This window comes from Paenibacillus agaridevorans (assembly GCF_018604145.1).
In the GTDB taxonomy this organism is placed as follows: Bacteria; Bacillota; Bacilli; order Paenibacillales; family Paenibacillaceae; genus Pristimantibacillus; species Pristimantibacillus agaridevorans.
On sequence record NZ_CP075889.1, the window covers coordinates 8,426,715 to 8,542,057 of the forward strand.

105 protein-coding genes and 2 pseudogenes (2 of these 107 cut by a window edge) are annotated in these 115,343 nt (G+C 53.8%); 72 read left to right on the top strand and 35 right to left on the bottom strand.

Annotated features, from left to right (window positions below; genetic code table 11):
* Positions 1-735, bottom strand: partial view of a response regulator gene (locus KJW29_RS33610; protein WP_214627893.1) — the start only. Its footprint begins 2,082 nt before the window's first position; 735 of the gene's 2,817 nt are visible here — the first part of the coding sequence; the start codon lies at positions 733-735; the stop codon falls past the left edge of the window.
* Positions 736-948: 213 nt separating this feature from the next.
* On the opposite strand from KJW29_RS33610, the gene KJW29_RS33615 reads away from it, so the two are divergent.
* The 5 genes from KJW29_RS33615 to KJW29_RS33635 all read left to right on the top strand — a co-directional run bounded on the left by KJW29_RS33615 (position 949) and on the right by KJW29_RS33635 (position 5,167).
* Positions 949-1,443: a DUF948 domain-containing protein gene (locus tag KJW29_RS33615; protein ID WP_214627894.1), complete on the top strand. Its 495-nt coding sequence runs from the start codon at positions 949-951 to the stop codon at positions 1,441-1,443.
* A gap of 10 nt (positions 1,444-1,453) precedes the next feature.
* Positions 1,454-1,927 (top strand): ATP-binding protein, encoded by a 474-nt coding sequence (locus tag KJW29_RS33620; RefSeq protein WP_246608492.1) that lies wholly within the window; start codon positions 1,454-1,456, stop codon positions 1,925-1,927.
* Positions 1,924-2,727 carry a sigma-70 family RNA polymerase sigma factor gene (locus tag KJW29_RS33625; RefSeq protein ID WP_087569674.1) on the top strand — a complete coding sequence of 268 codons (804 nt, stop codon included), beginning with the start codon at positions 1,924-1,926 and terminating at the stop codon, positions 2,725-2,727. Before KJW29_RS33620 ends, KJW29_RS33625 begins: the two co-directional genes overlap by 4 nt.
* A gap of 138 nt (positions 2,728-2,865) precedes the next feature.
* Complete coding sequence (locus KJW29_RS33630) at positions 2,866-3,576, top strand: ABC transporter ATP-binding protein (protein ID WP_246608933.1); 711 nt, start codon at positions 2,866-2,868, stop codon at positions 3,574-3,576.
* Positions 3,560-5,167: a hypothetical protein gene (locus KJW29_RS33635; protein ID WP_214627896.1), complete on the top strand. Its 1,608-nt coding sequence runs from the start codon at positions 3,560-3,562 to the stop codon at positions 5,165-5,167. Before KJW29_RS33630 ends, KJW29_RS33635 begins: the two co-directional genes overlap by 17 nt.
* Before the next feature lie 62 nt (positions 5,168-5,229).
* Here the strand turns inward: KJW29_RS33635 and KJW29_RS33640 are convergent, their stop codons facing one another.
* A complete protein-coding gene (locus KJW29_RS33640) occupies positions 5,230-5,616 on the bottom strand; it encodes a YtxH domain-containing protein (RefSeq protein WP_087569671.1) in 387 nt (128 codons plus the stop codon).
* Positions 5,617-5,767: 151 nt separating this feature from the next.
* On the opposite strand from KJW29_RS33640, the gene KJW29_RS33645 reads away from it, so the two are divergent.
* From KJW29_RS33645 to KJW29_RS33655, 3 genes are all read left to right on the top strand, one after another.
* Positions 5,768-7,669, top strand: a complete 1,902-nt coding sequence (locus tag KJW29_RS33645; RefSeq protein WP_214627897.1) for an FAD-dependent oxidoreductase — start codon at positions 5,768-5,770, stop codon at positions 7,667-7,669.
* Positions 7,670-8,308: 639 nt separating this feature from the next.
* On the top strand, positions 8,309-10,084 hold the full coding sequence (locus KJW29_RS33650) for a class I adenylate-forming enzyme family protein (protein WP_214627898.1): 1,776 nt from the start codon (positions 8,309-8,311) through the stop codon (positions 10,082-10,084).
* The gene (locus tag KJW29_RS33655; RefSeq protein ID WP_214627899.1) at positions 10,084-11,256 is read left to right on the top strand and encodes an acyltransferase family protein; all 1,173 of its coding nucleotides are present in this window, start codon (positions 10,084-10,086) and stop codon (positions 11,254-11,256) included. Before KJW29_RS33650 ends, KJW29_RS33655 begins: the two co-directional genes overlap by 1 nt.
* 26 nt (positions 11,257-11,282) lie before the next feature.
* Here KJW29_RS33655 and KJW29_RS33660 read toward each other — a convergent pair whose 3' ends face one another.
* The 5 genes from KJW29_RS33660 to KJW29_RS33680 form a co-directional block, all read right to left on the bottom strand.
* A complete protein-coding gene (locus tag KJW29_RS33660; protein WP_214627900.1) occupies positions 11,283-11,765 on the bottom strand; it encodes a hypothetical protein in 483 nt (160 codons plus the stop codon).
* A gap of 80 nt (positions 11,766-11,845) precedes the next feature.
* Positions 11,846-12,739 carry a DUF4358 domain-containing protein gene (locus KJW29_RS33665; RefSeq protein ID WP_214627901.1) on the bottom strand — a complete coding sequence of 298 codons (894 nt, stop codon included), beginning with the start codon at positions 12,737-12,739 and terminating at the stop codon, positions 11,846-11,848.
* Between the two features lie 328 nt (positions 12,740-13,067).
* Entirely contained in the window at positions 13,068-13,934 is an 867-nt protein-coding gene (thiD, locus tag KJW29_RS33670) for a bifunctional hydroxymethylpyrimidine kinase/phosphomethylpyrimidine kinase (protein WP_214627902.1), read from the bottom strand.
* Positions 13,931-14,746 carry a WYL domain-containing protein gene (locus KJW29_RS33675; RefSeq protein WP_214627903.1) on the bottom strand — a complete coding sequence of 272 codons (816 nt, stop codon included), beginning with the start codon at positions 14,744-14,746 and terminating at the stop codon, positions 13,931-13,933. The genes thiD and KJW29_RS33675 overlap by 4 nt, the downstream gene beginning before the upstream one ends.
* Entirely contained in the window at positions 14,733-16,052 is a 1,320-nt protein-coding gene (locus KJW29_RS33680; RefSeq protein ID WP_214627904.1) for a helix-turn-helix transcriptional regulator, read from the bottom strand. Before KJW29_RS33680 ends, KJW29_RS33675 begins: the two co-directional genes overlap by 14 nt.
* Positions 16,053-16,748: 696 nt before the next feature.
* Between KJW29_RS33680 and KJW29_RS33685 the strand changes: the two genes are divergently transcribed.
* The 5 genes from KJW29_RS33685 to KJW29_RS33705 all read left to right on the top strand — a co-directional run bounded on the left by KJW29_RS33685 (position 16,749) and on the right by KJW29_RS33705 (position 20,665).
* Positions 16,749-17,885, top strand: a complete 1,137-nt coding sequence (locus KJW29_RS33685; RefSeq protein ID WP_214627905.1) for a slipin family protein — start codon at positions 16,749-16,751, stop codon at positions 17,883-17,885.
* Between the two features lie 179 nt (positions 17,886-18,064).
* Positions 18,065-18,538 (top strand): GNAT family N-acetyltransferase, encoded by a 474-nt coding sequence (locus KJW29_RS33690; RefSeq protein WP_214627906.1) that lies wholly within the window; start codon positions 18,065-18,067, stop codon positions 18,536-18,538.
* Positions 18,539-18,678: 140 nt separating this feature from the next.
* On the top strand, positions 18,679-19,356 hold the full coding sequence (locus tag KJW29_RS33695) for a serine/threonine protein kinase (protein ID WP_214627907.1): 678 nt from the start codon (positions 18,679-18,681) through the stop codon (positions 19,354-19,356).
* A 19-nt stretch (positions 19,357-19,375) separates the two neighbouring features.
* Positions 19,376-19,882: a CYTH domain-containing protein gene (locus KJW29_RS33700; RefSeq protein WP_214627908.1), complete on the top strand. Its 507-nt coding sequence runs from the start codon at positions 19,376-19,378 to the stop codon at positions 19,880-19,882.
* 57 nt (positions 19,883-19,939) lie between these two features.
* Positions 19,940-20,665 (top strand): AAA family ATPase, encoded by a 726-nt coding sequence (locus KJW29_RS33705; protein ID WP_373863980.1) that lies wholly within the window; start codon positions 19,940-19,942, stop codon positions 20,663-20,665.
* 53 nt (positions 20,666-20,718) lie between these two features.
* Here the strand turns inward: KJW29_RS33705 and KJW29_RS33710 are convergent, their stop codons facing one another.
* The gene (locus KJW29_RS33710; RefSeq protein ID WP_214627909.1) at positions 20,719-22,107 is read right to left on the bottom strand and encodes a DUF5808 domain-containing protein; all 1,389 of its coding nucleotides are present in this window, start codon (positions 22,105-22,107) and stop codon (positions 20,719-20,721) included.
* An 89-nt stretch (positions 22,108-22,196) separates the two neighbouring features.
* On the opposite strand from KJW29_RS33710, the gene KJW29_RS33715 reads away from it, so the two are divergent.
* The 3 genes from KJW29_RS33715 to KJW29_RS33725 all read left to right on the top strand — a co-directional run bounded on the left by KJW29_RS33715 (position 22,197) and on the right by KJW29_RS33725 (position 24,384).
* Entirely contained in the window at positions 22,197-23,183 is a 987-nt protein-coding gene (locus tag KJW29_RS33715; RefSeq protein WP_214627910.1) for a Gfo/Idh/MocA family protein, read from the top strand.
* The gene (locus KJW29_RS33720; RefSeq protein ID WP_214627911.1) at positions 23,180-23,893 is read left to right on the top strand and encodes a DUF4085 family protein; all 714 of its coding nucleotides are present in this window, start codon (positions 23,180-23,182) and stop codon (positions 23,891-23,893) included. The genes KJW29_RS33715 and KJW29_RS33720 overlap by 4 nt, the downstream gene beginning before the upstream one ends.
* A gap of 122 nt (positions 23,894-24,015) precedes the next feature.
* Positions 24,016-24,384, top strand: a complete 369-nt coding sequence (locus KJW29_RS33725; RefSeq protein ID WP_214627912.1) for a DUF3221 domain-containing protein — start codon at positions 24,016-24,018, stop codon at positions 24,382-24,384.
* A gap of 809 nt (positions 24,385-25,193) precedes the next feature.
* Here KJW29_RS33725 and KJW29_RS33730 read toward each other — a convergent pair.
* Positions 25,194-26,168: an aldo/keto reductase gene (locus KJW29_RS33730; RefSeq protein ID WP_214627913.1), complete on the bottom strand. Its 975-nt coding sequence runs from the start codon at positions 26,166-26,168 to the stop codon at positions 25,194-25,196.
* A 189-nt stretch (positions 26,169-26,357) separates the two neighbouring features.
* Here KJW29_RS33730 and lplA point away from each other — a divergent pair, with 189 nt between their 5' ends.
* Both lplA and KJW29_RS33740 read left to right on the top strand, forming a co-directional pair.
* Entirely contained in the window at positions 26,358-27,353 is a 996-nt protein-coding gene (lplA, locus tag KJW29_RS33735; RefSeq protein WP_087572312.1) for a lipoate--protein ligase, read from the top strand.
* A gap of 165 nt (positions 27,354-27,518) precedes the next feature.
* Entirely contained in the window at positions 27,519-28,685 is a 1,167-nt protein-coding gene (locus tag KJW29_RS33740; RefSeq protein WP_214627914.1) for an MFS transporter, read from the top strand.
* Between the two features lie 30 nt (positions 28,686-28,715).
* Here KJW29_RS33740 and KJW29_RS33745 read toward each other — a convergent pair whose 3' ends face one another.
* Complete coding sequence (locus tag KJW29_RS33745; protein ID WP_214627915.1) at positions 28,716-29,831, bottom strand: AI-2E family transporter; 1,116 nt, start codon at positions 29,829-29,831, stop codon at positions 28,716-28,718.
* A 130-nt stretch (positions 29,832-29,961) separates the two neighbouring features.
* On the opposite strand from KJW29_RS33745, the gene KJW29_RS33750 reads away from it, so the two are divergent.
* The 7 genes from KJW29_RS33750 to KJW29_RS33780 all read left to right on the top strand — a co-directional run bounded on the left by KJW29_RS33750 (position 29,962) and on the right by KJW29_RS33780 (position 35,107).
* A complete protein-coding gene (locus KJW29_RS33750) occupies positions 29,962-30,537 on the top strand; it encodes an RNA polymerase sigma factor (RefSeq protein ID WP_214627916.1) in 576 nt (191 codons plus the stop codon).
* Entirely contained in the window at positions 30,534-31,685 is a 1,152-nt protein-coding gene (locus tag KJW29_RS33755; RefSeq protein ID WP_214627917.1) for a DUF4871 domain-containing protein, read from the top strand. Before KJW29_RS33750 ends, KJW29_RS33755 begins: the two co-directional genes overlap by 4 nt.
* A gap of 241 nt (positions 31,686-31,926) precedes the next feature.
* Entirely contained in the window at positions 31,927-32,139 is a 213-nt protein-coding gene (locus tag KJW29_RS33760) for a hypothetical protein (RefSeq protein ID WP_087572308.1), read from the top strand.
* A gap of 54 nt (positions 32,140-32,193) precedes the next feature.
* Positions 32,194-32,859 (top strand): hypothetical protein, encoded by a 666-nt coding sequence (locus tag KJW29_RS33765; RefSeq protein WP_214627918.1) that lies wholly within the window; start codon positions 32,194-32,196, stop codon positions 32,857-32,859.
* Positions 32,856-34,052 carry a glutathionylspermidine synthase family protein gene (locus KJW29_RS33770; RefSeq protein WP_214627919.1) on the top strand — a complete coding sequence of 399 codons (1,197 nt, stop codon included), beginning with the start codon at positions 32,856-32,858 and terminating at the stop codon, positions 34,050-34,052. Before KJW29_RS33765 ends, KJW29_RS33770 begins: the two co-directional genes overlap by 4 nt.
* Positions 34,053-34,718: a hypothetical protein gene (locus KJW29_RS33775; RefSeq protein ID WP_246608493.1), complete on the top strand. Its 666-nt coding sequence runs from the start codon at positions 34,053-34,055 to the stop codon at positions 34,716-34,718. It abuts the gene before it with no gap.
* Positions 34,715-35,107, top strand: coding sequence for a DUF350 domain-containing protein (locus KJW29_RS33780; protein ID WP_087572304.1), 393 nt, complete (start codon positions 34,715-34,717; stop codon positions 35,105-35,107). The genes KJW29_RS33775 and KJW29_RS33780 overlap by 4 nt, the downstream gene beginning before the upstream one ends.
* Before the next feature lie 51 nt (positions 35,108-35,158).
* On the opposite strand, the gene KJW29_RS33785 is transcribed toward KJW29_RS33780, so the two are convergent.
* The 3 genes from KJW29_RS33785 to KJW29_RS33795 form a co-directional block, all read right to left on the bottom strand.
* Complete coding sequence (locus KJW29_RS33785; RefSeq protein WP_214627920.1) at positions 35,159-36,451, bottom strand: NAD(P)/FAD-dependent oxidoreductase; 1,293 nt, start codon at positions 36,449-36,451, stop codon at positions 35,159-35,161.
* A gap of 113 nt (positions 36,452-36,564) precedes the next feature.
* Positions 36,565-37,080 carry a DUF4178 domain-containing protein gene (locus KJW29_RS33790; RefSeq protein ID WP_087572302.1) on the bottom strand — a complete coding sequence of 172 codons (516 nt, stop codon included), beginning with the start codon at positions 37,078-37,080 and terminating at the stop codon, positions 36,565-36,567.
* An 18-nt stretch (positions 37,081-37,098) separates the two neighbouring features.
* Complete coding sequence (locus KJW29_RS33795; RefSeq protein ID WP_108995263.1) at positions 37,099-37,770, bottom strand: PspA/IM30 family protein; 672 nt, start codon at positions 37,768-37,770, stop codon at positions 37,099-37,101.
* A gap of 459 nt (positions 37,771-38,229) precedes the next feature.
* On the opposite strand from KJW29_RS33795, the gene speD reads away from it, so the two are divergent.
* Positions 38,230-39,033, top strand: coding sequence for an adenosylmethionine decarboxylase (gene speD / locus KJW29_RS33800; protein WP_214627921.1), 804 nt, complete (start codon positions 38,230-38,232; stop codon positions 39,031-39,033).
* Positions 39,034-39,070: 37 nt separating this feature from the next.
* Positions 39,071-39,940, top strand: coding sequence for an SDR family oxidoreductase (locus KJW29_RS33805; RefSeq protein WP_214627922.1), 870 nt, complete (start codon positions 39,071-39,073; stop codon positions 39,938-39,940).
* Between the two features lie 388 nt (positions 39,941-40,328).
* Here KJW29_RS33805 and KJW29_RS33810 read toward each other — a convergent pair whose 3' ends face one another.
* The 7 genes from KJW29_RS33810 to KJW29_RS33840 form a co-directional block, all read right to left on the bottom strand.
* On the bottom strand, positions 40,329-41,285 hold the full coding sequence (locus KJW29_RS33810; RefSeq protein WP_214627923.1) for a nucleoside hydrolase: 957 nt from the start codon (positions 41,283-41,285) through the stop codon (positions 40,329-40,331).
* Positions 41,282-42,253 (bottom strand): ribokinase, encoded by a 972-nt coding sequence (gene rbsK, locus KJW29_RS33815; RefSeq protein ID WP_214627924.1) that lies wholly within the window; start codon positions 42,251-42,253, stop codon positions 41,282-41,284. The genes KJW29_RS33810 and rbsK overlap by 4 nt, the downstream gene beginning before the upstream one ends.
* Positions 42,254-42,286: 33 nt before the next feature.
* On the bottom strand, positions 42,287-43,162 hold the full coding sequence (locus KJW29_RS33820) for a carbohydrate ABC transporter permease (RefSeq protein WP_087572296.1): 876 nt from the start codon (positions 43,160-43,162) through the stop codon (positions 42,287-42,289).
* Between the two features lie 21 nt (positions 43,163-43,183).
* Entirely contained in the window at positions 43,184-44,080 is an 897-nt protein-coding gene (locus tag KJW29_RS33825) for an ABC transporter permease (RefSeq protein WP_087572295.1), read from the bottom strand.
* A 90-nt stretch (positions 44,081-44,170) separates the two neighbouring features.
* Positions 44,171-45,859 carry an extracellular solute-binding protein gene (locus tag KJW29_RS33830; protein WP_214627925.1) on the bottom strand — a complete coding sequence of 563 codons (1,689 nt, stop codon included), beginning with the start codon at positions 45,857-45,859 and terminating at the stop codon, positions 44,171-44,173.
* A gap of 47 nt (positions 45,860-45,906) precedes the next feature.
* The gene (locus KJW29_RS33835) at positions 45,907-48,354 is read right to left on the bottom strand and encodes a DUF4832 domain-containing protein (RefSeq protein WP_214627926.1); all 2,448 of its coding nucleotides are present in this window, start codon (positions 48,352-48,354) and stop codon (positions 45,907-45,909) included.
* Positions 48,355-48,512: 158 nt separating this feature from the next.
* Complete coding sequence (locus KJW29_RS33840) at positions 48,513-49,856, bottom strand: ABC transporter substrate-binding protein (protein WP_214627927.1); 1,344 nt, start codon at positions 49,854-49,856, stop codon at positions 48,513-48,515.
* Between the two features lie 61 nt (positions 49,857-49,917).
* On the opposite strand from KJW29_RS33840, the gene KJW29_RS33845 reads away from it, so the two are divergent.
* The 3 genes and pseudogenes from KJW29_RS33845 to KJW29_RS36995 all read left to right on the top strand — a co-directional run.
* Positions 49,918-51,702 (top strand): cache domain-containing sensor histidine kinase, encoded by a 1,785-nt coding sequence (locus KJW29_RS33845; protein ID WP_214627928.1) that lies wholly within the window; start codon positions 49,918-49,920, stop codon positions 51,700-51,702.
* 66 nt (positions 51,703-51,768) lie between these two features.
* Positions 51,769-53,331: a response regulator transcription factor gene (locus KJW29_RS33850; RefSeq protein ID WP_214627929.1), complete on the top strand. Its 1,563-nt coding sequence runs from the start codon at positions 51,769-51,771 to the stop codon at positions 53,329-53,331.
* A pseudogene (locus tag KJW29_RS36995) lies at positions 53,328-53,768 on the top strand (transposase); the annotation flags it as partial. The gene KJW29_RS33850 and the pseudogene KJW29_RS36995, both read left to right, overlap by 4 nt.
* Positions 53,769-53,771: 3 nt before the next feature.
* Here the strand turns inward: KJW29_RS36995 and KJW29_RS33860 are convergent.
* Positions 53,772-53,954: pseudogene (locus KJW29_RS33860) on the bottom strand (short-chain dehydrogenase); the annotation flags it as partial.
* Positions 53,955-54,081: 127 nt separating this feature from the next.
* Here KJW29_RS33860 and KJW29_RS33865 point away from each other — a divergent pair.
* The 10 genes from KJW29_RS33865 (at position 54,082) to KJW29_RS33910 (ending at position 64,917) form a co-directional block, all read left to right on the top strand.
* Positions 54,082-55,077, top strand: coding sequence for a helix-turn-helix transcriptional regulator (locus KJW29_RS33865; RefSeq protein WP_214627930.1), 996 nt, complete (start codon positions 54,082-54,084; stop codon positions 55,075-55,077).
* A gap of 87 nt (positions 55,078-55,164) precedes the next feature.
* Entirely contained in the window at positions 55,165-56,403 is a 1,239-nt protein-coding gene (locus KJW29_RS33870; RefSeq protein ID WP_214627931.1) for an aminopeptidase, read from the top strand.
* Positions 56,404-56,646: 243 nt separating this feature from the next.
* The gene (gene desA, locus KJW29_RS33875; protein WP_214627932.1) at positions 56,647-57,693 is read left to right on the top strand and encodes a Delta(5) desaturase DesA; all 1,047 of its coding nucleotides are present in this window, start codon (positions 56,647-56,649) and stop codon (positions 57,691-57,693) included.
* 109 nt (positions 57,694-57,802) lie between these two features.
* Positions 57,803-58,939, top strand: a complete 1,137-nt coding sequence (locus KJW29_RS33880; protein ID WP_281426304.1) for a histidine kinase — start codon at positions 57,803-57,805, stop codon at positions 58,937-58,939.
* On the top strand, positions 58,936-59,541 hold the full coding sequence (locus KJW29_RS33885) for a response regulator transcription factor (RefSeq protein WP_214627934.1): 606 nt from the start codon (positions 58,936-58,938) through the stop codon (positions 59,539-59,541). Before KJW29_RS33880 ends, KJW29_RS33885 begins: the two co-directional genes overlap by 4 nt.
* A gap of 130 nt (positions 59,542-59,671) precedes the next feature.
* Entirely contained in the window at positions 59,672-61,165 is a 1,494-nt protein-coding gene (locus KJW29_RS33890) for an ABC transporter substrate-binding protein (protein ID WP_214627935.1), read from the top strand.
* Between the two features lie 714 nt (positions 61,166-61,879).
* Positions 61,880-62,407: a GNAT family N-acetyltransferase gene (locus tag KJW29_RS33895; RefSeq protein ID WP_214627936.1), complete on the top strand. Its 528-nt coding sequence runs from the start codon at positions 61,880-61,882 to the stop codon at positions 62,405-62,407.
* Between the two features lie 545 nt (positions 62,408-62,952).
* Positions 62,953-63,321 carry a GntR family transcriptional regulator gene (locus KJW29_RS33900; RefSeq protein ID WP_087572281.1) on the top strand — a complete coding sequence of 123 codons (369 nt, stop codon included), beginning with the start codon at positions 62,953-62,955 and terminating at the stop codon, positions 63,319-63,321.
* Positions 63,318-64,217 carry an ATP-binding cassette domain-containing protein gene (locus KJW29_RS33905; protein ID WP_214627937.1) on the top strand — a complete coding sequence of 300 codons (900 nt, stop codon included), beginning with the start codon at positions 63,318-63,320 and terminating at the stop codon, positions 64,215-64,217. Before KJW29_RS33900 ends, KJW29_RS33905 begins: the two co-directional genes overlap by 4 nt.
* Positions 64,198-64,917 carry a hypothetical protein gene (locus KJW29_RS33910; RefSeq protein WP_214627938.1) on the top strand — a complete coding sequence of 240 codons (720 nt, stop codon included), beginning with the start codon at positions 64,198-64,200 and terminating at the stop codon, positions 64,915-64,917. Before KJW29_RS33905 ends, KJW29_RS33910 begins: the two co-directional genes overlap by 20 nt.
* A gap of 100 nt (positions 64,918-65,017) precedes the next feature.
* Here the strand turns inward: KJW29_RS33910 and KJW29_RS33915 are convergent, their stop codons facing one another.
* Both KJW29_RS33915 and KJW29_RS33920 read right to left on the bottom strand, forming a co-directional pair.
* Entirely contained in the window at positions 65,018-67,600 is a 2,583-nt protein-coding gene (locus KJW29_RS33915) for a beta-propeller domain-containing protein (protein ID WP_214627939.1), read from the bottom strand.
* A 699-nt stretch (positions 67,601-68,299) separates the two neighbouring features.
* Positions 68,300-68,698: a (deoxy)nucleoside triphosphate pyrophosphohydrolase gene (locus KJW29_RS33920; protein WP_214627940.1), complete on the bottom strand. Its 399-nt coding sequence runs from the start codon at positions 68,696-68,698 to the stop codon at positions 68,300-68,302.
* A 259-nt stretch (positions 68,699-68,957) separates the two neighbouring features.
* On the opposite strand from KJW29_RS33920, the gene KJW29_RS33925 reads away from it, so the two are divergent.
* Positions 68,958-70,871: a sensor histidine kinase gene (locus KJW29_RS33925; RefSeq protein WP_214627941.1), complete on the top strand. Its 1,914-nt coding sequence runs from the start codon at positions 68,958-68,960 to the stop codon at positions 70,869-70,871.
* A 34-nt stretch (positions 70,872-70,905) separates the two neighbouring features.
* On the opposite strand, the gene KJW29_RS33930 is transcribed toward KJW29_RS33925, so the two are convergent.
* Complete coding sequence (locus KJW29_RS33930) at positions 70,906-71,145, bottom strand: NHLP leader peptide family RiPP precursor (RefSeq protein ID WP_214627942.1); 240 nt, start codon at positions 71,143-71,145, stop codon at positions 70,906-70,908.
* A gap of 141 nt (positions 71,146-71,286) precedes the next feature.
* Positions 71,287-72,264 (bottom strand): hypothetical protein, encoded by a 978-nt coding sequence (locus KJW29_RS33935; RefSeq protein ID WP_214627943.1) that lies wholly within the window; start codon positions 72,262-72,264, stop codon positions 71,287-71,289.
* A gap of 331 nt (positions 72,265-72,595) precedes the next feature.
* Here KJW29_RS33935 and KJW29_RS33940 point away from each other — a divergent pair, with 331 nt between their 5' ends.
* The 8 genes from KJW29_RS33940 (at position 72,596) to trhA (ending at position 79,311) form a co-directional block, all read left to right on the top strand.
* On the top strand, positions 72,596-73,165 hold the full coding sequence (locus tag KJW29_RS33940; RefSeq protein ID WP_087572558.1) for a C40 family peptidase: 570 nt from the start codon (positions 72,596-72,598) through the stop codon (positions 73,163-73,165).
* Positions 73,166-73,261: 96 nt separating this feature from the next.
* Positions 73,262-74,296: an NADH:flavin oxidoreductase/NADH oxidase gene (locus tag KJW29_RS33945; protein WP_214627944.1), complete on the top strand. Its 1,035-nt coding sequence runs from the start codon at positions 73,262-73,264 to the stop codon at positions 74,294-74,296.
* 348 nt (positions 74,297-74,644) lie between these two features.
* Complete coding sequence (locus KJW29_RS33950; RefSeq protein WP_214627945.1) at positions 74,645-75,031, top strand: LapA family protein; 387 nt, start codon at positions 74,645-74,647, stop codon at positions 75,029-75,031.
* Between the two features lie 9 nt (positions 75,032-75,040).
* Entirely contained in the window at positions 75,041-76,015 is a 975-nt protein-coding gene (locus KJW29_RS33955; protein WP_214627946.1) for an RsmD family RNA methyltransferase, read from the top strand.
* 34 nt (positions 76,016-76,049) lie between these two features.
* The gene (locus KJW29_RS33960) at positions 76,050-76,250 is read left to right on the top strand and encodes a hypothetical protein (protein ID WP_087572562.1); all 201 of its coding nucleotides are present in this window, start codon (positions 76,050-76,052) and stop codon (positions 76,248-76,250) included.
* A 158-nt stretch (positions 76,251-76,408) separates the two neighbouring features.
* The gene (locus KJW29_RS33965) at positions 76,409-77,845 is read left to right on the top strand and encodes a glycoside hydrolase family 26 protein (RefSeq protein ID WP_246608934.1); all 1,437 of its coding nucleotides are present in this window, start codon (positions 76,409-76,411) and stop codon (positions 77,843-77,845) included.
* Positions 77,846-77,908: 63 nt separating this feature from the next.
* Positions 77,909-78,607, top strand: a complete 699-nt coding sequence (locus KJW29_RS33970) for a lipase family protein (protein ID WP_214627948.1) — start codon at positions 77,909-77,911, stop codon at positions 78,605-78,607.
* A gap of 56 nt (positions 78,608-78,663) precedes the next feature.
* A complete protein-coding gene (gene trhA, locus KJW29_RS33975; protein WP_214627949.1) occupies positions 78,664-79,311 on the top strand; it encodes a PAQR family membrane homeostasis protein TrhA in 648 nt (215 codons plus the stop codon).
* A 20-nt stretch (positions 79,312-79,331) separates the two neighbouring features.
* On the opposite strand, the gene KJW29_RS33980 is transcribed toward trhA, so the two are convergent.
* Positions 79,332-80,153, bottom strand: coding sequence for a lipase family protein (locus KJW29_RS33980; RefSeq protein WP_108995293.1), 822 nt, complete (start codon positions 80,151-80,153; stop codon positions 79,332-79,334).
* A 183-nt stretch (positions 80,154-80,336) separates the two neighbouring features.
* Here KJW29_RS33980 and KJW29_RS33985 point away from each other — a divergent pair, with 183 nt between their 5' ends.
* A complete protein-coding gene (locus KJW29_RS33985; protein ID WP_214627950.1) occupies positions 80,337-81,308 on the top strand; it encodes a Gfo/Idh/MocA family protein in 972 nt (323 codons plus the stop codon).
* Between the two features lie 48 nt (positions 81,309-81,356).
* Here the strand turns inward: KJW29_RS33985 and KJW29_RS33990 are convergent, their stop codons facing one another.
* Positions 81,357-82,553 carry a magnesium transporter CorA family protein gene (locus tag KJW29_RS33990; protein WP_214627951.1) on the bottom strand — a complete coding sequence of 399 codons (1,197 nt, stop codon included), beginning with the start codon at positions 82,551-82,553 and terminating at the stop codon, positions 81,357-81,359.
* A gap of 182 nt (positions 82,554-82,735) precedes the next feature.
* Between KJW29_RS33990 and KJW29_RS33995 the strand changes: the two genes are divergently transcribed.
* Positions 82,736-83,296 (top strand): general stress protein, encoded by a 561-nt coding sequence (locus KJW29_RS33995; protein ID WP_214627952.1) that lies wholly within the window; start codon positions 82,736-82,738, stop codon positions 83,294-83,296.
* Between the two features lie 86 nt (positions 83,297-83,382).
* Here the strand turns inward: KJW29_RS33995 and KJW29_RS34000 are convergent, their stop codons facing one another.
* Together KJW29_RS34000 and KJW29_RS34005 are read right to left on the bottom strand one after the other, a co-directional pair.
* Entirely contained in the window at positions 83,383-84,627 is a 1,245-nt protein-coding gene (locus tag KJW29_RS34000) for an NAD(P)/FAD-dependent oxidoreductase (protein WP_214627953.1), read from the bottom strand.
* 87 nt (positions 84,628-84,714) lie between these two features.
* Positions 84,715-85,587, bottom strand: coding sequence for an AraC family transcriptional regulator (locus KJW29_RS34005; protein WP_214627954.1), 873 nt, complete (start codon positions 85,585-85,587; stop codon positions 84,715-84,717).
* 229 nt (positions 85,588-85,816) lie between these two features.
* Here KJW29_RS34005 and KJW29_RS34010 point away from each other — a divergent pair, with 229 nt between their 5' ends.
* From KJW29_RS34010 to KJW29_RS34025, 4 genes are all read left to right on the top strand, one after another.
* A complete protein-coding gene (locus tag KJW29_RS34010) occupies positions 85,817-86,989 on the top strand; it encodes a galactokinase (RefSeq protein WP_087572572.1) in 1,173 nt (390 codons plus the stop codon).
* A gap of 222 nt (positions 86,990-87,211) precedes the next feature.
* A complete protein-coding gene (gene galE / locus KJW29_RS34015) occupies positions 87,212-88,204 on the top strand; it encodes a UDP-glucose 4-epimerase GalE (protein WP_087572573.1) in 993 nt (330 codons plus the stop codon).
* A gap of 56 nt (positions 88,205-88,260) precedes the next feature.
* Positions 88,261-89,856, top strand: a complete 1,596-nt coding sequence (locus KJW29_RS34020; protein ID WP_214627955.1) for a UDP-glucose--hexose-1-phosphate uridylyltransferase — start codon at positions 88,261-88,263, stop codon at positions 89,854-89,856.
* A gap of 186 nt (positions 89,857-90,042) precedes the next feature.
* On the top strand, positions 90,043-90,495 hold the full coding sequence (locus KJW29_RS34025) for a hypothetical protein (RefSeq protein ID WP_214627956.1): 453 nt from the start codon (positions 90,043-90,045) through the stop codon (positions 90,493-90,495).
* Between the two features lie 164 nt (positions 90,496-90,659).
* Here the strand turns inward: KJW29_RS34025 and KJW29_RS34030 are convergent, their stop codons facing one another.
* From KJW29_RS34030 to KJW29_RS34050, 5 genes are read right to left on the bottom strand one after another with little or no spacing between them, the layout of a single operon-like run.
* The gene (locus KJW29_RS34030) at positions 90,660-91,445 is read right to left on the bottom strand and encodes an IclR family transcriptional regulator (RefSeq protein ID WP_214627957.1); all 786 of its coding nucleotides are present in this window, start codon (positions 91,443-91,445) and stop codon (positions 90,660-90,662) included.
* 41 nt (positions 91,446-91,486) lie between these two features.
* A complete protein-coding gene (locus KJW29_RS34035) occupies positions 91,487-92,806 on the bottom strand; it encodes an aspartate aminotransferase family protein (RefSeq protein WP_246608494.1) in 1,320 nt (439 codons plus the stop codon).
* Positions 92,807-92,837: 31 nt separating this feature from the next.
* Positions 92,838-94,322, bottom strand: a complete 1,485-nt coding sequence (locus tag KJW29_RS34040) for a M81 family metallopeptidase (protein ID WP_246608495.1) — start codon at positions 94,320-94,322, stop codon at positions 92,838-92,840.
* A complete protein-coding gene (locus tag KJW29_RS34045; protein WP_087572577.1) occupies positions 94,319-94,714 on the bottom strand; it encodes a RidA family protein in 396 nt (131 codons plus the stop codon). The genes KJW29_RS34040 and KJW29_RS34045 overlap by 4 nt, the downstream gene beginning before the upstream one ends.
* A gap of 31 nt (positions 94,715-94,745) precedes the next feature.
* A complete protein-coding gene (locus KJW29_RS34050) occupies positions 94,746-95,657 on the bottom strand; it encodes a fumarylacetoacetate hydrolase family protein (RefSeq protein WP_214627958.1) in 912 nt (303 codons plus the stop codon).
* Between the two features lie 140 nt (positions 95,658-95,797).
* Here KJW29_RS34050 and KJW29_RS34055 point away from each other — a divergent pair, with 140 nt between their 5' ends.
* Genes KJW29_RS34055 through KJW29_RS34065 form a run of 3 tightly spaced genes read left to right on the top strand, consistent with a single transcriptional unit; the run spans position 95,798 to position 98,883 of the window.
* Positions 95,798-96,559, top strand: a complete 762-nt coding sequence (locus KJW29_RS34055) for an SDR family NAD(P)-dependent oxidoreductase (protein ID WP_214627959.1) — start codon at positions 95,798-95,800, stop codon at positions 96,557-96,559.
* Between the two features lie 39 nt (positions 96,560-96,598).
* Positions 96,599-97,774 (top strand): N-acetylglucosamine-6-phosphate deacetylase, encoded by a 1,176-nt coding sequence (locus tag KJW29_RS34060; protein ID WP_214627960.1) that lies wholly within the window; start codon positions 96,599-96,601, stop codon positions 97,772-97,774.
* A gap of 14 nt (positions 97,775-97,788) precedes the next feature.
* Complete coding sequence (locus KJW29_RS34065; protein ID WP_214627961.1) at positions 97,789-98,883, top strand: alanine racemase; 1,095 nt, start codon at positions 97,789-97,791, stop codon at positions 98,881-98,883.
* A gap of 751 nt (positions 98,884-99,634) precedes the next feature.
* Here KJW29_RS34065 and KJW29_RS34070 read toward each other — a convergent pair.
* Positions 99,635-99,862 (bottom strand): DUF1128 domain-containing protein, encoded by a 228-nt coding sequence (locus tag KJW29_RS34070; protein WP_087571160.1) that lies wholly within the window; start codon positions 99,860-99,862, stop codon positions 99,635-99,637.
* A 244-nt stretch (positions 99,863-100,106) separates the two neighbouring features.
* Between KJW29_RS34070 and yyaC the strand changes: the two genes are divergently transcribed.
* The 14 genes from yyaC to KJW29_RS34140 form a co-directional block, all read left to right on the top strand.
* Positions 100,107-100,703 (top strand): spore protease YyaC, encoded by a 597-nt coding sequence (yyaC, locus tag KJW29_RS34075; protein ID WP_246608496.1) that lies wholly within the window; start codon positions 100,107-100,109, stop codon positions 100,701-100,703.
* Positions 100,704-100,935: 232 nt separating this feature from the next.
* Positions 100,936-101,787 carry an alpha/beta fold hydrolase gene (locus KJW29_RS34080; RefSeq protein ID WP_087571158.1) on the top strand — a complete coding sequence of 284 codons (852 nt, stop codon included), beginning with the start codon at positions 100,936-100,938 and terminating at the stop codon, positions 101,785-101,787.
* Between the two features lie 89 nt (positions 101,788-101,876).
* The gene (locus KJW29_RS34085; RefSeq protein WP_108993060.1) at positions 101,877-102,542 is read left to right on the top strand and encodes a DUF6483 family protein; all 666 of its coding nucleotides are present in this window, start codon (positions 101,877-101,879) and stop codon (positions 102,540-102,542) included.
* A complete protein-coding gene (locus tag KJW29_RS34090) occupies positions 102,542-103,732 on the top strand; it encodes a class I SAM-dependent methyltransferase (RefSeq protein ID WP_214627962.1) in 1,191 nt (396 codons plus the stop codon). Before KJW29_RS34085 ends, KJW29_RS34090 begins: the two co-directional genes overlap by 1 nt.
* Before the next feature lie 103 nt (positions 103,733-103,835).
* The gene (locus tag KJW29_RS34095) at positions 103,836-105,515 is read left to right on the top strand and encodes a histidine kinase N-terminal 7TM domain-containing diguanylate cyclase (protein ID WP_246608935.1); all 1,680 of its coding nucleotides are present in this window, start codon (positions 103,836-103,838) and stop codon (positions 105,513-105,515) included.
* A gap of 394 nt (positions 105,516-105,909) precedes the next feature.
* A complete protein-coding gene (locus tag KJW29_RS34100) occupies positions 105,910-106,992 on the top strand; it encodes an HD-GYP domain-containing protein (RefSeq protein ID WP_214627964.1) in 1,083 nt (360 codons plus the stop codon).
* Between the two features lie 166 nt (positions 106,993-107,158).
* The gene (locus KJW29_RS34105) at positions 107,159-108,337 is read left to right on the top strand and encodes a thiamine-phosphate kinase (protein WP_246608497.1); all 1,179 of its coding nucleotides are present in this window, start codon (positions 107,159-107,161) and stop codon (positions 108,335-108,337) included.
* A gap of 49 nt (positions 108,338-108,386) precedes the next feature.
* On the top strand, positions 108,387-108,845 hold the full coding sequence (gene tsaE / locus KJW29_RS34110; protein WP_246608936.1) for a tRNA (adenosine(37)-N6)-threonylcarbamoyltransferase complex ATPase subunit type 1 TsaE: 459 nt from the start codon (positions 108,387-108,389) through the stop codon (positions 108,843-108,845).
* The gene (gene tsaB, locus KJW29_RS34115) at positions 108,842-109,759 is read left to right on the top strand and encodes a tRNA (adenosine(37)-N6)-threonylcarbamoyltransferase complex dimerization subunit type 1 TsaB (protein ID WP_214627965.1); all 918 of its coding nucleotides are present in this window, start codon (positions 108,842-108,844) and stop codon (positions 109,757-109,759) included. Before tsaE ends, tsaB begins: the two co-directional genes overlap by 4 nt.
* A gap of 2 nt (positions 109,760-109,761) precedes the next feature.
* Positions 109,762-110,256, top strand: a complete 495-nt coding sequence (rimI, locus tag KJW29_RS34120) for a ribosomal protein S18-alanine N-acetyltransferase (RefSeq protein WP_214627966.1) — start codon at positions 109,762-109,764, stop codon at positions 110,254-110,256.
* A complete protein-coding gene (tsaD, locus tag KJW29_RS34125; RefSeq protein WP_214627967.1) occupies positions 110,253-111,311 on the top strand; it encodes a tRNA (adenosine(37)-N6)-threonylcarbamoyltransferase complex transferase subunit TsaD in 1,059 nt (352 codons plus the stop codon). The genes rimI and tsaD overlap by 4 nt, the downstream gene beginning before the upstream one ends.
* Before the next feature lie 1,005 nt (positions 111,312-112,316).
* Entirely contained in the window at positions 112,317-113,879 is a 1,563-nt protein-coding gene (locus tag KJW29_RS34130; RefSeq protein WP_214627968.1) for a 2-isopropylmalate synthase, read from the top strand.
* Positions 113,880-114,379: 500 nt separating this feature from the next.
* Positions 114,380-115,123, top strand: coding sequence for an ABC transporter ATP-binding protein (locus KJW29_RS34135; RefSeq protein ID WP_187104002.1), 744 nt, complete (start codon positions 114,380-114,382; stop codon positions 115,121-115,123).
* A gap of 198 nt (positions 115,124-115,321) precedes the next feature.
* A protein-coding gene (locus tag KJW29_RS34140; RefSeq protein WP_214627969.1) for a polyprenyl synthetase family protein crosses the window boundary here: on the top strand, positions 115,322-115,343 show its 5' end (the start). 959 nt of this gene lie beyond the right edge of the window; only the first 22 of its 981 coding nucleotides appear in the window; the start codon lies at positions 115,322-115,324; its stop codon lies beyond the right edge, outside the window.

The following is a 115,343-nucleotide window of genomic DNA, read 5'->3' on the forward strand; positions in this document are numbered from 1 at the left end:
GTCATTTGTTTTCACATGTATTCGCTTCGAAAGATCTCCCTTTGCAACGGATATCCCTGCAATTGTAGAGGAAACCTGCCGTATCGTCTTGACGATGGAGCTCGAGACAAAGGATACGATGAGCAACGAAACAATGACGACTGCAAATAGCAGAATATACAGGCTCAGAGTGACGACGCGATTGCGGCTTTCGAGCTGTAGAATATAGGATTTGGTATCGTCGATATGGGACAAGCGCATATCCTCCAGTTGAGTCCGGAGCTTGTCGATATCGGCTTTGCCGGGATCGTTCCGGTAAAACGTCTGGATGCCCTCTGTGTCGTTATTGGCCCTCATTGCGATTGTCGGTTCGCCGGTGGTGTTAATCCAGTTCTGAATCGTCAGCTTGATCGCTTCCAATTCTTTGAGCGCGCTCGCGTTATTGTCAAGCAAGGCCGCAAGACTGTTGTGGTTGGCTTCCCATTGGGACTTGCCTTCTTGGTAGGGCAATAGATAGGCTTGTCTGCCCGTAAGAAGGTAGCCGCGCTGGCTGGTCTCCATGCTGACTACGTTGTATCGAATATTCGTTATAAAATTTTGGATCTCCAGGTCTCGGGTAATAATCTGCTCCATCTCATTGTGCAAAGTATTAATTCGTTCGGATACGACGGCGATCGTAATTCCGAGACAACAAATGATAAGCAAATAACCAATCGCGATCTTCATGCGAATGGTGTAATTCATATTTTTAAACATAGGGCAGTGGTCCTCTCATTATAGGTTCCGTCCTAAATTAACGATTTAATTTATAAACAACCTCTATAAACAGCCTCTCTTAAACTATTAACCATTATAGCATGTATCGTCCCATTACCCAATTCGGAGGCGGCTTATTCCAGCTGTTTCAAGAGACTTTCGGCGGGGTAAGAACGGATAGAGCATCATAAACCATGAATTGAGGTGACCTTAATGAATATTCTAATCGGCATTTGTTTGGTCGTGATCACCGTATCTCTCATCATATTGGTCTTAGCGGTGACTAGGACGGTCAAACAAGCGGAGACGTTTATTGCGGAGACCAAACGGACCGTTAACGAGCTCCGGACGGAAGTGCTGCAGATGAGCAGCGAGGCCAGGGAAGTTGTTCAGAATACGAATGCGGTTACGGTTGACGCAAGGCGCAAGCTGAAGGATCTCGATGGATTGTTTCATACTGTCAGCGACATCGGAGAAGCGGCGCATGCACTCACGACGGCCGCGAAACATGCGGCGGCAGGCGTGCTAGAGAAGACGACTGCGAAGACGGAACAAGCGACGCGCGCCGGCATCTCCAATGCTGCGAGAATGGGGCATGAGTCTGCGGGAGCGGGCAATAGCGGAGCCCAGATTAGAAAGACGGCAGCTGCCATTGCAGAGATGGTTGCATCGTCGGTTAAGATCTGGAGCAGAATGAAAGCCAACTGAGTTATACTAGATGAAGACGGAGAGGAACGTGTATATGATGAGCCATTCGCCAATCAAGCTGCGCATACCCGCGGAAGCCGACTATCTGGATATTGTCCGCGCTGCTTTGTATGCCATTGCCGCCAAAGCGGGATTCCCTTATGAGGATATTGAAGATATGAAGGTTGCGGTGACAGAAGCCTGTTCTAATGCCATCCTCCATGCCTATAAGGGAAATGATGACAGAGGCGAGGTCGATGTAGAGTTTATTTGCCATGAGGATGGTCTGACTATGACCGTAAGAGATTACGGCGGCGCCCGTGAAGAACGACCCGAACCGATAAGAACGGCCGGGCTGCAAGGGACCCCTATCAGTGATGCGCCGATCGGCGGCCTGGGTTTGTTCATGATGAGGGCGTTGATGGATGAAGTCAAGGTCCGGGTGAATAACGGTACGGAGGTTGTACTCACCAAGCGCATGAGCAGAAATGAGGAGATGGTATGAATTCAAGTTCCTCTGAGCTGACTCCGCAGCAAACGATGCAGCTTCTGGAGCAGTATCAAGAGACGGGCTGTAACGATACCGCGACGGCGCTCCTCCGACATTACGAGCCAATCGTTCGGATGGCGGCGGGCAAGCTGTCGAGGAGCAGGCCGGATCTGTACGAGGATATGTATCAGGTTGGCCAGATGTCTATGTTGCGGCTCTTCGCGCAGTATAATGCAGATCGTGAAATTCCGTTCGAAGCATACGCGATGAAGAGCGTAGTCGGACATCTCAAAAATTATTTGCGGGACAAGTCCTGGTATATTCAGGTGCCGAGGCGCCTTAAGGAGAAGGGCTTGCTGCTCGGACGCGCGATCGACGACTTATCCGTGCAGCTTGGCCGTTCGCCGAATGTAGATGAGATTGCGAATTATCTGGAGCTGTCGGTTGAAGAAACCATAGAGGTGATGACATCCAGAGAATCGTACCAATATGTGTCGCTTGATACGCCATTGTCCTCCGAGGGAGAAAGCGCTGCTACGATCGGCGACATGATCAGCACCAATAACGACGAGATGCTGACGCTGGATGGTCGTCTGGATCTCCAGGAAGCCTTCGGCAAGCTCAAGGATGAAGAAGCCAAGGTGTTGACCCTGGTCTACTCCAGCGGGCTGTCGCAGCGCGAAATCGCAGCCAAACTGGGTATCTCCCAGATGAGCGTGTCCCGCATACAGCGCCGCGCGATCGGCAAGCTTCGCGAGCTTCTGGGCGATGATTACGGCGAAAGCGCCGAGGCTCTGGAAGAACGGGATGACTAAGCATTTCGCGTTGTCCTTGCGTTCTGCTGCAAATTGCCTTTATGCTGTTAATAAACGCCGCCAAGCATCATTGGGGGCGGATTAACTGCATGAAGGCATTTTTTAGGAGCCTAGGAAAGGAGGAAACCATCCTTGCGTATGATCATAGAAAATATCGACAAGCAATTCGGCGACAAACAGGTTCTGCGGTCCGCAAGCTTCAGCTTTGACGGCGGTAAGATATACGGACTTCTGGGCCGTAATGGAGCGGGAAAAACAACGCTGTTCGACTGTTTAAGCGGAGAGAAGGGAATGGATGGCGGACAGGTGCTGCTGGAAGAGAACGGCCGTACGCGGAAGATAACCGAACAAGACGTGGGATACGTCTATTCGCTGCCTATTCTGCCCGAATTTCTGACCGGGTATGAGTTTGTTAAATTTTTTATGGATATCAATAAGAACAAGCTGCAAACGGAATTGACGATCGATGGCTGCTTCGAAATGATGAGCATGACGGAGGAAGAACGGCATCGGCTGATCAAGGGATATTCGCACGGCATGAAAAACAAGCTCCAGATGCTGTTGTTCCTCATCACGAAACCTCCGATTATTTTGCTGGACGAACCGCTAACCTCCTTCGACGTCATTGTGGCTCTGGAGATGAAGCGAATGCTGAAGGAGCTCAAGAAGGATCATATTCTCATCTTCTCGACCCATATTCTGCAACTGGCCTCCGATCTGTGCGACGAGTTGGTTGTCTTGCATAAGGGAGAATTGTCCGCAGTGCCGTCCGAACTGCTTCATAGTGCGGAATTTGAGCAATCCGTCATTAATCTGTTGAAGGATGATGAGCATGCTGAGAATGTTTAGTACGCTGCTGGCGATTCGCACATCCATCGCTGCCAACCTGCTTATCTTCTACATTCAGAAGCTCCCGGTCATGGGCAAGCTTATCAAAAGCACGATTTACGCCAATCTTGAGCTTAAAAAAATCATTTCCGTCGCCGCGCTCCTGCTTTCATGGATATGGGGTTTCCTGCTCCGATTTATGTATATTGGACTTTTGATTTATCTGCCTGTCGTGAGTATAGGAGAAGATTTGACGAAGGCGGAGCAACTTGGTCAGTTTATACATATTTTTACCATCGTCAGCTTTGTGATAGCGGCTGTCAGCAGCGCGACCATCCTGGAGCCCAAGCGGGAGAAATATATCGCGGTTAAGCTGATGAGATTGTCGCCAGCACGCTATATGAAAACTACGCTGGCCTACCGTTATACGACCTTCGGCATCTATTTGCTGCCTGCCATGTTATTATTCGCGGGACTTCTGGGAGCCTCCATCTTGGAATCCGTTATGCTGACGGTGCTGCTTGCGCTGTGGCGTATTGTAAGCGAATATTTGCATCTCAAGCTTTTTGAACGGACCGGCGTGGTATTGATTAAACAAACAGCGATTGTTTGGAGCGTTATTCTGGCTGGATATGCCGGGGCGTATGCGCCGCTGCTGCTTGGTGCGGCTCCCATAACGGATAACGTCCTTCTTAATCTGCCGCTGTATATCGCGATCCCATTGGGAGGGGTGTTTGCTGCTTTCCAACTGGCTCGTTATATGGGATACAGAGAAGCCGTTGATGCCGCCACTAAGCGAGACGACCCGCTGCTTAATATGGGCCGTATGATGGCGGATGCGCAGAAGAAAAGCGTGGAAACGAAGCAAAGCGATTATGACGCCGTGCTTGTCGGGAAAGGCAGGCTGATCAAAAAGGAAGGCCATGCATACCTTAACGAATTGTTTTTCATGAGGCATCGGAGCTTGATTCGCGGACCGATTAACAAACGACTCGTCATCATAGGAGCAATTGGAGTAGTCGGAGTCATCTTTATGCTTCTATTCCGCGGGCAACTGCAGGGACAGCAATGGAATACGGGTACCATCATTCCTTTTCTGGTTCTGACCATGTACTTCCTGTCTGTCGGCGATAGTATATGCAAGGCCATGTTCTACAATTGCGATCTCAGTCTGATGAGGTACAGCTTTTACCGCAGTTCGGCCTATGATCACTTTAGAATCCGGCTGGGCGTCATGGTCAAAAATAATCTGCTTATTGCCGCAACCCTCGGTTTAGCGATTACGGCCGTCACAGCCGCAACGGGGCGCGAGTGGCTCCATCTTGAGCTGCTTATGGTATGGGCTTGCGTCATCTCTCTGGCGATTTTCTCTTCCGTTCACCACTTGTTTATGTATTACTATCTCCAGCCGTATTCGACGGAGCTGAATGTCAAAAATCCGCTTTTCTTTGCGGTAAACCTGCTTGTTTCATTTGCGAGCGGTTTTAGTATTATTTGGCGCGGGCCATCTTCTTCGTTTACGATTGTCATTGTCGGCGCGACTCTGCTGTACCTGATTGTCGCTTTGATGCTGGTGCGGAAGCACGGGGCAAGAACGTTCCGGGTCAAATAAAATCGGACATGCGGGCGCAGGGCCACGCGACAATCTGTCGCGTGGCCCTGCGATAACCCCGCTTATTGCGCCGGGTCAGGCTGGAGCCCTTTGCTCTTAACCTCGGAGTTGGTTGGCATTTTGTCCATCTCCTTGCCGAGGCGCTGAATATCGTCTTGCAGCGGTGCCATGGAATTGATATCGGATTTTACGCCGTCAACCGCTCCCTTGACGCCGTCTACTGCGCCTTTAACGCCCTCAACGGCTCCTTGTGCCGCTTCCTTCGTGTTTTCGCAGACGCTTGCGGCAACCTCTTTCGTACGCTGCCCAAATGCTTGCAGCGCGTTCATCAAATCGGCTCTAAGTTTCTCGCCAGACTTCGGCGCGAGGAGCAGGGCTGCCGCCGCTCCGATGAGTCCTCCTACTACTGCCCCGGTTACGATGCCACTTGATCCTTGTTCCTTAGACATATGCGATCACTCCTGTTCTCGAATTGGTAAAGGCGTCCTTGCCTTATGACTCTACTTAACCCATCCCCCCGAACTTGAATCACTCGGTTATAATTCCTCCATTCTGTAAAATATAACTTCATCTGATCCAGATGGGAGATGAAGAGAAGGATTGTCACCGAAAAAGAAATGGATTGTCGCCGCTGTATGGCTGCTCCTTGCCATTGCGATCGGCTTGCCCTGGTTCATGGACACGGCATCGCGCCCCAGTGCCAGTTCTGCGGAGGCCGTGGGATTAACGCTTTCAAAGGCGGCAATCGAGAAGTATGACGTTATAGTTGCGGGGACAGACCCGGAGGGGATTGCTGCAGCATTGTCCGCGGCGAGGAACGGACTTCGTGTGCTGCTCGTAGATGGCAAAGGGCGAGATCGGCTGGGGGGCCTGCTCACGATGGGCTGGCTTAATTCGCTGGATCTGAATCTGGCTCCTCAGCAGACTGCCGAGGCGAAGCGGAGCGGGAATTATGATTTTCTGAACAAGGGCATCTTCCAGCAGTGGTACGATCAGCTTGGCGGGACTTCGTTTGATGCTAATGCGGCGGCAGATCTGTTCGAGCAAATGGTCAGAGACGAGAGGAATATTTCGCTTCTATTAGGTGTCAAATCCATGGAACCCAAGCTAGAAGGTAAAGCAGTCCGGGGACTGGCCATTACCGATGGGAACGGGCGACGCCGCGTCCTGCAAGCGCGGGCGGTCATCGACGCGACGCAGGATGGCGATATTGCCGCTCTGGCCGGCGCGCCTTACACCGTCGGGCGCGAGGATCTTGGCAATCCGGATGCGCGCATGGCCGTTACGCTCGTGTTCAAGCTAAGCGGCATGACGGAGGACATTTGGCAATCCTTCGGCAGACGCAAGGATACCGGCGTGGATCAAAGCAGCGCATGGGGGTTCCTGGAGGCGAGCAACTATCCCTCCTCCAATCCGGACAGGGTGGCGCTGCGCGGATTGAACATTGGAAGGCAGAAAGACGGTACGATACTCGTCAACGCCATGCATATTTTTGGCGTAGATCCTCTCGATCCGCTCTCCGTGCAGGAAGGGCTGCGGATCGGGAGGCGGGAAGCGCCGCTAATTGTGGAGTTTTTGAAAACAACGTTCGAGGAAATGAAAGATCTGAGCTACGCCGGCACGGCGCCGGAGCTGTATGTACGCGAAAGTCGGCATATGCAGGGGGAATATCGGCTGACGATGGCGGATTTGATGGAGAACCGGGACTTCTGGGATGCGATCGCGTATGGCTCTTACGACGTCGATATCCAGCGGCTTGGACGAGGTGATTACGGCGCGATTATGATGTCGCCCCGGCAATACGGCGTTCCATTTAGAACCCTCGTTCCCAAAGAAATCGATGGGCTGCTCGTCGTCGGGAGATCCGCCAGCTTCGATTCGCTGCCTCATGGCAGCGCCCGTGTCGTCCCGCTCGGCATGGCGACGGGAGAAGCGGCCGGAGCAGCTGCCAGGCTGGCCCTAGACGAGGGAATATCGTTCCGGCAGTTGGCCGCATCAAGGAGCGGAATCTCGAAGCTCCAAGCTATGCTGCGCGGCCAAGGCATGGACCTTCGCATGCGCGAAGCAAAGCAGCCGGCGTATCAGGGCCATCCGGCTTACCCGGGACTGCTGGCCGCGGTCAGCATGGGCATGACGCTGGGCGGATATGACAATAATCGCTGGGATCTGGACGGCCTGTCGAGCAAGGACCGATATTTGACGATGATGCAGAGGCTGGTCAAGATGCATCCCCGCTATTTCCGGGGCAAACCTGATGGAGTGATGGCCGGCTATTTGAAGTCGGGGGAGCCGGTTACGCTTGAAAATGCTGCCCATGCGTTGCTGCTGACGTCGGGAGTTCAGGTTAATCGTGAGCAAGCGGTAGCTGAATTAAAGAAGCGGGGTTGGATAACGCCAGCGACTTGGTCGCTGATCAGCCATCCCGGCGGCCTGACGAACGGAGAGACATTCATGCTGGTGCGAGACGCCGTCGCCAGACATGCGGGCGTGACATATCGGTAAGTGTGAACCTGCCAGCCATATCCCTTTAATGCGCATATATAAACCTATACCCTCGATATTGCTGCTAGGGGGACACTGTGCGTTGGGAGCTGCGCGCGGTGCAGATTCTAATCCCACCCTTCTCCTTCACACCGACCGTGACCCTACATTACCATTTGGGAGTTGGCTCTTAGCGGTACGGGTGTCAGCGGGTGGGGAAATTTGGAGGAATACCTCCCACTAATCACAAGAATACCCTCGAATTTTTCTAACTAAAGGGAAAAACGCCGTCTAATTCGCTGCTTTCGAGTCTGTATTGATGGTTTCGGGCGAATTAGAGGGTACTTTTCCCTTAATTTTATCCAGGGAGTGGCGATTGATAAATTTAGTGGGAGGTTTTCCCACTCGCTTCAATCGACCCCCATTAGTCAAAAGAATGAGAAGCTTCGCAGCCCGCTATTTGAGTTACCAATGCAACTGGATTGGCGATAACACCTACCTAACGCTTCAGAAGAGGCTTTGCGTTGCAAAGCTGGAGTTCGCTCATCTTCGAGAGGCCTTGCGAGAGGTTTTCTTTACTAGAATGTTCTTTATTAAGAACAAAAATGGTGTTATAGTAGATAATGTGTTCCATAACAAGATCGGGGGTCAAGGTGAAGGATGGCATGGCGCAGCGAGTATCAAACGGGCACGGTTCCTGCAATGCTGGAGCAACGGGCTTTGGAGCATCCGGGCGCGGTTGCTTATTGTTTTCCTGAGTGGGGGCAACGACACACTTGGCGCGACATCTGGACGGAGGTGCGTCCGCTTGCCTGCGGGTTGCGCCGTCTTGGCGTGCGCAAAGGCGACAAGGTCGCCCTGCTGATGACAGGGCGAATGGAAATGATTGTCGCGATGTATGCGGCAGCTTGTTTGGGCGCGATACTGGTACCGCTCAATGCTTACTCCCGCAAGGAAGAGCTGGCCGTGTATCTCGAAGAGTCTTCCCCCTCTGTGTTGCTGCTTGGAGCGGAAGGCCACAAGCAGCAGTATCCCGCCATGACAAGAGAACTGGCGGAGGAGCTTAAGACGCGTCATGGCTCACTGCCGGATTGGCTGCCCGGAGCGGAGCGAATATTCGTGGTTGGCGGCGGATCAGATGGCGACAGATGCGGCTTCCGTTCCTATCGGGAGCTGGCGACGAGCATTGGTACGAAGGAAGAAGAGGATGCCCTATTCCGGGAAGCAAGTCAGCAAACGGCGGCTCGCGACCCGCTCGTGCTGCTGTTCACCTCGGGTACGCTCGGCAAGCCAAAGGGCGTACTGCGTACGACGGCTTCCTTTCTTGCGCCGTCGGCTAAGGAGCCGGGACGAGGCCGGTTAGCTACCTTAACGGCAAAAGCGAACAGTTGGATCATGACGCGATTTAATATGCTGAATTTGCTGCCTCTCTACCACATGGGGGGCTTCGCAACGATTCTTACGACGATGACAAGCGCACCCGTCGCCACGGTCATGCTTAGCCGCTACAACCCCATGCAAGCTTTGGAAGTCATCGAGAAGGAACGCTGCAGGGTACTTGTCGGCACGCCGTATATGCTGCAGGGAGTGATTGGCGCTCCCGAGAGAAGCCGGTACGATCTGACATCGCTGATTGGAGTGGCATTTACTTCGGCTGCCGTTAACCCCGTCATTATCAGGCGTGTGACGGACGAGCTGAAGCTGCGATTTTTTCTGGTCAGCTATGGCTCCTCCGAGGCGGGGGCGGTGGCGAGCGGCACCTGTCTGATGGGAGGGGGGATTGTGCTGCCGCTTCTATACCGCATGCTTAAGCACACCAGGCTGCTGGGCGGACTTATTCCTTACGATAAATTTATGAGCGAGAAATACAGTCTCGCGGGCAAGGTTGACCGAAGCATCGAGATCCGTATCGAGGATCCCTTGACGGGGCTAGCCTTGCCACGCGGCGAGCAGGGGGAAATTCTTATTCGCGGGCATCGGGTCATGCGATATATTCGCGACGAGGCGGAGCGCCCTTGCCATCAGCACGACGGCTGGTACCGTTCGGGCGATCTGGGCACGATCGACGAACAGAATCAGCTTACCATTGCGGGACGAATGCACCGGATCATTTCGCGGGGCGGCGAAAAGATCTCGCCGGTCGAAATCGAGAACGCGATTCTGCGAATCCGCGATGTAGAGGATGTGATGGTGCTCGGCATTCCCGACGAGCTGTACGGGGAGCAGATCTGCGCATGCGTCGTGCCGAAGCCGGGAGCCAAGTTGTCGGCGGAGCGCCTGCGGGTGGAGCTGGCTCCGTACCTGTCTGCGTTCAAGCTGCCGAAGGAAACGATCTTCCTGTCCCAGCTGCCCATGTCCGGAACGGGCAAAGTATCCGTAGCGGAGATGAAGCAACTGGTGCTGCAGGAGCTTGGCTCGCTGCGGAGACATGCGTAATGAGGCGGTTCTACCCCGGCATTACGTTGTTCAAGCTGGCCGGCGCGACTCTCGTGCTGGTTGCGCACGCTCTCTTGATACCATCCATGGTTGCGATGGACCTGCCGCCGCTTGCGTCATTCCTTATGTTGGAGGGACGTGTCGTCGTGCCGTGTTTTTACGTCGTATCGGGCTTCCTGCTGTACAAGGGGTGGTCGCATGCTTCTAAGCCAGGAGCCTACGTCAGGAAATATTGGCTCCGGATCGCCGCCGTATACGCCGTCTTTTGCCTGTTGTTCGCAGCCGAATTCAATGTGCCCGCGCTGCTCCAAGGCGGACTGGGATTATCCAACCTCATTCTGCAGGCTAAAATATTGGTGATGGCCGTGTTCGTGAACGGCCCGCTGCTCCAGCTGTGGTTCATTCCGCCCTTGCTGTTCGGTTCCGTCGCAGCCTACTGGTTGTTGAACCGGCTGTCTCTTAAGATGATTCTTATCATGCTCGCTGTAATGTATGGTGTCGTCCAGTTAGCCTCGGGCAGCTTGCTCAGCTTTACGGGGATGGGCCAGGTTGACATTGCGTCGCTGCCAGGTTTCTTGTCGACAGGCGCCACTCGTTATCTGGGTTTCGGGCTTACATTTGTCGTGATGGGAGCATTATTGGCGAAATACGAGGAGCTATTCCTGAGGATGAATGTCCGCTTGGTTGCGGTACTCGCGATTGGCGCCACGGCTGCGGAGACGGTGTTATTGACGACTCTCGCACCTTGGAGCGATGCCTACAAGCTGACATTCGCCATGCTGCCGAATACGGCGCTTCTGTTCTACGGCGTGCTTCGCATTCGCAACGCGACCATAACGGCGCATCATCGTCTGCTGAATCTATTCAGCATCGTCACGTTCGTCGGACATATCCCGCTAATGCGATTAAACAAGATTCTGTTCGGCTGGGGTGGAAGCTTGGACCTCGTCCTGTGGCAGCAGATGCTGCAATCGCTGCTTACGTTCGCCGAATGCGCGGCGCTGACCCTGTTGCTTTATCGCAGGAGCCGCAAGTCCGGACTTGCGGGTGAGCGCGCGGCATCGCCAGGAGAGGTGGAAGCGGCGGCGGGAATGTCTTCCGACCCGATGATTGGGTCGCAGCGGCAGACGCGGACTTCCGCGGGGATGACCGCCCATAAATTTAAAGGCTGAACTGAATGGAGGCTGTTTTCGCAAGGTCACGAGGGTGACGATGCGGGATCAGCTTCTCTTATGTAATTGCAGAGCTGCTTGTTGGCACTCGTAGCCCGAAAAAATCGGGTTAAGAACGCCGCGAAGCTACTTTGAGTGCTGTAGCCCGAAAAAATCGGGTTACATATCGCCGCGAAGCTACTTTGAGTGCTGTAGCCCGAAAAAATCGGGTTACAGAACGCCGCGAAGCTACTTTGAGCGCTGTAGCCCGAAAAAATCGGGTTACAGAGCGCCGCGAAGCTACTTTGAGTGCTGTAGCCCGAAAAAATCGGGTTACAGAGCGCTGCGAAGCTACTTTGAGTGCTGTAGCCCGAAAAAATCGGGTTACAGAGCGCTGCGAAGCTACTTTGAGTGCTGTAGCCCGAAAAAATCGGGTTACATATCGCCGCGAAGCCCCATACAGCTTGATTAGCGGCAACTCCAGCAAAATTCACGAGTAGAATGTCGTTTCGGTTGCCTTGCGCATACAAAACTTAAGAAGCTCCCAGAACCACAGCAAGTGGGGCTGGAAGCTTCTTATTATTTTCCGATTCGGAGACTTTGGATGCAATTAACTGAAAGACGTTTCGAATGCCTTTTTGATGGCTTCCTGGTCGTGCGAGATGGAGAACAGCACATAGTTGTCGTTACGGATAATTTGATAGTTTTTGGCATCCTCGTATTGGTCCGGGAGGTAGGTCGAGAACGTCTCGATGATGTCCTCGGCGCGTTTCGTTAAACCTTCCTTAACCGCATCATAGTGCTTAGAGGATTTCAGTTTGACGACGACCAGCTCCGTTGCTTTGACGTTCATCATCGCTTGTTTGAATATACCTTCCTCGAGCAGTTCGGCTCCGTCGAAGTAGTAGAAGTCTTTGATCTGCTCTCCGGAAACCTCGATAAGCGCCGGCAACTCGATGTCACCCGTTATGTTGGCCGCGATATCACTCACCGCCACATTAGCGCCAGGAGTATCGGGCTTGGCCGTCGGGCTGGGCTTCGCGGTAGGCTTGGCGTCAGGTTTAGTTGTTGGTTTCGCAGTAGGTTTAGTTGTAGGTTTAGTCGTCGGCTTAGTCGTCGGCTTTGCTGTAGCCGCAGGCTTCTCCGCGGGTTTGACCGTCGGCTTGGCGCTCGGGGCGGGTTTCTCGCCAGCGTTGCCCGAGGCTGATGCGGATGGTTTAGTTCCGGGTCGATTCGCATCCACTGGTGGGGACGCGGAAGGAGCTGCCTCCGCTTCTTCTGATGGAGCTGAAGACTCCGTCGAAGGTGAAGCAGTCGGGTTTGATGTTCCGTCCGCAGGCGAATTTTCCGGCGAGGCGCTCTGATCCGGTGTTTCCGTCTGGCTGGCGTTGCTGCTGCTTCCGTTGGAGTCGTTACTGCTCCCGTTGCTGCAGCCGGAGGCGACCAGCGATAGGGCGATGGTGAGAGTAGCTGCGATTTTGAGCCAAGGTGTGCGATGATTCATTATGTAATCTCTCCTCGTCATGATGTCGAACATCTAGACGGGAGGAGAGAGAGTAAGGTTGCAGAAGGCGTAAAAGCTATGACTCCGTACCCAAGTATGTTGATAGTTCCGGCGAAGCAGCGCAGAAACGTGCCCGAACAGCCGAGTTTCGGTGACACTGGCAAAGCAGCGCAGAAACACGCTAGAACGGCTCGAGTTTCGGTGACACCGGCAAAACCTCGCAGAAACGCGCCGAACGGCCGAGTTTCTGCTACGCCGGAAAAGTAGCTCAGAGACGCGCCGGAACGGCACGAGTTTCTGCGACACCAACAAAGTCGAACTGAACACACTAGTTAGTGTAAGGATTTGGAGTGATGCAGCCGCGTGCCCGCCGTCCATACGCCCAGTGATTGGTGGGACCGTGTCCCGAGCCGATGTCCAGGCTGTCTTCGATGGCCGCGCGGATAAACGACTTGGCGAGTTCGGCGGCTTCGGGGACGTTCAGTCCCGCTGCAAGTCCTGCCGCCAGCGCGGCCGAATAGGTGCAGCCTGTGCCGTGCGTGTGCCTCGTATCAACGCGAGGGCTTTCCCAGTAGCGAAAGCGGCCGTCGTCGTACAGCAGATCGACGGTGACGTCTCGCGTCGATTCGTCATGTCCGCCTTTGATAGCGACGCTGCCGGCCCCCATCGCAACCAGCAGCCGCGCCGCTTCTTCGCGATCCGCCATCGTGGCGATCTTCATCCCGGTCAGCGTCTCCGCTTCCGGGATGTTCGGCGTGATGACGCGTGCCAGCGGCAGCAGACGTTCCTTTAGCGAGCGCAGCGCATCTTGCCGCAATAGCTCGGAGCCGCCCTTGGCGATCATGACGGGGTCGATGACCAGATTTCGCCAGCCGAAGGAAGCAACCTGATCCGCGACGGCGTCAATGATAGGCGCTCCGACGAGCATGCCTGTTTTGACCGCATCCGGAGCCAGGTCATCGCCTACGGCGCCGAGCTGAGCGACAACGGCGTCTGCGGTCATTGGATAGACGGCGCGTACCCCCAGCGTATTTTGCGCAGTAACCGCCGTGACCGCCGACATGCCATAAACGCCGAGCTCCTGAAACGTCTTGATGTCGGCCTGAATGCCGGCGCCGCCGCCGCTGTCCGACCCTGCAATCGTCAGCGCCTTGCGTACGGTGCCATCGTCTCCTTTGGGAGCTTGAGCCTTCATTCCGTCGCCCCCTTATCCACGCCATATCGTTGCAGCGCCCAGGAGACGGTCTGCTTCATGCGGGCGATGAGCCGATCGTTCTCGACGATGCGGATGCGTTTGCCGAGGAAACGCGCCTTCGACAATACGTATTCCTGCTCGTTAAGCGAGAAGTACAGCTTGATCCGGTATTCGTCCCGCTCTTCGTCGAACGACACCTCCCGCTCGAAGCAGGAGAAAGCGTACAGGATGCGCGACAGCTCCTCGTTATAGGCCGGCACAACGGCGATGACGGCCTCGGCCCGGCGCGAGACGAGATAAGCCTTGGCCTGGGCCGTACATCTTGCGAAGCGTTCGGGATCGCAAGGCTTCTCGCTGACCTCGGCGAGCTTCGACAGCCTTGTGTTCATCAGCATGCTTTTGCGGGAGTCGTACCAGAGCAGATACCATTCCCGCTTTACCATGGAGTATTCCAGCTTGAAAGGAATTGCGTTCTCGTGGGCGTTGGAGCCGCCGCTCTTAACGCTGTACGCGATCCGAAGTGCACTGCAGGCATGGATGGCACGGCGAATGGTGCGGATATGGGGGTGGTACACCATCTTCTCCTTGCTGGCCGCCTTGTGCAGCAGATGCGGCGTCCAGTCGACGACGGGCTCCTCCCGGAGCATGTCGCGCAGCTTGTCCAGCGTCTCCGGGAGAAACGCCTCCTCCGCGGCGGGATGCGCTAGCATGGACTTCAGCCATGAGCGCTCGTGGGAGGTAACCATCGCCGCGCCGCCGTCCTGCAGGCGGGAGAGGAGCTGGTAATTGAATATTTTCTCAAAGGGATTCATAATACGCTCTCAGCTCCTTCCATTCCGCAATCATTTCTTCCCGGAGCCGCGCCGGCTCCAATACCTCGCAGCTTGAGCCGAAGCTGCGAAGCCAAGGCTTAATCTCAATGATCCCGTTGACTTCGATCTCATAGAGGAACGATATTTCATCCTCCTCCGTAATGACGCCCCATTGTCCTTGCTGAAGCACGCGTTCGCGAACAAAGTCCGGGATCGACGGTCCCGGCTTATAAAAGCGAGCCCGGACGAGCGTCTTGCGGCCCGTGTCGACGAGCCAGCTGTGGCGGATGCGCTGCTCCAGCAGCCCAAGCTTTTCGTTCCAGCTGTCCGCGTCGGCGGCTTCGCCCACGGACAGATCCGTCACTCCTTCGAGCCGGTACTTCTTGATCCCGTGCCGCGCCCCCCAGCCTAGCAGATACCATCTCCCGTATTGATGATCGTAGACGATCTTGAGCGGCAATACCCTTTCCCGATTGCCTCCGGCCTCGCGTTCGAAGAGCGGATTGGTGTTGCGGGAGGAGTAGCTGGTCTCTTTTTTTGGCGAAAAATAACGAAAAGAAACATAACAACGCCCCTCGATGGCCTCGAACAACGGAAATAAGTGGGCCTCGTCCAGTATGCGGGAGTAATAATGGTATTTGTAGCGGAATACGTCCAGGCTCTCCGCGTCGAACCCGCGATCGCGCGTCAGCAGCTTGCTCATCATGTCCCGCAGCAGGTACCCTTGCACGGATGGGAGCTGGGTATTCGCCATCATGCAGGCGTAGTCGTGCACATCGAGCAGTTCGTCCTCCGCGAGCAAGCCTGCGAACCTGTCCCACAGCGCGTACCGATAAGGGCGCGGACCGGGCTCACGGGTAATGACGCCTACTCCCTCCAAATATTTCAGATCGCCGCGAATCGTCTTCTCATCCGGCAAGGCGAGCTCCGGCGGCATGGCTTCGCTGCAAGCGTCCAGCAGCTCCATAGCCGTCTTGGCGCCTTCCTTCATCGCGCCGAGCAGAATCGATAGACGTTCGCTCTCGGATTCTTTGAGCGACTTCGCGCGGAACAGGAACAGCAGCAGCGGGTCCGAGGAATCCAGATAGCTAAAGCGCAGCAGCTCCGCCATGTCGCGCTGCTCCGCGGCGCCGTCTCGTCCGTTAAGCGAGCTGGCGGCGATTTCGCGCAGCCGTTTCATCATTTTATCGAAGGTGTGGACGGAGATGCCGAGCTTCTCCGCATACTGTTGGCGGCTGTAGGCGCCGCTCGTCAAGGCAAGCATACGCAGGAACTGGATTTCCTTGTCGAAGCTTTCTCTGGCCATACTTTCTCTCCTCTCACGGTCCGTTTGGCGTTCCACTCATTGTAACAGTTCTGCGGCAGGTGCCCAAAGCTTAAATTTCCTTTCCCCTCGCCTAAGGGCATGACGGCGCTATCCTTCCAAGCTCCATAATGCGTCCAAGTCATCGCCTGGGAGACTGTGCTTCTCACGTTCATAACGCTCTCGTAATACTTTCGCCATGTTCGCAGTATTTGCCATCCCTTATGATAAAGAAGGTTCATAAAGCACTGGCGTTGCAACCCGGCGGGGATGTCCATTCATCCCGCAGTGCGGGCGCAAGTATGCGCTCGTATGCTGTGCGCGTGCAGGCTATGAACCTCCATTAATCGGGTTCGACTCCCGATCGCTTTAAGAGCGAGCTCATGGTAGAACACTCAACTGATAATTGAGTCCAAGTATGATTTTCCCCAGAAGACCCCGGGACGGGAGCGGACGAAGACGCCAAGGCGGATTCGCCGCGAACGGAGCTATGCAGCAGGGCGGCTCCCGATCGGCGCGAGGGACGAAGAATGTTTACTGGAAAGGCAGTGTGATGCAATCGAAGCCGGATTGCCGAGCGCTGCCCGGATAAGGGGCATGCCTGTCGTCCGTCTTAGCGCCCATCTCAAGCCCTGTTCCGCTGCCGGAGCGGTAGCGCCGCTTCCGTATCAGGTCGCCGCAACGAAAGGAGCAATGAACATGATACATACATTTACGGTTCGAAATGATCAGCGAGGCCTGTTGTTCAAAAAAGGAAGCTTTGTCAAACCGCTTCGCCCAGCCACATACCGATTCGCCGCTTGGTCGGGCTACACGATGACGATGATGAATCTTGCGGAGCCCTTCGCGGTTCCCGGCAAGGAGCTGATGTTTTTCTTGAAGGACGCGGAGCTGCGGAGCGAGCTTGCGATCGTGGAGGTAGGCGATCACGAATACGTTCTGCATTACGAGGACGGCAGGTTTTCCCGACTGCTGACGCCCGGCAAGTACGCCTTCTGGAATGTGGCCGTCAGCCATGATTTCCGCCGGATCGACGTTCGGGTACCGGAGCTCGGCTCCGAAATCGAACGCTCCATTCTGCCCAAGCTTGCGGGCTACTATCACATGCACGAGGTCGCAAGCTGGGAGACGGGGTTGCTCTTCTACGACAACGTTCTGCAGCGAGAGCTTCGTCCCGGCCGCTACTACTTTTGGAGAGGACCCGTCAGCGTCGCGCTGAAGAACGTCGATCTCCGCCAGCAGCAGCTCGACATGACGGGCCAGGAAATCATGACGGAGGACAAGGTGACGCTTCGCCTCAACTTCGTCTGCCAATTCCGCATCGTTCATCCGCTCAAAGCGCTGGAAATTCGCGGCTTCGACGAACAAATGTACATCTTGCTGCAGTTGATCCTTAGGGAATACGTCGGCACAATGAAGCTGGACGATCTGCTTCGTACGAAGCAGGAGATCGGCGCTTACGCGCTGGGCAAGCTGAACGAGCGCAGCGAGGAATATGGCGTCGCCTTCCAGTCGGCGGGCGTGAAGGACGTTATTTTGCCGGGCGATGTGAGGGATATTCTGAACACGGTTCTCCTGGCGGAGAAGAAGGCGCAGGCCAATCTCATCACGCGCCGCGAGGAGACGGCATCCACGAGAAGCCTTCTGAACACGGCGAAGCTGATGGACGAGAATGTCACCTTGTACCGTCTGAAGGAGCTGGAATTTCTGGAGAAGATCTGCGAGAAGATCGGCACGATCTCCCTGACGGGCGGCGGTGGCAGCCTGCTTGAAGGACTCAACTCGTTGCTTGCGGCGAATGGCGCGGGGGGAGCTGGCGGTGCGAGCGGAACGTAGCGGACTTAACGGTCCGCTGCGTTTTTTTGTTGGCGATAAGAAAGGTTAAAAATCTAACAGCCTCACCGGCGACGCTATTTGTCCGATAGGCAGCGAGTAACAAGCAGTAAAACGGTTCAATGTGTTTGTGCGGGGTGTAATTGTGTATACTTAGATCGTTTGGATGGAGGCGATACGGGATGGAAATCAGGGGATTTCAGGATTCGGATATAGAGGAGATCATAACCTTGTTCTATGACACGGTACATACTGTGAACAGCAGGGATTATACGCGGGAGCAGTTGGATGCATGGGCGCCGGCGGAGGACATGGAGCGTCGTGCGGCAACATGGCTGGAATCCATGGCTGCGAATTTTGCTTTGGTTGCCGTCATCGAAGGCGCCCTAACGGGATTCGCGGATATGACAGAGCATGGTCATCTGGAGAGGCTGTTCGTTCACAAGGATTATCAAGGCCGGGGCATTGCATCTGTTTTGGTAGGGATGCTGGAAGCGGAGGCTGGCAGGCTTGGGCTCCCGACGATCGATACAGATGCAAGCGTGACGGCAAGGCCGTTCTTCGAGCGCCGAGGTTATGTTGTAGTCAAGGAGCAAGCCCCCGTTCGTAACGGGATTGCGTTAAGAAATTATAAAATGATCAAATCGCTGAGCTAGAGAGTCGGTTCCCAAGCGGAAGATGGTATACTCATGGCATGCCCCGCAATCGAAACATGAGTTGCACATGATCGTATAAACCCATTATTGGGTATGAAGGAAGATAGATCGTAAGGCAATCGACCGAGGGGGCCAATAGGATGGCTGAAGATTGGAAAGCAGCGGAAGCATGCATCGCCCGCATTAAAGTCATAGGCGACGAAAGCAACCGTCAAGTGGATGTGATCGGCGAAGCAGACGGGCTGAATCTCATCGGCATCGGTACGGACGCGGCCGTTTTTCATTACGAGGGAACGCCTCGGTATGCGTATAAGGTGTATTCGGACCATGCCGTTTACAAAAAGAGCATCGAACGCGACGTCTACGAGCGGCTCGCTGGCATTCCGTATTTTCCGAGCTTGCACGGAGAGGGCGAGAACTATCTCGTCATCAGCTACGAGCCCGGACCGACGCTTCAGGACTGTCTGATCGAAGGCATTCCGGTGACGGAGCAGGCGATTCGGGACGTCGAGGAAGCAAGGCGTCTCGTACGGGAGCGCGGATTGAATCCGCGGGACATTCATCTTAAGAACGTCATTCTGCAGAACGGCCGCGGCAAAGTGCTTGATGTCTCCGAATACGTAGAAGGCGGCAACGACAAGCGCTGGGAGCATCTCGTATGGGCGTACGAGAAGTTCTACGGTGCCATCGAAGGCCGGCGCATACCGGAGTGGCTGCTGGAAGCCGTTAAAAAAAGCTATAACAAGCTGGATCAATCCAGCTTGAATCTGGAGGATATCGCTGCCAGGGTGAACCGCGCACTGGCTAGATTCAAATGAAACGGGAGGATGGAACGGTATGGCATTGGAGATCGAAAAAAAATTTTTGCTGGCGGTGGAACCCGCCGTCTTGATCAAGGAAGGCGTACTTTCCGCGCACAAGGAGCAGCTCATCGAGCAGACGTATCTCGCGATCGACGAGACGCAGGAGCTGCGCGTTAGACGAATCCAGGAGCTCGGGAACGGAGAGGTGACTTACACGCACACCTTCAAGAACGGCAACGGGCTTGTGCGCGAGGAAGTCGAGTACGAGATTACGGCGGGAATCTACGAGCAGATGGTGAATGCATTCGGTTTCTTGCCGCTGACGAAGAAGCGCATCACGGCCGTATGGAACGGCAGGGTTGTCGAGATCGATATTTACGATCAGTTGGAGTTATCCGTCGTGGAGGTCGAATTCAGTTCCGTGGACGAAGCTAACGCGTTTCAGGCGCCGGACTGGTTCGGCGAGGACATCAGCTCGCAGAAGCAATACAGCAACAAGACGGTCTGGAAGCAGCTGCAAGGGGAGAAGTGGCAACGGTAGAATTCGGAATGGGGGAGAGACATGTCGATCCATCGTAACGGTCATTATTTGCGCAAAATGGTGCTGGAACGAGACAACGTCCCAACTTTCGGCCGTTATCCGTTCAGCTTGGACGCGATAAGGGAATTCGACGAGTTGTCGTTCCATCCCAAGGTGACGTATCTCGTCGGCGAGAACGGAGCGGGCAAGTCGACGTTGATCGAGGCGATCGCGGTGGCGCTGGGCTTCAATCCGGAGGGCGGCACGATCAACTTTAACTTCGAGACCGCGCGCACGCATTCGGAACTCCATGATTACATGCGCCCGGTTCGCGGAGCTCAGCGTCCCAAGGACGGATTCTTTTTCCGGGCGGAGAGCTACTTCAACGTGGCGACTTATCTCGATGAGCTGGATCGCGAGCCGGGATTCGGCGGGCCCTTGATCGCTTCCTACGGAGGCTCATCTCTGCATGAGCAATCGCATGGGGAGTCGTTTTTTGCGACGTTCCTGCATCGGTTCGGCGGTAACGGCCTGTACATTATGGACGAGCCGGAGGCGGCGTTGTCGCCCTCCAGGCAGCTGGCGATGCTGGCTCGCATGCACGAACTGGTGCGGGACAACTCCCAGTTCATCATCGCGACCCACTCCCCCATTCTGATGGCGTACCCCGACGCATGGATCTACCGGCTGACGGAGAGCGGCATCGAACGAACGGCTTGGGAGGACACGGACCATTACGTCATTACGTCGCAATTTCTAAACAACCGCGATCGGATGCTGCGCGAACTGCTGGAGGATGGGTAGGAGAAGCAAACCAACCTCCACGTCGCGAGTTCGCCCTGAAAGCGGCTAACTAGCTACCCCTCCGTTAGCGCCTTCAGTTGACTGAACAGCATTGCCGTCGCGGCGGGGTCCTTTTCGTTGTAGACGACATAGCGGTCCGGCAGCTTGATGAGGATGTACGGCGCGTTCCCCTTGAATACGTAAAGCTTCGCCGCCCCAAGCTCCGTCAATTTGAAGTCGCCCCGCGCATATTCCGACGTGGCGATGCCGTTTTGCCGGAAGCCGCTCGGCATGTCGTCTTCCAGCGTCAGCTCCAGCACGTCCTCCAGCGCGAACTCCAGCGGATACATCGAATCCTCGATGATCACGTTTTGTTCGTCCTGGATGATAAGCTTCGGCGGGCTCGTATCCGCGCGGACGACCATCATCGCGATCGGGATGATAATAGCCGCGACGAAGGCCAGCGTGCCGTAGTAGAACATTCGTCCCGCGCGCGTGGCCATGTTGACCGTCGAACCGATGCCGACCCGCTTGGGGACGAAAACGGACTTGTCCTTGGGATTGTAATAGGACAGGCCGTGGCGCCACAGGGCATCGCCGTCTGCCGGGTAAGTGCTGCCATCCGTATCCCCGTAACGGTACTCCAGCTCCTTAATACGCTGATGCACGACATAGATGCCGATCAGCGGTACGAGCGACACCATAAAGATGCCGCCGAACCACAAGCCGGGATCTCCCGAATACCCTTTGGAGAGCACGTTATAAGCGACAAAAGCGTTCACCGCCTCGAACAAAGCCAATGCCAGCCAAAGGATCGACCATAACCTGGCCGCCGCTGCGTTAATCGCCATATTCGGCAAAGCGTTTCGGCTATGCGCCCGAGGTTTGCCGCGGCTGAATGCCAGGTACAGCAGGAACATAACGGCTGTCATAACAAGCGACGCGAAGCCGGACAGCCTAAGCACGCCGACGCCGCCCTCCAGCGAGATCACGATCAGCGGGACGGACATCAATGCGGGCAAGACGAACCAATAGGGAGAAAGCGGAAGTTTGCCCTTCATAAGCGCTATGTCGATGTCGACTCGTACTTTTTTGCGAGTGCCGGGCGCGAACCAGTCGTTGTCGCGTTTCAGCTTGGCCGCCTTGTAGTGAATCCGTTTGAATGGTACGGTAGACGTGTACATAACGCCGGCCAGCCATAAGAATACATAGATGAAGCCTAATGAGAATGTATCGCCGAACCATAGAATAGGAAGCGCCGCGACCGCGGCCATAACGGCGAACAACGCGTAACTTTGGCGATATTCCCTCTTAAGAGAGAGAAGTCGCTCGTCCTCAAGCACCTCGATTGGGAGTTTAACGCCGAACCATAGCCCGTCTTTGGGCTTGGAATGCCCGAGATAGATAGCGACAACCGTGGCAAGAACGATCAGAACAGGCGCAAGCAATAGGTATGTTTCCATAAGTAGCCCCCTTCAGGCATGCTTGTCAGTTGCTCCGACCCACTATAATATAGACGAATTTTTTTGTCAAAAAAGAAAGGACGTACAACATGATCAGATTCGGCATTATCGGTACGAACTGGATTACGGACAGATTCCTGGCGGGAGCGGCGCTGCATCAGCAATTTAAGCTGTCAGCCGTCTACTCCCGGACGGAGGAGCGCGCCAGGGAGTTCGCCGACAAATACGTTATTCCTCACACATTCACAGATATGGACGCCATGTTCGCGAGCGGCGAGATCGATGCCGTGTACATTGCGAGCCCGAACAGCCTGCACGCCGAATACGCCATCGCGGCCATGAACCGAGGCATCCACGTTCTTTGCGAGAAACCGATCGCATCCAATAGCCGCGAGCTTGAGGGGATGATCGACGCCGCGAAGCGGAACGGCGTGCTGCTGATGGAGGCGCTGAAGTCGACGTTGATGCCCGGGTTCGGAGCCGTTCGCGAAGGGATAGGGCGGATCGGGAAGGTACGGCGTTATTTTGCGAGCTTCTGCCAGTACTCCTCCCGTTATGACGCTTACCGCGCGGGCACGGTGATGAATGCGTTCCGTCCGGAGTTCTCCAATGGATCTCTTATGGATATCGGTATCTATTGCCTGTATCCGGTCGTCGCGCTGTTCGGCAGGCCGAATTCCGTAAAGGCTTCCGGTTATATGCTAGAGTCGGGCGTTGACGGGGAAGGCAGCATTCTGATGCAATACGACGAGATGGACGCGGTAGTCCTCTATTCCAAAATAACGAGCTCCTCGCTCCCGAACGAAATTCACGGAGAAGACGGCAATCTTGTCATCGACAAGATCAGCGAGCCGGAGGTGGTGCAGCTCCAGTTCCGCGACGGCTCCGTAGAGGATCTAACCAGGCCGACCGTGGAGTTTAACATGTTCTACGAGGTGGAAGAGTTCATCCGGTTGATTCAAGAGGGCAAGACGGAGTCGGAGGTCAACTCGCATGAGCTCTCCCTGATCGTCATGGAGATTATGGACGAGGCGAGGAAGCAGATCGGTCTGGTCTATCCGGCCGATGCCCAATGATCATGCGTTACTTCACGGCCGAGCTATACGAGAAAATGCAGGTGCGGGGCAGTCTCGTCTCCCATGAAACGCTGGAGGATCACGAGGAGGACCTCCGATGGTATGCGGAGCAGAATTGGGATTACGACGCGATCGCGCGCGATAACTATCTCATGCTTGAGCCGTACTTCAACCGATATATGCCGAAAGTCGTGCGGAAAGCCGTTGATAGAGGCGAAGGAGACTTGCTTCGCTCCAGCTGGCCGTCTCCGGCCTTTCGCTCACTCTTGGAAGGATGGGCACAGTCCCTGGAGAAGGAATGGAGAGCGGCGTGCGAGACCTACCGGGAGCATTACCGTACGATAGAGAGCCGTCTTCCTCCCGAGAAAGAAAGCCTGGTTCGGCTGCATGACGCCAAAGTGCTTCAGGTCACGGTAACGGACGGCGGCTCGGGCATCGATCTGCTGCTGGATACAGGAGGCTCCATGCTGAGCGCGAGCGAGGCGTTGCTTCGGTTCAACGGAGTCACGCGTTACGACCTCCCGGATGACCTCGTCGGCAATTGGTGGCTGTACGAGGAGCTTGAGCTTCCGGCAGGGGGCATTGCGAGGGATGGAGCGGGAGAGACGGGCTTTCAAATCCGCGCGCTGCTGAGCTCCCCGAGGGGTTACCTGGCGATGAACGAGCTGTCGATTACGGCGGAGTCGGTTGTCGTCGTTTTTACGACATAAGAAAGTGACGGGGTCGATACTTTCGATCATGCTTGAATATTAGGGTGAACAAGGCTTGTCCCGCTGCAACCTTGCTTCGCGAAGCAGCGTCAAGGAGTTAAACCCTTGTGAGGAGTGGTCGAATGCGAAAGCTGGTCGCAACGGCATTGATCATGTTGGTAGCTTTGTTGGGCGGTTGTTCGGGGGACGGAGGCGCGACAGGAGACAAGCCGGGGAGCGGCAGCCCACACGACGAAGAGTGGGAGTATGGCACCGGTTACGTTTTGGAGAAAGCGGACGGCAGGCTGCTCATCGTGTCGAAGGAGTTCGAAGCGGGAGCGACAAGCGAAGACGTATTGAAGCTGGGATCGATAAAAGCGATTTGGCTGAAGGTCGATGCCGGCCCGTACGAGGAGGCGGCACTCGGAGACCATGTCCGGATTACCGTAGTCGGCGCGGTCGCGGAATCGTACCCCGAGCAAGGAACGGGCAGCATAGAGAAGATAGAGTAACGGAGATCCACAAAGAGTGCTAACGTATCTGTTACTCCGAGCGCCATCGGCGCTATTAACGCCCACAGCAGCTCGTTCGCCTACATTTTGGCTCCGTAGTCGTTTTTAACGCCCACAACAGCTCGTTCGCCTACATTTTGGCTCCATAGTCGTTTTTAACGCCTACAGCAGCTTGTTCGCCTACATTTTGGCTCCATAGTCGTTTTTAACGCCTACAGCAGCTTGTTCGCCTACATTTTGGCTCCATAGTCGTTTTTAACGCCCACAGCAGCTTGTTCGCCTACATTTTGGCTCCATAGTCGTTTTTAACGCCCACAGCAGCTCGTTCGCCTACATTTTGACTCCATAGTCGTTATTAACGCCTACAGCAGCATATTCGCCTGCTTTTTGGAGCCATAAGCGTTACTAACGCCTATGGACACTAATTTGAGTTACTTTCCGGTCCATCGGCGTTATTAACGCCTACAGTAGCTCGTCTGCCTACATTTTGGCTCCATCGGCGTTATTAACGCCTACAGCAGCTCGTTCGCCTACATTTTGACTCCATAGTCGTTATTAACGCCCACAGCAGCTCGTTCGCCTACATTTTGGCTCCATCGGCGTTGTTAACGCCTACAGCAACTCGTTCGCCTACATTTTGGCTCCATAGTCGGTTTTAACGCCTACAGCAGCTTGTTCGCCTACTTTTTGGCTCCATAGTCGTTTATTAACGCCTACAGCAGCTTATTCGCACACATTTTGAAGCCATCGGCGTTATTAACGCCGATGGCTTCTCATCAAACTGGCCGCTTCCAACAGCAACCCCTATCCTACGACAAACGATACAACGCAAACGGCTCGCCCGACCGAAACGGGGCGCTGATCTCGTCCAGCCGCGCCAAGATCGCATCGTCCGGCTGCAGCTCGAGGCTCGCCAGGTTGCTCCGCAGCTGCTCGACCCGCGTAGCGCCGACGATGACCGTCGAGACGGCGGGGCGGCGCATCAGCCAGGCCAGCGACAACGCGGCTGGCGTCGTGCCAAGCTCCTCCGCGAGCGCCGCTACCTGCCGCGCCAGCGTCACCGTTGCTTCGCCGAGGAAACGGCGGAAGCCGGGATCGGTGTCGGCGCGCGATCCGGCCGGCGCCTCCTGCGGCGTGCCGTATTTGCCGGTCAGGATGCCCCCGGCTAGCGGAAAGTACGGGATGATGCCAAGTCCCTGGTCCTGGCACATCGGGATGAGCTCGCGCTCAGGCGTCCGATCGGCCAGCGAATAGCTGGTCTGCATGGAGATGTAGCGGGCAAGTCCCAGACGGTCGCTGATGCCGACCGCCTTCATCAGCTCCCACGCGTGGTAGTTGGAAGCTCCGATATAACGCACCTTGCCGGAACGCACCATGTCGTCGAGCGTCCGCAGCGTCTCCTCCAGCGGCGTCTCGGGATCGAACGTATGAATTTGGTACAAATCCACATAGTCCGTTCCCAGCCTGCGAAGGCTGCCCTCCAGTTCGCCCATTAGGTGTCTGCGGGAAGATCCGCGTTCATATACGCCCGATCCGCGCGGCAACCCCGCCTTGGTCGTCAGAACCGCTTCATGCCTGCGACCCTTGAGCGCTTCCCCGATGATACGTTCCGACTCCGTCCCTGCGTAAATATTGGCCGTATCGATAAAAGAAATGCCGGCGTCCAGCGCCGCGTGTATAATATCGATGGACGTCCGCTCGTCGGCCCTCTTGCCGAAGGCGTTGGTACCCAGTCCAAGCGCGGATACCTTCAGTCCGCTTTCTCCCAACCTGCGATATGCCATAGTTTTCAGCTCCTTTTTTTGCGGTTATGCCGCAACGTTGCTTTCTAAATAGTATAGCGAACGAGGCACTGCGGGGACAAGCCGCAGGGCAACAAGCCGCAGAGCAACATTGAACGTCAGCCTCGCGAGAGGTATAATCTCCGTGAAGAGACTCTAGGCACACCCTAGAACATCCAAGGAGGACATCCCATGCGTTTCGTCAGCAACAAGGGGATCACGGATCCCGCGATCAATCTCGCGCTGGAGGAGTATATTCTCCGTTCCTTGCCGAGCGAGCACGACTATTTGTTGTTTTACATAAACGAACCATCCATCATCATCGGCAAAAATCAGAATACCGTGGAGGAGATCAACGCCGAATACGTGGAGGCCAGCAAGCTGCACGTCGTGCGCAGGCTGTCGGGCGGCGGAGCCGTCTATCACGATCTCGGCAACCTGAATTTCAGCTTTATCATGCAGGATGACGGGGGTTCGTTCCATAACTTCAGGAAGTTCACGGAGCCCGTCGTGAAGGCGCTTCGCAAGCTGGGCGTAGAAGCGGAGCTGACGGGGCGCAACGACTTGCAGGTGGGCGAGCGCAAAATTTCCGGCAACGCGCAGTTCCACACGAGGGGCAAAATGTTCAGCCACGGCACGCTTCTCTTCGACTCGGAGATCGAGAACGTCGTATCCGCGCTCAAGGTCAACGCGGAGAAATACGTGTCCAAGGCAACGAAATCCATTCGCAGCCGGGTTGCCAACATCTCGGAATTCCTTCCGGAACCCATGACGGTGGAGCAATTCCGCGAGACGCTGCTGCAGTCCATCTTCGAGGATCGGGGCGGAGAACCTGCCGCGTATGAATTGACGGAAGCCGATTGGGAGAAGGTGCATAAGCTGGCGGATGAGCGGTATCGGAGCTGGGAATGGAACTACGGACGTTCCCCTGCGTTTAACGTCCAGCAGCGCAAGCGGATCGAAGGCGTAGGCACATTCGACGTCCGTCTCCAGGTCGAAGACGGCAGCATTTCGGAAGCCGCGATCTACGGCGATTATTTCGGTAGAGGCGACAGCGCGGAGGTTGCGGCCAAGCTTGCGGGAACGAAGTATGACGCTGCGGCGCTTCGACAATTGACCGAGACGCTGGATCTTCCTTATTATTTCGGCCCCATTACGGAGGAACAGTGGTTAAGCCTTTTGATGTAAACCTTTGTGAGAACAAGCATTTCACTTATTAAATCTTGAAAGGAGCTGCGTCCGATGGCTGCCATTCGTCCTCCTTGCTAATCCAGGGCGTGTGCTCGTGCCCCGCCTCCAGCATGATGACAACCCGTCGCCATGTTTAATAGAGAGGGGATTTAGAGCACAACCATGTCCAACGTTACCAAACTTTATATGATCCGTTTTTTCCAAAGCCTGATTCCGGCCTACGTGATCGAGCGTCTGTTCTGGGAAATGCGCGGCATGACGATTCCCATGGTCGTCATGACGGAAATTCTGTTCGCTCTGACGATTGTCGTGCTGGAAATTCCAACGGGCATAATTGCGGACAAATGGGGCAGGAAGCGCATGCTGCTCGTAGCTGCCGTCATCGGCTGCCTGGAGTTTTTGCTGCTCTTGTTTTCTACGGAGTTCTGGCATTTCGCCCTTGTTGTCCTCCTGACGGCGGTTGCCGCGTCCGCAAGCAGCGGAGCGGATAACGCGATGCTGTACGATTCGTTGAAGGAGGAAGGCAGGCAATCGTCCTTCGAGCGAATTGTCGGGCGAATGAACGCGCTGGACATCGTATCCATTACGATTGCCGCATTATCCGGCAGTCTGTTGGCAGGGAAATTGGGCTTCTCCTTCAATTATTGGCTGTCCTTCGCCAGTATGCTGATCGCGCTGGGCTTTACGCTGACGCTTCGCGAGCCGTCCAGAGGCGATGGCGAAGGAGAAGCCGCATCGTTTCCGATTGCCGTCTACGTAAAGGAATCGCTTGCGTTTTTCCGGCGGCATCCCGGCATCTACCCCGTCATTCTGACCGGCATCATGACGGGCGCGGCGATCAATTTTGTCGACGAGTTCTGGCAGCTTTATTTGGAGAGGCATGGCATTCCCGTAACGGCCTTTGGCGTGTTCTCGGCGGCCTTGTTCTTCGCGCGGCTGCCAGGCAATCTGATCGCCTATAAGCTGAAGGAAGTCATGAAGCTGGGAACGCTGCTTATTCTTATTACTGCTGTGCTTGGGGCAGGTTTTGCATACCTGGCGCTAGCGCGGGATTGGACCGGCTTGATCGCCTTGTTTGCCGTTTGTGTCGCGGCGGGCGTCATTGAGCCGCTGGCTGCGGGGTATCTGCATCACCGAATCGATTCCGGCATGCGCGCGACGATCGATTCGTTCCAGTCGCTCGGCCTGAACGCCGCGCTGGTCGCAACGGGGATCGGATTCGGCTACTTTGCTTCGGGAATGGATCTGTTCGGCGGCTTTGGCTTTATCGGCTTCGTCTGCGCCGCGTTCCTCCTTTATCTGCTGGCCATCGCGCGGCGAATCCGCTAGAGCATACCGGAATTCGCGGGCGCAGGACTATTATTGCGGGCCAACGTCGCTCGGTCCCATGGAAGTGACGTTATCCCCTTCCGCCACCATGGCGCGAATGTGTCGGAAGATCACCTTGGCCGCGGCATACACCGGCACGACGAACAAGATGCCGACCAGGCCGGTCACGCTGCCCGCCGCCAAAATAAGCGCGATGACGGTAACGGGATGAATGTCCAGCGTGCGTCCCATCACTTGCGGCGAGATGAGATTGTTCTCGATCTGCTGAACCAGGACTGTAATCAATACGACGTACAGCGCTTTGACGGGATCCTGGAACAAGGCGACGAGCACGGCAGGGGCGGCTCCGATGAACGGACCGAAGAACGGAATGAGATTCGCCAGCATGCCAATGACGGCAAGCACAAGCGCGTATTCCAGTCCGATGATGGCATAACCTGCAAGCAGCAAGATGCCGACGATGAGACAAACGACCGCTTTGCCCCGAATGAAAGAAGCGATGGTCTCATCCAACTCCTGCAGCATAGCGGCAACGCGCGCGCGTCTGTTTGTCGGAGCGAGCTCCAGCAGCCTCGCCGAAAATTGATCGCCATCCTTTAAGGCGTAGAACAGGATGAAGGGCACGAGACTCAACATGACGAGCGCGTTGCTCATCCAGCCGAAGGCCCGGACCATACTGTTCGCGATGGAAGACGCGTACCGGTTCCATTCGGCGCCGAGATCCTGCGAGACATTCGGCAGCGCATCGCGGATTTCCGGCGACAGCGTTTCCTGGCTTTCTTTTAACGACTCCATGCCGTTCGATACGAACTTTACCATCTCGGGAACCTGCTCCACGAAGGTGAGGAACTGGGATTGCAGGAACGGTCCCGCCGTCAGCACGATAATGGTCAGCAGCAAGCCCGATGCCAGATAGACGAGAAGTACCGCGAAACCTCGCGGTACTTTTCGCCTTTCCAGCATACCTACGATGGGGCGGAGCATGTAATACATGATGACCGAAGCGGCGAACGGGAAAAACAAGGCGTTAAAGATAGAGCCGATCGGCGCGAACAGCCCCCGGTTCAGATGGATCAGATAGAGCAGGAGCATCACCAATATCGCGCCGGCGAGTCTTCTAAACCATATATGTTGTCGCTGCGTCATAACGCGCGCACCCCCTGCGAATGTCTTTTTACCATTGTTAAACGAACGGCACTCATTCCAAACATCCCATGATGAAAAAAAAGGAACTTTTCGTAAGCGAGAGGGAACATATAGGCAGAGGTGATCCTAGGTGAGCGATCTGAGCGAACATTATTTGCGTTATCTTGCGCCGGGCTATGATCGAACTGAAGTGTTGGAAGAGTTGATGGGGACTTACGGAGAAGAGGTCTGGCGCTTCGCATATTTCATGACCCGCCGGCGGGATGCAGCCGACGACATTGCTCAAGAAACCTTTATCGCGGCCTATGACGGGATGTACGCTTACAGAAGCGAGTCCAGCGTAAAAAGCTGGTTGTTCGGCATCGCGCGCAACAAGTCGCTGCATTACCTTCGAAGCGCCTTTTTCCGAAAAGTCAGGGCGATGGACAATCATTCGTTGAGCCGAAGCCTCTCCAGTGCAACCTCTTCGGCGGAACAGGTTGTCATGGATCGAATGGAGGCAGGTGCTGTCTGGGCAAAGGTGTTAAAGCTGAAGCGCAAGCACCGCGAAGTATTGGTTATGGCGTATCACTACGAGATGTCCATGGCTGAGATTGCCGCTGTACTGGGCGTAGCGGAAGGTACGGTCAAATCGAGGCTGTCCCGAGCCAAGCAAAGCATGTCCAAGCTGCTGGATGTTTCTCGAAACGAGGGGGAAATAGGATGAAGGCGAACGAATCGAATTGGCAGAACGCGCTAAAAGAAAACCCGTTCCCGGGCGGGCAATTCGACGAAACGATCAAGCGAGCCGTACGTTCGCGAATCGGGAAGCGAGGGGGCGAGGGAACGAAATTCAAGTCAGTCGCGTTCGTTTGCGCAGCGGCGATCCTGATAGTATTTGGTTTGTTTTACGCCCCGAACCTGATAGGCCGGACTGTTGATCCCGATCGATTGGAATCTAGAAACGCTTATTACAAGGGAGATGAGCTGCTTCTCCAGGTTTTTCCCGACCCGGAATTAAAGGCAGGCCGCGAGTATGGGTATCTCTTTCATTTCGCCAAGCTGGTGCAAAAAGAAATCGTAGGCAAGGAGCTTGCCATCGAAGCCATCCATTTGGGTTCCAATGAACGGGTAACGGCGCTTGCTCCGTTTATTGTGGGCGAGCCGGGTTCAGCAGAGTTGAACATGGAGCGTTACGTCGTACGTTGCGCACTTCCGATAGGCGGTCTTTGGCTGTACGAAGTGAAGCTGGACGGCAGCAACTACGCGAGCGTCGTGCTTGAAGTCGGCGAACCGGATTGGACGCCAAGTCCGACGTTTACGTCAGGGAGCTACGAGATGAGGGGGATCGAGGGGAAGATCGGCTTTATCGATCCAGGATTTGTCGCAAGGAAAGCTAACAAATATATGTGGCATGCATGGGGCGCTCCATCGGAGCTGGAAGGCAGCTTCGAAGTGAAGGCGGTTAAACAGGGAACGCAGCAAATGATTTCCGTCATTGAGGGGCTAAGGTTTGGCGGGGCTATTAATGATGCCGATGCCAGTATACCGAGCAGCATGGCGCTGCCCGAACCGGGAGTGTGGCGTCTCCTTCCATTCGTTGGAGGCCGATTAATGGAGAGCATCGTCGTCGAAGTAATGCCTCAGGAGGCGCAATCGGTGACGACGGAGCAATTAAAGAAAGTAACGCCCGAGATGACGTTTGCAGAATTATTAGAGATCATCGGAGAGAGTACGGATATCGGTTCCGGCAGAACGATTAGAGTATATAGACATACAGGAGGGACGGAGATCGTGCTCAATTACGTAAATGCAAGCGAGACCGTTTATCCTGACATATACGACACGATCCAGAATATCATCCGGAATGAATAGCACTTTCGTACGTGCAAACAAGTTCACGATGGCCAAACAAGGTGCCCAAGCAGTCATTCAGCGATGACTGCTTGGGCAACCTGTTTTTTGACCACATAGCTATAAAACTCACCCCATGCATACGAAGCCGTTTCACCTTGAATCGCACATTTCCTTCCTTTGGCGTGAAACATCTGCCGCGGCATCTCGTAATAAGGTATAATCAAATTCGCAATAGCTACAATCGAAGGAGGCCACTATCGTGGAACAAGGTCTGAATGTGGTATTAATGGAGAAAATGGCAACAGGCGAGCTTCGCAAGATTGAGGAGAGAGTCTGGTCGAAGAATATGATTACCGCGCTGGAGCATGTCAATTATATCGTCGTCGGCGATCGCGAATACGAGACGATCGAAGGGCGTTTGAACGTGGACCTGGGCAGCCTGGAGCTGCTGCTTGTCCCTATGCAGTCCTAAGCTGTACGGAAGCGACAGAAGCAATAGCAGCACTTGCAGGAGGAGGAGAGAGAATTGACTCACGAAGAGAAGCAACAATCTGGCAGCCCGGCTTCGCCGCGGTTATTTACATCCGAAGGCAAGCCGGTCAAAGTATTGTCCACATCGCTCGGCATTGCGCTGCTCGCAAGCTCCGTGTTCGGAGTTACGGGCGTATCCGCTACGGGAGCAACGACGACAAGCGGCGAGCAGCCTAAACTTGTATCCTGGTCGTCCGATGAGGTTAAGGCCTACTTCGACGCGAGCGTAGACTGGAGTTTGCCTATGCCGTCGCTGGAGGACGAAGAAGAAGAGCCCGTCGATTCGAGCGGCGGCGGAGGAAACTCCCCCGCCGTCATCCATCATTACGGTTCCGGCTTCGGCTGGGACGATTTGCTCTTATATCATTTGCTCTTTAATAACGGCGGCAGCTACTCGTCGTCCGGCTACTATAAAAATCGTCCGGCTTATTATTCGACGAACAAGTCCCGGTATACGCCGAAGAGCTATACCAGCGACACGTTCCAGAACAAACAAGTCGCTGGCACGTCGGTCAAGCCTAAAACCTCCAGCACGAGCGGCACGATTACAAGACGTTCGACATCTTCTTCGCCTGGCGGCATCGGAGGCAAGTCCAGCAGTCTGAGCTCCTCGGGCTCCAAGAGCACGTCGAGCGGCAAGAGCAGCGGGTTCGGCGGATGACGAAGCCGGCGTTCGAGATTTTGACAGAGCCTCATCCCGATCGAGCTGCACGAGTCGATGCGCTAAAAGAGCTTGGCTTCGGCTGGGCGGATATCGAGGATGAACAATATTGGATCGACCAGATCGTCGCGCTCGACCGGAACGTGTACGAGGAGCTCCGCCAAGCTTCCGTCATGTTATGGCGCGTATTTGATAAGGCGGTTCGTCATATACATGGCAATCATGGCATCTACGAGTTGATCGGCATCCCCCCCATCCTATGGGAGATGGTCGACGGCACGCCGCTGCCCGAGCCCGGATTTATTAGCCGGTATGCAAGGTTCGACTTCGCCATCGATCAAGACGGCACCATCAAGCTGCTGGAGCTGAATGCCGACACCCCGACCGGATACGTGGAGGCCTCCATCGCGACGCCTTGGCTGTGCGGGGAAGCCGGAGTGGATACTGTCAACGCCGGGATGATGGAGCTTGTCGCTGCCGCATGGGGCGAGGAACGTCCGGATACGGCGGCATGTGTCGCTTATGGAGAGCATGCGGAGGACTCCGGCACGATCGAAGCGTTAGTCCGGCATAGCGGGCTGGACGTGGCGTGCAGAGACTGCCTGGAGCTGTACGTGGATGAAGGCGAACTAAAGGATGCCGGAGGACGCGTCATTGAACGGATGTTCGCCCTGTATCCCAAGGAATGGATAGCGGTGGACGAGGGCGGAGATGCTTTGGCTTATTCCATCGAGAGCGGGAAGCTGAAGCTGTTCAACCTGCCGCCGGCTATACTGCTCCAGACGAAAGGTCTTATGGCGGTCGTCTGGGGATTGTACGAGCTTGAGCAATTGTTTGATGAAGAAGAAAGGAACGCGATCGGGCGTTATCTCCTGCCTACTTACAACAAACCCGTCTTCGACGGAAGTTACGTCTCCAAGTCCATGTTTGGACGGGAGGGCGGCTCCGTGCGCCTTTTCGACGAGTCCGGGGGATTGGAGCTGGAGGATCAGGACGGCTACGATACAAGCGTGCTGTTTCCCACGGTATACCAGAAGCGGGCGAAGCTGGCGACCGTGCATACATCGCGCGGCGAACTGCACCTGCTCATCGGCATGTTCGTCATTAACGGCCAGCCCTGCGGCTTGCTGGGGCGGGGAGGCGGTCCCATCACGGGGAATACCAGCCATTTTATCCCGATAGGAGTGAGATAGATGACAGAGCTACACATGGCAAAGAAAAGGCGGAAACCCAAATTCGGCATACTCGTGGCGGCTCCGGTGTTGGCGCTGGCGCTGGTTCTCGCGGGTTGTTCCACGAACACCCAGTCCGTCTTCCATACCGACTCGTCGGCGAATTCATCTACGGTCAGCGACGTGGCGCAAGTGCCATGGGATTACAAGATCGTGGAAGGGACGGTCGGCGATCTGATTGGCAGCGACATGACCATCTTGCCGGACAATACGCTTATGCCCAATGACAATAATTATGCAACGGGCGATAAAATTTGGGGCCTGCAGTTCATGGACGCCGAGATCATAACGGATGCCCAGAAGCGCAACGAGATTCGGTTGTCCGCATGGCGGACAATCAAGACGTTTAAGGATGAGAACTCGGCGAAAGCCGATATGGATAATTTGAAACTGCTGCTGACTACAGAGGTTGATCTGGTCGGCGTCTACAAGACGGAATACAACGGGGAAGTGCGTAACTTTGCCGTCGTGGAGCTGCCTACGGGCAATCGGATGAAGCAGCCGATCGACGATAAGCGTTACGATGCGCTCGCCAAGGCGAAGACGGTTAACGTTTATTTGGAGGAAGTACATGATTTCGCGGATTATGATCTGGCGTATGCAAAATTTCGGGGGTGGGCCAATTGACGGTCGTCTTTAATATTGTCGTTAGCGTTATCGTAATTATCGGTTTGCAGTTAATCGGAATGGTCGTATTTAATTGGATTACGCCGTTCAAAGACATGGAGGAGCTGCGCAAAGGAAATGTCGCCGTCGGCCTCGCGCTTGGCGGCAAATTCATCTCGACGGCGATCGTGCTTGGGGTTGCGGCTTATACGAACTCATCGATCTGGTTCATGATATTGTGGTTCGCGATCGGGTATGTGTGTCTGCTTGCGGCGTATCTCATCTTCGATCTGTTTACGCCCGGCTTCAAAGTATCGGATCAGTTGGTCAAGGGCAACGTAGCCGTGGGCATTATGTTGTTCTGCGTTTATCTGGGCTTCGCGTTTGCCATCAGCAGTTTGATTATTTAGAGCTTTCTATAACAAAACAACAACGCCTCGGCAGCAGCCGAGGCGTTGTTGTTATTCTATAGCCGAACGAACGCCGTAATCGGCAGGATCCAGCTCCGGCCGGCGTCCGAGCGCCAACAGGGCAAGCTGGCAGCCCAGATAAGGGCCGGCTGTCAATCCCGACGAGCCTAGTCCGTTAGCGGTTAGCAAGCCTTCCCAGCCGGGGACGGCCCCAAAGACGGGGAGAAACCCCGGTGTAAACGGGCGGAAGCCGATCCTCGTCTCAACAAGCTCGGCATCGGCAAGACCGGGAGCGGCAACCAGCGCTTTGTTCAGAATCTCCTGCAAGCCTCCGGCAGTCACCCTTGTATCATCGCCATCCGGATCGTTTTCATGGGTGGCGCCAACTACGATTTTGCCGCCGTCGAACGCGAGCATATATTGGTCGGAGGGAGGCATAACTACCGGCCAGCCTCCTGTGTCGGGTCGATCTTGGAGGCGGAGATGGGCGATCTGCGCCTTCTGCCTGCTAACTCGCATCGTAATGCCCAGCGGCTGCAGCAATGGTCCGGCCCAAGCGCCGGCGCATACAATCACCGCGTCGGCAGCGACAAAACGATCCTGCTCGGGATGAGATCCGCTTCCGTGGTTCCATCTTGCGGTCTCGGGTGGATCGATGACTCCCTCGCCGCTTGCAGACCCCAAGCTATCTTGTGCTGCGTCACCGCCGTTATGGACCGGCTTTGCATCTGCAATAGTCGCGCCAATAACCCGGTTGCCTTCGAAGGCAAGCGCGGCGTTGCCCTCCCGGTAATGCGCGCCAAGCTTGACCGCTGCGCGAATCAGCGCATCTCTGAGAGCTCGGCCATCGACGCGCGCCGCACCGCTGATTCGTACAGAGCGGCTGCCTTCCGCAAGCGGAGGGAACTGCGACAGCGTCATCTCCTCATCGCACAGATCAATCTCGCCGATCTCGGGAGCGTCCTCCTTGCGCTTGCGGGCGAGCGACTCCAGCGCGGAGAGCTTCTCCGCGTCTTGGCGCAAATGAAGGGCCCCTACGCGGGAATAACCCGTCTCGGTTTCGCCAAGCTCTTCGAGCTCGCGGATTAGGCCCGGGTAGAATCGGGCACCATTTCTGACCAGGCGGTACCAGACGGCATTTCGCCGCTGGGATACCCAAGGACAGATGATGCCTGCAGCTGCATCCGTCGCTTGTCCCTTGTCCTTCCTGTCTATGATAAGCGTCTCCGCTCCCAGCTTTGCCAGATGATAAGCCGTAGAAGCTCCCGCGATTCCCGATCCGATAACGATACATTTCATAAGTCCCGCAATCCCTTCCGACATTCTTTCTCTATTATAGCCCATTTGTCATATAGCGCCAGAAGCGGTCATCGCATCATCAGCTGCGAATCTGCAAACAAAAAGCTCTCCATCCTGGTTGGAAAGAGAGCTTGGAAAATAAGGGGGAATCAAGCATTCTACGGCGTCTGCTTGCCTTCTAGCACCTCAACGTCGGCAGCGAGCACCGATTCGCCTTCGTAGATCATAAAACGTCCGTCGAGCCATTCGACGCGAAGCAGCTTGCGGTCGTCGGACTGGTAACGCCAGACGGATTGCTCGCCGCCTTGCATAAAGGGAGTCTTGCCGACCGTTGTGACATACTCGGCGTAATGCTCCTCCATATGATACGTGCGTCCGTCCAAATCCAGCGTCATGGGCACTTCGGTGATACTGTCAAGCCTGCCGTCGATGGGAGAAAAAAACGAATAGGCGTTAGTCTCGCGTTCCTCCACGAGCAAGTAGCTCAGCTCCGCGCCATCCTGCAGCGTCAGCATCGTCGTGCGGCGCCGGCTGCTCAGGACGCGGCCGATCACATGGTAAGTGACGAGGGATACCTCGCATATGTCGCCGGGGCCGGTCGCTAGAATGCTGCGAGCCGCGACCGGCGGTTCCGGACGCTTCATGATGCCTTTCAGTCGTTTGAATATGCTCATATCGTCAACCGTCGATTCTTAGTTTTTTTCGTATTGCTTGAGCAGTGCCGCGAGCTCGTCTTCGACCGCTTTGTTTTTGCCAAGGTTGGCGAACTCGTCGTCGAGCGACTTGCCTTTGGATGCAGCCAGATCGTTCGTTGCCTCCGCCATAGCTTCCGCCTGGAGCATCTTCTCCTCCATGCGCTTCATGCCTGCCGCAGCTGTACCGGAGCCGAAGCCCGACATTGTTTTGTTGATCTGCGTCTGCGTCTTGGCCGCTTGGTAACGGGCAACAAGCGTCTCGCGTTTGTTCTTCATGTCTTCCAGTTGCTTGCGCATCTCATCCAGCTTGGCGCGAAGATTGTTGGCAAGCAGTTGGTTGTCCGCAAAAGCTTCCTTGTATTCCACCATCTTTTTCTCGACGGATTGTTTGTCTTCCAGCACGCGGCGAGCGAGGTCGACATTGCCTTCCTGAACGGCGATTTGAGCCTGCTCGGAACGTTTGACGAACAGCGCCTCCTGCTCCTCGTACAGCTTTTTGAACTTTTTCTCGAGAGCGATCTGGGAAGCAACGGCTTTCTCGGCGTCTTGCAGATCCTCCGTCATATCGCGAATGTATTGGTCGGTCAGCTTGATCGGATCCTCGGCTTTCTCGATCAGGGAGTATACGTTGGAGAGAGTCAGGTCGCGCAATCTTTTGAACAAGGACATGTGATAACCTCCATTAGTTTTTTGTTTTTTTTTGAAATATAAGAAAGTATAAGTTTTTTCACTATACCGTGCTTATATTTCCCGGAATGAAACGAGCCGCTCAACCAAAGGGCGTTGCAGCCGTTTCGCCTTGGATGTCTAGTTATACGCAATACCATTATAATACGTTTCAACGGATTGAAGGGAGAGTAGAAATATGTTTTTTTGCGTTCTGGGGGAAATGCGCGGCTGCCGCTATCAGCGATAAAGAAACCCGCTGGCGTTTAAACAGGGGCATTAGAGGGTAAGTAGGGTGCATGGTTCAAGTTCAGCTGCAATTCCCGAGCTCTAAGATGAGCGAAACTTCAGGTCATCGTCGGCGATATCTCCGTCCCGGATGTTCGTAACCGCTCGACGGAATGTCGAATGAGGGAACGAAGATCAGGAGATAGTAGACAGAGTAAGGAGGGAGGAATAGGCATGACGTTAACGCATGAGCAGCGGATCCAACTGCATGGCTTCAATAATTTGACCAAATCGCTCAGCTTCAATATGTACGACATCTGTTACACCAAGACGCGCGAGGAACGGGAATCGTACATTGCTTATATTGACGAGCAATACAACTCGGACCGCCTGACGTCGATCCTTCGCCAAGTGGCCGACATCATCGGAGCGCATGTGCTTAATGTGGCCAAGCAGGATTACGTGCCCCAGGGGGCAAGCGTGACCATTCTCGTCTCGGAAGGACCTATCGTTGAAGTGCCGGAGGAATCGTTCGAGGAGTCGCCGGGGCCGCTGCCGTCTATGGTCGTCATGGCGCTGGACAAGAGCCACATTACCGTACATACGTACCCCGAATACCATCCCGACGAAGGCATCAGCACGTTCCGCGCGGATATCGACGTATCTACCTGCGGAGAGATTTCGCCTCTCAAGGCGCTTAACTATCTCATTCACTCCTTCGACACGGACATTATGATGATCGACTACAAGGTACGGGGCTTTACTCGCGATATTTTTGGCAAAAAGCTGTTTATCGACCACGAGATCAATTCCATCCAGAACTATATTCCGGAGGAAGAAGGCCGTCAGTTCGATATGATCGACGTCAATATTTATCAGGAGAATCTGTTCCATACCAAATGCAGGCTCAAGCAGTTCGACTTGAACAATTATTTGTTCGGCTATACGAAGGACTCTCTGTCCCAAGAGGAACAGGATGAAATTACGGAACGACTCAAGACGGAGATGGACGAGATTTTTTATCATATTGGAAGATGACCAAGAAATACCCAATAAAATGAAATGAGGTGCGAAGATGACTTCTTCTACGACCAAAAAACAGGTGCTTCCTCCGCAGAACCAATCGCGACAGCCGGGCATTGAATCGCAAATGAATCCATTGCCGGCGTTCGATTCGCTGAATTACAAGGCAGCCGGCAAGCTGGAGGGCAAAGTGGCTCTTATTACGGGTGGGGACAGCGGCATTGGCAGAGCGGTATCCGTTGCCTATGCAAAGGAGGGCGCTTCGGTTTGCATCGTCTATAAGGACGAGCACGGTGATGCCGAGCAGACGAAGGAAATCGTAACGGGTCTCGGAGCGCGTTGCCTGCTGATCGCTGGCGATATTGGAGACGAAGCGTTCGCGAAGGATGTTTTGAAGCAAACGATTGACGAATTCGGCAAGCTGGACATTCTGGTCAATAATGCGGCCGAGCAGCATGTAAGGAAGAAGCTGCAGGACATTACGGCCGAGCAGCTTCATGCCACATTCCGCACGAACGTGTTCAGCATGTTCTACCTGACGATCGCGGCGCTGCCGCATCTGAAATCGGGGAGCGCGGTCATTAATACGGCATCGATTACCGCATACAAAGGCAATCCGACGCTGATCGATTACTCCTCCACAAAAGGAGCGATCGTCTCATTTACTCGCGCGCTCGCGTCCAATCTTGCGGCGGAAGGCATCCGCGTAAACGGCGTTGCGCCGGGACCGATCTGGACGCCGCTCATTCCGGCGTCGTTCGACCCGCAGAGCGTATCGGAGTTCGGCTCCGACACGCCGATGGGACGTCCCGGGCAGCCGTTCGAGCTCGCCGCCGCATACGTGTATCTGGCATGCGACGACTCCAGCTACATGACGGGGCAAATGCTGCACATTAACGGCGGCGAAATCGTAAACGGCTAGGTAGCCGCCAGCTCCGCAGGCAAGGTCGAGGGCGCTGTTCGTGCAGTTACCGGCGTGACCTACGAAGTCGCTTGAAACGGCAAGCACTCCACATGTGTGGAGTGCTGTTCACTGTTCGTTTAGTTCGTATATATCGGATATCAACATTTAGGTTTAACATAGCCTATGCAAAAGCAGGTCATTGTTGTATCGGCTGTTTTGAAAACTGCTTAGATTTAATAAGGGCTACCTCATCCATCACCTGTCAGCAGGCGGGAGTGGAGGAGGTAACCCTTTTTGCGTATATGGGAGTATATCATTTCGCCTTACGTCGTAGCCGTTTCACCTTGGATAAATGGCTGGCATCTGCCTTCGTCGCGGAATGATCCGTATCTTGCGGCGTCTTGGCCTACGGCTCCCGAACGAGCAGCTCCTCAAGCAGCTCGGCAATGGATGCCGGGGCCTGCTTCTCTACCAAATACGCGTGCGGTCCGGAGGGATCATCCATCCAACCGTTGGCGCCGCTTTCCGGATCAACGATGATACGTCCGCGCACGATATCCCAATATGGAGCTGCTCCACGGGCGGCATACAGCACGCCGGTTAGATCCCAGCTCGGTCGCGTCGGTTCCTCCCCGAGGTGGGCGGCGTAGCTGCGGCGCACGGGATGCTCATCTGGCACTTCTGCGAGCAGCCGTGCTCCGGTAGGAATGGCGGCGCCTATTTCGTAGCCGGTAAAGGTGATAGACGTGGGCCAGTTGGCGCAAACGTAAGCGGCGGACCCCGGATGCATCTCGAAGTTCCATTCCTTTCCCGCAGGGAAGTGGCCGCCCATCACGATGAGATGCTTAACCTTGAGCGCGGCGAGCTCCGCGCCGGTAAGCCGCGAGACGGCGTCAGCTTCTGGGTCTGCGTCTGCAAGCAACAGATGCATCAGATTAATGAGCGGACCGATCGCGACGATGACGACGCTCCCGTCCTCCGCTTCTGCAAGCAATTGGCGGTAGAGGGATGTGGCGTCTGGTACAGACCGTCCTTCGGGATAACGGTTGTGGCATGACGTTGCAATAAGTCGATTGTATTTCTCATATGGCTCTCCCACTAGGAAACCGGGAGCTTCTAATGTGCCAACCGGGATGTCGCCTCGGCCATAGTACACATTGATCGCGTCCAGACAGCCGGCTCCCCACGGGCTTGATGTGTTATGCATCATTCCTACCGTGCGAAGTTGCCCCTCAGACTGCAGAGCGTGCAAGACAGCTACGGCGCCGGCATCGTCGCAGTCCGGTCCTATATCCGTGTCCAGGATGATGGGAACAGGACCCTCGGCAAGCATATAGAATGCTGGCTTCGCTTCTGTCGTCATCGGTTGTCACTTCCTTCTGGCATGGCCGGGACGGCGGGAAGCCGCAGCAGAGCTTGCTGTCTTAGAAAGGTATCAAGCTCGCTCTTGGACGGCATGGCCGATTGGGCTCCGACTTGCCGGATCGCGAGCGCGCCGACGGCGTTGCCTATGCCGACAGCCTCCTCGGGCGTGCTTCCTGTGGCTAACGCATAGGCGAAGCCGGCATTGAAGCAATCGCCCGCGCCTGTTGTATCAACGGGCTCCGATGGATACGCAGCGATATGCTGCAAATCGACATCGCGGATGAGATATGCGCCGTCGGCACCGGCCTTCGCCACGATCGTATTCACGCCTTTGCGAAGCAGGATGTTCGCGGCTTCCTTCAGCTGCAGCACGTATTGCTGATGGCGGCCTGCATAATATTTGATTTCCGTCTCGTTCGGCGTCATGTAATCGATATATTTGAAGATGGCGTCAGGCAATTGGGAAGCTGGAGCGGGGTCCAGAATTACCGTCTTGCCAGCTCCTTTCAGCCGTTTGATTGCGTAAGCGACTGTACCGATCGGCACTTCCAGCTGGAACAAGAAAATGTCCGCTTCGAGCAACTGCTCCCAACATTCGTCGATGTCAGAGGGTGTTAGCAGCCCGTTAGCTCCAGGTGAAATAATGATCTGGTTTTCTCCCAGGGGGTCGACCAGAATCATCGCCGTACCTGTCGCGGCATCTTGTTCGACCCGAATGCCGGCCGTATCTACGCCGTTCATGCGCAGGTGGCGGATGTAGTCGCTGCCGTGAATGTCGCCGCCGACCTTGCCCACCATGCTAACGTTTGCCCCGAGACGCCCTAACGCGATAGCTTGATTGCCTCCCTTGCCGCCAAAGAAGGTGGAATAACCGACGGATGTCAGGGTTTCACCTGGGAGCGGGAAGCGCTCTACGGCGGCTACTAAGTCGATGTTTAAACTTCCTATAACGCATATGGATTTCATGTATCTCTCTCCTATCCTGCTCTGCTAAATAGTCTATTCTTTGACCGATCCCATTACGATTCCATGAATGAAGAAGCGCTGAAGGAAGGGGTAGACGACGAGAATCGGCAGCGATGCCAATATAATTTGGGCCGAGATCGAATTCCGATTCGTCAGCGATGCCATGACCGTCTGCTGGTCCGCATTAATCAGATTACGGGATGCGAGAACAACATGCAGATAGGTCTGCAAGGGGTAGTTCGCAGTGTCGTTCATGAAGATCAATCCGTCAAACCAGGAATTCCAATGCCCGACCACGCTGAACAGCGTAACGGTTGCGATGACTGGCATAGACAACGGGATGAAGATACTCGTCATGATACGATATTGAGACGCCCCGTCCACCAGCGCGGCTTCCTCTAGTTCTTTGGGCAGCTGCCGCATGAAATTGACCATCAAGATGACGTTGAATACCGGTACAGCTCCCGGAAGCACGAGCGCCCAGATCGTATTGATCAGATTCAGCTCGTTGATGATCATGTACATCGGAATGAGACCGCCGCTGAACAGCATCGTGAAAACAAGGAACCAGATGTAGATATTGCGTCCGCGGAAGTAGGAGCTTTCCTTTGACAGCGGATAAGCGAGCATAATCGTCAGGAGGAAGTTCAGCAGGCCGCCGACCAATACGCGCAGCGAGGACATACCAAAGGCGTCCCAGAACTTGCCCATCTGGAGAATCGTTTTATAAGAGTCCATGGTAAATTCGATGGGAAGCAGGCCGACCGAGAACTTGGAAGCCGGTCCCTCTCCGCTAAGCGATACCATGGCGATATGCCAAATAGGGAGGAGGCACAGCAACGAGATGAGGGCGAGACCAACGTAATTGAAAATATCGAAGGGCTGGAGTTTGTTCAGCCGTCCGTTCATGAGAATACCCCCGATCCATAATTAGAAAATACGGTAGTTTGCATAGCGGCTGGCAAGTCTGTAGGAGATGACGATCAGGACAAAGCCGATCACTGATTTGATGAGTCCGATCGCCGTTGCTAAGCCGTACTGCGCTTGAATCAAGCCCATCCTGTAAATATAGGTGTCGATGATATCTGTAGAGCTGATAACCATCGGATTGTATAAGTTGAAAATTTGGTCAAAGCCAGCGTTCAATACATTGCCAAGACTAAGTGTGGACATGAGCACGATGACAGGCAGAATGCCTGGAATCGTAATATACAGCGTCCGCTTCCAGCGGGTTGCCCCGTCGATCGCGGCTGCTTCGTACAAGGCCGGATTAATTCCGGTCAACGCGGCTAGGTAAACGATTGTAGAGAAGCCGAATTCTTTCCAGACATCCGACACAACAATCATGATACGAAACCAAAATTCATCCCCGAAGAAGAAGATCGGAGGGATGCCTACAGACTGCAAAGCCTGATTGAACGCGCCGCCGTTGATAGATAGAACGTCTACCAGGATGCCTCCCAGAATGACCCACGAGAGAAAATGGGGGAGGTACACGAGACTTTGTACCGTTCGTTTGAACCACATGATTCTGGCTTCGTTAAGGAAGAGCGCGAACACGACAGGCACGACGAGCCCCGCTACGATTTTCATAAGTGAGATTTCGATTGTATTGCGGATCGTTCCCATCGTATCTGGCAGCTCGAAGAGGAAACGGACATGCTCAAAGCCAACCCATTCCGAAAAAATGAAGCCCTTCGAAGGATTAAAGTTCTGAAAGGCGATGACGATGCCGAACATGGGGAGGTACGAGAACAGCAGCAATACGAGAACGCCGGGGGCGACCAGCAAGTGGAAAAATGTAAGATCCTTTTTGTTTATTTTCATGGCTGTCCCTCCGCGATTACTTAAAGATAATAGGGCGGGGGAATAAGCTTTGGTCCGCTTTCTCCCGCCCTATTTGGCTAGCTTAAATCCTTATTGCTGTGCCGAGGCCCATGCGTTGACTTCCTTCGTAATGTCATCGCCGCCGAGCGACTTCCAGTCGCTTGCGAATTTGTCGAACTCGGATATATCCGCTTTGCCCATAATAATTTTGGTGAACGTCTCCAATTCGAGCTTGTTCAGGCTGGCTTGACGTTTAGTCATCGTCTCCGTTGGTGCGCCGAGGTACGATTCGTGTACGAAGCTGTCGCCATATTGCGCCAGCACGCCTTCTGACTCCAGCAAATATTTGTAGTACGCCCAGCCGTTAGGCTCATTTTTTTTGTAGGCATTCCATTTCCATACGCCGTCGGGATGCGTCACAAGCGAGCCGTCATCCTTGGCAGCGGCTTCTTTGAATTGCCCGCCAATGACCATGTTTTTGCCGGGATCGTCGAAGAAATAAGGTTTGGCGTACTGGTGGATTTCCTTGCCTGCGTATTGCGGACTTCCTTGGATGTCCTTGTAGAACAGATCGTTGTATTGTCCACCCTCGATCCACATCTCCGCCCAGAGGTTCATCGATTTGATGAGCGCTTCAGGATGCTCCATATCCTTGCTTGCGACCATCCAGCTAAATACGTTGTTCGGGCGCTTCGGCATGAGGCTGCCGTCCGCCGACACCGGAATCGGGTAGGCGTTCCAGTCGGAATCCGGCGTATGGGACATCGTCGTCGATAGCGGATACAGCGGCTGCCAGAACGCTCCGAAGTAGATGCCGCCTTTGCCTGCTCCCACATCGTCCGCCGTCTTGCCCCAATCCTTGGCGCCGAACTCCTGATCGATGGCTTTGGCTGCGTAGAGATCTTGCAGCTTGGCGAGCGCTTCCTTCATCTCCGGCTGGATGCTGCCGTAGACGAGCTGGCCGCTGTCATCCTTGACCCAGGTTGCGCGATAAGCTTTGTAGGCAGAGGAGACGCCGTCGAAGGCCATGCCGAGAGCATTGTCGAGCGCGATGCCATACGTATCCGCCTTTCCATTGCCATCTGGATCGCGTTCCGAGAATGCTTTTGCCACCTCGTATAGTTCGTCGATCGTCTTCGGTGGTTGCAAGCCCAGCTTCTCCAGCCAATCCTTGCGGATGTACATGATCGCCACGTTCTCGTAATAGTCGTTCGGAACCGGCATGCCATAAATTTTTCCGTCCTTCTTGGCTGGGGCGAAGCCGGCGCCTCCGCCGTATTCCATTGATTTGCGCAGCAGCGGGGAGGCATAAGTTTCGTAGGCTTCTGTTAAATCCGCAACTTGATCCTGGTTGATCATGCGGCTGAGCTGGTTTAAGTCGACCTTGGAAATATCGGGAATGTTGTTGGTGTTAATAGCAAGATTCAGTTTCTCCAAGGACTGTGACGCATCCGATACCCATTCGTTTTTGAACTGAATTCCTAGTATTTCGAGATATTTTTTGGTCATGATATTGTCGTCGATACTCTCGCCTTCTGCGAACAGTACATTCGAGCCCGTTGTGCCGACGACGGATACTTCGATAGGCGGATCGTATTTGCCTAGCGGATCAATGTTTGCCGCCGGAGTGGAGGATTCGCTTGGTGTGTTGCTATCTACAGGAGCCGAAGTGCTGTTGCCGCCGTTCTCGTTGTTATTGCCGGATGAGCATGCGCTGGACAGGATGAGCGCGCTTGCAGCGAGTAAAGCCGCAAAGGAACGCGTACGTTTGTTGATCATTGTGAATCGCCTCCGTAAGTTAGGTATGTTCATAACGTTTGGTATGGTTAAAGTTTAATGACGCTAATGTCGTCGATGGCGATGTCTCCGCCTTTGAGTCCCCAGACAAGACGATAATCCTTGAAGCTGCCTGTGCGGACAACATAGGTTCGGGATTCTCCCTCCTGGCCGGAAGCCCCGTACCAGCGATGAACGAAGCTTGGAGTATTTCCCGATTTTTTCGACTCTGCCCCGAAGCGGAAGTAACCTCCTCCGCTTGGCGTAGCAAGCGGCTTCCACCTGAAGGTGACGAGATAGACAGAGTCCTTCTTCAGCTTGAGAACGTTCTTGCGGCTGTACAGGAAGTTTCGTTCGTCCGATACGGAGGAGATTGACCAATCGCCATGCAGACCTGCGGCACCGCTCAGGCTGCCGGCTGTCTGGCCCGTGCCGAGCTCGTATCGGGAGGCTGAGAGACCGCCGGACTCGAACGAATCATGGACCGCCTCCAACTCCTTCGTAATGACGATGTCATCAATCGAGATCGCGCCGCCGGAGCGAAGCCCCCAAATCAGATAGTAGTCCTGGAAGGTTTCGTCTGTCGTAAAGGTCACCGTCTTGGTTCGGGTCAGTCCCGAGTCGTCTCGCCATGTCGTGAAACCTTTGTCATGCGCGAAGCTGCCGCTGCCGGTGCGGGCAAGGAAATAATAGAAGCCGTTCGGACCAGGGGTAGCAGTTGCCTTGTATCGGAAGGAGACGGTGTACGCCGTACCGGGCTCCAGTGCGATCTTAGCCGTGTCGCTGTACAGAAATTCGGACCAGTCCTGCGTCGACGGGGCGCTGCCATAAGCCGAATAACTACCGTCTACAACTTTATCCGGTTGGTTCGTGACGACGCCGAGTCCCTGAAAGCCGCCAACATATTGGGAGGAAGCGAAGGAGCCCCCTTCGAATGCATCGCGGATGGAGTCATCCTGCGGCATGGTCACGCTGCCGCTCTCCACGTTCAGCTTGCCGAGCAAATATCGGTTCTCGGAGTCGCGTCCCTCGATGCCGAGGCGTATCGCCGGATTGCCTTGATCGTCAACCAATGCGACGCGGACGTCGTACTCGCCGGGAGCGATCGATGTCGGCAGCTCGAAGGATGAGAAGGTCTCGTATACTTCGCCCGCCACGAACCCCGTCATGTCGAAGTTCTCGTCCGTCGCACTCCAGACCGTATCGCCGCTGCTGTCCGTCAAATACAGCTTAAGCGGGTAATTCTTGTAGCTGCGGCCAACTCCAAGGTTGGACCAGAGCTGCCGAAGCTCAAACGCGCTGCCGGATTGGACGGCAGAAGGGAATTGCGCTTGGTTAATGACGAGCCGATAGCCCATTCGTTTGTTGCCCTCATCGATGAGATCGGGCCGCTCCGAGTAGAAGGAAGCTGCGCCGAAGTCGCCGTCGTGTCCCATCATGGTGATGTAATTGGGATGGAGCTGAAGCGCCTCCTCGAGGGCCGAATCCGGCGTGTAGCCCGAGCCATTGCCGACGTAGTAGCCGTATCCGCCGAAGAACTCCGCGATGAGTGGGAGACTGCGGTTGCTGCGGAAAAATGATTCCAACAGCTGTCGGTCATACTCGCGCAGCGCGCCGGCGGCCCCGTCTCTGCGGAACGTCAGGTTTGGTTTGGTCAAAGCGTGATCGAACGCGGACCAGCTCATATATTCCTCATAGGAAGCTGGATTGTTCACGGTCGGCGTCATTTCGCTTCGCCATTCGTAGGAGTTGGAAAGGGCGAGTATTTTGTCCCCGTTCCATGCTGCGTACCACTTGTCGATAATGGCTCGAAGCGTGGAGATTCGCTCCGCATAACTGTCGAAGTCGTGGCCGCTGTGCCACTCGCCCCAGGTGCCGTACCCTCTCAGGTCGACGATGTCGAGTCTGGGGTCATCTCTGTACCGGTCCGCGAACGCTTCGAGGAACGTCTCCAGCTTCTCCATGAAGACCGGGTTCGTATAATCCGGCAGCTTGAAGGTATAACCTTGATCGAACCGCTCTTGGTAAGGTACTCCGTATTGCTGGAACAGCCACTCCGGCACGCTCTTCGCGTATCCGTAGCCCGAGATCATCATGGCGTCCGTAGAGATACGGAAATGGATGCGCTTACCCAAATTCGCCCAATACTCGATTGAATCGTCGAGCAGCGACCAATCGTACACGCCTTCTGTTGGCTCCAGTTCTCCCCAATGGGTCAGAACAGCAACATTGTCGACCTCGGGGTAAGTGCCCGTGCGTCCGGCGTCTAAGTGGCCGGGTATCGCATTGTCGATGAGCACCCAGCCCATGCCAGGATTGTGCAGCACCTCATTCGTCTGTACGGGCGCGACGCTCACGAGCTCCGACTGTATGGCAGATGTACCAGATGCGGCGACCGTTCCGGTTGCAACGGTAGCGCCTCCTTGCGCCGCCAGCGTCGCGCAGAGCAGGAATGCGGCGGTTTTCCGTGCAGCTGTTTTTCGTAATCGATTGCCCAACTCAAACCCTCCTCTCTTTTGTGAAAACGAAAATGATGGCCGTAAGCCCTTACATGCTTACAGCCATCATTATAGGAGTGTTTGAGTGCACTATTTTAAGGTGTTCTGGTCTACTGGTTGAAGAGGACGAAAGGAGGCTAGCATCGGAGCGTTAAAACTTATCGCAGCGAATCCAGCTTCTTGTCCATCGCGTTAAGAATGTCGTCGACCGTTCCATGACCGGCTATCCAATCCTGGAAGCCGCGGCATAAGACATCCGCTACGCCGACAGGCCAAGCCTGGTTGCTAAAGTAAATGGAGTCGTGTTCCGTCATTAGCTTCGTATAGTCGTCGAACTCGGGGATGCCAAGGTCTTCTCCCTTATACATAGGGAATACGGCGTAGTTCTGTTTATAAAGCTCGTAAAGTGGAGAAGCCGGGTCGTACTGATAGGCGAGAATATCCAGTACTTCGGGCAAATGCCGTGTATTGGCGTTGATGACGGTACCGCCCGCGGGTCCGACAGACAGAAGCAGCGGTTCACCGGGCTCATTGCCCGGCAGCGGCATGAAACCGATCTCGAACGCCGCCGCGCCGCGATTGCCGGCGCTCTGGTCGTCCCCGCCTGGCTTGTCCGCATCCTTGCCGCTGGCCGTCAATCTCGCGTGGTCCCAGTTGCCGTTGAACATCATCGCGGCCTGTCCTTCTGAGAACAGTGCAGTCGCCTGCGCTGCGCCGACGTCCAGGGAGCCGGCGGCGATGTAACCTTTGTCGTACAGCAGCTTATATTTCGTCAGTGCTTCCCGCCAAGGGGAGTCGGCGAACGTACGGGTTCCCTCCAGAAGCTCCTTGTCGAAGTCGGGATACTCGGAGTAGACGAGGGAAGCTGCGAGCTGATAGAGACCGAATTGGATAAACCAGCGGTCCTTGTCCGGCATAACAATTGGCGTAATACCTGTGAGCTTAAGCTTCTCGCATAATGCGAGGAAGGACGGCCAATCCGCAGGGAAGGAGGTGATGCCTTGCTGCTCGAACAGCTCCTTGTTGTACCATGTCGCCATGATGCTCTGTCCCTTCGGCAGGCCGTACACTTTCCCATCGACCGTAAAGCCCTCAAGCGAATCCGATGTGAACCGATCCAGGATGTCCATGCCGGTCAAATCCTGCAAATAGCCGGCTGCGACTAGCTCCTCAAGCTGGCGTTTCGGCCACCATTCGAAGAAATCGGGCCCTTCCCCGGATGATAACTGGACAAGCAATGTTTTTGTATAGGGGTCCTCGGGCAGCATGTCGGATTTCAGCGCAATGCCGGGAAAGCGCTGCGCAATGGCATATGGAAATTGCCGCATGACATATTGATTGTTATCCTCATTATCATCGGCAACGCCCATATGCATATAACGAACGGACACTTGTGCGTCTGGGTGCGTCTCCGCTGATTGTTCTCCACTGCAGCCTGATAATAGAACAAACAACGTCAAGACGAACAAAGGGAGGGAACGATAGATAGGTATTGCGCTCACTCCATTCTCTTAATGTATGCTACAATTATACAAAAAAACGCTTTCACGGAGTAGATGCAATATGAGATTTGCATGGGGACTCAAGAATCGGCTTTTAGTCGCGTTACTGCTAATTTCGTTAATTCCGATCGTCGTTGTCGTCGTCGTTACCTCAAGAAACTATGCTTCTTTAGTAGAGCGCCAAGTACAAGAGGTATCGGCTAACGTACTAGAACGCTCCATGATCCGAATGTCCAACCAGCTGGAGGAAATCGGCCGCGTCTCGGAATATATTGCCTATCAGCAGACGGCCGGGGCCGACGACTCCTTGTCGTTTCTTAAGCGGTATCTCGTACCGGATTCCGTGAGTGAGTACGAGCGGCTTCGTAATGACCGGGATTTTCGTACGGCGACAGAGAGCTTGCTGCTAAGCCATGATTATATCGAGGGCTTGTACTTGTTTGCGGAGGACGACACTGTCTTCGCAAGCACTAAGGGCTCGGAGCTGCAGCTTGATTATGAACCTCGCGATTCGGAATGGTATAACCGTACATTGGAACGTCAAGGCGGGATCTACGTCAGCGATACGGGATATCAGAAGTTTCTGTTGTCCGATCAAATGTCGATTACTTTCTCGCGTGCCCTATATGATCCGAGGACGAAGGAACGGATCGGCGTACTTCTGATGAATTGCAGCGTGAAATTATTCGATGAGCTAAGAAACGGCGTACTGGATGACCAGCACATCGCTGTCCTAAGCCCGACTGGAGACAGGCTTTACGAAACCTATTCCAGCGAGGGCGCCCCCTTTGTTCCAAGGGAGGCGAGCGGCAGCAGCCTCGACAAAAGAGACAACAGACTTTATGTGTATGACACGTTTTCCTCTTATGACTGGCGCATGGTGATCTCCGTTTCGCTGGCTTCGGTGGCGAAGCAAGTGCAATCGACACGGACATTCGCGATCGGGTTCGGCGCATGCTGGGCTTTCGTTGCTATCGCGTTGTCTCTCTGGATTGCCAATACGTTCTCGAAGCCCGTCAGCCGGATCGCCGTCCTGATGAAGAACTACGACAAGGGATTGCAGCAGCAGACGAGTCTTGAGCGCTATACATCCCGTACGGACGAGATCGGCATATTGTACGGGCAATATGCGAATATGCTCAAGAAAATCGATACGCTGATCCACGAGCGCTATCATAGTCAGTTCATTGCCATGTCCGCCAAAATGAAGGCACTCGAAGCACAGATTAACTCGCATTTTCTATTCAACACCCTTGCGACGATCAATAGCATTGCAGAATTGGAAGATGTCGATAGTATCGCGGAGATGTCCAAGGCGCTCGGGGATATGTTTCGTTACAGCATTAAACTCAATCGCGACGAAGTAACCTTGCAAGAAGAATTAGAGCATGTTGGCAATTATATGCGAATCCAGTCATACCGTTACGGCAACAAGGTCGGTCTCGAGATCGACATCAGACCAGGCCTGGAGAATATGACGATGCTGAAGCTGCTTATGCAGCCCATCGTGGAGAATGCCTTATACCACGGTCTCGAGGCCAAGAAAGGGAAAGGGATCGTACGAATCTCAAGCGGGGAAGATCAGACTGGCTCCTGGCTCGAAGTTTCCGACGATGGCGCTGGCATCGAGGAGTCCAAGCTCGCTAGTCTGAGGGAGATGCTGGCCAGACCGCCCGCATTCGAGCAGTTGGGTGCTGAATCCGGCGACAGCAGATCAATCGGCATTTATAACGTCCATGCCCGTATCTCGCTTTATTATGGCGAACCTTACGGACTCGAGGTGTATAGCGCCGGAGAGGGCAAGGGTGCGACGATTCGCCTCCGTCTCCCCAATGTTAACGGTTAGACATTGGCTTGGCGAACTATGATCTTGATGTTGGGCTAGCTTGCTTCAGGAAGGGAGAACGAATACATGTATCGATATGTCGTGATCGACGACGAGTCGCTAATCCGCAGAGCCATCGTCAAAAAAATCGCGTCGCTCGGTCTGCCGCTCGCTTGGGTGGGCGAAGCAGAGGACGGAGAAGAAGGACTTGATCTGACGCTGCGGGAAAGCCCGGACATTGTGTTGACCGATATGCGTATGCCTGCAATGGATGGGATTTCCCTGCTCCACGCTTTGTCTGAACAGAAGCCGGATGCGGCATTGATCGTCATCAGCGGGTTTTCGGACTTTGAATATACGCGCGAAGCCATCGCGACCAACGTCATTGACTATATTCTAAAGCCATTCGATAACAAAGAATTACATGCCGCGCTGGAGAAGGCGATCAACTTCCATAGAGAGAAAGAAAATAAACGAAAGAGCGATCAGGAGCGGGAGTTGGAAATGGATCGCGAGCGATTGTCGGCGTGGTTATGCAGGGGCGGAGCAGACGAGCAACTACAATCGCTGACCAAGCAATACCGTTCTGCCACGATTAAGGGGCTGCTAGGTGCGAACTCTTTTGCCGTAGGTTTATTTACTCTGCCGGACAGTCATGCCAGATTGTTTCCGAACGTGGAAGATGCTGATCGGACGCTGTCTGGGTCGACGGGAGAGTACATCGTCCGATTACCTCATCCCGAGCGGACGGATACGGCATTAATCGTCATTGGAAGCCAAATGGAAGCGGAAAAGAAGGTTCGTACGATGCTGAGTCAAACGATCGAAGAGGTGCAACGGTCCGGTGGTGAGGCAGTAGGAGCGGCAAGCCGCTCATACGGTAAGCTGGAGGAGCTTCGTATGGCATATCGAGAGGCTTGGAGCCTGTTAGACCATCGACCGTTCGGTCAGTGGACGGGACTTCTCCAGGAAAGCGGAGCTGTCTATAAGAAAATGGATGGGTGCTGGCCTTGCCGCGACGATCTCTTATATGAGATTGAAGTTGGACATGTCCAGCAAGCCCTCTATATGACAGGAGAGCTGTTCAAATATATTCGTAGTTTAGATGGAGCAACGCTTGCCCAAGCGAAGCAGTATTGCGTCCAACTTGCGCACGATATCGCAAAAGTCGACAATCAAGAGAGAGAAGATGAGATGAATGACGATGATCTCGGCCTCATTACATCTATGCGACAAGCAATGGATCCGATGGAGCTAGAACATCAGTTTACCGAGTTGGTTAGAACGATATCCGAGCGTGTGCTTGCTTTATTGCCTACAGCCGCGGGGCAGATCGGACAAGTCAAACATTATATTGATTTACGTTATTCACAGCCGATTCGGCTGGAGGAGGTTGCGGAACGCTTTTACCTGCATCCTGTGTATCTCAGTATGGTGTTCAAAGAGAGTATGGGGGAGACATTTCAGGATTACTTGAAACGACTGCGCATGGAGCGGGCGAAGCAATTGCTGTCGTCTACTAAATATAGGATTGATCGAATTGCGGGCATGATCGGCTACGATAACGCCAAATACTTCTACAAAGTGTTTAAGAAGGAGATCGGACTCACGCCGGCAGAGTATCGAAAGAGTCAAGGGACAATCGAATAAAACGTAATCGATTTGTCGAAAAGCATAAAGGGAAATTGCGTCCACTGGTGCTTAAGGAAGTAGAGAAATTCCGAAATTGCGAAAGATCGAGAATGGATTCAAGCTGCTGGTGTGCCAGGGATGCCACGACCTGCGGCTTGTTCTGTATCGCTGCAAAGAGAGATTCTGTAAGACGTGCTCCGCATGTGCATATATTGGTGACGATGGACGGAATGAAAAAGAATGGGGAAGGTTTCTATGTGTATGCGCCAAAGCAGAAGGGGAATGTGAAGGAACAGCTGAAATATATAGGACGTTACATCCGCCGACCGGCGATAGCAGTCAGTCGAATCGAAAGCTATGATGGAGAAACGGTCACGTTTCGATACGTGGATAAGACAGATGGAAAAGAGAAGTACGAGACGATCCCGGTAGAGGAATTTATTGGGAGACTGATGGCGCGCCGTCTCTTGGATCGTCTCGGGACGATTCAGATCCGAAGGCGTCCCTGTCACGCTCCTCCCCGTACAATAGACCGTCGCGCCTGCCGCGCCTAGTCCCACCGCGATTCCTCTGCCAGCGCCCCTGGTCGGGCCCGCGACAACCGCTATTTTCCCTTGCAAAGGCAGCTTGTTCATATTCATTTCACCCTCCTGGTCCTGTAGTAGTTGTACTTCCTCTATAATAAGTCGCATAATATGACAACCTCTGTCATGATTAACGAGATATAATGTTAGTGATAAGCGCATATTACAATCAGGGAGGGCCACTATGCGGGCAAGCCGATTGGTAACGATCCTGCTGTTGCTTCAAAATAGAGGAAAAATGACAGCACGCGAGCTGTCCGAGCAAGTCGAGGTGTCCGAACGGACGATTCTTCGCGATATGGAGGAGCTCAGCGCCTCTGGCGTTCCGGTCTACGCCGAACGGGGCAAGGAGGGAGGCTGGCTGCTCACGGAAGGTTATCGAACAAGCCTTACCGGCATCCATGCCGACGAGCTTGCGGCGCTGCTCTTCGCGAGCCGTACCGATCTGCTGAGCGATCTCGGCCATGAGCGGCAGCTGCAGGCGGCGATGCAAAAACTGCTTGCTGCCGCAACGGACTCGGCACGAAGCGGGGCGGAGGCCGCCAGGCGCAAGCTGCATATTGACGGTGCCGGCTGGCATCCCAATCGGCAGCAGCGCGAGCCCGCGCCATGTCTGGCCGCCGCCCAGGAGGCGGTCTGGGCGGAGCGGCAACTTCGTATCGCCTACATGCGCGATGGAGCGCAGAAAAGCCGGATCGTCACTCCGCTCGGACTTGTCGCCAAACGGGATGTCTGGTACCTCATCGCGGGGACGGAGGGGGACGGGATTCGCACCTTCCGCGTCTCCAGGCTTCTGGAGGCGGAGGTGCTTGCCGACTGCTTCAAGCCGCCGGCAGAGTTCGACCTTGCTGCTTACTGGGAGACATCGCTGGAGCAGTTCCGCGAGCGTCTGCCCAGGTATCCCGCCAAGCTCGGCATAACCGAGGCGGCGCTGGTCAGACTGAAGACCGAACGGTTTGTAAAGGTGATAAGCGTCTCGGGAGCGGAATTTGTGGCGAACGAGAGAAGCAATGTTGAGCACAAGGCCGCATGGCTCGTCGCGGAGGTGGAATTCGAGACGCCGGAATCGGCGTGCGGGATCGTATTGAGTTACGGAGGACGCATGCAAGTGTTGGAGCCGCCGGAGCTGCTGCGCCGCGTGCAGGATGAAATCCGTTCGGCATCAATGTTATACTTATAGAAGTCTGCCGGATGTTCTTCTGGCAGCTTGAGAAGGTCTGGAGAACATCCGGCGACTACCCTATTATTTGAGGAGATGCAAATACATATGACAACGAATCTTCAAGCGAATTTCGAGAAATATGCCGAACTGATCGTACGTACAGGCGTTAATATTCAGCCTGGACAAGAGGTGTTTATGGCGGGAGCTTCGATCGAGATGGCGGAGCTCGTACGGGCCATTGCGACCAAGGCTTACGAGGCCGGCGCTTCCAACGTTCACGTCGATTGGGTGGACGACTACCTCTCCCGTCTCAAATACGAGAAGGCCGATGAAGCCATCTTCGGCAGCTTCCCTTCATTTGAGACGATGAAACGCAACCATTTCGTCGAGCGGGGTGCGGTCTTTATTTCGTTGACGACTTCCAGCCCGGATCTGCTTAAGGGGATTCCATCGAGCCGCATCTCGGCTTTCCAGAAAGCTTCCGGCGAAGGGTTGAAGGAGTTCCGCAGAGCGATTCAGTCCGACAAGGTCAGCTGGACTGTCGTAGCCGGCGCGGGTAAAGAGTGGGCGAAGAAGGTGTTCCCGGACGTTTCCGAAGAAGTGGCGGTCGACATGCTTTGGAACGCCATCTTCGATTCGGTGCGCCTGCATGACGCCGATCCCGTATCCGCTTGGGTGAAACATAACGAAACGCTGCACGAGAAAGCCGAAGTGTTGAATGCGAACAAGTTCCGCAAGTTGCATTATCGCGCTCCAGGCACGGATCTGACGGTAGAACTGCATGAGAAGCATATCTGGGTCGCGGCAGGCAGCACGAATCAGAAAGGTTTCTCCTTCATGGCGAACATGCCGACGGAAGAAGTGTTTACCGTGCCGCTTAAGACGGGCACGAACGGTTATGTATCCAGCACGAAACCATTGAGCTACGGCGGGAATATCATCGATAAGTTCAAGATTACGTTCGAGAACGGACGTATCGTGAAGGCCGAAGCCGAGGAGGGCGAAGAGATTCTCCGGAAGCTGGTCGACATCGACGAAGGCAGCCACTACCTGGGCGAAGTTGCGCTTGTGCCGCATCACTCCCCGATCTCCGAGTCCGGCATTTTGTTCTACAACACGTTGTTCGACGAGAACGCTTCGAACCATCTCGCCATCGGCAGCGGTTATGCCTTCAATGTCGAGGGCGGCAAAACGATGTCGGCCGAGGAGCTTGAAGCGCATGGCGTCAATGCCAGCATTACGCATAACGACTTCATGATCGGTTCGGCGGAGATGGATATCGACGGCATCAAGGATGACGGAACCATCGTACCGGTATTTCGCGCCGGCAACTGGGCGATCTAGCTCGCTGCAGAGAAAGCCTCTACCCACTGCCGCAAAGGCAGTCGGAGAGAGGCTTTCTGTCCGTTATAACCATTCATTTCCTAATCATCCAACTCCCTATATGACATTCGTCATATCGTATTCTTGACGTTTATGACTGCCGTCCATGATGCCGTTATTGCTACAATGGCAATAACAAAGTTAAGGCGCGGAAAGCGGCCCTCATGAGATGGCATGCGGCGCCTGTCCAAGGAGGAAGCCGCGATGTCGGAATTGAAGCAATCACAGCTTAAGAAAAGCGTTGCACCTTTCGAAAGAAACGACCTTAAAGTCAGTATCAGGCAGCTTGCCAATACGCTGCTCCCCTTAATCGTCCTATGGGCTGCAGCCTACTGGAGCTTATCGGTCTCCTATCTGCTGACGCTTGGCATCGGCGTGCTCGCATCGGCATTCGTCGTGAGGACATTTATCATCTTCCACGACTGCTGTCACGGCTCGTTCTTCTCGAACAAGCGCGCGAATGACATTCTCGGCATCATTACGGGCGTCATTACGCTGGTACCGTACCAGCAATGGAAGAATTCCCACGCCATTCACCATGCAACGAGCAGTAATCTGGACAAACGAGGCGTCGGCGATCTCTGGATTCTGACGGTGGAAGAATTCGCGGCTTTGACGCCGCTTCGCAAGCTGGCTTACCGGGCATACCGCAATCCGCTCGTCATGTTCGGCCTGGGTCCCATCTTCGTGTTCGTGCTGCAATACCGATTCAACCGCAATGGAGCGCGCCGCAAGGAGCGCCTTAACACCTACTTGATGAACGCGCTGATCGTTGCCGTCTACGCTCTGCTTGGCTGGGCGCTCGGCTGGCAGCAATTCCTGATGGTGCAATTCCCGATCTTCTATTTGTCCGGCGTGCTTGGCATTTGGTTGTTTTACGTCCAGCATCAATTCGAGGACTCCTACTTCGAGAAGAATGACGAATGGAGTTACGTTATGGCGGCGGTCGAAGGAAGCTCGTATTACAAGCTGCCGAAGCTGCTGCAATGGCTGACGGGCAACATCGGCTTTCACCATGTGCATCACTTGAGCCCGAAGGTGCCTAACTATTATCTGGAGGATGCCCATGATGCGACCCCTCCGCTCCAGAAGGCCACTACAATTACGATTATGCAAAGCTTCGAGTCGCTCAGGTTCCGGCTGTGGGATGAGCGGGACAAGAAATTCGTCAGCTTCCGCGACGTCAAGGACCGGATCAGCAATCGCCGCGAGCGTTTGGTAGGGGCTCGCAGACATAAGCGGGCAGGGTAAGGTCAAGGACTGACCTGGCTCTGGGAGAATGGGCGGCTGCGCAGCTCGTTGCGCAGCCGACCTATCAGGGATAAAATAAAGGAAAGACATGCAGAAGGAAGGTCGGCCCGTGAACAAGTGGCATCAAATATTCAGTCGCAGTACCGGACTTAGCGCCTACGTATGGGTTGTCTTCTGCATTCTGCCGTTCTATTTCATTTTCAGATCGTCGTCAACGCCCGAGGTGGTATCCGGCATTGTGATGATCCTTTTATTTTTTGTGTGTTATCGTCAGTCCTTCGTCTCCAAGGGATGGCTCGTCTACTTCTGGACAAGTATTCAGATTCTCATCTCCATTGCGATGACGCTGCTCTTCAGCTACGTGTACTTCTCGATCTTCCTAGCCTTCTTCATCGGCAATATTAAGAACAAAGCGGGCTTTTACACCTTGTACGCGATTCATCTCATCAGTACGTTCATCACGGTCAACTATGGCCTTGTTACGCAGAACAAGCTGTTCTTCACGCAATTCCCGTTTATTCTGATCTGTCTGATCGTCGTCATCCTGCTTCCATTCAATACGTACAGCCAGAAGAAGCAAGGGCAATTGGAGGGTCAGCTCGAGGATGCGAACAAACGGATCGGCGAGCTCGTTAAGCTGGAGGAGCGGCAGCGGATCTCGCGGGATCTGCATGATACGCTGGGACAGAAGCTGTCGTTGATCGGGCTTAAGAGCGATCTTGCCGGCAAGCTTGTCTTTCAGGATCCAGAGCGGGCACAGGCGGAGATGCTCGAGGTGCAGCAAACGGCCCGGACCGCGCTCAAGGAAGTCCGCGAGATGGTCACGCAGATGCGAGGAACGCGTCTCGACGAAGAGATGCACCGCGTCGGTCAAATATTGACCGCGGCCAGCATTGAGCTTACCCTTGCGGGGGACCCGAAGCTGGCGAACACGACGTTGCTTGCGGAGAACGTGCTCAGCATGTGTCTCAAGGAAGCGGTAACGAACGTTGTGAAGCATAGCGGGGCGTCGAAATGCAACATTTCGATTCTCTCGGACGAAAACAACGTAGCCGTATCCGTCTGGGATGACGGCATCGGCATGACGTTGAAGCCCGGCTATTACCGGGGCAACGGATTAAGAGGAATGAAGGAGCGGCTCGAGTTTGTAAACGGCAGTCTGGAGCTCGCCTCGGACAAGGGAACGATGGTTACGTTCCGCGTGCCACATGCCGTGAAGCAACCGATAAAGGGGCTGGAAGCATGATTAAGATCGTAATAGCGGAGGATCAGAGAATGCTTCTGGGCGCTCTGGCCTCCTTGCTTGATTTGGAGGAAGACATGACCGTCGTCGGCCGCGCCGGCAATGGCGAGGAAGCTATCCAGCTTGTGCATGAGCATAAGCCGGATATATGCATCATGGATATCGAGATGCCTTCCAAGAGCGGTCTGGAAGCGGCAGAAGAGCTTAGGGGACGCTGCAAGGTCATTATACTGACCACGTTCGCCCGCTCCGGTTACTTCGAGAGGGCGCTTAAGGCAGGCGTCAGCGCCTACCTGCTCAAGGACAGTCCCAGCGAGGAACTGGCCAGCTCGATCCGCAACGTCATGGCCGGACAGCGTATTTACGCTTCGGAGCTTATGGATGAAGCCTACGGCGGCTCGGGCTTCGACAATCCGTTGACGGAGCGGGAGAGGGAAGTGCTGGGTCTTGTCGCGGACGGCAAAAATACGAAGGAGATTGCCACGGAGCTGTTTTTGACGACGGGGACGGTGCGCAACTATATTTCCGTCATTCTCGATAAGCTTGGCGTCAGCAATCGGATCGAGGCAATTACGCGGTTCAAGGAGAAAGGCTGGTTTAAGTGACCGGTCTTTTTTTTTGTAAAAATTTATCTTTCTCATTTTTCTTGCAACTATTTTATCCTATAATTCGTATTACTTATGGTACATATTGGTACACTTGATAGGTGATATGCAGGGGAGTGGGAGGAAAAAGATGAATAATTGGTTGAAGAAGGCAGCGCCGGTGGCGCTTGCCGGAACATTGCTGGCGGGCTGCAGCTTCGGAAGCGGCAGCAAGGAAAACAACGCAGAGCAGACGGTAAGAGTGATGTATTACGACGAAAGCGGATTTTTTCAAAACTACGGCATGCTGTACAGCGCGCTGAACCCCAACGTGAACTTCGAGGTTGTGTCGACGCAAAGTCTCTATCGCTCGGGACCTTCGGAGGATGGCGAGGAATTCGACTATGAAAAGGCGCTCCAGAAGCTGATCGACGAAGAGAAGCCCGATGTGCTGATGATCGATCAGGGCCAATACAAGAAGTTGGCCGAAGAGGGCAAGCTGCTTGATATCGAGGCTTATATGGCGAAGGACAAGTTCGACACGGAAGGTATCGTGCCAGGCATGCTTGATTACATGAAGGAGCTAGGCGGCGGACAACTGTACGGCTTCCCGTCGAGCTTTAGCAGCCAGGTGCTTTATTACAACAAGGGCTTGTTCGACAAATACAACATCGCTTATCCGACTGACCAGATGACTTGGCAGGATGCCATTCAGCTCGCCAGACAATTCCCGATCGAAGGGGAGGCGGAGGATCGTGTCTACGGCCTTAAGATCGGCTACAGCGGGGACCTTAACGAGATGTCCTCCATGCTCGCTTCGGCCGAAAATCTCAAGTACGTGGATACGAAGAGCAAAAAGATGACGATTGATTCGGACGGATGGCGGAATGTCGTACAGACGTCGCTGGACGCGCTGAATTCCAAGGCGTTGTATTTTGAAAACATGAATCAAGGCATGATGGGCGGCTCCAGCAGCTACGAAGACTATTTGATGCGTAATCCATTCCTGTCGGGACGTCTGGCCATGACGGTGGACAGCACTTATCTCATGCAGCAGATTAAAGAAGCAAAAAATTATATTAAGGACGAGGGCGCCGTTATTAGTGACTGGGATATGGTCACTATGCCGGTAAGCGCACAATACCCGGATCAGAGCGCCAACACTTGGTACAGCGACATCTTCGCGATCGCGAAGGACTCCCCTAACGCGGAGGCGGCGTGGGACTTCATCTCCTACATCTCCAGTGACGATTATTCGCGAGTGAAGGCCAAAGTAACCAATATGGGAGGCTTCCCTATTCGCACGGCGTATATCAAAGATGAGGAAGGCCGCAACTTTGCAGCTTTTTATAAGCTCAAGCCTACCCAGTCGATGCAGGATTATCGTGATTTCGAAAGTTTGAATCCGCAGTTCAACATGATGTTCTACAGCCACATGCAGGAGGAATTCAAGGCTGTACAGGACGGCACGAAGAGTATCGACGAAGCGCTCAAGACGCTTCAGGTCAAAGGCGACGAACTGCTTAGCCAGGAGCCGATGACGGAAGAAGAGATGAACAAAGAGATGGAGAAGCGGATGGCAGAGGAGCAGAAAAGAATGATGGAGGCAGCAGGCGAGGGCACCTCGGAAGCCCTCGTGGAATAAGCAAACTCTGTTATGCTCAAGTTACAAAACAAAGAAAGCGGCGGCCCGTGGGGGTTGCCGCTTTCTTTGTTCAATTATAGGAATTAATAAAATTTCAGGGTGGAGCGCGAGATCAGTCGTTGTCGCTACGGCGTACGTGCGCGATAGCGACAAACGAGGGACGGAACTCAGAGCCCTTATTTCATCGAATGGAGGAGTAAAGGCAGGGCTAACGGAACCAAGAGACTTTATTGATTGATGATAAGGGGGATGGAGCGCGATTGGTTTGGAATAAGAACGCTCAGTTCCGTAAGAGTATCCAAAACCGTTGATTTGGCGAAAATAACGTCGCTCAGTTCCGCATACACTTGGTTAGTTTGGTCAACATGGCCGTTTTGTTCACTCTTTATTGCATAGGTTTTGCAAAGCTTAAGGTCGCTCATCTCCAAGAGGCACACCGTATATCGCATCGGAAAATAGAGGGAAAATCCCCCTTTAATCTGGGAAAATCAGAATATCGGCTCCGCTTAGAGGGAACCTCCCTTTAATCGGGGCGGCTCGCCCCGAAAATAGTGATTCGGCCAGAATTAGAGGTAGGCTCTAGCACAAAAAGGACCGTCAGTTAGATCATCCTAACGTTTTTTTTTAACAGGCGGTTTTCTTAACTTGCGTCAAGGAATTGATAAGCGTATAATTACCCCCATTATTTCAAGGTTAAATTGGAGGTGCTTCCGCGTGGAGAAATTGAGGCTGATTAAACCGTCTGTGCAATACAGGGAAGCCTACCTGGCTTTCTACGAGGATTGGATTGCAAGCGGAGAATCTATTGTGCCTTGGGTAGTGGAAATGGATCCATCGGACTTCGAGGCGTATGTCCAATTTCTATATTCGGCCGACGCCGAAGAGAAGTTGACGGATAGGGGGTGGGTTCCGCACTCGACCTATTGGTTGCTTGACGAGAAGGACAATATCGTCGGGGCGCTTAACTTCCGTCATCGACTGAACGAAAAGCTGCTGGACAGCGGAGGTCATATTGGCTACGGCATTCGCCCATCGGCAAGAAGAAACGGCTATGCGTCGTTCCAGCTCGGTGCAGCGCTCGATATTGCCCGCAGGAAGGGGCTGGATCGCTTGCTGCTTGTGTGCGACAGCGATAACGAGGCGTCGGAGCGCACGATCCGGAAGCATGGCGGCATAATGGAGGATGAGCGTGTGACTTCGGAAGGTAGTACGGTTAAGCGGTTTTGGATTGCTCTCGATTGACATGTGATAAATCTGTTGGCATTTGCTGATCAGGTCAGGATACTTATCCATGATCGACCCCCTGCAACAACAACATCCCATAAGCGTTATTAACGACTATGGAGCTCGTAACAGTAACAAATCCATCCCATAGGCGTTGTTAACGACTATGGGGCTCGAAACAGCAACAAATACATCGCATAGGCGATGTTAACGACTATGGGGCTCGTAATAGCAACAATAACGACGTTCCTGCTTCGAGGCATGCCAAAGGTAAGCCTTGAGGTCGGGTGGCTTTCGCTCGCTCACAATTTGCTCACTGAGGCGGCAATAGACCAAAAGCTAGAAATGGCGGTGCAGGGGTAATGCCCTAGCACCGCCATTTCTTCGTTTTGACGTTTCATTTAACAAGTGGGCTATTTCATCAAGCGAGCGATCAAACTTTTGAGACAGCTCCTTTTTGCAGTTTTTTAGTCGAAAATAAAAGGCTGCTATTGACACGATGAACATAGCATTGTAAGGTTAGTTACATAAGTAATGAACCACATAAGTGATGAGGTGATTATGTGTTTGATGACCGAAGTCCCATCTACCAGCAGATCGCGGACGGCATTAAAAATGATATCGTTAGCGGCGTGCTGGGGGAAGAGGAGCAAGTGATGTCAACCAACCAATATGCGGCGTTCTATCGGATTAACCCGGCAACTGCGGCTAAGGGCTTTCAGTTGTTAACGGATGAAGGCATTTTGTACAAGAAGAGGGGGATCGGCATGTTCGTCAGTCCGCAAGCGAAGGGAATGCTGCTGGAGCAGCGAAGGGAGCGGTTCTTCGAGGAGGTCGTTGACAAGATGGCTGCCGAAGCCAAAGTAATCGGAATCCCGGTCATGGATATTGTAAAAAGACTGGAGCAGTTGAATGGAGGGGAAGAGCAGTGACGATTACGATTGAAGTAAGCCGCTTGGGGCTGCTCTATAATAAGTCCGCGAAGGCGCTGGACGATGTAACATTCCGTCTGGAGGGCGGCAAAATATACGGCCTGCTAGGCCGGAACGGCTCAGGCAAAACGAGTCTGTTGTCGATACTGGCCTCGTTCCAGCAACAGACCTCGGGAGAAGTGCGAATCGACGGGGAAGCCCCATACGAAAACGAGCGCATTGTTAACCAAGTCTGTTTTATACAGGAAAACGGCTATCTAGCCGAGTCGTTTAAAGTCCGCGACGTTATCAAGCTTGCATCGGACTGCTGGCCGAATTGGGATGCGGATTACGCGGAACGGTTGCTGAACCAGTTCGAGCTGCCGGCCAAGAAGCAGATCATGGCGCTTTCCCGCGGCATGAAGTCGGCGCTGGGCGTTACGATCGGGCTGGCTTCCCGGGCTCCGATCACGATTTTCGACGAGGCCTATCTAGGCATGGATGCACCGTCGCGCTACTACTTCTACGAAGAATTGCTCAAGGATTATATGGAGCATCCCAGAACGATCATTCTCTCCACTCACTTGATCGAGGAAGTGTCGGATTTGTTCGAGGAGGTTCTGATCCTGGACAAAGGCAAGCTGGTGCTTCAAGAGGAGGCGGATAAGCTTCGCTCGCGAGGCTCCGCCATTATCGGCCCGACGGACGCGATAGACCAATTCGCGGAAGGATTGACGATACTCAGCGAGCAGAAGCTGGGCGGCACCAAATCCATTACCGTATTCGGAGAGCTTGGCGCGGAGCGCGAGAAGCGGGCGACACCGGATGGATTAACGATCGGGCCTGTCTCTTTGCAGGATTTATTCGTTCATTTGACCAGAAAGGGGATTGGCGGCGATGAGCGCAAACATGGCTAAGGGGAAACGCAGCCCCGTAATGAACGTGGCTTTTCATTTGTGGAGCGCATATAGGCATGTATTGGTTTGGTTCTGGATTATCTTTACCGTTATTTACTTCGGCATTAACGAGATGATCATGCGGGGGATCATTCCGGACGAGAGTATCAGGAATTCGGGGAGAGAATGGGACGGCGCTTCAATCGCGCCGCGAATCTTCCTGCTCGTGCTGGGCATCTTGCTGACGATAGGCTCGTTCAACAGCTTCGTATCGAACGGCATTACGAGAAGGAGCTTCGGCAGAGGAGGACTTCTCTTCGCGGGTCTGCTGTCCATCATTTGCACCTTGTTGCATCTGCTTGGTTACCCTATCGAAATGTTGATCGTTGAAATTAGCGGAGCCGAGCGAATAATGCAGTACCCCAATCTCGCGATTGTAGCCATAACGAATCTGCTCATGTACTTCGGCTACTTCTGCGGAGGGTGGCTGATCGGCACCGGCTTCTATCGTTTTCATTGGTTCAAAGGGTTGTTGGTCTGCGGGCTCGCCGTAGCGTTCCTGATAGGAATGGAGACGATGACGGCGACGGAGCTGACGGGGAGCGCCGCGGCGGATCAAGGCATCATCCTGCTTGTGCTCGCGTTGGCCAGTTTCTTGATCGTCTGGATTAATGATGGTTTCTTGCGCAAGATAGCCGTTAAGCGGAAGATTACTTTGTAACCAGCGGGTAGAAGATGTATTTGAAAAAGGGACTTTCCCTCTCGGTCTGATCTTGTCGACCGGGAGAGAAAGTCCCTTTGTTGTAACAACCTTATTTGAGCTACCTTGATTCCATGGTGGCTGGCAATGGCATGATATCGATGGAGCCGCTACCGTTCCAAATTGGCTCGGGCAGTGGAGGGTAGCTCAGCGAGCCTCGCTCCTCCAGCTCCTTAATGCCGCTTGCCTTGAGCATGGAGTCGGATAAAGTGTAGAGAGAATCGCCGGAATAAAGAATACGGCGCACCGTCTTGGAGTAGTCGTAACCGTATTGGCCGCTTTTTCTCAGATCGTCCTCCGTTAAGTGACTGATCCGTCCCTTAAGCTGGAAGCCTTTTTGGAGATCGATGCCGTAAACATACGCGCCCTGGTAGACGAATTCGCCATAAGCCGGGAAGTCGCCAGGCTGAAGAGCTTCTTTGATCTTGATTTCGTACAGCTCGACAGGGAAAGCCATCAATCCCTTGGTCTTGGAGAAGAGGAGAGCTTTGTGATTATACAGCAGCTCCGAGCCCGTGCCGCGATCGCCGATGACCTCCTTGAACAGCTCCTTCGGCTGCGATACGTCAGACACGTCGAACATGGCAATCTTCATCCCTTGATAGAACGCCATCGTCTCGTCCGGTCCCATGCCCTTGGACGGTACTTCCACCGTCTCCTTGCCGAAGCCGATAATATGATTCTCGTCGTACGGATGGAGATAGTCGCTGTAGCCCGGAATCTTGAGCTGTCCTAATACGGCAGGATTCATCGGCTGGCTCAGATCCACGACGAACAACGGATCGACGTTGCGGAAGGTAACCATATAAGCTCGATCTCCCATGAAACGGACGGAATAAATCCGTTCTCCCGGCGCGAGACCTTCCAGCTTCCCGACTACGCTCAACTTCTCGTCGAGTACATAGACGTTATTCTTCGAGCCCTGCTCGCCGCTTGCCCACATATTGCCGCTCGTAAGCGCGACCCGGAAATAACCTTCGTGCTCATCCATGGAGAACTGATTCAGCAGGCTGCCGGGAACGGTGCCTTGGCCGATATAGACGACCCGGCCTTGATCGAGCCGGAATTTATGGAACTCCGTGTAATCCGAGTAAGAGTTGTTCTTCGCTTCGTATTTCGAGATGGCAACGTACAGATGCTTCTGCGAAGCGTAGATCGTGTTTCCCGAACCAAGATAGGCGGATACTTGAAGCTCGCCATCCGGCTGGCTTAAGTCTACGGAGCCGACTATCATCATGCTGCTGTCCGCAGGCTCGGGGAAATAATGCACGTCGCTAAGCGGCAGTTGAAGAAGCTCGTCGTTTGCGGCCGAATCTCCGTAGAACGGCTCGGCTTCGGTGGCGAGCGTCTGGGCGGTTGCCGCATTGTCCTGTACGGATCCTTTTTTCGACGCCATGGCATCGTAGAAGGGATAGTAGTAGCTGTATTTGTTCGACACCATATAAAGCGAATCGCCAATCTTGCGGGAAGAGACGTAACTGCCTTCCTGCGACAGTTCACGTACGAGTTCCGGCTTGGCGAAGCCCTTTAACTCATAGACATAAGCGACCGTCAGGCTTCGATGGTTGAAATAAGGCAGGATGGAGACACCTTTGCCAACTGGCGGTGCAGCATCAATGGCGATGGCAGGCGCTGCCGATTCACTGGAAGAAGGGGCGGCAGTCGTTTTGGCACTCGGCAACGAGCCGCTGCTTCCGGCACCAGCCGATTCCGAACCGGGATTGGCTGGTATAGGCTGCACTTCGTTTTCTGGCTGGATGACATGCGGTGTCATGTCAGAGATGCTCCGCTGACCGATTACGATTAGATGCTTGTCGTCAACATACAACTCCTGCGGCTGGAAGCCTTCCTTGGCGTCGTACTCCAGGACGGCGACCAGCTTCGGGTTCGAGGCGTCGGCAATATCGCTAATGATAACTCTGCCGCCGCTGATCTGGTAGACGAATCCGCCATCCGTCTTCGCCCAATCCGCCTCGTCCACACCGTCTACCTGCACGTTCGTCGTGGAATGATCGTCGGAAGGAGGAGAACCGTCCGGACTAGGAGCTGCAGAGCCGGAATCCGCTCCCCCGAGGGAGGCGGACGTCTCCGCTGCTGCAGTCGCCGTAATCGACAACTTGTTCTGCGACGTCATTGAGGCTTGAAGCAGTTCCATCAGCTTCTTGCTTGTACCTACGGTTGGCAGTTGTTTCGGTTCGTCAATTGTGACGAGTCGTTTCGCGCCATCCCAAGCGACGACCGTGCCAAGCGCTTCGGACAATGCGCGAAGCGGCACCATCGTTATGGCCTTCTCAATCCGCGGAGCAAGCGGAAGCTTGACATTTTTCCCGTCCGTCGTCATTGTGGCCGATCCGATGGTGATTGTCGCGCTGCTACCTTCTCTCTGTATGGTCACCTTCTCGGAGCCGTCAGCGGCTTCGGCGTATTCGACCTTGGCTCCCAAAGCCTCGGCAATCTCGCGCAGCGGCACCAGGGTTGTGCCGTTATGGATATAAGCGGGCGTTGCCAGCACTAATGGTTTGCCCTTCACCTGGACCTCGATGGAGCCTTGGGCGACAACTTCCTCCTTGAACGCCCCGCCGGTGAATGGCGACAGACATAACAGCAGTGTGAGAAACGCTGCTATCGTTGCCTTCTTTTTCATTTTCGAATCCTCCTTTGACGATGGTATGGACGCCGACCCCTTCAAGCTGTCTGAATGACATGGATGTTACCATCCTGACGCGGAGAAAATGGAATATGTTGCGAGTTGTGGGCACATTTTAACGGGATTCTCGGAGTAAAACGCCGATGGCCCGGAAAGTAACTCTGATGAGCGTCCATAGGCGTTAGTACCGCTTATGGCTCCAAAAAGTAGGCGAACGAGCGATTGTAGGCGTTAAAAACGCCTATGGCCCGTAAAGTAACTCTAATTAGCGTCCATAAGCGTTAATAACGCCTATGGCTCCAAAAAGTAGGTGAACGATCAGTTGTAGACGTTAAAAACGCCGATGGGCCGGAAAGTAACTCTAATTAGCGTTCATAGGCGTTAATAACGCCTATGGCTTCAAAAAGTAGGGAAACGAGCGACTGTAGGCGTTAAAAACGTCGATGTCCCGTAAAGTAACCCTGATGAGCGTCCATAGGCGTTAGTACCGCCTATGACTCCAAAAAGTAGGGAAACGAGCGACTGTAGGCGATGGCCGCTAAGAGATTCTTAGAACGGAGAATTTGCCCTTTTCACTACTTATGACCTTCAGAACCTCACAAATGAGAAGAAGGTGAATAGACGCGGCTAAGTTGCAATGATGTCCATAACAAGACTGTGGATAATGAGGCCACACCATTGTTACTAAGCCGCTAGTTACGCATTCATGCCGTTCATAAGGCGTTGAACCGTTGGAAGATCGGCAGGCGCCCACTCCAGCTCATCAAGCTCCGAAGCAGGAAGCCAAATCAGCTTCTCGTGTTCTCTTGGGACGGGAACGCCGCTCTTGATCGTCGCGTAATAAGTCAACAAGCGTACCTGTATCTCTGGATATTGGTAGAGAGTATCCTCGATGCTGGAGCCAACCTCGATGAGACAACCAAGCTCCTCCTCGATCTCGCGAATGAGGCATGTCTCTGCCGATTCGTGAGGCTCCAACTTGCCGCCAGGGAATTCCCATAGTCCCGACATGGACATCCGGGAGGAACGCAGCGCGCATAAGATCTCCTGACGCTCATTGCGGATAACGGCTCCTGCAACCATGATCATTTTCATACCTTCATCGCGCCTTTCCGTTCACATAATCCTGTTTCACGTTGCTTTCATCATATATGACTTCGGAACTATAATTCAATGAGTAGCAGTACCTATGCGCGAAATCCACGCTTTCTCATAAATTTTAAAAATAGTTTCCAATTGGTAGTTGTATTTCCTTGATACATAGCGGAAAATAATAATAGGTAAATTTTGCCGAAGAATGTCGAAAAATATTAGAAGCGCACAGGGATGAATATCATGGCTCGAGGTGAAGGGAATGGCAGTTGTCAAAAAAGGTTTAATATCGCTTGTTGCGCTGATCTCGTTCATTGGAGCATTTTTTACGGGATCACCATCTATTCTTGCCGCTTCAGGGCAGGGTAGCGACCAAACAATCATTACCGAGTGGCAGATGCTTTGGGAGCAGCCCGGTCAGTCGCTCACAATCGAAGAAGTTAGCTCATTGTCGGACAACGACGGTTGGTTCACCGTCCATTCCGATGGAGATTATCCAAGCGTGCCGGAAGGGATAAATTCGGCTTGGATCAGGTTTCGTTTGCCGGAGTTGACTCAGATGCGGCCTGCACTAACAATTAATAAGTTATATGCAAAAGAGGTTATTATATATTTACAAGATAAAAAGATATATGAGCGTACAAGAAAGTATTCTTTTGATCTAAATGAAATACTACTTCCGATAGAAGTTCAATATGAAGGATCAAACATTTACTTGTATGTTGAAAATAATGTGAATAAGCTAGGGATTTATAATGAAATAAATGTTGGGGAATTTACTGATCAAATTAAGACATATGTTAAGGCGGATATAATTGATATTATTTTAGGAGCATCTCTTGTTCTCATTTCTTTTTTTATGATAGTAAGTGTACTTTTTATTAATAGGACATTCCAGCCGGGATGGTACTCTTTATTTCTCGTCATGTTGTCAGTAGGAGTTATGATACTTTCTTATTCGTCGTTTATGTATAAATACTTTCCTGAGTATATTACCTTATTTAATATATGTTTTGATATAGCATCATCATTGTTTATGCCTGCTCTGTTTTTCTTTCTTGAACAAGTGCTTGGAAGGGGACCATTTGGTTTAATTACAAAATTCAAAAAAATACAAACTTACTTTGCTGTAATTTACACAGTGTTTCTCGGATTGAGTTTTGTATCATCGGAAATCCATGATTTTTATTATACAAGTGGGTTTGTAATATTTGGACTATCAATCATTGTTGGTAACATTTTGTTGATATCTTCTGTGATTTTTGAATGTAAAAATAGAAATAAGGAAGCTATTATATTAGCTATAGGTATTAGTATATTTGCGGGTGTAAGCTTAGTTGAAGTCATTTGGTATATGTACATTGATCGGATGTATGACATGAAGTATTGGAAAGTAAGTATTTTATTTTTCCTTGCTTCACTAATAATTATTCTTGCCAGAAAAGTAATGGTTAATTATCAAAAGGCTCTTCAATATTCAAAACAAATTGAGATATTTAATGAAGAACTGCAACGGTCAGAGAAAATCGAACTAATAAGTAACTTAGCTGCATCTATTGCGCATGAAGTTAGAAATCCGCTACAGGTTACTAGAGGTTTTTTACAGCTATTGGGACAGCGCTTGAATTCAAAAAACGACAAAAGTTATGTGAACTTAGCTATTAATGAACTGGATAGGGCCTCTGAAATAATTACAGATTTTTTAACGTTTGCCAAACCTGATATTGGCAAAGTAATGCGACTAAATATTCAAGAGGAAATAAGTCAACTAGTTGCAATTTTAGCGCCATTAGCCACATTACAAGGGGGGATTATAAAAGTCGAGCATGATAAAGAGTTATTTATTATAGGTAGTTCATCCAGGTTTAAACAAGCATTGATGAATATTATTAAAAATAGTATAGAAGCTTGTGGTGATGGTGGAGAGATAACTATAAATCTTTCAGAAGATGCGGTAAGCGGGAGAGTTATAATAAAAGTAAGAGACAATGGAGAAGGGATCGATGCCGAAGATTTAAAGCGTTTAGGAGAACCGTACTATACTAATAAAACCAAGGGTACTGGCCTTGGATTGATGGTAACTTTTAGAATTATAGAAGCAATGGACGGTAGTATTAAATTTATTAGTGAGAAAGGGATTGGAACGGAAGTAAATATCACTTTACCTTCACAATAAGTAAAAAGGCCGATGAAATCATCGGCGCTTTTTTTTATGCCCACATTGGAGCATCAACATCATTGTTATTTACATCGGCAGGATTTTGAGGAATCACCAAATAGTATGAATCAGCAGTTTCTTCAACAACGTTTAAATTGATATCTTCAGGAATGTCAACGCCGAAGGCGTCTTTGATTGCCGACTTTGGATCTGCGAGCAACTTCGATTTGAATTCTGCATCGGTCCAAGCTTTTTCGATAATTTGATCTTTCAGGTTTTGTTCGTTTGACACAGCAATCACCCTTCCGAATATGTATATGATTTCCACAATTAGTCTATCACGAACAGTCGACAAAATCTACTTCTTTTTTCCTATTTTGAACAAATATTATAGTCTGTTTGGATTAATACCAGTCATCAGTCGACATGTTTCTTAAGTCCCTAATAATAGATTGATCCCGCCGCCGAGCTGCTTTCGCTTGCGATCCTCATGTCTTGCGGCGATTGCATGCAGACAGTCCACCATATGAAGATTAAATGCAACTAGTTCCGGAGGTGCACAAAGGTTAGCGCTCAGCCGGCCATGGTACCCCTTCGCAATGTCGGCGTATGGCCGAATGCAACCCCGCACATATATCGCAGCCTCGATTCGCTCTTTCGTTAGTCCCTCCGTGTTGTAAGACGGTACGGATTCGTCGGACAAGGCGCCTTCCCGTCCCGCCGCAATCATCGCCAGAAGTCCGTTATAGCTGCCGTCCGCGAGATCCTCCTCCCAATCGGCCCAGTCGTCCAGCATCTGGAGCGTCATAAGCGCGATATCGATGGCTTCTTCGGTTAAGTCGATCCGTTGTTCAGTCGAAGTAGAAGGAGTGCTTGCGTCCAGCAGCAGAGCGCCGACCGCGCTTATTTTGACAGGTGCGGCTTTTCCCGATGTGAGCAGCGGATTCGTTAGGAAGTAGTTGCCGCGCCCCTCGCTTACGACGCTGTCTGCCCAAGTCCGCACATAACCGTCGTAGTAATGCCAAAACGGACTGTCGGAAGGGAAGAGCGCACGGAAGATCCGAAACATCTCTTGTTGAAGAAGACTGCCGAGGGCAAGCTGGGACTTCCAGTCGCCGCCTGCAACTTTGCTGTCCATTACATCGTCTTGAATAAAAAAGTAGAGCATGCCATATACATTGGCAAGTGCAAGTTGTCCGCATTGCTCTTCCGAGATCTCTGCTTTCTCCTGCATCCAATAAGGCAGCAGCGTGCAGATGTAATCCTTGCCGCCGTCCTGGCTGGCGGGATTAAATTTCTCCGCATAGGTTATTCCAAGCTCGTGGATCGGGGACGGGAAACGCCCAATCGTCTCCAGGGCTTGACCGAATACGTTCATGATCCGAGGCTTGTACCGTTCATACCATTCCATGCGCTGACATCATCCCTTCGGACTATTAAAATGATGATATAGTACAAAAATACTATACCATGACAGCCGGAAATTGGATGCAGATTTTGGAAGATTAGGCGGAATATTTGCGCATAGTTTCTTGCAACTACCTTATAACTACCTGTTGAGTAAATGTAGAAAATCCAGTAAAATGGATTTGATTGTGGAGGTGGCGCAAGATCATCCATGCATCCATATGAAACTAGACCTTAGTCGGGGTTCTTTCTATTACCTCAGAAGGTTCTTCGAAACCTTCTCCTGCATTAAAGTTAATACCAGACGATAGTTCTTTAATGTGGAGGTCATCTTAATGAGTAGAGACAAAGAGATTTACGTGCTTCTGACGGACACGGGGACCGTTTTGACCAAAATTATACGAACGTTCACGAAGGACCCGCTTAATCACGCATCCATTGCCTTCGATCCGGATCTCCAGGAAGTGTACAGTTTCGGCAGAAGAAATCCCAACAATCCATTCTTCGGAGGCTTTGTGCGTGAAGATGTACGGAGCTCGTTTTTTGAAGAATCCATGTGCGCCTTATATCGTTGTACAGTCAGCCAAACGGTCTACAATAATCTGAGAAATCAGGTGCAGCATTTCGAGCAGAATCAGGATTTGTACAAATATAATTTGGTCGGCATGCTCGGCGTTGTCTTTAATATCGAATGGGAGCGCAAATATTCGTACTTCTGCTCGCAGTTCGTGGCGACGATGTTCCAGCGAAGCGGCATGGAACTGATCGATAAGTCGCCTCTCCTCGTGACGCCAGGCGATCTGCAGCATACATCCATGCTCGAATTAGTCTACCACGGTCAATTGCACTCATACGTGGGCTGCCAAAACAGCATAGCAGCCGCCAGCGCGTTCCGCACGGCATAGAGGGATCCCGAAATTCGGGATCTCCTTTCTTTTTGTAAGCGAACTTGTGGTATGCTATTTAGGCAAGGCAATGGCTAATGCGCAGGAGGGATAACGATGTCTACAACAACCTTGGATTCTTCATTCCGCATCAAAAACCTGGAGCTTCGCAATCGGACCGTCATGGCGCCGATGTGCCAGTATTCCGTGCACGAAAAGGATGGTACGCCGACGGATTGGCATTATGTCCATTATGTATCCCGTGCCGTAGGCGGCGTCGGGCTGATTATCGTCGAGATGACGAACGTCGAGCCTGCCGGCCGTATAACGGACGGCTGTCTGGGCTTATGGGCGGATGAGCAGATTCCGGCCTTCCGCCGAATCGTAGACGCCGCGCACGACCACGGCGCCAAGATCGGCATTCAGATCGCCCATGCGGGACGCAAGGCGACGGACGATCCGTCACCGGTCGCGCCATCGGCCATCCCGTTCGACGACCGCTCGAAGACGCCAAGAGAGCTGACGACGGAAGAGGTCAAGGCGATGGTGCTGAAGTTCGGCGAAGCGACTCGCCGGGCCGTCGAAGCCGGCTTCGATACGATCGAGCTGCATGGCGCGCACGGCTATCTCATTCATCAATTTCATTCGCCGCGCAGCAATACGCGCGACGACGAATATGGCCGCGACCTTACCTTGTTCGGCCGCGAGGTCATCGCTGAGGTGAAGCGCAATATGCCGGAAGACATGCCGCTGTTATTCCGGATTTCGGCGTTGGAATATACCGAAGGCGGATACGGCATCGAGACGGGCATCGAGCTGTGCCGCGCCTATCTGGAGGCGGGCGTCGATCTGCTTCACATCTCGACTGGCGGAGAAGGAGTGCCTAGCGCGGAGCGCCGCCCCAAGGTGGAGCCGGCCTTCCAGCTTCATGCGGCGCAGGCGGTTAAGGAAGCACTGGGGGTCCCGGTTATCGCGGTCGGCATGCTCGACGATCCTGCGGTTGCCTCCGAAGCGCTTGCCAGCGGCAAAGCCGATCTGATCGCAGTCGCCCGCGGGCTGCTGCGCGATCCATACTGGGCGCTGCATGCCATTGCGGCCAGCGGCGGCAATTATAAGGCCGCGGTACCGAAGCCCTATGAGCGGGGATTCTAATTCGCAGCATAATCAGTTAGAAGAAGTCCATTCGCAGATGGACTTTTCTTTTGTTGAATGATTAGAAAGTATACACTTTGAGAAAATGTTTAGTTGCGGCTGTTAAAATGGGGGCTACTGTTGTTTCAAGACTCCATGAAAGGTTGATGAATAAGAATGAGACAAGGAAAGAGAAAACGCCGAATCGGCCGCAAGGAGCGTTTGGTCTTGCTTGCCATTTTATTAATCAGCCTGATAACGGCAGTGATCGGGAAGGGCGGTATTTTGCATTCCTGATCAGGGATCAACGCTAGACTATTTGGCCAACTTATGAGACTCTAATGTAAAGCTGGTGCAGGAGGATGTCATATGAAAAGTCAGGGCATGCTGATCTCGGCGTTTGCTTTCGCGCTGGTTATTGCCATTTTCGCTGTCATTAACGTCGAACAAGTGGAAGTAAACTTTATGTTCGCGAAGACGTCAACTCCTCTTATTCTCGTCATCTTGGTATCCACATTGCTGGGAGGACTGACAGTGGGGCTGTTCGGGATGCTCCGGATCTTCAAGCTGCAGCGTCAAGTGAAGACATTGGAGAAGAGTGTGGCCGAGCAGGCAGAGCAATCCGATCCGTTCGAAGCCACGTTCGCAAGCGATGCAGGTCCTAACGCGGGGACGGAGCTCGTATCCGATACGCAATGGGAAGAGGAATCGGCGGATAATGGAAATGCCCTTGTCGAGAAGGATCGTAAGGAATGAGACATAACGATGTTTGAAATGACGGAAAATCGGATTGCCCGCCTGTATAATTACGCTTGTCACGAGGACGAGGCGGAGCTGTGCGGACTGGAGCTGCGAGTTCTGTTCGGCGGGAGGCCGGAAGCGGGAGTTGCGGCACAATATCAGCAGAACGACAACGACTCTGATAGACCCGCGATCTCCGTCAGTCGAAGCCCGTTCCTCAAGCGCAGATTGGATGCGGCATTTCGGTCGGCAACGCTCGAAGGGCTGGCTGGCCCGCTCGGCGGCCGAGATCTGCAAGGGCAGACGTTCAAGGTTTATTATACCAACGGGGATGAGCGTCACAGCTACGAAGAGAAACGCGCCATTGAGCGTCAGGCAGGAGGTTATCTGCAAGGGAAGGCGGATATGCACGCTCCCATGCTTAAGTTCGGCGTTGCAAAGTATCGTGGAGAATGGCTGTTCGGACCATGCGAAGACAATGATGGAACATGGCTGAGCCATCAAGCCAAGCCGCAAAACTATTCCACGGCGCTGCCTGTCCGCGCCGCCAGAGCGCTCGTTAACATCGCGATCGGTCCATCTCCTCGCGGCAGGACTTTTATGGATCCGTGCTGCGGCATGGGGACGGTATTGATCGAAGCGCTGTCGATGGGGATCCGCGCAGAGGGTATCGAGATTAATCCGCTTGCGGCCAGAGGGGCCAGAGTCAATCTGGAACATTTCGGTTATTCGGGCAATGCTGTCGTCAAAGGCGATATGACGGAAGTAAGCAAGCAGTATGACGCAGCAGTGCTTGATATGCCCTACAATCTGTGCTCGGTATTGCCGAGCGAGGAGCAATACGCTATGTTGATGTCGCTAAGGAGAATGGCGGCTAGAGCTGTCGTAGTGACGACGGAAGACATACAGCTCCGGCTCACGGAGACCGGATTTCGTATTCTGGATTGCGCCAAGCTGAGCAAAGGCACTTTCAAGCGGTTTATAAGTGTAGTAGAATAAGGAAGATGCGGGTTATAAAAGTGAGGTGAACCTTATGTCTGCGAACGAACAGAACGAAGCCGCAGAGCAGCCGAAGAAGCTGTCCCAAGCGGAGCGGGCGAAGCAATTGCTGGCCCAGAAGAAACAGGGACAATCAGGTCTGCCTGGCCAGAAAAATTACTCAACGGGCACTCAAGAGCTCAGAAGCCAAAATACGAAGAAGGTTAACAACCAGCGCAAGAAGATGGGTGTATAACCAAGCAAGAACGCCATGCCGGCTTATCGGCGGCGTTCTTTTTTTTGCGGGAATAAATAGGCGGGAATTGGCGAATGCTGTAGAAATTAGGCCGTTGTCCAGTCACACGGACGGTTCGGCACGAATAGAATATACGACAGGGAGGATACTCGCTATTGATGTACCTGCGTATCGGTCAGCTTCTTCTCTTAAGCGCGGTGTTATTTCTATCGCCGTCACTTCCCGTCCCTAAATATGAAAGCGTATTAGCCGTTCCAGACGCAAACGACAGTTCAGGGAACCAATGGACGCTTCGGTATACGCCGTCCGAGGATCGGGTAACACGCGCGAAGCTGGAGCCTGAAACCGGAGCCTATCTGGGCGCGTATGTTCTGCAAGACGACTTCATCGGACAAAGTATGGACCGCTTTAACGAAACCACGGGGAGGACTCATGCCAGCTTTTTCAAATACGTTGGTTATGGGAAACCCTTTCCCGTGCAATGGGTGCGGGACGTGGTGAAGGCGGGAGCATTCCCCCATATCGCATGGGAGCCGAACGAGGGTCTCGACAAGGTGAAGGACGACGATTACTTGCGCCGATTCGCTCGTCAGGCAAAAGCTAGCGATGTCCCGATTCTGCTGCGGTTCGCATCGGAGATGAACGGAAACTGGACGGCATACAGCGGCAATCCGGAGCTGTACAAGGAGAAGTGGAGACTCGTCCACGATGTGTTCGAACAAGAGGCGCCAAATACGGCGATGCTGTGGTCGGTGCTGGCGATGCCGGAGAAGCCGATGGCGGATTATTATCCTGGCGACGATTATGTCGATTGGGTTGGCGTCAATATTTACAGCGTCAGGTATCATAACGGCGACCGCAACTATGCTGCGCATCGGGAAGATCCGCTTGATCTGCTCAATGCGGTTTATAACCAGTACAGCCGTACGAAGCCGATCGCCGTCTCCGAGTTCGGCGCCAGCCACTACAGCGCGACGGACGGCAAGACGGATGTCGCCTTTGCGGCCGCAAAGCTGAAGCGGTTCTACGGCTCGCTTGAGCGGCTATATCCGCGCGTGAAGGCGGTGTATTATTTTGACGTCAACAATACAACGGCCTTCAACCCCGCACGGAGGGTCAATGATTACAGCATTACAGGTCAGCAGACGCTGCTGGACACATACAAGGAAGCGACGGCTTCGGATTATTATGGAGCCCGGGCGGCTTCAGCGTCGGACATAGCGGTTAAGGGAAAACATGGGGATACGCGGCGGCGAGAGTCGTATACGTTCAGAGGCAAGTTATTCGAGTCTAATGGCGTGGTCTATGCGGATACATCCTTCTTTATCGATTATTTGGGTCTCCGGCTGTCAAGATTGCCGCAAGGCAATAATGGAAGCGACGGCAAGGAGCACGTAATAATCGAACGCAAGAAGGGACACGAGACGATCGCGGTAACAACCGAGGTCATACGGCGATCGGTCGAGGCAGGCTATAACAATTCGCAAGGCGCGGCGATCAGGAGGAAGCTTCAAGCTATTGCCGTACTTGAGACGGTACGCGCTCTGGGCTACGAGGCTGCAGTGGTCGATACTGACATTCGAATTGAAGAATGAAACAAGGCGAGTCCCCGCATAATGAGGGTAAACCATCATCTTTGCTTATGGAGGGATTCGAATATGGCGGTCCAATCATCCCCGCTTCATGTTTATTTGTTGGCCGGCGTAAAAACAACAACCTGCGCGTTCAACGCGTGCAAGGAAAAGCTGGAGACGCAGTTGCGATCGGAGGGAGTCGATCCCGTGATCCGGGTGTTGTTCCCGTATGGGGATTGCAGCAGAAGCGTAATCAGACAAGTATTGGAGGTTCGCTCCGATCTGTCCAACCGAATGAGAGCGGGACGGATCGGCGGGCGCAACGTATGGGAGCAGCTTAAGGATTCCGTGAAGGACGAAGAAGGCAGATTCCTGCTTATTGGACATAGCGGGGGCGGCGCAGCCGCTTATCAGGCGGCCAAAATGCTGGAGGAGAACGGAATGATTCGCGATTTTCGCGTCGTACAGGTTGGATCGCCTCGTACGCCTATTCACCCCCGGCTGCAGGACAAGGTGAGTTACTTCCATTCCATCGACAGGGACGGGAAGCAGAACGATCCCATTACGCGCATCGGCACCTGGGGAGGGTGGATCCGCAAGGGCAGATCCGTGCCTCGCTGGAGCCGGTTCAAGTACGCGCCTGGTTATGTCGAAGGGATTCCCGTTATCGGAGGACACGCCGATTACTTCCGCAATTCCGAGCCGTTCGTCGATACGGAAGCCGTCTGCAACTTGGATAAGACGATCGGCCGGGTAGGCGCCTGGTTGAAAGGGTGGCTCTAATCCGATAGACTGGAGGTAGTGTTCGCACTTACTTGCTATCGGGAGTTGATTGAATTATGGCTAATACGCATACCTTCTCCAAGGGAGAAGAGATCGCGAACGCGGTCACGCATGGCATAGGCGCCTTGCTTAGCGTTGCGGCGCTTGTCCTGCTCATCGTCTTTTCATCGATCAAGGGAACGCCTGCTCATGTCGTCAGCTTTACCATTTACGGCTCGGCCATGCTGCTTTTGTATTTGGCCTCGACGCTGGTGCACAGCTTTCCTCCGGGCAAGGCCAAAAAAGTATTCGAATCGCTGGATCATTCCTTCATCTATGTCTTCATCGCCGGCACTTATACTCCTATTCTGTTCCATATCGTACAAGGCGCGTTAGGCTGGGTACTCTTTGGGATCGTGTGGGGAGTTGCTATCGCGGGAGCGGCATTCAAGGCATTTTTCGCCTCCAAATTTCTGGTTACATCGACGATTCTGTATATCGCAATGGGATGGATAATTGTGTTTGCCTGGAAGCCGCTCGTGACGCATCTTGCGCCGGGAGGATTGCAATTGCTAATAGCGGGAGGCCTGTTATATACGGTCGGAACGGTGTTCTACGTATGGCGAAGCTTTCCGTACCATCACGCCGTATGGCATCTGTTCGTGCTTGGAGGCTCCATCGTCCATTTTTTTGCCATTATCTTATATGTGCTGCCAGCCGACTGACGAGTCGGTCTTTTTTTTGCTTACATCTCCCCCGTATCCGGGCACCAGCCAGGAGGCTCCGCGCACATCGCGGCGGCAACGACCGGCTGCTCCTTAGCCAGATCCTCGAAGTAGCTGTCCAGAATATGATTGCCCGACACGGACCCCATCCTGAACGATCGGGGCACCTCGCCTTTGACGTGAAGATAAAAGTAGGTTTGTTTCGTGCGGGGCGACTGGTAAACAAGAGGCGGCAGATGGGGAACGATGTCATGTTCGTTCTGGAAGCGCCAGTGTGTCGGAACACAATAATTGTAGGTCTGCACGAACCTGGGATCGCCTACGCGGGGAGCTCCGAACGTATAAACGACAGGAGAACGGAATGGCGTATTGCGGGCGATATCCAGCGCGGCAAGCGTAGCAAGCGCTCCGCCAAGACTGTGGCCTGTAATAAACAGAGGGAGGTCTTGCGGCAGCAGGCCCGCCAATTCGAACACCCTGTCGCGGGCCGACATATAGATATCCGTAAAGCCCTTATGAGTCTGCCCGGCATTGCGGACAGGACGATAGGGCGTTTGCTGCGCGATGAAATCCGATACCCAATCAACGGCGGAGCCGGTCCCACGAAATGCGAGAATGGCGCATTGCTCCGACTGAAGGACGAATCCGAATCGTTCTGGCCGGCTCTCGTAAGCGCTTGCCCAAATATCTCCCACGAGAGAATAGCTGCGGGGCACAAGGAACAAGCCGTCTTCCTTGTTATTGAATTGTACATACGTTTGACCGCAAATGCCGGCCAGGAACATCGCTGCTTCCAGATCGGGCTTGGGGCTGTTTAAGTATGGGACATTGCCTTCGTTCATGGGTCATCCCTCCGCTTCGCCTCGTTCAGTGTGGCTCTCATCCAACATAGTATGTAGGCAAATGCGGATAGGTACCAAGGGGCCCAACAAATGGACGCGGGCCCGCAGTGTCGCTTATAATGGTCTCAACCAAGGCGGGAGCCGCCGCGGCTAAGGAGTCCTGAGAAGAAGGGGAGAGGATACATGACATTGCAGATCGGGATTATCGGAACGGGTTGGTTCGGCCGCATGCATGCAGAGAAGCTTGCAAAGCTGGAGGGCGTCAACGTTGCGGCATTTGCGGCGACATCGCAGCAGAAGGCCGACGAGGCAGCGGGCAAATTTCATGATGCAAAAGGTTTTGCGGAGGTATCGGATATGCTGGATGCGCGCAAGCTGGATGCGGTATACATATGCGTGCCGCCATTCGCTCATGGCGACATTGAGCAACAGTTGATCGAGCGTGGAATTCCTTTCCTGGTGGAGAAGCCGATCGGAGTCGACGAAGAAGTGCCGGGCTCGATATTGCAAGGCATAAAGGACAAGTCGCTTATTACGTCCGTCGGCTATCATTTCCGTTATATGGACGGCACGGCCCGAGCCAAAGAACTGCTTGCGGAGCGTACTATCGGCATGGCTCTTGGTTATTGGATGGGAGGCATGCCTGGCGTCTACTGGTGGCGTTCCATGGAAGGTTCCGGCGGCCAGTTCGTCGAGCAGACGACGCATATCGTCGATCTTCTTCGTTATACGGCGGGGGAAGTTAAGGAAGTGTATGCAGCGTATGGCGATCGAATCGTGGCCGGTACAGAAGAGGGAGTAACCGTTCCGGATGTCGGCACGGTAACCTTAAAGCTGGCGTCTGGAGCCGTAGCAACGATCAGCAATACATGCGCGATTCCTGCAGGAGGTCATAACGGTCTGCACCTCTATACCAATACAGGAGTGATGGAGATCGGCGGCAATGGGTTCATCGATAAGGCATCCGGTCAAGTGACCGAATATCAGAATCGCAGCAATCCTTATGAGTCCGAGAATGACGCGTTCCTCCATGCCGTACGGACAGGCGATACATCCCGCATTCTCTCGACCTACGAAGATGCCTGGTTAACGCATCGCGTTACTATGGCAGCCAATCGGTCCGCACGTACAGGACTGCCGGTCGTTATCGAATAGCTCGACAAAAAAATCCCGGAGGCTCCGTTCCTAATACCGCACATGGTATCAGGTCCGACTTCTCCGGGATTTCTGTCCCAGCGCGCCGTCATGGGGATTGCCCGGCGGCTTTTTGCGTTTGCGTCCGTGAGTGGCGGAGCGGCTGCGTTCGCTGCCGTGCTCTTCTTCCGACTCCATCAGCCGCGGTTTCTCGCGTTTCTTAACGAGCAGATCGCCGGTCCAGCCTTTGTGCCAAAGCCACCAATAGATGCCGATCGTAATGACGGCCGTACAACTCATCGTGAGGGGGAAGCCCCAATGCTGCATGCTCCATGGCAGCCATTCGAAGTTCATTCCCCATATGGCGCCAATAACCGTTGCAGGCAAGAAAAGCACCGTGAAGATCGTCAGCGTCTTCATAATATCATTGCCGCGGAAGCTGGAGATGGCGTCGTCCATGGAGATTAGCGTATCGATCTCCAGCGCGTAATGTTTAAGCAGCGTTTCGATTCGCTCCAGCTTATGCGAGATCCGCTTGAATCCGTCCGTCTCCATCAGATCCTCGTCGAAAGCCTCCTTGGCCGCCGCGTGTACTTCCCTGATGGGAATAAAGAGGTGGCTCCAGTGAAGCAGGTCGTATCTGCGGTCAAAAATAACGTCGAGCAAGTCCGTACGGTTCCGATGCCTCATCGTCTGCTCGAGCTCGCCAAGCCTTCGCTCGAAACCGTCCAGTCCGTTGTGGAACGTCCCCAGCAATATGCTGATCATGATGAAAAAGGCTTCTGGAGCGAGCTCGCACTCGCCATATTTGGTGATGTGGGATTCATGCTGCAATCTCAGGGGAAGCCGCATGTCCTCATAAATGGATACGAGACGATGGCGTGAAACCCAGAAGTGAAACGGCCCGATATCCGAGGCATCATCCGAAATTTGAATCATAAGCGTCCCGCAAAGTATGGTTCCTGAATCTTCGGAATTGTAAACCAGAATATGATTCGTTTTTCTTGATTCGCTATGGTCGATCCACTGTGCGCATTCCGGGAACCGTCTCTTGAATTCGGACAGTTCTTGCCGGGGAGAAGGGTCCGTGCCATCCGTATTCGATGAAGATGAATTGCCGAGGGGGCGCAAGCGTTCCGGTGCGCGAGCTGGCAAGGACGTGTTCTTCCGGCTCGGAAGCGGTTGCTTGGGCTGCATCGCATCGGCGGATTGCTGCAGCACATGCCACTCCCAGCCGGAAGGAAACGTGAGCAATTGACGGATCATCGGCATCTCTCCCCTCTATCATTTCATACCATTTACATCTTTCTCCGATACTGACATCGCTACCTTTCATCATAACCCGAACCTGCCCCAATAGACAACTGTTCCCATTTGATTGAGGGCGTGGCGGTTGGGGCATACCATCCATATAGGAAAAACCAATACAGACACACGGAGGGGCAGACATGGCGAAAAAAATCGCAATATTCGAAACTCAGCAGCAGGTTATCGACGTCGTAACGCAATTGGAGAATTCCGGCTTCAAACCCGGAGATATGAAGATAATGGCCAAGGACAGCGAACATTCAAGACGAATCGAAGCGGAGACGGACTTACATGCCGACGAAATGCGCGATCTAGAAAAAACGCGTCAAGATATTGCAACGCACACAGATACGGTTGGAACTATGTATGCCAGCGGGTTCGGTATCGCGCCTGCCGCCATGGCTTACGGCTATACGGGCTTCGGAGGCGGGACGGCATCCGGCACAGGCATCCCTTTTGCCCTGTCTGGCGCCTTCACCGGTAATGAACATGAGCGTGCTTTCCTTGCCTTAGGACTTGATCACAAGGAATCCGAGATGGTCTCCCGCGAGGTGGAAAGAGGCGCATATGCCTTGATCGTGGAAACAACGGAAAGCAAGTCGCTGTTTGACAAGGATGGCGGCCCGGATCTGTCGACTCTGGGCATCGCGGAAGCCGTTTTTCGTAGATGCAACGCCTCCTTTATCGTGGACGGCAGTTAGTATCATACTCTTGATCGGAAAGCCGACTGCAGCGTGTTTACGGGCTGAGCCGGCTTTCTCGCCGTATGCCAAGAGCCCGTAGATAGTCATCTCGGCGTTCCTTCGCGTAATGTCGCCCGTGACAAACCGATAATATCCTTAAGTGGATTGGAATCCGCCTCTCCTTGGATGAGCTCACGAATCAACTCGGCGCCAAGAAGGCTGTATACAGTCCCATTGCCGCCGTAACCAAGCGTGTAATAAACGCCTGGCCACTTGGGATCCTCGCCTACAAAGGGTAAATTATCCTCCGATTCACCGAATGTGGCGTTCCAGTCGTAGGCGATGGTTAGCGGCAATTCGGGAAATAACGCTTTCCCTTTCTCCAGCAGTTTCTCGCTATGTTCTTTCCGGCGTTGTTTGCTCTGCAGCGGGTTCCGGTCTTCTTCGTCAAGTCCTCCGATGATGATCCGATTATCTTCCGTCGTACGCAAATACAGGTATGGTCTGGCCGTCTCCCAAATCATATAACGCTCATGCCACTGGCTTAGATCGGGAACGGGTTCCGTCACGATAACGAACGAACGGCCAATATCTGGCTTGATCAACTGTCCGCGAAGCTCTTCGGGCTCATAGCCTATGGCGTAGATCACGTGGTTGGCATCGATATAATGGCCGTTGCCGGTATGCAGACGGTGTCGTCCGCCTGCCAAGGAATCATGTTTGACGATTTCCGTATACTCTCGGATGCGAAGCCCTTTGTCGACGGCTTGTGCCGCGAGCAGAGTTACGAAGCGAAATGGATTAACCTCCGCATCCCCTCCCGTTACGATGGCTCCCGGCTTGCGGAAGGGGAAATGGGCAGCAATGTCGTCCGACGTCCAATAGCTCGCACGGAGTCCGCAAGAGGACAATGCTTCGTACTCTTGCTTCAGCTTGGGCAGATCCTGCTCCGTCGAAGCGTAATACAGGCTGCTGCGCCGCCTGAAGCCGACATCCTCCGGAAGCGATGCGGCAATGTCGGCCAGCTTGTCGATCGCGCGGCTGCACGCGACATAAAAAGTCTCCGCGGATTCTCGTCCAATCTGGCCGATCAAGTCGGAAAGCATAACGTCGTTGCAATATTGCAATAAGCCTGTGTTGGCCGACGTGCTCTCGCCCGCGACGATTTCGCGCTCTACCAGAATAACGTCGATCCCCGAAGAAATAAGTTCCCATGCGCATGTAATGCCCGACATTCCGCCGCCTATCACGACAACTTGCGCGGTCTCGCACTCGGTCAGCGCTGGATAGCTTGGCGGGTTGTGCAAGGTACTTGGCCAATATAAGCTGCCGATGTGTAATTCGCTCATGGGCAATCACCTCCTGAGGTAGTATACCCACGGCGAGCGATTCCGAAAACGCTGATCGGTAGATTACAGCTAGCTTCCAATGAGCAGCTAGCTCCCCTCCAGCATCAGCCTGCGGTAGGCGGTCGGCGATTGGCCGAATTGCTTGCGGAATTGCTTGGAGAAATACAAGGCGTCCTGGAGACCGACGGAAGCCGATATTTGTTCCACCGTCAGCTCAGGGCGCTCGCGGAGCATAAGCTTCGCCTTGTCCAGACGAAGCTTAAGCAGGAACGAGACGGGCGACATTCCGGCCCGCCGCTTGAACGCGCGCGACAAGTAAGCGCGGTTGTAGCCGAGCGCCTCGGACATCTGCTCGATGGATACCGGATGGGAGTATTGGGTGTTTAGATAATGGATGACTTGCTGATGAATGTCATCGTTCTCCTGACGTTTCAAATGCGCTTGATGGTCTTTGTCCGATCTCTGATCCTGATACAGGGCCATAAGCAGATGAAGCCAGCCGGCTGCCTGGACGGAGGCGGAGGATCGGGCGCCTCGGAATGTCAGATAGATGCTTCGATACAACAGAGCAGCCTTCCGTTTGTCCTGCAAGGCCGTTACGGATTCTCCGTCCGGGAAGCCGGCTTCCCGGACGAGACCGTCTGCCCTTGCGCCTGAGAACGCGATCCAGCGATATCGCCACGGCTCGCGGGGATCCGACTCATAGCTGACCAGCTCCTCCGGCCGGATCAGAAACGTGTCGCCGGCGGACAGCTCGCGCCGGACGCCGCCCAAGGTAAATGCCCCTTTGCCGGAGAGGATCAGGTGCATCAGATAGAAGTCATATACCTTGGGACCGAGCCGATGACCGGGCTTCGTCTGGCTTTCGCCGGCGAACAAAACATGAAGCATGGAGGCGGCTTCGTCGGAAGCCGGCGTCGGACTGGGATTAGAGGCGACAGTATATGTTTCGGTAGTCATATTTGCACACCTGCCTTATAGTCTTTTAGTTTAGACCGAACGATTTGAACTCGCATTTTTACCGCAGCAGTACCTGCAGGATTCATCATAGCATGTTCGAAATGGGGAGTTAAAGTCACATAAATCCATATGATCGACATTTTGCGCCATTTCGTTTTTGATTGCAATCCACTATACTGAGGCTAAAGCAGGCAACAACCAAACTTATACCAAAGGATCGTGATCGCACATGGCTAATCTTGCAGCTCTGACTGACACATTCATTGAACAATACGGCGGAAGCGCCGAAGGCATCGCGGTATTCCACGCGCCGGGCCGCGTTAATCTGATCGGCGAGCATACCGACTACAACGGGGGGTACGTGTTCCCGGCAGCATTGACGTTCGGCACGACGCTGCTTATTCGCAAGCGCGAAGACAACAAGCTGGGGCTGGCTACGACGAATTTCCCTTCCTCGGGAACCTTCTCTGTCGAAGGCGTCGAATACGATAAGGCGGACGATTGGATGAACTATCCGAAGGGCATCGTGAACGAGCTGTTGCGGCAAGGAGTAACTTTCGGCAGCGGATACGATATTCTCTATCATGGCGAAATTCCGAACGGCTCGGGCTTGTCCTCCTCGGCTTCCATCGAAGTTGTCACGGCATATGCTCTCCTGTCGATGGAGAACCTGCCGACCGATACGGTAAAGATCGCGTTGCTCTCCCAAAAGTCGGAGAACGAATTCAATGGCGTCAAATCCGGCATCATGGATCAATTCGCGGTTGCGAACGGCAAGAAGGATCACGCGATCCTGCTCATGTGCGACACGCTGGAATACGATCTGGTGCCCTTTCAATCCGGCAGCTACAAGCTGGTCATCGGCAACACGAACAAACGCCGCGGACTGGTAGATTCCAAATACAACGAGCGCCGCGCGCAATGCGAGCAAGCCGTGTCGGACCTCCGCTCCGCGCATCCCGAGCTGGAGCTGCTGGGACAGCTTAGCCTGGAGCAGTTCAACGCTTCCAAGTCGCTGATCAAGGATGATCTTATCCGCAACCGCGCCGAACACGTCATGGAAGAGATCGACCGGGTCCTGAGATCGATGGACGCGCTTAAGAGCAATGACCTGGCCGCGTTCGGCCAATTGATGAACGAATCGCATGACTCGCTGCGAGATCTATACGAAGTAACCGGCGCAGAGCTCGACGCAATGGTAGACGCGGCGCGTGGCGTAGATGGCGTGCTGGGCTCCAGGATGACGGGCGCGGGCTTCGGAGGCTGTACGGTGTCCCTCGTACACGAGGACAGCATCGAGCGCTTCCAGGAGGAAGTTGGGCGAAAGTATACGGAAGCGACGGGACTGACGGCGGACTTCTATGTCTGCAGCATCGGCAACGGCGTCGAACGCCTTCAATAGGAAACATAATACGAACTTATAGTACAAGTTCAAAAAGTCCGGTTTTCAGCACCGAGAAGATTGGATGAGGGTAGAAACTGAGGAGCGGAGCGTAGTGGAAGCTACGTGAGCACCGGAGGTTTCGCCTGAATTCAATATTTGATGTCGAGTAAGCTTCCTGGCATACTTCGTGATCAAAAGCGGACTTTTTGAACTACCAATAACGAGAAAGAAGGGATATACATGGCAGTATTGGTAACCGGAGGAGCGGGCTATATCGGCTCTCACGCCGTTGCGGCGCTCCAGGAACGCGGAGAAGACATCGTTGTCGTGGATAATCTGCAGCAAGGCCACAAGGGAGCGCTGCTCGGCGGCAAGCTCTACGTCGGCGATCTGAGAGACGCGGACTTCCTGGACACGGTGTTTAAGGAGAACGAGATCGACGCCGTCATTCACTTCGCGGCGAACTCTCTCGTCGGCGAAAGCATGAAGCTGCCGGGCAAGTATTACCATAATAACGTGTACGGAACGTTGTGTCTGCTGGAAAAGATGAATGAATACGGCGTCAAGCGCATCGTATTCTCGTCGACGGCCGCGACCTATGGCGAACCGGAGAGCGTGCCGATCGACGAATACGATCGTACGCTTCCGACTAATGCTTATGGCGAAACGAAACTGGCGATGGAGAAAATGATGAAGTGGTTCGACGTCGCGCACGACATCAAATATATCTCGCTCCGCTACTTCAATGCTGCCGGCGCTCATGACAGCGGCCGAATCGGCGAGGATCACCACCCGGAGACGCATCTGGTGCCGATCGTGCTGGAAGCCGCGCTGGGCAAACGTCCGCATATCTCCGTATTCGGCGACGACTACGCGACGGAGGACGGCACATGCGTGCGCGACTACATCCATGTCAGCGACCTGGCCGACGCCCACTTGCTGGCCGTAGACCGTCTGCGCGGCGGAGCCGACAGCGCCGTCTACAACCTCGGCAATGGGCAAGGCTTCTCTGTCAAGCAAGTGATCGAGATTGCCCGCTCCGTGACGGGCAAAGAGATCAATGCCGTTATCGAGCCAAGACGCGCGGGAGATCCTGCCGTGCTGGTCGCTTCCTCGGACCGGGCTCGCAAGGAGCTGGGCTGGAATCCGACCCGCAGCAATCTCGAAAACATTATCGGCAGCGCCTGGAGCTGGCATCAGTCCAATCCCGAGGGCTACGACGACAAGAAATAGACCCGGCCCCATAAGGGGTAGTTAAAAGCCGGAGGAGCGAGAGGAGCTGCAATAGCATGACGTTGCAACAAACGGCCGCGCTTGCCAAAGAAGAGGCGTTATCAAACATCGAGAAGCTCCTGGCGTTCGCGCTGGGCAAAGGAATGCTGGAGCGGGAGGATCTTGCCTACGCGCGCAACGCGCTGCTGGATCTGTTCCGGTTCACCGAGCCGGCGGAAGCGACGGGCGGCGATCAAGGCGAGCCTGCGGAAAGTCCGGTAGAGCTGCTGGAGCCGTTGCTCGACTATGGTGTCGCGATCGGTCTTATCCCGGACAATACGCTCACTCAGCGGGATCTGCTCGACGCCCGGATCATGGGCTTGCTGATGCCAAGACCGTCGGAGACGACGTCGGCATTTCGCGCGAGGGCAAGCCAGGAAGGCATTGCTGCCGCTACGGACGCCTTCTACGCGTTGAACATCGACAGCAACTATATTCGAATGGACCGCATTCGGAAAAATCAGTATTGGCTGCACGGAACGCCATATGGCGAGCTGGAGATGACGATCAACCTGTCGAAGCCGGAGAAGGACCCCAAGGAGATCGCGCTGCTCAAGACGCTGCCGCAAGCCCATTATCCAAAGTGCCTTCTATGTGCCGAGAATGTCGGTTATGCGGGACGCCCGGATCACCCGGCAAGACAGAATCTTCGGATCATACCCATGACGTTGCAGAACGAGGCATGGTTTTTCCAGTATTCGCCCTACGTGTATTACAACGAACACAGCATCGTATTTAAAGGCGAGCACGAACCGATGGCCGTTACCCATTCTTCGTTCGCACGGCTGCTGGACTTCGTCGAGCAATTCCCGCATTACTTCATCGGATCTAACGCCGATCTGCCAATCGTGGGCGGTTCTATCTTAAGCCATGACCATTTCCAGGCGGGACGCCATGTCTTCCCGATGGAAGCCGCGCCGATCGAGGCCAGATACGCCGATGGCTCGGACAATGGAGTGACATACGGCATCGTGCAATGGCCGATGTCCGTGCTTCGCCTGCAAGGCTCCTCCAAGGCGGCCGTGCATGCGGCGGGCTGCCGTATTCTGGATCTGTGGAAGGGCTACAGCGACCCGTCGGCGGAAGTGCTTGCGTTTTCGGAAGCAGCGGACGGCACCCGTATTCCGCATAATACCATTACGCCGATCGCTCGGCTCAAGGACAACGGCGACTACGAGCTTGATCTGGTGTTGCGCAATAACCGCACGAGCGAAGAGCATCCGGGAGGCATCTTCCACCCGCACAGCCATCTCCACCATATCAAAAAAGAAAATATCGGCTTGATCGAAGTCATGGGACTGGCCGTCCTCCCGGGACGTCTGAAGGACGAGCTGGAAGCAATCGCAAGCCTGCTTACCCCCGAGGCGACCGAAAAAGCCTCCGACCTGCGGAGTGCCGGACACAAGCTGGCTCATCACGCGGAATGGGCGGATCGTCTCGTACAGAAATACGGCAGCTTGCTGTCGCAGAAAGAAGCTGCCGCCATCGTCCGTTCGGAGACGGGCGACAAATTCCTCGACGTGCTTAAGGACGCAGGCGTCTTCAAGCGAACGGATGAGGGGGCCAAGGCGTTCCGGACCTTCCTCGAAGCATCCGGGCTGAAATCGCAATAACGCAGATGTGCCATAAGATATAAACAATAGCCTTCCTTGTCGAATGTTGTAATAACATTTACGGGAAGGTTTATTGTTGTGTTAAACAAGACTTTATGGTATTTTTTATATAATAAATATTTTTTATTGTAATAATATTAGATATGCGTAGGATGTGCTAATGAATATTAATATTGGAGGTCCAACATGGCTGAGAAGATGTTGCCGCTTGACGAATTTCTGGAATTAACGACGGATGAACAGGTTGAAAAGCTAAAGCGCTGGAAGATGGACTATACGCTTAAAGATATCCGGGAGGCTTGGAATTTCAAGCATTCCGCCCAATATTACATGCTGCTCAAGAAGCTTCGCATCTACGAGCGGGTCGTAAACAAGTCCGACAAGTTCTACCCTGCCCAAGAACAGCTCATGAACAGACAGAACCAGGAAGGCGAGCTTGGCTGGAGATCCCAGTCGGCGGCGAAGCTCCCATCGGACAGCTTCGATTACCATCTTAATACGACGCTCACCGGAGCCGAGCTTGCGGACAAGCTTGAGCGCCTGGCACACTTCCTGAAGGGCGAGCGCAAAAACATCTCGATCAAGCTGTCCATCGGCGCAGCAGAGCCCGAGTCGACGGAAGAAGAAGCCGAAGATTAAGAGGACTGCGGTTCGGCAATAAGGCACCCATATAAAAAGGTTGGACAAGAAAACGCAAGTTTTCCGTCCAACCTTTTTGTGTACCTGCTTTTCAGGAACGCAGCGAGCGGGAAATAGCAAGGAAGAATTCGGATGAATTGGAGTTAAACAACAAAAGATCGTATCTAAGCTTCATACCCGAGCTTTTGGGAAGCGATCAAAGCCGCGTCGCGAACATGTTGCGAGATTTCCGGGAGCATCTCCTGCTTGAATCTGTGCATGGCGCCGGAGACGCTGATCGCGCCGATCGGACGGCCATGCATATCGAACACCGGCGCCGCAACGCAGCGAGCTCCTTCGACGATTTCTTCGTCGTCCAGCGCATAACCTTGCTTGCGGGTAAGCTCCAGCTCCGACAACAATTGCTCCACTGTACGAATCGTATTAGGAGTAATAACCGGCAGGCCCCATGTGTCGACCAGTTCACGCACCGACGCCTCCGGGATATGAGCGGCAATTGCTTTTCCCATCGCTGTGGCGTGAAAGGGCGAGCGGGAACCGATCGTATCGGTCATTCTTAGCGCATGCGTGCTTTCAACGATTTCGATGTACAGCACCTGGTTATCCACCAAGACGCCCAAATTGACGGTATCGCCATATAGCTCGGACAATGTCTTCATTTCCGCCAATGCGGCAGTACGGAGCGTGTTTCGTTCGAGTAGATTTCGGGTCAGCATGAGCTGCTTGTAGCCAAGGCAGTATTTGCCGTCCTCATCGCTGCGGCTGATGAATCCCCGATTTTCCAAGGTAAGAATAATGCGGAAGGTGGACGATTTGGGCTGCTCGAGAAGATTAGTAATCTCGATCAGGCTAAGCGAACCGTGCTCCGAGAGCAGTTCCAGCAAATCAAGCGCCTTATCTATCGATTGAATCGTATACCGCTCATTTTTAACCTCAATTTCTTTACTCAACTGATACTACCTCCGTTTGCCGCTATATGCTTATTATCCTGTCAAAGCGCCAGCTTGGCCAAAGCGCGATCCGCCGCTTGTATAGTCGTTTCGATATCCTCTTCGTTATGAACGGTAGAAATATACCATAATCCGCTGGGGCGCACAAGTACGCCTTCCTCCAGCATCAGCTCGGCAAATCGGCTGTATTTGGCGGCATCGCGCTTATTGAAGGTGTCGAAGTCTTCGACCTGCTTCTCCTCCGTAAACATGAAATGGAAGACGGGGCCCGCCTGGTTGATAAGTCCTTGGATGCCATGTTTATTCAATAGCTCGCGGAGGCCGGCTACTAATCTGTTGAACAATTGCTCCATTCGCGGAAAGCTGCTTCCGTTGTCCTTGCCAAGCTCGCGCAGAACGGCGAGAGCTGCGGACGTGGCGGCAAAATTGCCGTTCAACGTGCCCAGATGGCCTACGGTGCCATTTTCGATCAGCGCCATAATGTCGGCTTTGCCGGCAACGCCGCTAATTGCGAAGCCGCCTCCCAGCGCCTTGCCTATCGTGACCAGGTCTGGTTTCAAGCCCAGTTTGCCGTGAGCTCCGCCAAGGCCCAGCCTGAATCCGGTAATGACCTCATCCATAATCATAACGATGCCGCTTTGCTCCGTCAGCTCGCGTATGCGTTCCAAATAACCGGCTTTCGGCCCAATACAACCGTTATTGCACATGATAGGTTCCGTAATAACCGCAGCGATGCTGTCCTTTTCCTTGGCAATCAGCGCTTCGAAAGCTTCGATGTCATTCCAAGGCAGCATAATAATGTCCTGCAGGCTGTTCTCGCTCTGACCTCCTGTTCCGGGAGGAGCGGAAGCCATAAAACTTTGGGCGGCGGAGGATTGCTTCATATCCGGGCTCAAGAAGGAAGTGAATATCGCATCGGACCAGCCGTGGAAATGACCATGGAACCGGACGACTTTCGTTCTGCCGGTATACGCTCTGGACAATCGAAGCGCCAGCATGACGGCTTCGGTGCCCGAGCCGCTTAGCGCGACTTTGTCGGCGCACGGAAGCAACTCGGTCAGCAGCTTCGCCAGTTTAATCTCGCCATCATGCTGCAATCCGTAAGTGAATCCGCGTTTCGTTGCTTCATTCATCGCCTCTGCCATCGCGGGATGGGCATGACCAAGGATGAGCGGACCATAAGCAAGCAAGTAATCGATATATTCATTGCCGTCAACGTCGCGTACTCGGGAACCGCTTCCCGACTCCGCGAATAGCGGCGTCGGCTTCATAGAAGCGCGAAGTGTCGAGGCCACGCCTCCCGCCAAATATTTTTGGGATTCGAGCAGCATTTGCTTGGATTTCTCTACATTTAATGACAACAGGATTCCTCCCTTTAATTATAGTATTGAACTACCTTTGCATAAACCTCGGTTGGGGCTCGGGATCGAAAGGATATATCGGCTTGGATACGCGCTCATAATGAAAATGCTCGAGATTGGCGCTGCAGCAGCCTGGAGTATCAACGTATATGACAGATTTGGCGAATGCGCCGAATGCCGTTTGCCAAGCGATTGCGGATTTGACGACGATTATTTTGAAGTCATCCGGCCAAAGCCCGGCATAGCGAATATGGCCCAGATCCCATGGCGCCACGCGTTTCTCCGTTAGGACGATAGTTAGTTGTCCGCACTCGACAACCGCTGTTTTGCCCATGAAAGCAAGCTGTCCCGTCATATACGCGCCGACGTGGCGATATTGGCCGTCGAACAGCAAGCGGATCTTCCCGGTTACTTCGACGGGTTCGCCATGTAAGGGATTGCTCTTGCCACCGACCGGACCTTGGAAGATCGAGCCGACGCCGAGCTCGAATGCGATGCTTGACGCTTGTTCGTCCCTAATTACGATTAATGCCCTCTCCCGGATACCGACCAATTGTCGGAGAGTATGAGTGGCGTCCGCAGGCGCTCCGCCTCCGACATTATCCGAGCCTTCCACAAGAATGACGGGGCCTGACGATTCTGCAAGCGCGGCTGCGATTGCTTCGTCGGGGGACAGGTGGTCAAGGCCGAAGCTTTCCTTCAGATTGATGGTTAGCTGAACCAGTTCGGCCGCATAACGATCCGCCAGTTGCTGATCGTTGTCGGCGGTTACGATAAAGGACATACCCGCATCCGGGACATCGCTGTATGGAAACCCGCCCGCGACGGTTACGTTCAAAACTCGCGGATCCGATTCGATTTCGAAGGCGCGGTCCATTATTGTTTTCATACTTCCGGTTTCGGTCATCATCGCTTGCGGAACGACGAGCATGCCCGTGTGGCCATAGGATCGGGTTGGCCTGATTTCTTCCCGTATATATCGAACAAGCAGATCGAACGCTTCTTCCGCCCTTTCGTGCATATCGACATGAGGATAAGTATCGTAGCCGACAATGACATCGGCAAGCCGAACCATATCTTTGCTCACATTGCCGTGAAGATCTATGGTCATGGCGATCGGCAGCCTGTCGCCAAGCTTCGCCCTCAGCCGTCTGAGGCATTCGCCTTCCAGATCGTCATACTGCTCGGACGCCATCGCTCCATGCATAATGAGCACGAGGCCGGATATATCGCTGTCAATGGAATCCACGACATTGTTGATCAGAACGTCGGCTGCCGCCGCTTCCACCATGCCGCTTGGCGTAGCTGCGGTATATAAGCCGGGCGTCAGCTCGACGCCATGCCGCTTGGCCGCATCGATAACGCCGCCCATTGAAGTGCGGGTGCCGCCATAGCGAAGAAGAAAGGCGTCAAGTCCGTTGACGCTCTCGCTCTTGAAATGCTCAAGTCCGGTCATTCCGGGAGCAAATGTATTCGTTTCATGGAGAATTCCGGCAACCGCAATTCGCAGGGTCATTCGGCTTCCCCTCGGATCGAGCGGACGTAGGCGATTACGTCGATCTCGACCAAATAATTGCCAATGCCGCTTTGCACCGAGGTGCGCGCAGGGAACGGCCGATTCATTATTTTCTCATACGTTTGATTGTACCCGGGGAAATCTTCCAGATGCGATACAATTGCGTTTGTTTTCACGACATGATCGAGCGTTAAGTTTGCAGCCTTCAATATCGTTTCGATATTGCGCAAGCATTGCTCCGTTTGTTCCTCGATCGTATGGCCGACTACCTGGCGCGTCTTTGGATCGACGCCAACCTGGCCTGATACGTATACGAAATCGCCGGCGCGCAGCGCTTGCGAGAACGGAAGGGGAAATTCGGGTGCGTCGCTTGTATGAATTTGTTGGGACATCGTGCATCTCTCCTTAAGTTTTGGATTACTTCTACAGCCTTGCTTCCGCTACCATGCGGTTGGTCAGCTTGCCTAACTTCTCGATTTCAACGGTAACGATATCGCCGTCCTTCAGCCATGCTTGCTTTGCTTCGGGGTATCCGAGCACTACGCCTTCCGGGGTTCCGGTTAAAATGATGTCTCCCGGCGCGAGCGTCATATATTGCGAAATATAGCTGACAATCTCGTCGCAATGGAAAATCATATCGGCGGTATTGGAGTTTTGTCTGATCTCTCCGTTGACGGTGCAGCGAATTTCCAGATCATTCGGATTTCCAGTCTCATCGGCGGTGACCAAATAAGGGCCAAGCGGACTGAAGCCGTCGCAGGACTTGCCTGTCAGCCATTGCGATGTACGAAGCTGCAGATCGCGGGCGGATAAGTCATTGACGCAAGCATAACCGAATACGTAATCAAGCGCGCTGTCTTTGTCCACATACTTGGCTTCCTTGCCGATGACGATGACAAGCTCCGCTTCGTAGTCCACTTTCGAGGAGACCCTGGGCAGAGCGACGTCATGTCCATGACCGGTCAGCGTGTTGTTGAATTTGTTAAACAGAATCGGGAATTGCGGAATAGGCGCATTTGTTTCTTCCGCGTGCTTGCGGTAGTTTAGTCCGACGCAAATGATTTTGTTAGGATGTGTTACGCAAGGTCCCAGCGTTAGCTTCGTCTCGTCCAGGAATAGAGCGGAACGCTCGGAAGCTTCGAGCGCTTGATCGACAAGCTTGCGGAGCTTGTCGATCGAGTCATCGCCGCCTGCAATCGCTTCCATGACGGTGGCGGGGATGTTGGCGTCCTGCCGGCCGAGCGCGTCGATTGCTTGCGAGACGTCCAGCACCCCTTGCGACGTGGCGATTCCAAGCTTCTGCAGGCCATCTTGATTAAAAGTTAGCAGTTTCATAGTATCCTCCCATTCGGCATAAAAACATTTGTTTTGCTATTTTGAAACCAAGGTTTTATAATCAAAACATATCACACCCGTTTCGGGTTGTAAATCCTATTTGTTTCAACCTATTCGTTTCAACTTATCAGGAGGGGCTTATGCGACTTTTAAATCAACATGCTCTCGTGACAGGCGGTTCCAGCGGCATTGGCCAGGCTATTGCGTACAGATTTGCGCGCGAAGGCGCAAGGGTGACAGTGTCAGGAAATGAACGTAACGCATTGGAGGAAACGGTGCAGTCCATTTTCGATTTCGGAGGCAAGGCGATAGCCGTATTGGCCGATGTTCGGAGCAAGGCGGATGTTGAGCGGATGGCAGCGGAGGCTGTTGCGGCTTTCGGACCGATCGATACGCTGGTCAATAGTGCCGGAGTTTGCAAGCCCGCGCCTTTCCTTGATATTGAGGAAGCGGATTGGGATTTGCACATCGACGTTAACTTGAAAGGGACGTTTCTGTGCGCGCAGGCCGTCGCTCGGGAAATGATAAAGCAAGGCAGAGGCTCGATTATTCATATATCCAGCGTTAACGGCTTGGCCGCTGAAGGGGATCAAGTGCATTATAACGCTTCGAAAGCCGGAATCAATTCGCTTACAATGTCCATGGCGCTGGAGTTGGCGCCGCATGGCATCAGGGTGAACGGAATTTGTCCGGGATTTATACATACGCGGCTGACCCAGCCCCTAATCGATAATCCGCAGGCGATCGAGCCATATTTGAAGACGATTCCATTGGGCAGGATAGGGAATCCCGAGGAAATAGCCGCCGCTGCGTTGTACCTTGCTTCGGACGATTCCTCCTATATGACAGGGCATTCGATGGTAGTTGACGGAGGCCAGTTTATAAAGCTGTCTTCCGTTTAAAAAAAAGATTATATCCATGGCTTGGGGGGAAGAGCGAGGATGAAAGTTATCGTTAACGCAAAAGTCGTTACACCGCACGGCTTGATTGACGAGGGAGTCGTTTGGTTCGATCAAGGACGAATTGTCGCTTGCGGCGAGGCACGCGATCTGACGCCGTCTGCGGATGCGGAGCTGATTGATGCCGAAGGACTGTATGTAGCTCCGGGGTTTGTCGACATTCATTGTCATGGCGGCGGCGGCCACTGGTCCTTCGAGAATCCTGCCGCGTTTGCCCGCTTTCACTTGAATTACGGTACGACGTCCATTTTGCCAACCTTCTCTTATAATGAATCGGAGGAGCAGATAGCGGAGGGGCTGCGCAGGATACTGCAAGCGCAGTTGGATATAAAAGCTTACGGCCGCTCGATAGCAGGGATTCATATGGAAGGGCCTTATATTAATCCTAAGTACGGGGCGATTACATCCCCGATTCGTCCGGTGAATCCGGCGGAGTACCGGGAGATTCTCGAAATGGCGGGCGAGCAAATCAAAGTATGGACGCTGGCACCCGAGCTGGAGGGGCAGAGGCAATTTATGGAGGAGGCCTCGCGCTATGGCATCGCATTTTCGGTCGGCCATTCGGAAGCTGCTGCGGAGACGGTGCTGGACTGTGTGCCATACGGACTTCGCATCGGCTGCCATTGTACAAATGCAAGCGGCACCACGCCGTCGCCCTCCCGCTATGCCGGAACGAGGGAGGTCGGTGTCGATGAAGCGGTCTTGCTCAGCGACGAGATATATGCCGAGGTTATTCCCGACAGCGAAGGCCGTCACGTTCGTCCGCTAATGCTCAAGTTTATCCTGAAGGCCAAAGGGGCGGATAAAGTTATCATTATTACGGATGCGATGGACGGAACCGGCATAAGTGACGCTTCTGTCGACGTCAATCTTATCGAGAAAACCGAATTTTCTCCAGCCCAGGCTGCGGACTATATGCTGGGCGGCAGTTTGCTTACGATGGATCGCGCCGTATATAACATGAAACGTCACACGGGCGTCGGCATGGCCGATCTGTTCAAGATGGCGTCTCTGAACCCCGCGAAGGTTATTGGAATCGATCATGAAGCGGGAAGCCTGGAGAAGGGGAAGCGGGCCAATTTGATTTTTGTAACCGAAGACATTCAAGTCCGCAAAGTGTTCCTCGACGGCGAATTGGTTCATGTCCACAATCAGTGAGGAGTGACAAGGCTATGCGAATGGAGCAAATGGAGACGCCGGCGGTCGCGATTGATCTTGATATTCTGGATGCCAATCTAAAGCGAACGGCGGAGCTTGCCGCCAAAGCGGGGGTAAATCTGCGTCCGCATATTAAAACGCATAAAAGCGTGTGGATTGCCCGGAAACAAATCGAATACGGAGCTGCAGGCATTACGGTGGCCAAGCTTGGGGAAGCGGAAGTGATGGCTGATGGCGGAATCGATGATATCCTGATCGCCTTTCCTTTGGTTGGCGCAGGCAAGCTGAAGCGTTTGGCCGCATTGATTGAGCGTGGCGTCCGTGTAACGGTTAGCGTAGACAGCGTGGAGGCTGCAAGGGGAATATCGGATGTCGGCGTCGCTGCGGGCATAAGAATTCCGCTCTATCTCGATATCAATACGGGGCTAAATCGTTGCGGATTGGAGCCCGGGCTGCCTTCGGCCGACCTCGCGATTCAAATTAGCGCGCTGCCTGGCGTTGAAGTAAAAGGGTTGATGACGCACGCAGGCCATTCTTATGGCTGCGGGGATGCGGAGGGAGCGAAAAAAGTTGCATTTGCCGAGGCGGGAGCATTACTTGCAACTCAGCAAATACTCCGGGAAAGAGGGCTGGAGGTGCCCGAGATTAGCGTGGGGTCGACTCCGACCTCGAAGTTTGTCGAACAGCTATCGGGTGTTACCGAAATGCGTCCGGGGGCTTATGTATTTGGCGATGGCTCGCAGTTGTTTCCCGGTCTGATCGGCGAATCGGAGTGCGCGATGCGCATTCACGCCACGGTCGTAAGCATGCCGCGTCCCGGAACCGTCATTGTGGACGCAGGCTCCAAGACATTGGCCAGCGATGTTAGCGCCCATCGCAAAGGTTATGGTTACTTGCCTGATTATCCCGAAATATTCGTCGAGAGACTCAGTGAAGAGCACGGCATACTGGCCGTACCGGACGATTGCTCGCTGCGAATAGGCGATGTTATATCGATTATTCCAAATCACTGCTGTACGGTGGTTAATTTGCGTGATGAATTGATTGGAGTGCGGGGCGGGAAGCTGGAGCGTATGTTGAAGGTGGACGCGCGCGGCTTGAATACATAGGGGGATGCTGGCGTGCGTCCTTGGATATTTTCACAAACCGTATGTCATTTGAGCAAAGGACCGTTAGGGTAGTTTATCCCTGGCGGTTTTTCTACTTGGGCTCTATATCCCGGAATGAAACTTACCGCGCTAGTGAGTAGGCGGATATGACGGCAGACATGCATGAGTATGAAATTTCGAGTACAATGGTGCGTTTGGAGGTCAAAGTGATCGAATGAGTATGAAATTTCGAGTACAATGGTGCGTTTGGGGGCCAAGTGATCAAATGAGTATGAAATTTCGAGTACAATGGCACGTTTGAAGGGCCAGGCGATCGAATGAGTATGAAATTTCGAGCACATCCCCCCCCCGCTTTAGCAAGACTTGTGGAAAAACAGGAAAGTTTCATAGGTTTCATGAGCAGATTAAAATGTTCGAAAAATCCCACAGACACCAGAAGGCTGTCGATTCATTGTGGACGGCAGCGCAGTTAAGTAAAGGCTGATCGTAACGGACTCCACAGTCGCTATTTCGCAAAAATGGGGCCTGTTCAAATGGTAACGGACACAGACGACCTTACTTCCGTCAAAACCGCATACAATGGGCGGAAATCCACCAATTAGCGTCATCTGAGTCCGTTGGAGTTTTTGAATCACTCGTCAGAGTGATTTTGTTTATTCAGGGCTGGCCAATCGTCGCAGCGTGATTTTGTAGAAATTGGAGCGCGCATTATTTGTCTGAAAACACAAAATAATGGGTTGTTCTGGAAATATTATGACTTGCGAAGCTTGCCGAGCTCCGATACAATCGCTTCTACTTCGCTGATGCTGAACTTATCCTTGCTTGCGACGATGTCGTAGATATCCTTGACGTCTTCGTAGCAGGCGATGCTGAAGCTTCCGGCTTGCATAGCGGCGCCTGAAGCCATTCTCAGCTTGGTCTTGATAGCTTCGATCATGAACTCGAGATTGTCCTGTGTTGGCGACTGCAAATCAGTCATCGGTTTGTTCCCTCCTTTATTGCTTGAACGCTGATCTCGTCATTGTACCATGTTGCATATGGCGTGCACCACAAAATTGAAGAGGCGGGGCGATATCGGGTACAATGGGGAGTAGGAAAGTAAAAGTGAGAGTTCAAAAAGTTTGGTTATTAGTACAATAGCGTATGCCTCCGATGCTGCGTTTTTATCGAAAACGCTGTAGAAGATTAGATAAAGCCAGAACCTGAGGAGCGGAGGAAATATAGTGATTATCGCCAAGACACCGCAGGCTGAACAGGAGCTCGGAACTCCCGCACGGTTAGCTTCGTTTGTCGCCGACATTGCCCGGTTGCAGCTGGACAGGGAGAAGATTTTGTTTGTCTGCATCGGCACCGATCGTTCCACCGGGGATGCGCTGGGCCCGCTTGTCGGCACGATGCTGACGGAAAACGGCTGGCCGCGCGTTATCGGCACGCTGGGAGAGCCGTGCGACGCCCATCGGGTTGAAGGGGCTGCAGCCGCGGCAATGCAAGAACAGAGCGAGAGCTCGCTGACCATTATCGCGATCGATGCGTGTCTCGGCAAGCCGCAATCGATCGGCGGCTACATGCTAGGGAGCGGCCCCCTGCAGCCGGGAGCGGCGACGGGACGCCAATTGCCGCCGATCGGCGACTACGCCATCGCAGGCATCGTCAATCGGTTCGGCCCCAAGGCATACGGCATGCTGCAGACCACTTCGCTGCATCTTGTCATGGGAATGGCGAGAGAGATTGTTTCAGCTATTAACGAAGCGTGGTATATCCATAATAGTGAGAGTTCAAAAAGTTCGGTTTTCAGCACCGAGAAGATGGAATGCAAGTAGAAAATGAGGAGCGGAGCGTAGTGGAAGCTACGTGAGCACCTGCAATGTTTCCGGAGGAAACATACTTCGAAAGCATATACTTAGTTTCGCTTGCGTTCCATATTCGATGTCGAATACGCTTCTCGGCATACTTCGTGATCAAAAGCGGACTTTTTGAACATCCCATAATAAGCAATAACATTCTTCCGGTAGACGGGGGGATGGGCATTACACCCATGAGGAGGGATTTCGTATGAATGGCAAACCTGGCATTGACGCACAGACAATCTCTATCGCGAACAGTTCCGTAACGCTCGGCAGCGGTCTCGAGCTCTCGTATTACGATTCGAAGGGCATGGGGGCGGAGGAACCGGTATTGGTGCTTCTGCACGGTTACTGCGGAAGCTCCTCGTACTGGGAACAAATCATCGCCGAGCTGGCGCGGCACGCAAGAATAATCGCGCCCGATGCGAGAGGTCATGGCATCAGCGCGGCTCCAGCCGATGAAATATATTCGATGGAAGCATTCGCAGGCGATGTGGAGGAGCTGCTGGGACAGCTTGGCATCGGCGAGGCCGTCATGATCGGCCACTCGCTTGGAGGGTATATAACGCTTGCTTATGCGGAGCAGTACGGAGGCAGGCTGACCGCGTTCGGACTCCTGCATTCCACGACGCTTCCGGACAGCGATGCCGCAAAAGAAAACCGTGACAAAGCGATTGCGACAATCGAGGGAGATGGGGTCGACGTCTTCGTCGAAGGACTCGTGCCCAAGCTTTTCGCCTCCGATCGGTTGGAAGAGCTTGACATGCAGGTGGCAAGAGGCAAGGAGATTGGACGAGGAACGTCGCAGCATGGAGCGGCGGCTACGGCACGCGGCATGAAGGAACGTCCCGATCGGGGTTCCGTCATTCGAGACGCGTGGGTTCCTGTGCTGATCGTGGCCGGCGGGAAGGATGGCGTTATTCCGGCCGAGAGCGCGTTCGCCGCGACAGGCGGGAAGACGACAATCGTAGAGCTTGGGGAAGCCGGACATATGAGCATGCTGGAATGTCCGGAGGATCTGAAGACGGCCATCCGGGATTTTCTCGGAAGCTTGCGCTAGTCTGCCGTCCACTATTATAAAGTAGAAAGCCGGAGCCGGCCGTCGTTCGCCATGAACGCGCCGGCTCCGTATTTGGGGGAGGAATAGCGTTGTTCCAAAGGGATTATTTCATGCGTATGATCTCGCAGATGACGGAAGCCATTGGTCAGATTATGAACCTGCGCCGGGAGCGGAAGCAGGAGGAAGGCCTTCTCGTTATCGACGAGCTGCTGGACAAGGAATTTCGACTTAGCAGCAAGCTGATCCGCTCGCTATCGGATGACGACCTGATCAAGGTCATGTCTACGAATGGCCTTCCGGACACCGATCATCTGCAGGCGATCGCGATATTGCTGAAGCAGGAAGCGCTTCTTCAAGCAGAGCTCGGCAAAGAAACGGAGAGCTTCGCCGGCTACGTCAGGTCGCTTCGATTGTTCATCCGATTATCGCTGCTGGAAGCAGAGCCGACGCTGGTGCAGCCGGATGACGAAGTAAGGGATCTGCTGGAGACGCTTCGTCCCTTTGAGCTGCCTGTTCCCGCAAAGCGGCTACTGATGGAGTGGCATGAAGCGGGAGGTCGTTTCGCGGATATGGAAAACATCATGTACGAGCTGCTTGAGGATATGGCATTGTCCGCGGCGGACGCGGCGGCTGTCTATGAGCGGCTGCTGCTGCTGGATGACGGCAAGCTTGTCCAGGGCGGCCTGCCCCGGGAAGAAATCAGGCAAGGATTAACGGATTTGTCCGTCAACCATATGAGGAGTGAGCAGGGGTAATGAGCGAAACAGGGCAAGAGGAATGGCAGCGGACCGTTGCGGAATGGATGGAGAGAGGGGAACTGCTTCACGCTACGCTGAGCCAGCCGCGGCGCAAGGATGACGACACGCCGCCTAAAACCGTCGTAAGGCCGGTTGCCATGAAGGATGGGCTGCATTATCAATTCGAGTCTCATTACAAGGCAAAGGTGCTCCATCGAAACCTGAAGGAGGAAGAGGCTTCCGAAACCTTATTGTCGCTGTTAAAGGGCGATTACAGGCAGGCGTTAATAAAGACGCCGCAAGCAGACGTCCAATTGCTTTTTAGCAAGAAGGGGAAAGCTGCGGTTCGCCGTCTGGCTCCGACCGCAAAGAGCTCCGTTCCCATGGAGCATAATCGCAAGAAGCGCCGGGTGCTGGAGGAAGGCACTCCGGTGCCTTTCCTTGTGGAGCTGGGCATCATGACGCCGGAGGGCCGGGTGCACGCCAAAAAGCAGGACAAGTTCCGACAGATCAATCGATTTCTCGAGATGGTTTCGGATGTGCTGGATGATCTGCCTGCCGGACGGGAGCTGCGGATTGTCGACTTTGGCTGCGGGAAGTCTTACCTGACCTTTGCGCTGTATCATTTGCTGGCGGTAGAGCTGGGCCGGCCGATCTCCGTAGTGGGACTTGATCTGAAGGCGGACGTCATTCAGTTTTGTTCGGAGCTTGCGGGTAAGCTGGGTTATGACCGGCTGCAATTCCTGGTCGGCGATATCGCGGAGTACGAAGGTCTGACATCGGCGGATATGGTTGTGACGCTGCATGCCTGCGATACCGCGACCGATGCCGCGCTGGCCAAAGCAGTGGGATGGGGAGCCTCCGTCATCATGTCCGTGCCTTGCTGCCAGCACGAGCTGTTTGGTCAAGTCGAGAGCGAAGTGCTGGCTCCGATCTTGTCCCAAGGTCTGCTCAAGGAGAGATTCGCCGCCTTGGCGACGGATGCCGTCAGAGGACAGCTGTTGGAGACGCTGGGCTACAAGGTTCAGATGCTGGAGTTCGTCGATCCGGAGCACACGCCCAAAAATCTGTTGATTAGAGCTGTAGTCTCTGGTCGCAAAGAACTATCTCTGTCTAAATGGCAGGAGTATGAGGCATTCAAGTCGTTCCTTGGACTCTCTCCCGCGCTGGAGAGAATGCTACCGGGAGCATGGCCCGTTTCCAGGTAAAAATAGTTTCCATCCAACAAATAGGCAATTGTCGCGAGTAATAACATTTGCTACAATGGAAATAGATGGCTACCAAACGAATGGGTGAATCTTATTGGATTGGATGATCTGGCTCGATTTCAGCATGTTTCTGATACTTGCGGCCCTGTTTCTGTATGTGTTTTCCTCAAGCACGGTTACGGTTTTGCATCGCATTTATCTCTTGCTCCACGTCGTTTTCATCATGTGGCCTCTGTTCCAGTTCGCATCGCAGACGACATCCGAGACTTCCTTTAGGATCTTGTACCTATCGGCTTCCTACATAGGACTTTCGATGCTCGGAGTCGGCTGGCTTGTCTTCATCCTTTACCTGTCGGGACAGTCCTACGTCATTCGCAAGAGCAGGAGGTTGGTTCTGGCGATTCCCGCCTTTCTGTCGGTTGCGGTCGTGTGCTGGAATCCGGCAGGCATGTTCCTGCAAATCAACAACGAGTTGGGGCCCGTCAAGCAGTTGCAGCACGGTCCGCTTTATTGGGTCATGATCGGACAGCTCTTGCTTTATCTATCCGTGTCGCTGATTTTATTGATTCATAAGCTTCGAATGCAAGACGAATCTACTCGGCAACGTCAGATGGTCCGGACGGCATTGATCGGATTGTTTATGTTGGCGTTTTTCGCGATCGGAGATCTGCTCGTCAACATCTATTTCATCGATCTTCTGAACAACTACATTCCGCTCATCTCTATCGGCCTGACAACGACGGCCGTCTATATCGTAAATGCGATCAGCCGGAACCGGGTGTTCGACATCATCGGCATTGTGCAGCGCGACGTCATGAATACGATGTCAACGGGCATTCTTGTCATGGACGAGAACGACGTTATTCTGGAGATCAACAAAATGCTGCAACCGATACTAAAGCTGCGAATCGGGGATTTCTTCCAGCCGTTTTCGCTTGCAGCGCAATTTAAGGATGAGCCGGCCAGGCAGCTGCTGGCGCTCTTTGAGTCTCAACGAATGCGTCCCATGGAGCGGCTGGAAGTGGAGCTTAACATCAATTTCAACGACATCTGCTACGTGGTCGTGCAGTCGGCCCCGATATTGGACGGGAAGAAGCGAATAATCGGCCGCGTCTTGACCTTTCAGGATGTAACGGAGCTTAGAATGCTGGTAGAAGAGACGAATTCCCAGAACGAGCTGCTGCAGCAACGGAACAAAGAGCTTCTCGTTATGCAGGACGAGCTGTCCCAAGCGAACAGGAAACTGGAGCAAATGGCGATTACGGACGGCCTTACGGGCTGTTTCAATCGCAGATACTTGCTGCAGCAGCTCGAAAGCGAGATCGTATCGAATATTCGGTACGGCATTCCGTTTTCCTTGTTTATCTTCGATCTGGACCATTTCAAGATGATCAACGATCGTTTTGGCCATCTTGCCGGCGACGAAGTATTATGCAGCACGGTACAAGCCGTACGAAGAGTACTGCGTCCGACGGATGTGCTGGCCAGATTCGGCGGGGAAGAATTCACGGTCTATTTGCCCCATACGAATCGGGAGCAGGCCGACCTTATCGCGGAGCAGGTCAAGATGACTGTGGAGCAGAACAAGGTGCCGTCCGGCATTGGTGACGGAGTTGTCTCCGTGACGATCAGCATGGGCGTTAGAACGATCGACCGGTTCGATCTGGACAATCTGACTGATCCGAAGTCTTATCTGCGCGAACTGATGGCAGAAGCGGATGCTGCATTGTACGAAGCGAAGTATAGCGGACGCAACCGGATCGTTAAGAGCAAGCTGGCGTAAGCGGATTGCTCCGAGCGAGAGAGGGATGACAGCAGATTGACTGCTTCGTCCTTTTTTTTCCACTTTTCGTGTTCAGATTTTGTTCAGAAGGTTGTGCTTCATCCGGGCCAAGTGGATATTAGCTACATAGTCAGACGTTATGATGTTTGCTAATATATAAATGCATGTTCAAAAAGTTCGGTTTTCAGCACCGAGAAGATGGAACGAATGTAGAAACTGAGGAGCGGAGCGTAGTGGAAGCTACGTGAGCACCGGAAGTTTCGCTTGCGTTCCATATTCGATGTCGAGTAGGCAACGCGACCATACTTCGTGATCAAAAGCGGACTTTTTGAACTTCCTCTTCGAGGTTCACCTTCGCGGATAAAGACTCACAATGAAGGCAGGTATACACAAAATGAGAAAAGTGCAGCTAGCAATGGCGAAGCCGGGGGATCGGATTGCCAGATCGATCTTTCAAGAGAATGGCAACGTCTTGCTCGGGACCGGGGTTGAATTGAACGAGCGATACATCGAGAGGCTTCGCAACATCGGTATCGACTTTCTATATATTGAAGACGGGCTTTCCGAGGACATTGAACCTGAGGAGACGATTCGGGACGAGACACGGACGAAGGCTGTCAATGAAATTTATAAAACCATGAATTCCTTCAAAGACGAGGTCGTGACCAAAGGTCGGACGATTGCTCCCGATATAGGGCGCAATTTTCGCGCGGTGTTCGGCAACATCATGCAGGATCTTGCTACTCGACCGAATATGCTGGTCAATCTGTCGAGTATTCATTCCATGGACGCCTATTTGTTCCAACATTCCTTCAATGTAGCCGTATTGTCCGGCATTATGGGGATCGCCAAGGGATTCAATCGGAATCAATTGGAGGAGCTGGGCGTAGGCGCTCTGCTCTTTGACATCGGCATGACGAAGCTGCCGCCGGAGCTGCTGAGCAAAACGGGACGTTATACGAAGGAAGATATGGAGTTGATGCATTCGCATCCCAAGCTGGGCTTCGATATTTTGCGCAAATATCACGATATCTCCATCGTATCCGCGCACTGCGCTTTGCAGCACCACGAACGCTTCAACGGCATGGGGTATCCGCGAAACTTGAAAAAGGATGAAATTCATATATATGCTCAGATCGTCGGACTGGCCGACACCTATGATGCGCTCGTATCGCCGCGTCTGCATCGCAAACGTTATACAACAAGCGAGGCGATCGAATTTCTATTCGCTTCCGGCGGCACGTTCTTCGATCTGGATCTGATCAAGCTGTTCTGCAGCCATATCTCGGTATACCCCGTGGCGACGACGCTTCAACTGAACACAGGTCAAGTTGTAGTGGTGACGGAAAATAACCAGCTTGCGGTGCATCGTCCCAAAGTGCGCGTCATTATGGAGGCGGATGGGACTTTGCCCAAGTCCCCGTACGAGATCGAGCTTAAGGATCAGCTTCATATTACAATCGTGAAGGAGTTGTAATAACGAGAGAGATGCGCTGGCGATTGCGGCGCGTAACGGATGCCTCCCCCGCTAATCGGCAGAAGCCGCGGCGTAGGAGGTTTTTTGTCTGTACCGCAAGCTTTGAATCCTGCTCCGTTTAGGGTAGAATGGGGGGATATAAGAAGAGAAAAGGGAGATTGTCGGTGTGGATGAGTTTGCTAGCATAACGCATTGGACGGGGCGGCGGCAGTCGGCGGAATGGCAGCGCGCGCGAGGCGTGTCGCTCGGCATCGGCGACGACGCCGCGGCTGTCGATGTCACCGGGGCGAGCGACGGCATCCTTGGCGCCAAGCACATGGTGCTCGCGGTCGACACGATGGTGGAGAGCGTGCACTTTAGCAGCGAGACGATGAGGGACGAAGACGTCGGCTACAAGGCTCTTGCCGCCAATGTGAGCGATATTGCCGCGATGGGCGGCGTGCCTCTGCATGCGCTCGTATCGGTCGCCGTGCCGAAGTCGTACGGTCCGGAGCGGATGCGGAGGTTGTACGACGGGCTGTACGAATGCGCCGAGCGCTATGGGGTGGCCGTGATCGGGGGCGACACGACGTCGTCCCCGGATCGGTTGGTTATATCCGTCACGCTGACGGGAACCGTCGAGGCGGGACGCGAGGTGCGGCGATCCGGCGCGAAGCCCGGGGAGGCCGTGTTTTTGACCGGCGCCGTGGGGCTGTCGGCGGCGGGGCTGCATCTGCTGCTCGCCGAGGCAGGCGGAGGCGGAGCTGCTGGTTCTGCGAAGCAGCGGTTGCAGGCAGGCGATGTTGAGGCGGGCCATGTCGCGCCGCGTGCGGAAGCGGAGCATGTTGTGCCGCATGCGGAGGCGGGCTATCTTGAGCTGATACAAGGACAAGGGCGGGAGACGGGGCAGAGCCGTGCTGCTCTTGTAGCGGCGCATCAGCGTCCCTCTCCGTCGGTAAGGGCCGGAAGGCTTCTGCTGGAGCATGGGTGCAGCAGCCTGAACGACGTCAGCGACGGAGTTGCCAGCGAGGCGTGGGAAATTGCGGAAGCTTCGGGGCTCTTGCTGGTCCTTCGTGAGAGCCGTCTCCCGTTGAACGATGCGCTTAAGGAGTATGGCGTCGATGCCTCTCTTAATCCGCTGGAGTGGATGCTCTATGGCGGCGAAGATTACGTGTTGCTAGGCACGATTGCCAAGGACAAGCTGGAAGTGGTTCGAGAAGTTTTCCGCGAGGAAGGGCTTCCCTTTTTCGAGATCGGCGAGACGTTGGAGGGGCCGGTTGGCGTGGAGCTCGTCGGGGAGTCGGCACAAAGCGGCGATGAGCGGAATATTCCTGTGGCGAAGCGGGGGTATAATCATTTTGGATAATGAAGCGGTGATGGGGATGAAAGCTGGCAAGGCAGAGGCTGTTCAAGAAATGGGCAGCTTGCAGGAAACGAAAATATGGGCGTCCAGACTGGCGGCTCTCGCAGGTCCGGGTACGGTCATCGCTCTCGACGGCGATCTCGGCGCGGGCAAGACCGCATTCTCACAAGCGTTCGCCGCGGCGTTAGGCATTAGAGGCGTGGTAAACAGTCCAACTTTCACGATTATTAAGGAATACGAGGGGGAGAGCCTCCTTTTTTATCACATGGATGTTTATCGGTTGTCCGCTGATGAAGCGGACGAGCTGGGGCTTGACGAATATTTTTACGGAAACGGCGTCACGATTGTGGAATGGGCCAGTTTGATCGAGGAACTGCTGCCGCCTAATCGCCTGTCTATCTATATCGAGCATCTCGGAGGAGAAGCAAGGCGGTTCCGGTTGACGGGATGGGGAGAGCCGTATGCGGAGTGGCTGGACAACGCTATGGAACAGGAGCAACTTGGACAATGAATAAGGCAGCATGGGCAGGGAGCGGCCCGGTTATCGCTCTGGATACGTCTACGGCTGCGATGGCAGCTGCGATTATCCGTGACGGGGAAGTGCTGGGAGAGGTGCAGTCGTTGGCGGAACGCAATCATTCCGTTCATGTCATCTCCCATTTAAAGGATCTGTTGTCATCGTCGAATATAAAGCCGGAGGAGCTGGCGGGTATCGTCGTCGGCAACGGTCCCGGCTCCTATACGGGCATGCGGATTGCGGTCACGGCCGCCAAGACGCTGGCCTGGTGCTGGGAGAAGCCGCTGGCAGGCGTCTCCAGTCTCGAAGCGATCGCGTTCGGAGCTTGGCACAGAGGAATGGAAGACGTGCCTGCAGGCGGTGAAATCACGAATGCTCATGCCGAAACGAGCCGCGAGCATTGGGTGCTCCCCATTATGGATGCCAGGCGGGGGCAAGTGTATGCCGCGGGTTTTGTTTGCCGTGCGGGTGCAGATACAGATGGAGCTAATGTCGAAGAATGGTCGAGATTCGCCGAGGATGGCGTGCGGTTGATGGAACGATGGGTGGACTCGATTCTTGAGCGGATCAAAGATATGGTTGGGAGAAAAGCGGGTTCTGAAGGTGCTAGTGCAGAGGAGTACGCCAACTCGGATCAGATACATGCAGCAGCCGTGCCTGTCGTCTGGCTCGTCGGCGACTTGTCGCTGCATGGACCGGCAGCCGAGCGGCTGGCCGCGCAGGGAGCGGAGCTTGGTGCCGAAGTCCGGCTAACGCCTTACGTCATGGAAGGCCGATACTTGGCGGAACTTGGCCAAAGACGGCTTGCTGCAGGCGAGAACGAAAATCCGCATACCTTCATTCCGAATTACACGCAGCTTACGGAAGCGGAAGTGAAGTTGAAGGCGAAGCGGGCGAGTGAGGGATAGAGATGCCGGTGGATCATGCAAAGCTTGTATATCGCCCCATGTCGTTAGCCGACATTCCTGCCGTTCTGCTCATCGAGCAGGAATCGTTTAGCAGTCCCTGGACGGAAGAATCGTTCGTGAACGAGCTGAAAAACAATATGTTCGCCAGATACCTCGCGCTGGAATACGGCGGACAATTAATCGGATATGGCGGCATGTGGATCATTATGGACGAGGCGCATGTCACGAACATCGCGATCAGATCCGATGTCAGGGGCATCGGACTCGGGCATCGGCTGATGGCTCAGCTGCAGCGGACAGCGCTGTTCTACGGCGCGGCGCGCATGACGCTGGAGGTGCGCGTCTCCAACGAGCATGCGCAGCGGCTATACCGGAAACATGGCTTTCAGCCATCCGGCGTACGCCCGAACTATTATTCGGATAACAACGAAGACGCGCTTATTATGTGGGCGGAGCTGGATGAGAGCCGGCTGGGAACGGGAGAGGAAAGTCATTGAATACAACTGGCAATTACGATGAAACTTTGATACTTGCGGTAGAGACAAGCTGCGACGAGACATCGGTGGCGGTGGTCAAGGGCGGCAAACATATTCTGTCCAATGTAGTCAGCAGCCAGATCGACGTTCACGAAGCTTTCGGCGGAGTCGTGCCGGAGATTGCTTCGCGCAAGCATGTCGAAAGCATAACGTTAATTATCGAACAGGCCATCCGCGAATCGGGACATGGATTAAAGGATATGTCCGCTATCGCGGTCACGCAAGGACCCGGGTTGGTCGGGGCGTTGCTCGTAGGCATCGTCGCGGCAAAAAGTCTGTCGCTCGCGTTGGACATTCCGCTAATTGGAACGCATCATATCGCGGGTCATATTTATGCCAACGAGCTCGAGCATGAGCTTCGATATCCGTGCTTGGCGCTTGTTGTGTCCGGCGGGCATACCGAGCTGGTTCTGCTGGAGAAAGAAGGCAGCTTCCGGCTGATCGGCCGTACCCGCGACGATGCGGTGGGCGAAGCCTATGATAAAGTCGCCCGCTCATTGAAACTGCCTTATCCCGGCGGACCGCACATCGACAGGCTGGCTGCGGAGGCCGAAGCTGCGATCGAGCTGCCCAGGGCATGGCTGGAGGAGGGGAGCTACGACTTCAGCTTCAGCGGGTTGAAATCCGCCGTGCTTGCCGTCATTAATCAGACGCGCATGAAGGGGCTTGAGCTGGACGAGGCTGCCTTGGCCCGCGGTTTCCAGGAATCCGTGATCGAGGTGCTCGTGACCAAATCGCTGAGAGCCGCCTCGGCTTATGGCGTCAAGCAGCTCTTGTTGTGCGGGGGCGTTGCCGCCAACCGGGGCCTGCGGGCTGCGCTTGCAGCTCGCTGCGAAGCCAAAGGGCTGCCGCTCCTCATCCCGTCCGGCAAGTTATGCACGGACAATGCCGCCATGATTGGAGCGGCTGCGCATCTGAAGCTGAAGCGCGGCATGTATTCCGACCTTGATCTAAAGGCCGATCCCGGTCTGTCTCTGGAAGCATGGTCGCCGGAGATTGAAAATCGGACTTTTTGAAGTTCGAATTGACAGATAATTATCGTACGGCTATAATAAACAGCAATACTTCAATCCTCATATTCGCAAACGCTAAGAACAGGAACAGTAGAGGTGCTCCGGAACGCATAGGGACTTAATGTCTTGATTGCTCAGAGAGCTGCGGGTGGTGCAACGCAGTCGATGGAAGCCTTGAAGCTCGCCTGGGAGCGGAACTAAGGATCATTGCCATGTCTCTCATGCATGGGAGGGCAATTTACTTAGTTACGGTTAACCTCCGTAAGCAGGTTCATCGTGATGGACTCCGGATCCGTAAACGATGATTAAGGTGGACATTCTTTCGTCTTTTTTGACGGAGGCTGTCAACAAGGGTGGTACCGCGCGGGTCTTCGTAACCTGTCGTCTCTTGAATAAGAGGCGGCAGGTTTTATTTATTTTCAGGACCATTAAGAAGTCGGTCGACTGGCGGAAGAGATAAGGTGCACCTTATCGCCCGCCAGAACGAACATCCTGATTGATGGATAGACTGGTCGATGGCAAAAAGCGCTGCGAATGAGGCAAGTGAAGTGAACTTAATCGAATATTGAATAAACGCTATGAGCAGGAGCAAGTAGAGCAACGGTTGGCAAATCGGTTCACAAAATCATGGGTCATGTGAGTTTTTCTCATGAAACGGTGGATACGGTCAAGAGAGCTGCGGGAAGGTGCGACGCAGTCGAAACCAGGGCTTGAATCTCGCCTGTGAGCGGAATACGGGAACGTGGCAGCCATTTTCGAAGCGCAAGCTTCGGGATAGAAACATTCGCCGCCGGTACTGTATTACGGATCGCCTCCGTCAACGGGCTTTAAGCGGGCATGCTGCACCGGACATATGAGTTCGGGCACGGCCAATTGGAGTGGTACCACGGCAGAAGCGTTAAGCTTGTCGTCTCTTGATCGATTGATCGGGGATGGCGGGCTTTTTTTCGTTTAGAAATAACCTTGGCTACTACACTTCTATAGGACCATTATCGAGGAGGAAAAACAATGGAAAACTACAAAAAAATACAAATATTCGATACGACTTTGAGGGATGGAGAACAATCGCCGGGAGCCTCGATTGCACCGGAGCGCAAAATCGTCATTGCCCGCCAGCTCGCCAAGCTGGGCATCGACGTGATCGAGCCGGGGTTCGCGGTGTCCAGCGCCGGCGAGTTCGCGGCGGTACAGCAAATATCGCGCGAGCTGCAGCAGGTGGAGATCGCCGGCTTCGCACGGGCGGTCAAAGGCGATATTGACGCCGCGGTTCAGGCAACGGCGGATGCAGCTCGCCGCAGACTCCATCTGTTCATCTCGTCGTCGGACATTCATCTGAGCCATCAGCTGCGCAAATCGCGGGAAGAGGTCATTCGGATTGCCCGCGATATGGTGGCGTACGGTAAACAATTCGTGGACGAAATCGAATTCTCGGCGATGGATTCGACGCGGTCCGGCCGTGATTTCGTCATCCAGCTGGTCGAAGCCGTCATCAAGGAGGGCGCTACAATCATTAACTTGCCCGATACGCTGGGGTATGCGATGCCAAATGAAATTATCGAGCTGTTCCAGGCTGTGCGCAAGGAGGCTCGGGGAGGCGATAAGGTGCGATACAGCGCGCATTGCCACAATGATTTGGGTATGGCGGTAGCGAACAGCCTGGCCGCGATCCAAGGCGGGGCAACGCAGATCGAAGTGACCGTGAACGGCATCGGCGAGAGGGCGGGCAATTGTTCGCTGGAGGAGCTGGTTATGGCCATCGAGACGCGCCGGGACTATCTGAAGGCGGAGACGAATGTCCAAATCGATCAGATCTACGAGACGTCGCGAATCGTCAGCCGGACGATGAATTTCCCCATCGCCTACAACAAGCCGATAGTCGGACGTAATGCATTCCAGCACGAATCCGGCATCCATCAGGACGGACTTCTGAAAAACCGGAACACGTATGAGATCATGGATCCCGAGGCGATGGGCATCTCCAGAAGCATGATCGTGCTGGGCAAGCACTCGGGCAGCCATGCCATCAAACATCGTCTGGCGGACTTCGGCATTGAGCCGACAGAGGAGCAATTCAAGGCGATCTACACCAGGTTCAAGGAAGTTGCCGACGGGCAGAAAATCGTGACGGACAACGAGTTGATCCGCATAGCCGGCGACATGACCCGGACGCAGCTGGACCCGCTCGTCTTGGTGGATCTGCTGGTGCATGCAGGTACGCAGCGGGCGCGTACCGCAACCGTTACGGTACGCGAGAACCAGGACGGACGCGAGGAAAGTTATACGGCTATGGGCGAAGGGCCGCTCGAAGCCGTTATCCTGGCACTGAAGCAGGCCATTCCGGCTGAGGCGGAATTCGAGGACCTGGAGCTGCATTCGCTGTCTACAGGAGAAGATGCGTTCGGCGAAGCGGTAGTGAGCGTGCTTTATGGCGGAGGGAGGTTCAGGGGCAGCTCTGTGCATAATGATATTATTCTGGCGGCTGCGCAGGCATACGTGTCCGCATGCAACCAGGCATTTATGTCTGCGGGGGCGGCTCGGAAGGAGAATCACGTCAGCAGGAAGATTAACTAAGTCGAATAATGGGGGGCTCCCCAACAAAATAGCTGACATGTGCACAAACTTATCCACAATCGACCCTCGTTTTGGGGATAAGTTTGTAAAGAGGGCGTAAACCTTGGGTTTGCGCCCTCTTTCTTATGTGGGGGAAACGGGGATAACTTTTTCACAATTGAATTGTGAATAATGTGGATAAAGTGGATATAAACAACGAGATCATAGGCTCCTGCGCATATTATTCGTCAGAAGCTTGGAAATTGCGGGCCTGATCCCGAAAAATGTCGACAGAATTAACTAACAATTTATCCAGAGTTGTGGATAAGCCTGTTAATAGGTATGTCGAACCAACGAAACCAAGGCGCGGGAGGCGGAATGACAAGGGATAAATGCGGCAATCGACAGCGCATGGCGAGAGCGCAATGATATTTGCGTTAATTACGAATCAAGTTTTCGGTGAAAACACGTGCCGGATGAGCTATCTTAACAATAAAGTCATACATGCGGAGGTAAACTGAATGGATAAGGGAGCCGTCATCCAGGTGAATCAAGTCAGCAAGCATTTAGGCGCTAACCATGCAATCAAGCAAGTATCCTTTCAGGTGAGGCAAGGAGAACTATTCGGCGTAATTGGCAAGAGCGGGGCGGGAAAGACGACGCTGCTGGAGCTGATTTCGGGCCAAAGCAAACCCGACGAAGGTTCCGTAAGCGTGCTAGGCTTCAATATGTTGACGGATGGGGATAAACTGAAGGAACACATCAATTTTTTGATGGGAACAACGACTTTGATCGATAAAATGACGGTGAGGGAAGCGCTGGAGATGTTCCAGGATTTCTATCAACGAACGATCGATACCGACGTCGTGCTAAAGCAGTTCGGACTGGCGCCCTATGCCGACAAGATCGTCAAGCGGCTGTCCGGCGGGTTGCGGCAGCGAACGACGCTTGCGATCTCCGTCGTCAATGATCCCGAGATTATCTTTCTCGACGAACCTACGACCGGTCTCGACAGTCAGGCGAAGCGCGAGTATTGGTCTATTCTTGCGGGACTGAGACTGCAAGGCAAGACGATTGTCATCATCTCCCACGATATGACGGAAATTCAATATTGCTGCGATCGTGTCGGCGTCATGAAGGAGGGGCAACTTGTCGTATGCGACAGCCCGATGACGCTGATCGAGGAGCTTCCAAGGGGCGGGCTTACAATGGAGGCGGTATACATGGAGTATGCCGTAGGCAGCAGGGGAGGCGTTGAAGTTTAAACCGGTTGAACAAGGCAAGCGCGTCCAAGATCCGTCCAGCGAACACAGAAGTCTAATGGAGATAAGGATGGAAATGATCGCACTTCTCTTATCACGCAGGAGCGAGGAGGGAATTGGTGATTCAAAGAAGAACGATGCCAGCAAACGCAGAACGTAGTATACTGGTTATGGCATTGTTGAACTTGCGGAGGAATCCATATGGAATGGGTACATAATGACT

Excerpts from the sequence above, each read along its gene's own strand:
- KJW29_RS33940 (WP_087572558.1), top strand. The coding sequence starts at position 72,596 with ATGAGTAGAGACAAAGAGATTTACGTGCTTCTGACGGACACGGGGACC.
- KJW29_RS33950 (WP_214627945.1), top strand. The coding sequence starts at position 74,645 with ATGAAAAGTCAGGGCATGCTGATCTCGGCGTTTGCTTTCGCGCTGGTT.
- KJW29_RS33955 (WP_214627946.1), top strand. The coding sequence starts at position 75,041 with ATGTTTGAAATGACGGAAAATCGGATTGCCCGCCTGTATAATTACGCT.
- KJW29_RS34050 (WP_214627958.1), bottom strand. The coding sequence starts at position 95,657 with ATGAAACTGCTAACTTTTAATCAAGATGGCCTGCAGAAGCTTGGAATC.
- KJW29_RS33990 (WP_214627951.1), bottom strand. The coding sequence starts at position 82,553 with ATGATCCGTCAATTGCTCACGTTTCCTTCCGGCTGGGAGTGGCATGTG.
- KJW29_RS33850 (WP_214627929.1), top strand. The coding sequence starts at position 51,769 with ATGTATCGATATGTCGTGATCGACGACGAGTCGCTAATCCGCAGAGCC.
- KJW29_RS34070 (WP_087571160.1), bottom strand. The coding sequence starts at position 99,862 with ATGACTGATTTGCAGTCGCCAACACAGGACAATCTCGAGTTCATGATC.
- KJW29_RS33635 (WP_214627896.1), top strand. The coding sequence starts at position 3,560 with ATGCTGAGAATGTTTAGTACGCTGCTGGCGATTCGCACATCCATCGCT.
- KJW29_RS33775 (WP_246608493.1), top strand. The coding sequence starts at position 34,053 with ATGACAGAGCTACACATGGCAAAGAAAAGGCGGAAACCCAAATTCGGC.
- KJW29_RS33910 (WP_214627938.1), top strand. The coding sequence starts at position 64,198 with ATGAGCGCAAACATGGCTAAGGGGAAACGCAGCCCCGTAATGAACGTG.
- KJW29_RS34090 (WP_214627962.1), top strand. The coding sequence starts at position 102,542 with ATGAGCGAAACAGGGCAAGAGGAATGGCAGCGGACCGTTGCGGAATGG.
- KJW29_RS33915 (WP_214627939.1), bottom strand. The coding sequence starts at position 67,600 with ATGAAAAAGAAGGCAACGATAGCAGCGTTTCTCACACTGCTGTTATGT.
- KJW29_RS33630 (WP_246608933.1), top strand. The coding sequence starts at position 2,866 with ATGATCATAGAAAATATCGACAAGCAATTCGGCGACAAACAGGTTCTG.
- KJW29_RS33695 (WP_214627907.1), top strand. The coding sequence starts at position 18,679 with ATGGCTGAAGATTGGAAAGCAGCGGAAGCATGCATCGCCCGCATTAAA.
- KJW29_RS33845 (WP_214627928.1), top strand. The coding sequence starts at position 49,918 with ATGAGATTTGCATGGGGACTCAAGAATCGGCTTTTAGTCGCGTTACTG.
- KJW29_RS33795 (WP_108995263.1), bottom strand. The coding sequence starts at position 37,770 with ATGTCCTTGTTCAAAAGATTGCGCGACCTGACTCTCTCCAACGTATAC.
- KJW29_RS33755 (WP_214627917.1), top strand. The coding sequence starts at position 30,534 with ATGAAGGCGAACGAATCGAATTGGCAGAACGCGCTAAAAGAAAACCCG.
- tsaE (WP_246608936.1), top strand. The coding sequence starts at position 108,387 with ATGGGCAGCTTGCAGGAAACGAAAATATGGGCGTCCAGACTGGCGGCT.
- KJW29_RS34130 (WP_214627968.1), top strand. The coding sequence starts at position 112,317 with ATGGAAAACTACAAAAAAATACAAATATTCGATACGACTTTGAGGGAT.
- KJW29_RS33790 (WP_087572302.1), bottom strand. The coding sequence starts at position 37,080 with ATGAGCATATTCAAACGACTGAAAGGCATCATGAAGCGTCCGGAACCG.
- KJW29_RS33640 (WP_087569671.1), bottom strand. The coding sequence starts at position 5,616 with ATGTCTAAGGAACAAGGATCAAGTGGCATCGTAACCGGGGCAGTAGTA.
- KJW29_RS33865 (WP_214627930.1), top strand. The coding sequence starts at position 54,082 with ATGCGGGCAAGCCGATTGGTAACGATCCTGCTGTTGCTTCAAAATAGA.
- KJW29_RS33870 (WP_214627931.1), top strand. The coding sequence starts at position 55,165 with ATGACAACGAATCTTCAAGCGAATTTCGAGAAATATGCCGAACTGATC.
- KJW29_RS34095 (WP_246608935.1), top strand. The coding sequence starts at position 103,836 with ATGATCTGGCTCGATTTCAGCATGTTTCTGATACTTGCGGCCCTGTTT.
- KJW29_RS33625 (WP_087569674.1), top strand. The coding sequence starts at position 1,924 with ATGAATTCAAGTTCCTCTGAGCTGACTCCGCAGCAAACGATGCAGCTT.
- KJW29_RS33935 (WP_214627943.1), bottom strand. The coding sequence starts at position 72,264 with ATGGAATGGTATGAACGGTACAAGCCTCGGATCATGAACGTATTCGGT.
- desA (WP_214627932.1), top strand. The coding sequence starts at position 56,647 with ATGTCGGAATTGAAGCAATCACAGCTTAAGAAAAGCGTTGCACCTTTC.
- KJW29_RS34025 (WP_214627956.1), top strand. The coding sequence starts at position 90,043 with ATGGCTGAGAAGATGTTGCCGCTTGACGAATTTCTGGAATTAACGACG.
- KJW29_RS33890 (WP_214627935.1), top strand. The coding sequence starts at position 59,672 with ATGAATAATTGGTTGAAGAAGGCAGCGCCGGTGGCGCTTGCCGGAACA.
- KJW29_RS33720 (WP_214627911.1), top strand. The coding sequence starts at position 23,180 with ATGATCATGCGTTACTTCACGGCCGAGCTATACGAGAAAATGCAGGTG.
- KJW29_RS33745 (WP_214627915.1), bottom strand. The coding sequence starts at position 29,831 with ATGACGCAGCGACAACATATATGGTTTAGAAGACTCGCCGGCGCGATA.
- KJW29_RS33920 (WP_214627940.1), bottom strand. The coding sequence starts at position 68,698 with ATGAAAATGATCATGGTTGCAGGAGCCGTTATCCGCAATGAGCGTCAG.
- KJW29_RS33700 (WP_214627908.1), top strand. The coding sequence starts at position 19,376 with ATGGCATTGGAGATCGAAAAAAAATTTTTGCTGGCGGTGGAACCCGCC.
- KJW29_RS34010 (WP_087572572.1), top strand. The coding sequence starts at position 85,817 with ATGGCTAATCTTGCAGCTCTGACTGACACATTCATTGAACAATACGGC.
- KJW29_RS33980 (WP_108995293.1), bottom strand. The coding sequence starts at position 80,153 with ATGAACGAAGGCAATGTCCCATACTTAAACAGCCCCAAGCCCGATCTG.
- KJW29_RS33690 (WP_214627906.1), top strand. The coding sequence starts at position 18,065 with ATGGAAATCAGGGGATTTCAGGATTCGGATATAGAGGAGATCATAACC.
- KJW29_RS33665 (WP_214627901.1), bottom strand. The coding sequence starts at position 12,739 with ATGAATCATCGCACACCTTGGCTCAAAATCGCAGCTACTCTCACCATC.
- KJW29_RS33965 (WP_246608934.1), top strand. The coding sequence starts at position 76,409 with ATGTACCTGCGTATCGGTCAGCTTCTTCTCTTAAGCGCGGTGTTATTT.
- KJW29_RS33820 (WP_087572296.1), bottom strand. The coding sequence starts at position 43,162 with ATGAACGGACGGCTGAACAAACTCCAGCCCTTCGATATTTTCAATTAC.
- trhA (WP_214627949.1), top strand. The coding sequence starts at position 78,664 with ATGGCTAATACGCATACCTTCTCCAAGGGAGAAGAGATCGCGAACGCG.
- rimI (WP_214627966.1), top strand. The coding sequence starts at position 109,762 with ATGCCGGTGGATCATGCAAAGCTTGTATATCGCCCCATGTCGTTAGCC.
- KJW29_RS33650 (WP_214627898.1), top strand. The coding sequence starts at position 8,309 with ATGGCATGGCGCAGCGAGTATCAAACGGGCACGGTTCCTGCAATGCTG.
- KJW29_RS33740 (WP_214627914.1), top strand. The coding sequence starts at position 27,519 with ATGTCCAACGTTACCAAACTTTATATGATCCGTTTTTTCCAAAGCCTG.
- KJW29_RS33945 (WP_214627944.1), top strand. The coding sequence starts at position 73,262 with ATGTCTACAACAACCTTGGATTCTTCATTCCGCATCAAAAACCTGGAG.
- KJW29_RS33825 (WP_087572295.1), bottom strand. The coding sequence starts at position 44,080 with ATGAAAATAAACAAAAAGGATCTTACATTTTTCCACTTGCTGGTCGCC.
- KJW29_RS34065 (WP_214627961.1), top strand. The coding sequence starts at position 97,789 with ATGCGAATGGAGCAAATGGAGACGCCGGCGGTCGCGATTGATCTTGAT.
- KJW29_RS33970 (WP_214627948.1), top strand. The coding sequence starts at position 77,909 with ATGGCGGTCCAATCATCCCCGCTTCATGTTTATTTGTTGGCCGGCGTA.
- KJW29_RS34000 (WP_214627953.1), bottom strand. The coding sequence starts at position 84,627 with ATGAGCGAATTACACATCGGCAGCTTATATTGGCCAAGTACCTTGCAC.
- KJW29_RS33805 (WP_214627922.1), top strand. The coding sequence starts at position 39,071 with ATGACTTCTTCTACGACCAAAAAACAGGTGCTTCCTCCGCAGAACCAA.
- KJW29_RS34080 (WP_087571158.1), top strand. The coding sequence starts at position 100,936 with ATGAATGGCAAACCTGGCATTGACGCACAGACAATCTCTATCGCGAAC.
- KJW29_RS33995 (WP_214627952.1), top strand. The coding sequence starts at position 82,736 with ATGGCGAAAAAAATCGCAATATTCGAAACTCAGCAGCAGGTTATCGAC.
- KJW29_RS34005 (WP_214627954.1), bottom strand. The coding sequence starts at position 85,587 with ATGACTACCGAAACATATACTGTCGCCTCTAATCCCAGTCCGACGCCG.
- KJW29_RS33675 (WP_214627903.1), bottom strand. The coding sequence starts at position 14,746 with ATGAATCCCTTTGAGAAAATATTCAATTACCAGCTCCTCTCCCGCCTG.
- KJW29_RS33885 (WP_214627934.1), top strand. The coding sequence starts at position 58,936 with ATGATTAAGATCGTAATAGCGGAGGATCAGAGAATGCTTCTGGGCGCT.
- KJW29_RS33680 (WP_214627904.1), bottom strand. The coding sequence starts at position 16,052 with ATGGCCAGAGAAAGCTTCGACAAGGAAATCCAGTTCCTGCGTATGCTT.
- KJW29_RS33830 (WP_214627925.1), bottom strand. The coding sequence starts at position 45,859 with ATGATCAACAAACGTACGCGTTCCTTTGCGGCTTTACTCGCTGCAAGC.
- KJW29_RS33615 (WP_214627894.1), top strand. The coding sequence starts at position 949 with ATGAATATTCTAATCGGCATTTGTTTGGTCGTGATCACCGTATCTCTC.
- KJW29_RS33710 (WP_214627909.1), bottom strand. The coding sequence starts at position 22,107 with ATGGAAACATACCTATTGCTTGCGCCTGTTCTGATCGTTCTTGCCACG.
- tsaB (WP_214627965.1), top strand. The coding sequence starts at position 108,842 with ATGAATAAGGCAGCATGGGCAGGGAGCGGCCCGGTTATCGCTCTGGAT.
- rbsK (WP_214627924.1), bottom strand. The coding sequence starts at position 42,253 with ATGAAATCCATATGCGTTATAGGAAGTTTAAACATCGACTTAGTAGCC.
- KJW29_RS33715 (WP_214627910.1), top strand. The coding sequence starts at position 22,197 with ATGATCAGATTCGGCATTATCGGTACGAACTGGATTACGGACAGATTC.
- KJW29_RS33985 (WP_214627950.1), top strand. The coding sequence starts at position 80,337 with ATGACATTGCAGATCGGGATTATCGGAACGGGTTGGTTCGGCCGCATG.
- speD (WP_214627921.1), top strand. The coding sequence starts at position 38,230 with ATGACGTTAACGCATGAGCAGCGGATCCAACTGCATGGCTTCAATAAT.
- KJW29_RS33730 (WP_214627913.1), bottom strand. The coding sequence starts at position 26,168 with ATGGCATATCGCAGGTTGGGAGAAAGCGGACTGAAGGTATCCGCGCTT.
- KJW29_RS34060 (WP_214627960.1), top strand. The coding sequence starts at position 96,599 with ATGAAAGTTATCGTTAACGCAAAAGTCGTTACACCGCACGGCTTGATT.
- KJW29_RS34055 (WP_214627959.1), top strand. The coding sequence starts at position 95,798 with ATGCGACTTTTAAATCAACATGCTCTCGTGACAGGCGGTTCCAGCGGC.
- KJW29_RS33655 (WP_214627899.1), top strand. The coding sequence starts at position 10,084 with ATGAGGCGGTTCTACCCCGGCATTACGTTGTTCAAGCTGGCCGGCGCG.
- galE (WP_087572573.1), top strand. The coding sequence starts at position 87,212 with ATGGCAGTATTGGTAACCGGAGGAGCGGGCTATATCGGCTCTCACGCC.
- KJW29_RS33810 (WP_214627923.1), bottom strand. The coding sequence starts at position 41,285 with ATGACGACAGAAGCGAAGCCAGCATTCTATATGCTTGCCGAGGGTCCT.
- KJW29_RS33620 (WP_246608492.1), top strand. The coding sequence starts at position 1,454 with ATGAAGACGGAGAGGAACGTGTATATGATGAGCCATTCGCCAATCAAG.
- KJW29_RS33685 (WP_214627905.1), top strand. The coding sequence starts at position 16,749 with ATGATACATACATTTACGGTTCGAAATGATCAGCGAGGCCTGTTGTTC.
- KJW29_RS33705 (WP_373863980.1), top strand. The coding sequence starts at position 19,940 with ATGGTGCTGGAACGAGACAACGTCCCAACTTTCGGCCGTTATCCGTTC.
- KJW29_RS33925 (WP_214627941.1), top strand. The coding sequence starts at position 68,958 with ATGGCAGTTGTCAAAAAAGGTTTAATATCGCTTGTTGCGCTGATCTCG.
- KJW29_RS33785 (WP_214627920.1), bottom strand. The coding sequence starts at position 36,451 with ATGGGCTATAATAGAGAAAGAATGTCGGAAGGGATTGCGGGACTTATG.
- KJW29_RS34040 (WP_246608495.1), bottom strand. The coding sequence starts at position 94,322 with ATGACCCTGCGAATTGCGGTTGCCGGAATTCTCCATGAAACGAATACA.
- KJW29_RS33960 (WP_087572562.1), top strand. The coding sequence starts at position 76,050 with ATGTCTGCGAACGAACAGAACGAAGCCGCAGAGCAGCCGAAGAAGCTG.
- KJW29_RS33725 (WP_214627912.1), top strand. The coding sequence starts at position 24,016 with ATGCGAAAGCTGGTCGCAACGGCATTGATCATGTTGGTAGCTTTGTTG.
- KJW29_RS34045 (WP_087572577.1), bottom strand. The coding sequence starts at position 94,714 with ATGTCCCAACAAATTCATACAAGCGACGCACCCGAATTTCCCCTTCCG.
- KJW29_RS34020 (WP_214627955.1), top strand. The coding sequence starts at position 88,261 with ATGACGTTGCAACAAACGGCCGCGCTTGCCAAAGAAGAGGCGTTATCA.
- thiD (WP_214627902.1), bottom strand. The coding sequence starts at position 13,934 with ATGAAGGCTCAAGCTCCCAAAGGAGACGATGGCACCGTACGCAAGGCG.
- KJW29_RS34100 (WP_214627964.1), top strand. The coding sequence starts at position 105,910 with ATGAGAAAAGTGCAGCTAGCAATGGCGAAGCCGGGGGATCGGATTGCC.
- KJW29_RS34135 (WP_187104002.1), top strand. The coding sequence starts at position 114,380 with ATGGATAAGGGAGCCGTCATCCAGGTGAATCAAGTCAGCAAGCATTTA.
- KJW29_RS33770 (WP_214627919.1), top strand. The coding sequence starts at position 32,856 with ATGACGAAGCCGGCGTTCGAGATTTTGACAGAGCCTCATCCCGATCGA.
- lplA (WP_087572312.1), top strand. The coding sequence starts at position 26,358 with ATGCGTTTCGTCAGCAACAAGGGGATCACGGATCCCGCGATCAATCTC.